The following is a 115,343-nucleotide window of genomic DNA, read 5'->3' as shown; positions in this document are numbered from 1 at the left end:
TTATTTTTTGCCCTAATTGACTACAGCGATCCACCAAAGCTTGTGATGTTGGTACTCTTGTGTCTAAGTCTAATTGAAGCATTGCATATGCATATAACTTCCTATACTTAGAGCCAAGCACCTCACTTAAAGTTAAATAATCGTAAAGTGACTGCGCATTATTGATGTTCCCATCAAATTGCTTTAATTTTTCTGTATCTTTCAGAACTGATTGAAAATCTTGCTCCCATTCCTCCATATTCGGGTAAATATGTTGGAGATCCCATGTTTCTTCAACCTTCACATCTGCTCTTGATTGATATTGTGTCATTTTCAGTCCCCCTATTTGAGTATTATCTCCATTATATATAAAACACACCAGATGGTATAACTTGAAGATTCTTTCATTTAATTCTTACTTATAATACCCAGCTAGTAAAATAAAAGACGAACAAAAAATGCTTCAGATGGTTATTTCTGAAACATTTTTCCGTAGTAATATACTTCTACGTTTATAGCCTTCAAGGTTGAAGAGGTAGATTTTATTATCATGACCCTTTAAATTGGGGTTCCCTTTTTTCAGCGAATGCCGTAACGCCTTCTTTAGCATCAGAACTTTCGAAAACTGCTTTGGCATAAGAGGCTTCTTTTTCGAATGCTTCTTCTATAGGTAAATTCAACAACTGAATTACTGCCTTTTTTGTGTTTTGAATTGCTAGAGGGCCGTTCTGACATATAATATCAGCATATCTTTCCACTTCATTCATTAATTCTTCTTTTGGAACCACTTTATTTATAAGACCGATTTTTTCAGCTTTCTCCGCTGTTAGTTGTTCACCTGTTAATAAAATTTCCATAGCTTGGCAATAAGGGATTTGTCTAGCTAAGCGTACGAGTGAACCTGCAGCTGCCATAATCGACCATTTTGGTTCAGGTAAACCAAATATTGCATTGTCACTAGCAATACGAATATCTGTCGCCTGTAAAATTTCAGTACCACCAGCTAAACAATAACCGTTAACGGCAGCAATGATGGGCTTCCAGATTGGCACATTTTTTAAAACAGCTTCGTTTAATAGCTGGAAATCGAGTTTCCCTTCAGATACAAGAGGAATAGTCTTTTTTAAGTCTGCACCAGAGCAAAAAGCTTTATCACCCGCGCCTGTTAAAATTATGACTCGAATATCTTCGTCTGCCTGAGCCTCTTTAAAGTATTCTGCAAGTAATTGAAATCCCTCTGGTGTCATTGAATTCATCGCTTCAGGTCTGTTAAACGTAATATATGCTTTAGCACCTTTTTTCTCAAATAAGACAGGTTCCACTCTAATTATTCCTCCGCTTCATTCAGTGATTTTATTTCGTCGATCCCATGTATTTAAACGGAAATCATTATTTTCATTTTTCAACAATGACTTCTGAATTTTTTGAGTTGCTGTTTTAGGTAGGCTTTCTCGAAATTCAATGTAACGTGGGATTTTATATTTTGCCATAATAGATTCACACCACTCGATTATTTTTTCTGGTTGTAAATGTAATCCAGGTTTTGTGACAATAAAAACTTTAATTTCTTCACCACAATGGTCATCAAGAATTGGGATAGCAGCTACTTCCATTACATCAGGATGTGTTAATAAGACTTGTTCTATTTCAGCCGAAGATATATTTTCACCATTGCGTCGGATAATATCTTTTTTTCTGTCTAGAAAAAACAAATACCCATCCGCATCCATATATCCTATATCACCTGAATACATCCATCCATTACGATAGGCCTTTTTGGTTTCCTCTGTATTATTCCAGTACCCAAGTGTCAGTGATGGACCAGTAAAAATGATTTCCCCTGACTCGAGCGGCAATTGAGGGCTCCCTGAATCATCCACAATCATGATTTCATGGTTTTCGAATGTTTTTCCACATGAACCAATTTTACGATTACCGACACGGTTAATTGTTCCGGCACCTTCTGTCATGCCGAACAACTCAATCATTTCCAAACCCCATCTGTTTTCATATTCTTCTATCTTTTTGGGGTCTGCCTGTGCACCCACAGCTAATCGAAGCGTATTATGCTTTTCCTCTCTAGACACGGGCAATTTTAATAGTGATGGTAAAATTGAACCTAAATAATAAAAAACGGTTGCTTTAAACTTGTCTACCTCTTGCCAAAACAAGTTTGGTTGAAATCTATCTAAAAGAACTATACTCGAACCTGAAATGAGGGATGCTGTTACTGTTAGTATTTGAGCGTTCATATGAAAGAGCGGTAAGTAGGTTAACAGCAGATCTGTTTCCGTAAACTTCACTGCCTCAACTGTGGACTTTGCCAAATAAAAGTAATATCTATGTGGGCACATGACTCCCTTTGGATTACCTGTAGTTCCTGACGTATACAGAATAGCAGCCAAGTCGTTTTCGTCAGGTATTTCATATACCACACGACCTGTTTTGAACAATAGACTGTCCATAGAAATCCAACCATTTCTAGATACACCCGTAGTAATCGTAAATCGTATGGACTGACATTCTGATACAGCTGGATCTAAGACATCCTTAATAACATCCTCTTCTCCAACTAATCCAACCACTTCACTATCGTTTAATATAAAAGAAACCTCTTTTTTTAATAAAGAAGTGTTGATGGGTACCATAATTGCACCTATTCGATTTAGAGCTAGCCAAGTATATAGAAATTCCGGCTTATTTCGAAGATACAATGCAACTCTGTCACCTTTAGTAACACCAAGTAAGTTAAATGAGAAAGCTAAAGCGTTTACGCGCTCATATAGATTTTGATAGGTTAGAGCCTTGCTGCTCGTATATAAATACTCTTTATTTGGTGTATGATTAGCATGGTAATCTAATAATTGATTTATATGATACACAACTTTTCATCCCCTTTCCCTGTTACCTAAACAAAAAGAATGGAGGATTTCTATTAATACAAATTCCAGAAAAAACAATCCTCCATTACTCTTAAGCTAAACCTTTATATACATCTGGCTAGATTCCATTGAAATTAGCATTAAATAAATTGAAATGAATTTCAGCATACCCATCTGACTTTCAAGTAAATTGTTCTCTCAATTTAAACTTTTGAATTTTTCCAGAAGGTGTTCTCGGAAGCTCATCTACAATTAAAATTTGTTTTGGTTTTTTATAACGAGCAATTTTATCATCTATAAATGCTAGAATTTCTTTTTCGCTTACTACCTCGTCTTGATGTAATACGATGATCGCGCATACTGCCTCAATGTATTTTGGATCAGGAATACCAATTACAGCTACATCACGTATAGCAGTATGCCGAATTAGTACATCCTCAACCTCTACTGCATATACGTTTTCGCCACCGCTACGAATCATATCTTTTTTACGACCAGATATCGTTAAATAGCCATCTTCGTCCAAATATCCTAAATCTCCGGTATGACACCATCCGTTTATAAACGTGCTAGCTGTCTCTTCCGGCTTTCCCCAATATCCCATTGACACTGCTGGACTCTTAATACAAACTTCTCCTACTGTTCCATGACTCAAAACATTTCCTTGATCATTTACAATTTTAATTTCAGTGAACGGCATTGGCTTCCCTACTGAATATCCTTTTAATTTCGCATCTTTTGGATCTAATGACGCAGCAACAGGTGTCCCTTCTGTAAGCCCATAAACTTGAACAAAATCGATATCTGGAAATAGGCTATGTAATTGTTCGATAGCCCATGGTACAACAGGGTCTCCCCCAGAGAAAATCCGCTTCAAGTTTGTAAAATCATAAGTAGATAAATGTTGTACATTCAGCATGTCATATACCATAAAGGGGAAAAGTAAAATATCGGTTACTTTTTCTCCTTCAATAGTAGACAATACTCTTTCAATATCAAATCCCCCACTATTTGTTAATATGACAGTGCCACCCATCAATAAAACGGATAACGAAATATCTTCCATCGCTCCAACATGATAGAGTGGGCCGGTAGACATTGCGACTGATTGTTCGTTAAGTCCCCATTTGAGTATTTGCATGTTGGCAAACCATAGCGTATTTTCATGTGACCATAGAGCACCTTTAGGTCGACCAGTAGTGCCTGAAGTGTACATCAACATGACTGGATCAGATTTATCAATATCTATATCTACTATTTCTGAAGGACTACCATTCTCTAATACTGTCCAACTACTTGCCCACTTTGCAGTTGAAATATTATCGTTTTCAAGGCAAACAAATTCTTTTACTTTTACTGATTTTTTGATAGGTTCAATTTTGTCTGTAAGACTTGAATGAAAACAAAGGATTTTAGTTCCTGAATCATTCAAAATATATTCAAACTCTTCACTTGATAATCTAAAGTTTATTCGAACTGCTATTGCACCTAACTTTGCTACTGCAAAGTACAGAGCAAAATATTCAAGGCAGTTATATAAAAGAATGCCCACCCTGTCCCCTTTTACAATACCCATTTGTCGTAGTGCATGTGCATATTGATTCGAAATCCGATTCAGCTCATCATATGTCCATGTTGCATTGGACTCTAATTTTAATGCTACTTTTTCAGGAGCTATTGTTTGAATTCTATTTTCAACTCTGCTTACTAAATAGCCAACATTCATCTACTAAATCCCCTCCTAATCAATCAGCCTTCCATAGCATCGAGTAATTCTTTATCTAATTTCACATTGGACTTTTGAGTTATTAGCGAAACGATGATAAATACAATAATTGAAACAGAAAATGCCACGGCACCAACGATTACCCCTGGAGGGAGTATGACAATCCCATATTTCGCACAGAGTTCTAATGCGAAATTTAATACCAATCCAACAATTATGCTAGATATCGCACCATATTTAGTCGCCTTTTTCCAAATCAGCCCCAATACTACAGTTGGAAAAATTGCAGACGCGAAAGTTCCCCAGCCAAACACACCTAATAATGCTACCAATGTATCCATATAGAAAGAGAATAGAGTAGAAATAACAAGTAACCCAACAACCGCGATTCTATTCCATAGCAACTCATTTTTTACTTTTATATTAAATGCCTTCGGTATATCTCTTGTTAGGCCTGAAGCTCCTAGAGTAACAAAGCTAGAGCCAGTGGACATTATTGCTGCAAGTAATCCTGCAATTACTAAGCCACCCACCACCGGGCTTGTAAAGTGCGTAATAAATACTGTCAACGCATCGTCCGGCGAGGATAGCTCAGGAAATTTCCCTTTAATATAGAGAGAGCGAGCAGATAAACCAATACCAATAACTAATAAAGTACTAAGTGTATAGGCGAATCCTGCAGTGAATGCTCCCCATTTCAATTGTTTTTGATCCTTTATCATTAAGAACTTTGTAATAAAATGAGGTTGGCCAGCTGCACCTAAACTAAATAAGAAGATCCAGCATGCTATGGAAACCATTGAAAAGGTTCCAAATGGAGAAGCCAACAATGGATCAGAGCTTTGTAAATTCTCAGTAATACTCTGAACACCTCCACCTACATTAAGTGCCATGAAGAAGACAAGAACGGAAACAACAACCATAATGATGCCTTGAAATAGATCTGTGTATACTCCAGCAAGAATTCCTCCACCTACACAGTAGAATCCTAGAATGGCCAGTCCTATCAAGGCACCAACCATTGGAGATACTCCAAATATTGTATGCATAATAATACCCATCGCTTGAACTTGTGTTCCAAGATACCCAATAACTCCGAGGGTAACTGCTAGCCCTATCCATCCCCTTACAGCTTTACTATTAAATCTTCTCTCTACTACATCACCAAGAGTGTATATTTCTCCTAGTTCTCCAATCTTCCACATTCTTTTACCAACCAAAAACCAAGTTAATGCAAAGCCTAAAGGTGCAGCAATTCCAACCCCAGCTAGGAATCCCATTCCACCTGAGAATGTTAACCCTGTCCCTCCTAACATCCCAAAACCACTTTGTATAGAAGAAAATGCAGCAATTGCCATAACGAACATACCTAGGTTTTTACCTGCTATTAAAAAGTCACTAGTCGTTTTGGTCTTTCCAGTAGCCCAGACCCCAATCAAAATACAAATTATTAGATATATAACTGCTATTACAATAATTGTGCTGTCCACTAATCCCACCCCTTATTATTAGTTTAGTTAGTTAGCTCACTAATAAATTTAATTACTTAACTTTTCTACATTGGTAAAAGTCCATGCATAAAGTAAACATATAATATTAGCTAATGGCCAAATCGCAAGGATATACAAAGCCATACTTGGAGTCAGTCCTAATAGATAGGAGCTCCCCCCCGTAGGTGTATTAATCGTCATAATATCTAGCGAAACATATAAAATGATATATAAGACTGAAACGGATACTGGAATCCATATTTTACGTGGATTTTGTTTTATACTTTTCAACAAACCAAATAAAATAGCAATGCCAATTACGATTAAATATGGATATAGAATGAATCGCCACGAACCTGTAATTGCCCCAATAAATGTTATGCTGACAAGAACTAGTAACGTGTATATGAGCTTATCGGAAAAAGACATATTCCAACCCCTCCTCGTACTTTTATAAGAAAACAATTAATTATAAGTGCTTTTCAACAAAATTTATCGTCGTATCACCATTCAAAAACGCTTCATGTTTTATCACATTTTTTAGCATAGGAATATTTGTTTTTATTCCTTCTACAATATATTCATCAAGTGCCTTTTTCATTTCATCAATAGCCTTTTCTCTTGTACTGCCTTTTACAATTAGCTTAGCAATCATAGGATCATAAAAAGGAGTGACTGTTGATAGATTATTTACAGCAAGTTCATGACGGATATTTTCTCCTTCAGGCAGCTCCAAATTAGTAATCTTACCAGGAGACGGGAAAAAAGTTTTAGGATCTTCTGCATAAATCCTCACTTCTATTGCATGACCTACCCTAGTAATATCAGATTGTGTAAATGAAAGTTCTTTACCAAATGCAATATTTAGTTGTTCTTTCACAAGATCTAACCCCGTTATCTCCTCTGTGACGGGATGCTCCACTTGCAATCTTGTGTTCATCTCAAGAAAATAGTAATTCTTTTCTTCATCCACCAAAAATTCAATTGTTCCTGCATTGCTGTATCCGATTGACTTCGCAGCTCTTACAGCCGCTTCTCCCATTTTCGCTCTTGTTTCTTCATCTAAAAATGAAGATGGTGCTTCTTCAAGAACTTTTTGATGACGACGTTGAATCGAACATTCCCTTTCCCACAGATAAACTGTATTTTGCTTATTGTCAGCAAGTACCTGAATTTCAATATGTCTTGGATTTGCTACATACTTTTCAATAAACATTGCTCCGTCTCCAAAGTAGTTTGTTGCCCTCTTTTGGTTACCTTCAAATGCTTTCTCCAATTCCTTTGGCTCTTTTACGATTTGCATACCGATACCTCCGCCACCAGCTGAAGCTTTTAGCATGATCGGATAACCAATTTCCTCAGCTACGGTAATGGCTTCCTCAATGTTTTTCAAAGGATAGTCAATGCCAGGAACAATTGGAATCCCTACTCGATTCATCATTTTTCTTGACTCGATTTTACTACCCATTTTTGCAATTACATCTGATTCTGGTCCGATAAATACTAGTCCAGCTTCTTCACATCGTTTTACAAAACTTGCATTTTCGGAAAGTAGTCCATAACCTGGATGAACCGCTTCGGCTCCTGAAGCTTGAGCAATATCTATGATTCTATCGATATTTAAATAACTTTCATTTACACGCGGAGGACCAATTAAATAAGATTCATCAGCAGCTTTAACATGAAGAGAATCCTCATCTGCTTCTGAATATACTGCTACTGTTTCAATTCCCATTTCCTTACATGTCCGTATGACCCGTGCCGCAATCTCACCACGATTTGCAATCAATACTTTTTTAAACACGAATGACATAACCCCTTTCTAGTTACTTCATATAGTTTTATTTTATGCAAAATACTCAACAAAAATGATAGTTTGTTATTAACCCGGACTTCAATGCGATCGTAAATATGCTTCTCTTAGTTTTGATTTTTGAATTTTCCCAGCTGGTGTCATCGGTACTTCATTTACAAATACTAGTTGCTTCGGCACTTTGTAATCTGCGAGGTGTTCATGGCAATACGCCAACACTTCTGACTCCTTCAATTGTTTCCCCGTTGCTGGAACTATATAAAACCTCCCAACCTCACCATAAAACGGATCAGGGACCCCAATGCCAGCTGCAATAGAAATATCTGGATGAGTCGTTAAAACATTTTCAATTTCAGCTGGAAGCACATTAAATCCACCTTGAATATAAAGTTCTTTTTTTCTTCCTTTAAAGCTGATATAGCCTTCCTTATCAGCAGTTACAAGATCCCCTGTGAATAGCCAACCATCTTCTGAAAAAGTTTCTTTGGTATTTTCTTCATCCCGATAATATCCTTTTGCGACACACTCTCCTTTCACTAACAACTCTCCCATTTCGCCAATCCCTACTTCTTGTCTTTTACCATCCACAACTTTTGATATGAAGTCTCCAATTAAGACACCAAGTGTATTTTGAACTTTTTCAATAGAATCGCTTGCTCTAGATAATATACAAGCCCCTGAACTCTCACTTAATCCGTATAGACTCACCAATTTTGCATTTGGCATAGACGTCGTTATTTTTTGACATAGCGCGGGTTCAACATTCGAACCGCCTATAAAACAAATCTTCAATGAATTCAAATCATACTTTGAAAAACCATGTAGGGAAAATAACATTAGATACATTGTTGGAACCCCACCAAATAAAGTGGCTTTATGCTGCTGTATTGCTGTTAACACATTTTCCGGTCGAAATTCTGGGATTAACACTGCCATTCCCATACTTATCAATGTAACGGTAACTTGACATGTAATGCCCCCAACATGATTAAGTGGCAGACTTTGAATGGTTACATCTTCTTCCGTTATTTGAAAATGATTAACTTGAGCACGAGCTGAAGCTAAAATACTGCGATGAGTAATCATAGCTCCTTTTGGCTTGCCTGTTGTTCCAGAAGTATAAATCATGACTGCAAGATCTTCCGGGCTAACTGCCTTTATATGAGCACTCAATTTATCGTTGACTACTTTTCTTGTTATTAATTCTGAAAAGGATAAACTACCTTCAAACCCCTCACCGATAAAGATATACTTTTCGACAGTTGGGACCTTCGTTTGAAATTCGAAGAAAAATTCAGCAAAATTAAAACCTGGAATTTTATCAATAGATACGATTGCTTTTACTTCAGAATGATTCAACATATATTCCAATTCGGTGTCCCGATAGCGAACACTTAACGCGACTACACCGACACCTATCTTAGCTGCTGCAAAATACGAAATGAGCCATTCCATTTGATTTAAAGCAAGGACCCCCAATATGATCCCCCCTTTCTAATCCCTCCTCTAAAAAAGCCGAGGCCAAACGATCCGTCACTTCATTCAATTGCTTATAGGTTAGACTTTTCGATCCTTCATATAAAAATATGTTATCAGGATATATATTTACTACTTTTTGCAATGCATCATTTATCGTTCCCATCATAAACCTCCCCAATTAGTTATTAGGTCTTTTTATTCGAAAAAACGTATAATATCTACTCATGAAGTCAATAAAAAATAAGGGCTCTTTTAACAATCTTTTAGCCCTTATATTACAAACCCCATCACTTTCATTGACAGCCACAATAGACGATTTTCATATGAGGCTATCTTTTATATTCATTTTTCGCTTTATTCTTCTTAAACTTACACATTATTTTTGTTTGCCATAACTCGCTTCCAGCCCACTACGAGCATCCATTTGAATTCCGTATTGTGGAACGGGGTATCGTAAACCATTTTTACTTAACCTTTCTAATCCTTCTAAAGCTTTTACTAAATCTTTAGGTGCTAGCGCTATTAATAATTCATCGTCTAGTACACCACCATAACGACGTTCTGCAAAACATGGAATTGACAAGCTTGGTTCGCCTGTAGCAAGCGCTCTTCCCCATGAGTCAGCGCAGGAAGATTCCCCAACAACTCCCCACTCCAGCTTTTTATAATTCTTCCATTGTAATCCGTTGATAAAGAGAATCATCTGCCCAGGTGTTGCATAGATCAGACAAATATCCGGAGGGCTCAATCTGTTCGAGACAAGAGGTGATACCGCCATCGCTTCATATTTGCCATATGGATTGAGGGTCATTGCATCTTGATGAGCAGCGGAGTCTTTCTGATTTTCAAACCAAACTCCAGCCATCTCTTTCCCGGCTAACCATTGCTCATCACGGGGATGTAAACCAAGGACAGCACTGCATTGTGGCATAACTAAATCCTTTGCTGTTATTCCTACAGTCCAACCTAATCTTGCTGCTTGTGCTACAACTTGATCTGCAGTGTATACAGCATTCGGTCTTCTAATTTTTGGTATTGCTTCCATTTCCTCTTTTTTCTCAAACATTTTCATGCCAATTGGTACTGTTTTCAATTTCAAATAATTATTGAGTTTGTCAACAATTGAAATCCAATCGTATGTTTCTGTGTCAATTGCCATTTGACCACATCCTTTTTCTCTTTTTCATTCCCCTTTATTGACAAGTACTTTTAACACTCCGGTCGTCACAGGCTCTCCTGTTTGTTTAACAATTTGTTGATTAAATGTAACTACACCCGTACCATTTCCTTTGTCTAGTAAATCCGTTACTTCAAGTTCTACATGAATCGTGTCATTTATAAATGTTGGATGAATAAAACGAAGATTTTCGATTCCGTAAAAAGCAACTATAACGTCTGGATCCATTACCTGAAGTCCAGTTGCGACTGATAAAACAAGCATTCCATGTGCAATCCTTTGTTTAAATGGAGTATTCTTTTCCGCATACTCCTTATCTGTATGAAGTGGGTACCAATCTCCACTAAATGCAGAAAACATTACGATATCCGACTCCGTAATCGTACGACCTCTGGACCTCCATGTTTCATTAACTTCAAAGTGTTCAAATTTTTTATTAAACATTGTTACCAACTCCTTAAATTACAGAATTTTCAGATTTGTTAATGCGTAAAGATGTTTTCAATACCTTTCCTGTTGCATTTCTAGGCAGTTCATCAACAAATTCCATTTGCTTTGGAATTTTAAATTGGGCTAGCTTTCCTTCGCAAAAACCTCGAACATCTAGAAGGCTCATATGTTCATCCTTGTTCTTCAATGCAATAACCGCTTTTACGGACTCTCCCCATTTTTCATCTGGATAACCTACAATAGCTACCTCTTTTATATTTGGATGGCGGAATAATACTTGCTCAACCTCAATAGGATAGACGTTTTCTCCTCCAGTAATTATCATATCTTTCATACGATCTACGATATAAAGAAATCCTTCTTCATCCTGTTTTGCAAGGTCTCCAGTGTAAAACCATCCGTTTCGAATTGCTTCTCTAGTTGCCCTCGGTTTATTCCAATATTCGATAAAGTTATTGGGCCCTTTTACAACTAACTCCCCTACTTGCCCAACCGATACCTCTTTATCATTTATATCTACAATTTTTATTTCAGTATGAATTGGAGGCTTTCCTACAGAACCATTTTTCCTCAGACTATTACGACTATCAAGTACGGCGACTACAGGAGCTGTTTCTGTCAAACCGAAACCTTCGAAGAATGGAATGCCTCTTCTCTGGAAAAATTCAATGATTGTGAGTGGACAAGGGGCCCCACCTGATAAATTAAATTTCAATGAACTTAAATCATATTGATCGAACGTTGGAAATTGGGTAATTGCAAGCCACATTGCTGGCACAAGAAACAATGATGTTATTTTTTCTTGTTCAACGATTTCTAACGTGGATTGCGGATCAAATTTATCCTGCAATACTACCGTACCACCTCTGTACAAAGTGGGTGTTGTAAAGATATTCATCCCACCGATATGAAACAATGGTGCCACTCCTAACGTGATCATATCTTCATCAATCGGTAAGCTGTTGATACAATTAATAGCATTCCATTGTGTATTACCATGTGTTAAGACTGCACCTTTTGGCCTTCCAGTCGTTCCAGATGTATACATCATCATGTGAGCATCTTCAAGACCTACTTCATATTCTGTCTCCTCGTTCTTTGCTTGAATAAGAAGTTGTTCATAATCTAAATCATTTTCAGTATGATCATCTCCAACGCGAATAAAAGAATGTATTTGCGTTGTCCTTGATTTCAGCCCATTCACAATTGCTTCAAGCCGCTCATCATAAATGAAAATAATACCACCTGAATCATGAACTACATATTCCACTTCATCGACACTTAAACGGAAATTAATCGGCACAAAGATTGCCCCTATTTTTGCACAAGCAAACATGGCTTCCATTAATTCATTTCTGTTAAACAACAATGCATTAACTCGATCACCTTTTCTTACGCCAAGATTCACAAGGGAATTTGCCAATCGATTTACTCTGTCATTCAATTTCTTATAAGTAAATCGTTTGTCTTTGTAGATGATTGCAGTCTTATCCGCTCTACAATTACTATGCTTAACAAGCCAAGAACCGATGCCATTTATCATAAATCGTATACCGCTCCTTTCTATTATTACTGCATCAGATTTACATCTATAAATAACCCTTCATACTGTTTACGTAGTTTCTGCTTTTGAATTTTCCCTGTAGTTGTCATCGGGAAATCTTTTACAAACACAACTTTTTTCGGAACTTGAAAACCACCAAGATGCTGTTTACAATAAACAATTATTTCTTCTTCAGTCACATCACTTCCGTCTTTAGGACAAACAAAGGCAGTTACAGCTTCAATCCATCTTTCATGAGGAAGTCCGACGACAACTACATTCTCAATTTTTTCATAGTTTAATAGTGTTTGTTCGATTTTAATTGAAGCTACATTTTCTCCGCCTGTTTTAATCATGTCTTTTTTACGATCAACGAACACCATTTGTCCATCGTCATCCCAATATCCCAAATCACCAGTATGATGCCAACCGAACAAACGCGTTTCTTTTGTTGCCTCATTGTTATCTAAATAACCGTTCATAACATTGGGACCGCGATGTACAATTTCTCCTAATTGTCCCTTTGTTAATATATTGCCATCGTCATCCATCACTGCTGTATCATTTAGAATTGCCGTCGTTCCCCAATAGGAACCGAATCTTTTTAGCTGCTGTTCCGGTTTAAACAACATTGTTGCTGGATACATCTCCGTTTGACCTGTACCAAGCAAAAAATCAGCTTCAAGTTCATTAATACCTTTTTTCAGTGTATTTTGGTCCATTGGTGCCATTGCATAGAGACAGGTCTTTAATGATTTCAAATTATACTTATTGCGATTAGGATGATGGATAATCGCCCTGTACATCATTGGTAGTGCAAATAAAAACGTACCTTTCTCTTTCGTAATCAACTGCATAAAATTCTCTGGTTCAAACTTCTTAACAATTACGACTTTGGCTCCAATTGTTAAGAATGACGTTAAAAAAGTATGCTGAGCACAATGAAACATTGGCATGACTGCTAATAACACTTCGTTTCTCTCTATTCCTATATCTATAATGTTACTTAGACTTGCAAAATACACGCTTAAATGGCTGATGCAAACACCTTTTGGATTGCCTGTTGTACCGCTTGTAAACATAATTTGCGCTACATCACGGTCTTGAATATCGACATTCGGTTCTTGGTGAGATTGTCCAATTAGCGTTTCCGCAAAAGACTTTTCACTTCCTTGACCTTGATTATTGGCAACAAGGAAGTTCTTTATATCCAAATGAGAATGATCGGCTTGCAAAAAATCATAATCAATAATCGTCAGCTTTGCGTCAACTTTATTTAAAATATACTTTTTTTCTGAAATAGAAAGACCCGGATTAACTGGTACCCAAATAAGACCTGCCTTTTGAATACCAAACATGGCTATTGTATGTTCAATGGAATTACCACAAATAGTTGCAATCGCATCCCCTTTTACGTAACCGCTTTCAATTAAATAATTTGCGAAGTAATTGCTAGCATAATCAAACTCTTGATAAGTAAGTTTTTTATCACCTTCCACAAGCGCTGTATCATCTTGATAACGACTTGCTGCTCTACGAATGATATCTCCGATTGCCACACGGTTAACTACTGAAACTTCTTCCAACATCTTCATTTCCTCCACTCTATTAATTCATAGTGATTTGAAGTTTTTTCGTTAATATTTCATTCATGATTTGCGTTGTTCCCCCACCGATAGATTGGATACGTGCATCACGCCAATAACGTTGAACAGGATACTCCATCATATAACCGTTTCCACCGTGAATTTGAAGAGCTTGGTCACATACTCTACTTACCATTTCCGCCGAATATGCTTTTGCCATAGTTGCTTCTGTTGTTACATCGTTGCCTCTTTCATATTGATATATCGCCCGATACGTAATATGTCTTGCTTTTTCAATTTCAACAGCCATATCTACCATCTTATGTCGAAGGACTTGAAATTGGCTTAGTGGTCCACCAAATTGTATTCGTTCTTTACTGTATTGAATAGTTTCTTCTAGTGCCTTTTCGGCTAGTGCGATACTAGTGAGAGCCAACGTTAATCTTTCCCACTGGAAATTGATCATTACATATTTAAATCCTTCATTCACTGTACCAACCACATTCTCCTTAGGTACTTTTACATTTTCGAAATACAATTCGCCCGTATCAGATCCGTGCCAGCCCAATTTATCAAGTTTCTTTCCAACAGAAAAACCAGCCCAATCAGTTTCTACAATTAATAAACTCATATTGCGGTGCCCTGGACCATCAGCAGTTTTTGCAGCAACGATTACATAGTCAGCGTTAACTCCATTTGTGATAAAAGTTTTTGTGCCATTTAAGAGGTAATGATCGCCTTTATCTACTGCTCTCGTGGTAATTGAAGATACATCACTTCCAGCATTCGGTTCGGTAATACCCAATGCGGCAATTTTTTTCCCTTCAATTCCAGGTTTTAAGTATTTTATCTTTTGGTCATGATTACCAAAGCGCCAAATAGGAGTTAAAGCAATACCGATATGTGCAACAATCGAAGCGCCAATTCCACCCGATCCGCACTTTGTTAGTTCTTCATTAAAAATAGCATCCATAATAAGATCGGATCCTGCTCCTCCGTACTCTACTGGAAACTTAGTCCCCAAGTACCCTAATTGCCCAAGTCTTTTAAACATGCTTCTGGGAACTTCTCCAGCTACTTCCCATTCATCAACAAATGGAACAACTTCTTTTTCTACAAATTTTCTTATTGTATTACGAAACATATTATGCTCTTCGTTAAACATCCAGTGGGTCATTTTCTCACTCCCTTTTCTCTGGTTTACAGTCCAATTTGTTTTGAAATGATTTCTTTCATGATTTCATCTGCTCCTGCCCCAATACGATGAAGCCTTGTATCGCGCCAAATGCGTTGAATAGGGTATTCTGACATATAACCATTTCCACCGAATATTTGTAGTGCTCTATCGGCTACCCAATGTGCCATTTGTGCCGCAGCAAGTTTTGACATTGATATTTCTTTACTAGGTACTTCACCCTTTGCAAAACGATATGCAGTTGCATATGTCAATTCCCTACACACTTCAATTTCCGTTTTCATTTCTGCGAGCAGATGGGCAATCACTTGGAAATTAGCGATTGGTTGCTTAAACTGGCTTCTCGATTTTGCATATTGATAAGCTAAATCATAAGCATATTCAGCCATCCCAATTGATCCTGCAGCAGAAATCATGCGTTCTCCTTGTAGTTCCCACATAATATAGGAAAAGCCCTTTCCTTCTTCTCCAAGTAAGTTCGCTTCAGGTACTCTAACATTGTCAAATATCAGTTCTGCAGTATCTGATGAACGCATACCAACCTTTTCTAGTTTCCTGCTAACAGATACACCAGGACTGTCAAGATCCACTAGAAACAAACTGATTCCTTTATAGCCCGGTTCATCTGAAGTTCTTGTGACGAGCGTAACAAAATCGGCACGTGTACCATTCGTAATAAACATTTTAGAACCATTTATTATCCACTCGTTGCCTTCCTTTCTGGCCCTTGTCTCGATAGATGCAACATCTGAACCATGATTTGGCTCCGTTATACCTATCGCAGCAAGCTTGTCTCCTTTTATCGCAGGTTTTAAAAATCGTTCTTTCTGATCTGCATTTCCAAATTGGTCAATTGGAGGTGTCGCCATGTCTGTTTGAACGGAGATAGCCATTGGGAATCCTCCACAGCCGCATTTAGCAAGTTCCTCTGCAAATACGATACCAGTAAAATAATCTCCACCTTGTCCACCAACCTCTTCCGAATAGCGCAGTCCAAGGAAACCAAGATCACCCATTCTTTTTAATATTTCTATTGGAAATTCTCCCGCTGCTTCCCATTCTTCAACAAATGGTTTAACCTCTTTGTCTACGAATTTACGGATAGTTTTTCGGAGCTGTTCGTGCTCTTCTGTAAAATAAGGTTCATATGCCATATTCAAACCTCCACTTTTTAAGTACTAGAATGATCCACACTAGTATCTCTTTTCGAAATTCAATAACTGACTTGGTACTAAGAATATTCCATGATTATTACCGTTGATAGATGTAAGCTCAACAACGGAGAAAACAAACGGCTACTTTGCAAGATGTCTTTTTTTGCCTTCTCCCTGACTTTCATCTGTCGTCAAGTAAAACTAATGAGGTACACTATGTGCAAAGCAATATTGATTGCGAAAGTGTTCCACTAAAAACGGAAATATTCCAAGTAAGTAATTATCGACATTAACTAATCCCCAATTAGAATAACTACTGCTTCTTCTTGAACGAAATCACCTTCTGCCACCTTAATTTCTTTTACGATACCTGCCTCTGTTGCTTCGATTGGAATTTCCATTTTCATTGATTCTAAAATTACAACGACATCCCCCACAGCTACTGTATCTCCTTCACTAACTTCTATTTTCCATACGCTTCCACCCATTGGTGATAGTATTTCCATTAAAATCTCCTCCTTATTTTCCTACCCATTCAGGTTTTCTTTTTTCTAAGAAGGCTGATGCACCTTCTTTTAAATCCTCACTTTGAAAGGACACGATTCTCAAAGTCGATAAATAATCAAACGACTTCATGAAATCCATTTGTTCAGTATTATAATAGGCTTCCAAACCTAAACCGACAGCTAAAGGACTATGTGAGGCAACAGTTTTAGCTAATGCCCATGTTTCCTCTTCCAATTGTTCATGTGGGACTACTTTATGCACGAGTTCATATTCTTTTGCCTTTTTGGCGTCAATAATTTCAGCTGTTAACATCAACTCCATAACGCGTCGATTTCCAACTGCGCGCCTTACCCAAGGCAAAATCACATATGGAATAATTCCTAGTCTTAATTCAGTTAATCCTAATTTCGCTTGATCTGATGCAATCGCAATATGTGCCATAGCGACCAGACCGGTTCCTCCACCGAGAGCAGAACCGTTAACAGAGGCAATGACAGGCGTTTTAACTTTTGCACCGAGTTTAAAAAGTTCTGTACTGTCTAGACCTTCCTTGTGAAGCTGCGGAACTGTTTTTTCGAAATTCTCTTTAAACTCATTTAAATTACCACCTGCTGAAAATGCTTTTCCAGCCCCAGTTAATATTATTGCGTACACTTCTTTGTCTTCATCAGCCATACGAATGGCTTGTATTAATTCTTTCGTTAATTGGTTACATAAAGGATTCCTTATTTCCGGTAGATTCATAGTGATTTTCGCTATATTTTCATTCACTTCATATAAAATAGTTTCATAACTCATTTCTCCACCTCTTTTTAGTAGATAGTTAAACTGGAGCTATAGCATTTCGTTTATCGTACTTTTTCACATCTTTTGTTCTATATTGGTTAAAACGACGAATCAGATTATTTCTCAGATCATCAAATCCAACCAAATCATCAATTACTAGTTCTGATGCGAGTCTATAAATATCAATATCTGCAATATATTCTTCCTTCTTTTCATTGATATAAGCTTGGCGCTCTTCTTCAGGTTTTTCTTGAATTTTATTGTAATAAACCGCATTAATCGCAGCTTCAGGACCCATAACTGCAATTTGAGCACTTGGTAAGGCAAGTACTGCATCAGAGCCGAACGCTGGACCTGCCATTGCATATAGCCCTGCACCATAACATTTGCGAACAACTACCGAAATAATCGGAACAGTTGCTTGCGACAATGCTGAGATCATTTTCGCACCATGACGAATGATTCCACTCCGCTCAACTTTTGAACCAATCATATATCCCGGCACATCGGACAAATATAGTAAGGGAATGTTATATGCATTACAAATCATCGTAAATCTAGCTGCTTTATCGGGAGAATCTACAAATAATGTTCCTCCCTTAACCTTTGATTGGTTTGCTATAATCCCTTTAATCTCTCCATTTAGCCGAGCAAATCCTGTTATTAATTCTGGTGCAAATAGTTTCTTGTATTCGAACCAACTACCTTCGTCAATAATTTGCTCAATTAACTCGTACATATCAAATGGAGTGTTTTGGTTTAATGGGATAATATCTTCAATCGCCCTCCCTTTAACTGGTTCTTTTACAGCTTGAAGAGGCGCGCTTTCTTGCCAATTTTGAGGCATATATTCTAAATAACGTTTACAAACATCAATAGCCTCTTCCTCGCTTTCAACAAGGACATCACCTAATCCGCTTACTGCACAATGCATTCTTGCTCCACCCATGTTGTCCATCGTTGTTTTTTCTCCAATTGCCATTTCAACCATTCTGGGAGATCCTAAATAGGCACTAGAATTCCCTTCAACCATAATGACCAAATCTGAAAATGCTGGAACATACGCTGCACCTGCTGGAGAAGGTCCAAAAAGAATGGCAACTTGCGGAACTACGCCTGATAATTGAATTTGATTGTAGAATATCTTCCCACCATGTCTTCTACCTGGAAACACGTCAATTTGTTCAGTAATCCTTGCTCCCGCCGAGTCAATAAGGTATAGAATAGGGATTTTTAAAACTGCAGCTTTTTCTTGAATGCGAATATTCTTTTCCACTGACTTTGGCCCCCACGAACCAGCTTTCACTGTAGAATCTGCTGCTAAAAAACAAACCATTCTTCCGTTAATTTCACCAATACCAGTTACGCAGCCATCTGCAGGTAATGACGGATCATCATTATTTGCAAATACACCATCTTCAATAATTGAGTTTGGGTCAAATAGTCTTTGCAAACGATCTCGAACAAACATTTTCCCGCTTTTTTCATTACGTTCATGGTATATCTCTTTTCCACCTTTTAAGATACGTTCTTTTTCTGTATAATACTTTTGATTGTCACTGCGCATTTTCAACACTCCCAATTAATAATATTGTTAAATCTTTCATCTATTAAAAAGATCATATTCCTTGGCGTGCTTCACCAATAATTGTTAGTACCTCATCTTCTACCTCAATTTCCATCCGAAGTAGATTAGATCCAAAACATTTCCCTAAATTATCTAATCTTAAAGATGAAGGTGCTCCCCCTCCTAATGCCTCTTTACATAAAAACTTCAACGCGAATACATTAGGAACTTCATATCGATACACTTCACCTTTTACTAAGCCAGTAAAATGTTTCTTAACTTTTTCAGCTGTAACTTGTTGTTTAAGAATTTCATACACTTCTTCATTTGGAGCAAATAAACTAAGGTCTGATGCATTACCTTTATCACCTGAACGGCACTGTGCAATATCTCTTAATTTCACTTTAGACATATTCGTTCACCTCATTTATTTCTACTTTTATGTTTTCTTCGATTAACTCGCGGGGTATGAACGTGGGCCACAGTGCTAATAGTTCCCGTGTTGGAGATAAACCCGTAACCGTGCCAACAAATGGAGGCCCACTCAATGCTAATGGCGGGAACAATCTTGCCAATTTTGAAGCCTCTTTTTTTGTTTCAGTTTTAATAATCATTCGTAAAAATACTTCATTAATCAGATCTTCATCCACTTCATGAGCTAAAGGCCCGTGTAAAGAATTGTAACCAAGATATTCTGCGTGAATGTCCTCTGTTTTAATTCCTAACTTTTTAATTTGCAATCTAATTATTTCTTCAGCCTTCCTTGCTTTCGACAGTGCTTGTGGCCACGAGTAACCAATCATCCCCTGTCCTAAAAACCCATTTGGGTATCCCATTAAAGCTTTAAGTGTTTCTGGTGCTGGTTTGCCTGTAACTCCCGTTATTAATACTCTGTCATTTTCTATTTCTTCAAATTCTGCTGTTGTAAAATCTGCAATAACATCCGGTGTAATGTAAGCAGATGGATCGTGAATTTCATATAAAAATTGTTCCTTAATCGTATCGATACTTATTCTCCCACCAGAACCTTTCGTTTTTGTAACGACAAAAGATCCATCTTCATTTACTTCAGCAATTGGGTATCCGATGTTCTCAAATCCTTCAATGTTGTGCCAATCTCCACTAAAGTTGCCGCCTGACACTTGTCCAGAACATTCCAAGAGATGACCAACTAATATTCCTGAGGCCAACTTATTCCATTCTTCTTTTCCCCATCCAAATTCATAAATAAGTGGTCCTAAAAACTGAGCGGTATCTGATGTTCTTCCTGTTAAAACGATATCTGCTCCTTGTCTTAGGGCTTCAGCAATCCCTTGTGCTCCCAAATAAACATTTGCAAATAGCAGCTTATCCTTCACCGCTTCAATCTGTTCCCCGGTATCGCCATTACTCAGTAAAATTCCTTTGCTTTGTAATTCATCTATCCTGTCATGGATATCGTCCCCGGTAACTGTAGCAATTTTCAGACCTGTAATATTTAACTCTTTCGCAACTCTAATAATTTCATCTTTGGCTCCCTTTGGATTAATTCCTCCAGCATTTGTAATCAATTTAATCCCTTTCTTTTTTATATAGGGAATTAAATTTTTCATAGTTTTCGTTATATCACGGGTATAACCTTTAGTCGGATCTTTTTGCCGATCTTTTTGTAATATAGCCAATGTCAATTCAGCTAATGTATCAAAACAAATATATTGGACATCACTGTGCTCAGCAATGTAAACAGCAGGCTCTAAAGCATCACCATAAAAACCTTGTCCTGCCCCAATTTTAACGACCTTACCCATTCGATTACCCCATTTCTTATTTCATCTTTTATTGCTTACATATGGTTACCACAAACAACTATAATTCTCTATTTCTTCGTACTATACTTACTTTTGATAAACTATTATTTCTTTACAGTGATATACGTAATCTATGTCAATGCTATTAACTTAATGACTTTCTCTTTTACGGTATGTAAAAATATTTTCGTTATTTTGTCATTAAGAGATTAAATATTAGCTAAAGGTTTATATAAAAAAGCCAATCGAGTTTGTGTAAAACTTTTATGATACAGTTTAATTTCCTTTCTTATTCGGATATATTTTTAACAACAAAAAAAACTGTAAACGTTAGTCCCAAACGCTTACAGCCCTTTTTTTACATAGAATAAAAAACAAATCATGATTATCTAAATTCAGAACAAAAAAAGTCCAACCAGTAAACACTGGCTGGACTTTTAATACGTTCGAACTTGCCATTAAAGCGGTTGCAAATTTGCAAACGTATTTATCAAAACTAATTACATAAATATACCAACTAATGTAGCTGATAAGATAGATGCAAGCGTTGATCCGAAGAGTAATTTCAGACCAAATGATGCAACTTCTGATCCTCGTTTATCATTTAGCGCTTTAACGGCACCTGTAATAATCCCGATTGAACTAAAGTTTGCAAAACTTATTAAGAATACAGATACAATAGCTTCTGTTTTAGCCGATAAGTTTGCAGCAATATCTTGGAAACTTAGAATCGCTACGAATTCGTTCGTTACAAGTTTAGTCGCCATAATACCACCTGCTGCAACAGCTTCAGACCAAGGAATACCCATGATGAAAGCAATTGGAGCAAACACATAACCAAGGATTTCTTGGAACGAAATATGGAATATAAGGTCAAATAGATTGTTAATCATTGCCATTAAAGCAATAAATCCAATCAACATTGCACCAACAATAACCGCTACTTTAAAACCATCCATAATGGCTTCACTAATCATTTGGAAGAAAGATTCTTTTTCTTTATGCTCAGCTTCATCGTTGATTACTGTATAATCTTCTTCTGGTTTTAACTCATATGGATTCAATAAATTCGCAACAATCAATGCTGAGAAAATATTGACGATTATCCCTACTACTACGTATTTAGGTTCTAACATTGTCATGTATGCGCCGATTACGGAAACGCTTACAGCACTCATCGCAGAAGTACACAACGTATATAAACGTCGTTTAGAAATCTTATTTAGTTGCTCTTTTGTAGTTAAAAATACCTCTGATTGTCCAAACAAAGCAGATGATACAGCTACATAGTTTTCTAACTTACCCATACCATTTAGTTTACTCATACCCATACCTACATATTTGATAAAGAACGGGAGAACCTTAATGAAATTCAATATTCCAATAAGGACAGAGATGAAAACAATTGGTAGCAGTACGTTTAAGAAAAATACAGCTCCTGGCTCATTTTCCATTCCACCAAATACAAAGTTTACACCTTCAACACCATAGCCCATTAATGTATCAAATAGTTTTGATATAGCACTAATAATACTCAAACCAATAGTTGTGTTAAGAATAAAGAAACTTAGCACTAATTGCGCTATTAACATCATAGCAATTGGACGTATCCGTATATTTTTACGGTTATAACTGAATATATAACCCAATACAAATACGAACAGTAAACCTGTAACTAAAAAAACAAAGTTCATATTTATCCTCCTACATATTTGAAATTTTTTTAGTTAAAATAAGAACTAAATATAAATGAAATAAATCAATTTAAGTCATTCTTTTCAAATTTTCCACTACGAATACTATCAAAATAAATCTGATATGTAAAGTATCTCCCTCAGCATTATAACATTATACTTAGAAAATAAATATTCACCAAATATAATTTTTTTTTTGGAATATTTGTTTTATATATACCTAATATTGTAATATTCCATTGATTTTATGTTAATTATTAACCTTTAAAGTGAAGTTTATATTATTTTAATATAATGATTAAACTTATTATTATTCTTTTTCTTACTAGAAATTGGTTGTAAAATATACGAGGTAAATAATACCAGGTTTCTATATCTCCATAATTCTCTTAAAACAAAAAGAGAATATTTATATCCTTAAAATCTTTTTATTAACTCTTTAAAAAATCAAATGTAGGTATTGAATATTTTTCAACAATAAAAATAGCAATTTCCAAAAATATCTTATTGATTTTAGCGGTTTTTATATATTAAAATATACGCCTGGAGATTCACCAGCGCATCCCATATGTATAGTTATATTACATCTGATCTTGCCGAATCGTTTAGGAACGAATACCAACATAGAAAACGGCTTATCATAATTGATAAGCTGTTCGTGTTGTAAAGAAAAAGGTTTCGGCATGTCATCATGCCGAAACCCTTTTCTATTTGTTGTAGTTTTTATGACTTTTACCGAATCCAATTGGCCCTTTACTTCAAATTAATGAATTCAAATGGAAGTTTCTATTTTTGTAAACTTAGCTTAACGATATTATATCAATGTGTTACATGTTGAGTTTTATCTTTGATTACATTAACAGTAACACAAGCTAATAGGAGGAATTATGGAACATAAAGCTCTACGTAATGTCGAGAAATTGGCACTCAAAAAACAAAAAGTATTTGATCAAAGCATTATAAAATATCTATTACGGGCGATGCTTGCAAGTGCATTTATCGGATTCGGTGTAATCGTCGCATTTAAAACAGGGAACTTATTCTATGCTGAACATTCTCCAGTAGCTTATCCAATTGCTGCTTTAACATTTGGTATAGCCATCGTTCTAATTGCTTATGCTGGTGGTGACTTATTTACGGGAAATACATTTTATTTTACCTTCACTGCTCTTCGTGGCAATATGCCATGGAAAAAAGTCATTCAAATGTGGATTTCTTCATATAGTGGTAATATTATTGGCGCGCTTTTTTTCGCTGGATTAATCTCCTTAACAGGTTTATTTGCTTCACATGAAGTAAATGGCTTCTTAATGAGTGTAGTTGAAGGAAAAATGAATACTCCAACTTCAGAACTTTTCTTCCGTGCGGTTCTTTGTAACTGGCTAGTTTGTTTAGCTTTCTACGTACCGATGGCATTAAAAGGCGACGGTCCTAAGCTATTTACAATGATCTTTTTGGTATTTGGCTTCTTCATTTCGGGATATGAACATTCTATCGCGAATATGAGTACATTCTCGATAGCTCTAGTATTAGATCATCCTGATGCAATTTCAATTGGCAAGGCTCTCCATAACCTCATTCCTGTAACACTAGGGAATATGGTAGGCGGAATAGTCTTCATGGCTCTATTGTACTATTTCTTGGGCGGCCCTAATTCGGACGATGAAGATGAATTCCAAGAAGATGCTGAAGATTAATCTTAAATAAAAAATAAATGAAAGAAATTCAATAGTAACTTTTTATAACGAGATAATCGAAAACAACTATCTCTATGTGAATACACCTACTTCTATATCGTTGTCGTTGAAGGGGATATCAATCGGAGTATCTAAATTACAATTTTATAAACTTCACACACAAAAAGAGGTATCCTAATGAAAGGATACCTCTTTTTTAGTTACATCATTAAAATTAAAGTTTTACGATGTTTGTAGCTTGTGGTCCACGTTGGCCATCTTCTACTGAAAATTCAACTTTTTGACCTTCGTCAAGTGATTTGAAACCTTCACCTTGGATAGCTGAGAAGTGAGCGAATACGTCGTTTCCGCCTTCTACTTCGATGAAACCGAAACCTTTTTCTGCGTTAAACCATTTTACTGTACCTTGTTGTGTCATTTAAATGACCTCCATTAATTGTATTAAATAATATCATATTTCTTCAAAAAAGAAAAAATTCACATATTACAAAAAGTATCAAACAAAACACGATTACTCTTTGTAATATGTGAATTAGTTGTATTCTTGCAATCGATCTTATTACATTTATTATATAATATAAAATCACATTTGTCTAGTGCAAAAGCAAACTTATTATTTATCAACAGTATATTCTTAATTAATAAGTTGAATTCCAAATATAAACTTGCAACAAGTCTCTCCTTGATAACAGTATGTTTTAACTCTCTTTCACTGTCATAAACTACTAAATTTTTTAACAATCAAGAATAACAGCTTTTATATAAAAACACGTAAATTACGAGAGTTTATGGAGATATGTACTAAAGTTAACTGGCAGTTAGTTTGACGATAAACTTTAAAGTTGATTCATTTTGTTCCTAAAAACACAATAACCATCTATCAGTTAATCTGATAGATGGTTATTAAATTTCTCAAGTATAAAGTTGGTTCATATCGAAAGACACATCGTCAATAACCTTCACTACAACTTTTTATTCCTCATTAAACCACAGCTGATCTTTGTCATCAACGTCGCCATTATAATTAATAAGAATTTCATCTCCCGCTTTTATATCTGTATAAGCAAAGAAATCAAATGTGTGATTTTTAAAGTTAATCTCATACATTGCATTAGGTTCATAAGAATGATTAAACAACATTCCATATCCAAGAAGGATAGCAGATTGTCCTATTCCATACTCAAAAGCGTAATCAGCGAGTATAGTTTGCTCAATGTATTGATGCTGTTCGTTTGGATAAGAAATTACAGGTGCCTCATGTAATAGCTCTCCTTTTTGGATATCGCATGTAGCAAATACCCCTCTATTGAATTCTCCATCACTTAATGGAGATGTTTTTACTTCTATCATTTTTTCGCCTACTCACTTTTAAATTAGTCTTTCTAACTTTAACATTAATTTGAATTTTGAGCTCTTTTTTTTACTTTTAAACAACTTTATTATAAATTCAAACATCTTTTTCGTCACAGAACGATTGAAAATATGTAAACAAAACCGTTTTAAGTAAATTTTCACAACTTGTGAATCGCATCTTTGTGTTCTACTGAGATTGGCGCATAGCTTAATGTTGTTACTTGTTTTTCATATCCAAGCAGTTTTCAAAAATACTGGTGCTGAACAATGAAAAAGGGAGACCTTGGAGATCTCCCTTTTTTGTATAAGTTGGATTTTACTAAATTCTACACGTTTGATAATTATTCGCGTATCAGTAAAGGACATATAAGTATATTTTACTTTTTATTTCCTCACCATAACTTTTTTCATTATTTCTTAATAATACCAAATTGATCAATAATATAAGGTTTAGCTTTATTCTTATTTTGATCGATTTCATAACTTACGGCAGTCAGCTTATTTTTATCAATAGTGATGCCGACGAAGTTTTGAATTTGACTGCGGGCTGGACGGTCATTGTTGTCTGGATCTGGGCCATAGATTGCTGCATGATTTTCATCTGCTACTTCAAACAGTTTATAAAATGCATTTCCAAGCACAGGATCTTGATTTTTGTAATATACTTTTGGTCCAGCAGTTGCAGGAATTAAATAAATTGAACCATCTGGATTTACAGTATACTCAATTTTTTGTCCCTTTTTAGTTTCACTAATTTTTTGGATTTTTGAAACTGTCCCTTTACTATTGATCGGTTTTGTTCGTGCATAAATATGGTCATGGCCTTGAAGAACAAAGTCGATATCAAGTTTCGCCATAAGTGGTGCAATCTGATTTCTCACACCATTTGGACCCATAATATCATCATCAGTTGCATGGTTAGATGTTGTGTACGGCCCTTTGTGAATATTAACAATAATCCATTTAGCACCATTTGCTTTTGCTACTTTTACATCTTTTTTCAACCATTCCACTTGTTTTTCTGAAAAGTTAGCGTATTTTTCAGAGTCTTCATTACTATTAAGTACAACAAAGTGAGCGTTACTATAATCATATGAATAATAAGCACCTGTTTTAGTTGCTGATTTTTTAGGTGTATCAAGATTAAAGTGGTCAATAAAAGCATAATTTTCATCTTCATGATTTCCGGCTGATGGAACCAATGTCGTATTTAACAGGCTTTTCCGTGAGTGTCCTAATAGCCAATCCCACTGTTCCTCTTTAACGCCGTCATCCAGCAAGTCTCCATTGTGAACAATGAACTCGGCATTTGGAACCTTATCCATGGCTTTTGAAATTGTTTCAGCAGATAGAATGGCTTCCTCTTCTGTTTTGGCTTGCGTATCAGCTAAGTCAATAAACGTAAATGCACCTTTACTTGGCGCTGTTTCAAATGTACCCACTTCGCTCCAACTACTCTTAGAAGCATCTCCGACACGGAAATAGTATTCGGTATCAGCCTTAAGACCAGTCGCTTTTGCTTTATGTACATATTCTTTCTTAGAATTTGAAGAGATAGTCTTCGTTCCTTTAAATGTCAGAGCTTTTTTAAAGTTTGGCTTCTTCCCTGTTTTTTTAACTACTTGTAAATCAGTGTTTTTTGAAGTTAGGGATGTATACCAAGTAAACCCTTTCGAACTTTTAGCATTCCCATTAAATGAGATAGTTACCTTACTGACAGTAGTTGAAATTGGTTTTTCTGCAGCAGAATACAGATTACCGCCCACTCCACCCACAATAGAAAATGCTAGGGCAGTTGATATTACTTGCTTTGTGATTTTATGCAAAGAATTTCATCCTCCAATATAATAAACTATTACCACCCTTTCAGATAGCTATTTGAGTATAGCATCGTAATTTATTGATATTATTAACGAAATATTATTATATTGTAAATATTCATATTTTTAAAATAATTATTCAATTTCATAAAATATCCTTTTCTAAAAAGTAAAACTCATACGAAGTAATATCTTCGTATGAGTTTTACTCTTATTTTTATTTTTGTTTTTGCATACGGTCGTATGCTCCTTGAGCAGTCTCAAGATACGATTGTAATCCCATCTTTTCAAGCGTTTTCTTATAGTCTTCCCACTTGCCAAAGTCTTGTTTCCCTGTAATGAAAGCAGCAGTCATTTCATCAACATATGTTTGAACATCTGTCATAATTGCACTAACCTTGTCGTTTTCGTCCAGTGTATAGTTGAGCCCTGGAATAATGTCTTCATCTTTCATAAAGTAAGGTTTTGCTTTCGCAGAATTTTCAAATGTACTTTCTATTACCGGGAAGTATTTTTCTTTAACAATCCCCGGATAATAGCCACCAGGCCAAGTTAGGTATTGACTAATAGCTTGATCTTGATTTAAGCCTTTCTGATTATTAATGATTTCTGGTAAATACTTTAAGTTTCCTTCCGCATCTTCTTCATATGTGACTCCCTCGAAGCCCATGAAGAACATTTTACTACCTTCATCCCCATAGAAATGATCCATCCAGCGGACCATTGCTTCAGGATTCTTTGCTTTATCCGTCAAGACGAACATCCCAAGATTACCGAGTCCATTGGACATATCGTTAATAACACGTTCCCCCGTAGGACCTTCAAGAACCGGTACACCAATATACCCTTTAAGTTTTTGTGTTTCTAGCGGGTTAACAGCACTCAGCATACCAAAATTCCCTTTCGATTCTTCGGCAGCAAATACATGTGGTTCGGTTGAGAACACATCTTTATTAATTAGCTCTTCCTTATATAGCTTGTGCAAGAATGTTATTAATTCCTTATACTCATCAGTAGTTGGAATAAAACGAAACTCTTCAGTACCTTCTTTAAAGTCTAAGTTAATATTCATATTTCCTTGTTTGTTCAAGCCATATGTTCCACGCAAATAGCCTATCATTGTGTTAATACCCCAGCCGGTTCCCCATCCAAGCTCATCTGCTTTGCCATTACCATTCGGATCTTGTTCTTTAAACGCTTTCAACACTTTGTATAATTCATCTGGCGTTTCTGGCTCCTTTAGATTTAATTTATCGAGCCAATCCTTCCTGATCCACGGTGTGTCGGCACGTAAAACATCGTACTCTGGATCATAAATTGCAGGGAAACCATAGATATGACCATCCGCCATCGTAACACCTTGTTTCACTGAAGGATACTCTTCAAGTATTTTTTTGAAATTCGGTGCGTATTTATCGATATAGTCATTTAATGGCAAGAATACACCCTGTTCTCCGTATTTGATCAAATCTGTTTTCGGTACAGCTGAAGCAAAGAAAAACTCAGGATAATCGCCCGATGCAAGCATCAAGTTGCGTTTCTCTACCAATCCTTCTGTTTGTACAGTGTTCCAATTTACTTCAATGTTCGATATTTTCTCATATTCTTCCCAAAGCATAAGTTTGTTCCAGTCTTGTGAAGCAAAGAACTTTGCCGCAAATCCATCTACTTGAATCTTTTCGTCCACAATTGGCATCCCTGTTGCATTTACCTTATCGGCATTAGCACTTTTTTCAGTAGTCCCTTCCTCACTCGAACAAGCCCCCAAAATACCCGCTGTTAACAATAATGTAGCTGCTACACTTGAAAAATATCTTCTCTTCAAATCATTCTCCCCCGTTTAGTCTTTTAGTTTTTTAGTTTTTTAGTCTTTTAGTCTTTTAGTTTTTTAGTCTGCCTATCATAACGCCTTTAACGAAGTACCTTTGTAAAGTTGGCAAACATGCCTATTTGCATAAAACAACAAATAGGCTGACGCTACCTCAATCAGAATAATTATTTTTTTCGAATAATAAATCGAATATAGAGACTGAAAAATGTGTTAAAAATCACGTAATACTAGTGATGTGTCTCATATCAATGTATCAGTCTACTTACTCTATTTTTTATGACGTTTTCTTTAATATTGCCCATCGGCATTTTTGAGAATGAAAGCGATGTATTATAATTTTCTTCAAACTCATTATTTACTATTTTGACATTTTGACAGCCAATCAATTCGAATGTTTTTACATGTTTCTCTTCTTTTATTTCCTCACCAACAATTGTTTCGGGTAGTAATGGATTTACTTCAGGTCGATAGGAATAAATATTGTTATTTGTAAAAGATAGCCCATCAACACTTTTTGCTACAAGAACTGATTCCTCTTCAATATAAAAATCATTGTCTTTAATCTTAATATTTTTGTGTATAGCATTTGTATATGGGGGGATATTATTTCCCATTGTAATTGGGTCTATTCGTATCGCGGCATTTCTCCACTGTGCATTCCCAACTTTAGCAACATAAAATGTATTCGATTGTATTGTAATATCGGTAATCGGACCTGACTCATACCAAAATTCCGAATCGTTCGATAAATATATTGAGTCCATTGCCATATGCTTAAATGTATTATGTTCAATAACAACCTTTTTTCTTGTTGTACATAGAATTCCTCTAGTTGAAATTGTTTCAAAGTGATTATTTTTAATGTGTACCGATGGTGTGAAGGTAATATTTTCAGCAACAAACAACGGTTCATTATTACTTTTCTCTAATAATTCATCGGGAATTGGTTTATCAAACGTAACAGTCATTGAACGCAAGTCATTTCCATGTTGTCCTGGATGTGTAACGGCAACAACTTCATATTTTTCTCCCTCATCAGATCCAGTTGTCAATGTGTCTCTACGATAAAATACAACATGATTTCCAACATAATACTGAGGGAATCCCCCCTGCTGACTTTGTATATAAGCTAACCGCAGTGTATAATCATCAATTTTCTCCTCAACTCGAGTAAAGGTTCCGTGAACATTGATTGGGTCATCGTGTGCATGATTAAACGTACAACCTTCGATATGAATATGCCCGCTAGCCCCAGATACATGGATTAAATCAGCATAACTTGATGTAAAACGTTCACTCTCTTTCCTTGTTTTAAATGTACAATCTATATAAGTAACATTATGTGACATTTGAGTTAACCAACCAAATGCGTGCATATAGTGTACATTTACTTTAGAAATAGATGTGTCTTTGCTTTCCCAGATAAATGCTCCTGCTGTCTCCCTTCTTGGAGTTGAGCAAAACTCGAAAACAAGACCTTGTTTATGTAAGAATGGTCTTCTATCGCCATAAAAAATACGAATTATCGTATCACTCTGCTTAATAACCTTTTTTCGTTCTTCTGAAAATGGACCTAAATTCAGTGAATAACGTCTTGTTAAGTTTCTATCAGGATGATACGCGACAAGTGTCCATGCATCTTTGTGATTCTTATCGGTCCAATAGTACTCCCCATTGCTAGGATTAATCGCACTATACCATGTTACATCTTTCTCATTTTTATCTACTGAAAATGTAAAACAAGCAGGAACATAAAAATCAGTGTATTGCTCACCATTAATTTCTCCAATATCATTAACAGTCATTTCAATAGTTGTAGGATCAGCAAAATCCCATGAGAAATTATGCAGATATATATTTTTAGAGCGTACAACCGCAATTGCCATACAGTCTCCATGAATCATGAAAAGAGACTTGTTTCCATTGATGATAACCTGATTTTGCTCCTCCAATAATAGCGCTATATACTTTAATGGGTATTGGATACTATTTGTGTTCGATGTATGGAATTCTCTTCTTTGTGCAGTTGCTTTTTGAAGTTGATAGGTTCCATATGGGAAATTGATCACAACTTGACCTGTCATATTTTTCGCTGATTCAAATGCATGCCAAATGGCCTCTGTGCTATCTAGTACACCTGTGGGGTCAGCCCCAAAATCTGTTACATCAATTACTTGCTCACATGTCCTTATAACTTCTTCAAAGTCATTTTCCACCATATTATCAATCCTCTCTATCTTATTGAAGGCTTATGGATACGGCTGAAAAATGACGTTGTTAATAACGTCATTTTTCTAAGTATTCAAAAAATAATCACGATGCTCAAACTACCATTCTGCTATAGTTCCATCTTGATGCCTCCAAACCGGATTTCTCCAGTTATGACCAACTTCAGCTTTTTGACGGACATAATCCTCATCTATTTCGATACCAAGCCCCGGGCCAGTTAGATTATCTACATAACCATCCTTATACTCAAAAACTGAAGAATCGCGAAGATAATCCATTAAATCACTACCCTGATTATAGTGAATACCCAGACTTTGTTCTTGAATAACAACATTATGAGCCGTTGCATCAACTTGTAGGCATGCTGAAAGTGCTATTGGACCAAGTGGACAATGTGGTGCAACAGCAACATCATATGCTTCAGCCATTGCAAAAATCTTTTTGCACTCTGTTATACCGCCTGCATGAGAGAGGTCGGGCTGAATAATATCAACATATCCATCAGATAATATCTTCTTAAAATCCCAACGCGAATACATACGCTCACCTGTAGCAATTGGTATTGTTGTAGCATGCGCAATTTCACGTAATGCTTCGTTATTCTCCGCAAGTACAGGTTCCTCAATAAACATTGGCCGAAATACTTCTAGTTCCTTAATGATAGACTTAGCTAATGGTTTATGAATGCGACCATGAAAATCAATTGCAATCCCAAAATCATTTCCAACTGCTTCACGCACAGATGAAACTCTCTCGATAAGGTCATCAATTTTTTTATGAGAATCTAGATACTGCAGTTCTTCTGTCCCATTCATTTTAATCGCAGTAAACCCAGCATCCTTCTTTTCCTTAGCTTGTATCCCTACATCAGCCGGTCTATCTCCACCTATCCAGGAGTATACACGGACAGACTCTCTACAAGCACCGCCTAACAATTGATGAATTGGCGCATTGAAATATTTCCCTTTAATATCCCATAATGCTTGATCGATCCCTGCAATCGCACTCATTAAAATAGGTCCACCACGATAAAAACCAGATCGATACAACATTTGCCAATGATCTTCTATTCTCATTGGGTCTTTTCCTATAAGATATTCACTTAACTCTTCTACGGCAGCTTTCACTGTCCTAGCTCTTCCTTCAACCACTGGTTCACCCCAACCAACTATACCTGAGTCAGTTTCAATTTTTAGGAATAACCAACGAGGAGGAACTACAAAGCATTCCATTTTGGTGATTTTCAATTTTCGTACTCCCTTCTTTTATAAAGCTTTATTTACCCCTTATTTGCCTCAATGAGCAATCGTTTTGCTTTTTTAGTTAGTTGCGTTAAATATTCTTCATTAATTTTTTCATCAGCATTAACAAGGGATGATCCGATTCCACAACCAATCGCGCCAGCTTTAATAAATTGATTAATATTAGTTTCATCTATACCACCGGTCGGTAATAATGGTATTTGCGGAAGAGGTGCAAGAATATTTTTAATATAACTAGTGCCTAAAGATGCCGGGAAAACTTTAATTATATCGCCTCCCGCTTCATAAGCCTTTAGGATTTCTGTTGGTGTGAATGCCCCAGGGATACTGATTGCACCATATCTTTTGGTCATTTTAATTGTCTCTTCATCTACAGTTGGGGACACAATAAACTTTGCACCTGCTAGAATTGCAGCACGAGCAGACTCCGAATCAAGTACTGTACCTGCACCAACTATAACTTTGTCCCCGAATTGGGCCGTTACTTCACTAATCATTGATAGTGCATTTGGTGAGTTTAATGTTATTTCTATTACACTTATTCCACCTTCACTCAATGCACTTACAACTTTTAATATGTCTCTAGGGGGAACATTTCGAATAATAGTTACGATCTTTTGTTCTTGAATTGATGATAAAATATTCATAATGTATTCTCCTTAATTTTTTCCTCGTTTGCTAATCAACGTAAAACATCATCTGAACTAAAAGATTGAGTAAATTTTGCTAAACCCTCTCGATCTAGTAAACCTTCAATATCACCACTTACAGTGGTTACAACCGCTCCAATTATACAAGCCCTAGCAACTGCCTCACTTATTGGCAACTCGTCAAGAAGCCCTGAAATAAACCCTGCCGCAAATCCATCCCCTGCACCAACGGGATCCACTACTTTTTTAATATGGAATGCGGGTACATATTCACTTTCGCTACCAGTAGAATAATAAGCACCTTTTTCTCCAAGCTTAATAACAACCTTCTCTGCACCAAGATTATGAAAGGACTGGGCAATTTTTTGAGGGCTACTTTCATTAAATAAGAATTTACCCTCTTGTAGGCCTGGTAAAATGATATTAGATTTCTCTGCAATTGCTAACAGTGTTTTTTTTGCAATAACCTCATCCCATAGCTTTGTACGCAAGTTTGGATCAAATACGACAGGCACATTATGTTGTTTTGCGATATTAATCGAATAAAAAATGGTCTCTTTGCATGACTCACTCAGGGCTGGTGTAATACCAGTAATATAAAGATATTTTGATTTAGCAATATATTCTTCGCTTACATCATTTGGAGTTAATTTACTTGCTGCTGAATAATTTCGGTAATAATGAACTTGTATATGCTCTTCATTTAAATATTCTTTAAAGAGCAAACCTGTTGGTGAATTAAGGGATATATTAACTTGGGAAGTATCTACCCCCTCTCCACGAATAGACGAAAGAATAGCTAATCCAAATTCATCATTTCCAACGTTACTTATCCAACCTGTCTGATGTCCTAACTTTGCTAAACCAATCAGTGTGTTAGTCTCCGCACCTGCAACTCTTTTTGAAAATTGTTTAGCATATCTCATTTGTCCATTTGTATTCGGCGTAAACGATACCATCGTTTCTCCTATACTAACAACATCCATTTTTTCACCTCATCTAGGTTTACTGACTACCATAATGATTTGCTGGCAACCCTTTTACACTAGTCTTCACTTTAAATAGCCCTCCTGATTGAGGATAGGCAGCAAGATCATCCTCATTAAGACCATCCCTTGCAGTCGTTATAAATAATTCATCCAAATTTTCACCACCAAACGTACAGGACGTTACATTCTTAGCGGCTATTTGTATCGTATCTAAAAGCTTACTACTATAGGGATCCCAGCGAGAAACCATCGCCCCTCCCCAATGTGCTACCCAAATCATTCCCTCCGCATCTATCGTCATTCCATCAGGACTTCCCATTTCCACAGGAATTTCCGCACCAGTTCCATGATATGAAATATTCCCCGTAGTTTCTTCATAATTATAGGTAGATACTTTATTAGTAGGAGTATCAATAAAGTACATAAATTTTTTATCTGGGCTCCATGCGATACCGTTAGAAATACTAACTGGTGATAAAACCTTTGTGATCCTCCCGTCTGTATCAAATCGATATAATGAACCACAATCCTTTTTACCATCCAAATCCATTGTCCCAGCCCAAAAGCGTCCCTTTGAATCACATTTCCCGTCATTAAAGCGATTACTTACTTTATCTTCTTCGGGATTACATATTTTAGTTAGCCGATTCAAAGCAATGTTATACCTATATAGCCCATGTTGCATGGCCAATATTAATTGCCCCGGTTGCTCCGGGACTACCGCGCTAATAAATTGATCAAATTGAATTGTATGATTATCATTTTTTTCCGGGTCATGGATATGTAATTTCGCCCCTATAATATCTACCCAATATAATATATTTTTTTTGTGATCCCAATGAGGTCCTTCCCCAAGTGCCGATTGAGAATCTAAAACCAACATCGCCTTATTTTCCATTCACTTGCCTCCTCACATTTAAAATGAACATGATTTATTTATTTAAGAATTATACAATCTCGAGGTGACTCCCCCATCTATTACAAGATCAGAACCTGTTACCATTTCAGCTTCATCCGAAGCAAGATAAACAGCCAATCTACCAATATCATAGGGAGTAGAGATTCTTGGTGTTGCATGAAGCGAAAGTACGTACTCATTAACCTCTATTGGGTCCTCATGGTTACTTAGCCACTTTTGATGATGTGGTGTATCAGTAAAACCAGGACATATCGTATTTACTCGAATTCCGTATTTCCCTAAACTTAAAGACATACTCCTACTCATTCCGTTTACCCCTGCTTTAGCCGCAGCATAAACTTCAGTATCAGGTAAAGTTGAAATTGAATGGTTAGAGGAAATATTTATTATTGATCCTCTATTTTTTTGCATCATGTATTTTGAAACATATTTACAACAAAGAAAAGTTCCTTTTAAATCAATATTTATTACAGTATCCCAATCTTCTGTAGTGATATCTTGCAATGGTTTAAATAACGTAACCCCGGCATTATTTACTAATGTGTCTATCTTTCCGTAGCGACCAATTACTTCATTTACCATATTTTCAATATTTCCTTCATCAGCTACATCTGTTTTAATGAAATGCGCCTTCCCACCTGCATTATTAATTGCGGCTTCAACTGCCTTACCATTTGCAACATTTAGTTCAGCAATCACAACAGTTGCTCCTTCTTTTGCAAACTCTTGTGCAATTCCTTGGCCCATACCTTGACCAGCCCCCGTTACAATCACTACGTAATCTTCTAATTTCATAGTTTCTCCTACTTTCAAATAAGTATTATTTCACTGAACCTTTAGCTACTCTCTCTACAAAAACATTGTAAAAGTATTAAAATTGCATCCATTGACAATGTGATAATTACTGACTCAACCACTGTATACGCCTATGAATATCCAAATAAACTCATATAAAGAAGTGAGTAATCACTGGGAAGAGCGCTCATGTCTTAGCTACTTGTAAGACACAATGCAAAAGAAATTTATTCCTTGATTTCAAAAAAGAATAGTCTACAACAGCAACAAACCACGAAAATCAAATTACGGAAAAATCAGACTATTCAGTAATTAATATATACTTTACTAAGTTCACTTTATAAAGTCAATAATAATTGCATTTATCCAATTGTATTTATTTGTAGTATTATAGAGTTACTATTACTGTATTTACTGATTTCGCTATGCGAAAATTGAATTATAAAATATAAATAAGGAAAGTGTGATTCTATTGTCAAATAATCAAAAGTTTGATAGAGATATGATGCGTCAAACGAACTCTTCATTGGTCCTTAGGATGCTAAAAGAAAAAGAGGTATTATCTAAAACAGAGTTATCCAAAATCACGAAGCTAACAGTTCCATCAATTACAAGTATCCTTTCAGAACTTGAAAGTTATGACCTAATAAATACACTTGGCCAAACACCGATAAAACGTGGTCGCTTTCCCGTTATGTACCAACTAAACTTTAATGCTTTCTACATAATTGGTATTACGATTCATTCTGAATCCATTAAAATAGTTATTATAAACTTGAATGGACAAGTAAAAAATAGTCTCACAAAACCATTCGGTAATAATATCGATTCCGACCATGTACTTGAAGAAGTAAGACTTTTAGTTGAAGACATCATAAAAAAGTCAAAAATCAAAAAAAATAAAATAATTGGGGTCGGGGTTGGAATGCACGGGATTGTCGACCCATTTAACGGGATTGCTATCTATCCGCCTCACCTCGGTTGGCGTGACGTACCTATTTCCGAAATCCTAGAAAAAAAATTAAACTTACCTGTTCTTGTAGATAGTGACTGTAATGTTCTCGCTCTTGCTGAACGTTGGTTTGGTAAAGGGGTCGATCAAAATTCCTTTATTGTTATGAATGTAGATTATGGGATTGGAACTGGGATTATGATCTCCGGTAATCTCTTTCACGGAGCAGACTATGGAGGTGGACAAATTGGTCATATAACTGTAATTGGAGACGGACTTAAATGTTCTTGTGGAAACTACGGCTGTCTCGAAACCGTAGCAAGCGAGTCAGCAATATTAAATGGGGTACGAAAAAAGATTAACCAGGGATTTGATAGCATATTATTAGAATTAACAAATAATCACCCTGATTCAATAACCTTAGAACATATTTTTAGAGCAGCAACTATTGGCGATGATTTGTCTAAACAGGCACTGAAAGAAGCAGGACACTATCTAGGGATTGGAATTTCTACATTAGTAAATCTTTTTAATCCTCAGCAAATTATCTTGACAGGCGAAGTCTCTATTGGGAACGAATTTATTATTCAACCTTTAGAAGATGCCGTTAACCAAAAATCACTATATACAAATACCCGGAATCTTGAAATTACTACTTCAAACCTCGGAAGTTTTTCGGGTGCAATTGGTGCCTCAACTTTGTGGATAGATGCGTTATTTAATGGGAAGTTAAAAATGGACGAACTTCTTCAAAAGAGGGACATGAAGAATTAAGTATAGATATCCAACAAGAATTGAAAAAAGAAAGAAATAGCTACCTTTCTGAACATATTACATATATCTTTTAGCCATCTCAAAAAGGTACACCTTTTTGGGTGAAGCGAAAGAAGATAGAAAAAGAGGAGAAGAATTACTTATAATACAGTAATCCTTCTCCTCTTTCTTATTCATTTTTAGTCGATATTATTTAATCAATCATTTTTCACTATTAACTATATTAAGGCACCAAGAGAAATTGTCCCAAGCAGAATACCAGCCGTTGAAAAGTTCTGAGGAATCATCCCAACGAACATCGAATTTCTTTTGTCCATCTATATCTACTAAATACAAAGAGAGAGTCTCATCAACCTTAGAAACAGCTAGCTTCATACCGTTTTGAAGTTCTTCTTCACTAAATTGAACGTCTGAAACCGGACGTAGCTGTGCCTGTTCAAATACTTGTTTGTTACTGATTATGTAATTCATAATAAACCTCCAATAAAACTTTCAATTAATTTTAAGTTCCTACTTTATCTGCAAATTATAGGACTATAAAAGTATACCCTATATTCATTCAGCAATGAAAATAATAAAAAATGAGCTTGGCTCTTTTCAATTGAATCTAACCTTAAGACGTGTCTAGCGACTTTATATAAACTTCTAACCTATTCAAATAAATCGGAAGATAATCTAGTTCATATACATAAAATATTGTGGGAACAAAAAAGGGATTCAGATTCAATGACCGAAGCCCTGACCTGATCCCTAATGTTTATATACACTGTTATACCAACGTACATAGTGTATATTATTACGTCCCAGGAGGGATTCGAACCCCCGACCGACGCCTTAGAAGGGCGCTGCTCTATCCAGCTGAGCTACTGAGACAAATGTGCAATCCCGCGTTCCAACGGGAAAGACAATACTTAGTATATATCAGATATTTGAAAGTGTCAACATTATTTTTTTAGTATAGAAAAATTCTTTTGTGTAATGGTTTCATTTGTTTCTGTTTTGAATGTAACTTGCCACTGTGTACCGTCAAAATCGATGATTGCATAGCTCTTTTCTATACGACCTCTAGGCATGCGAAGGCTTCCTGGGTTAACAAACAACGTATCATCTATTAACTCCGCTCCTAGCACGTGTGAGTGGCCAAATAACACGAGGTTAGCACCTACTTCTGCCGCACGATATGAAAGTGGTAATAGAGTCAGTTTGACGTTGTATAAATGGCCGTGTGTCATATAGATTTTTTGTCCATCTATTTCTTCAATGACGTCTTCTGGAAATTGCTTATCGTAATCGCAATTCCCTCTTACTTTGTACATATTACGTAATTCATCAGCATTAAAAGATAGTTCACTATCGCCGCAATGGAACACAGCATCGATATCCTGAACATTTGAAACGACTTGTTCTATAACGGCAGCGTCACTGTGGGTGTCACTCATTACTAGAATTCTCATCATTTATCACTCCACTTCTGATACCCAAGTTGGCAATTGATCCGCTAATAAACGAATGGCATTACCTCGATGGGAAATGGCTCCTTTTTCAGCAGGTGTTAACTCTGCCATAGCTTTGTTAAGTTGTGGTACAAAGAAGATTGGGTCATAACCGAAACCATTTGTACCGCGTTTTTCTGTTAAAATCAAACCTTCGCAAGTACCAAAAACAGTTGTTGTTTCTTGATTTGGTCCAGCAATAGCTAGTGCACAACAAAAACGTGCAGTACGATCTTCTTCTTTTACACCTTCAAGGTTTTTCAATGCTTTTTGCATATTTGCCTCATCATCATGATCACCTGCATAACGCGCTGAGTACACACCTGGTTCACCGTTTAATGCATCAATTTGTAGGCCACTATCATCAGCAATGACGATTTTACCAAGTAAGTTAGCTACTGTTTCAGCTTTTAAAATGGCGTTCTCTTCGAAAGTTGTCCCTGTTTCTTCGATTTCTAAATCAGGTGCTACATCAAATAATGTTACGACTTCAAAGCCTAAAGGACCGAAAATTGCTTCAAAATCCTTCGCTTTCCCTTTATTTTTTGTTGCGATTACGACTTGTTTCATTTTACTGCCTCCATATTACGTTCAATGCGTAGTGCTACTTCACCTAACACTTCTTTTTGAGAACTGATTAATTGTTGAACGCCTAATTCACCTAATGCTAAAAGCTCATTTAATTGTTCACGAGTAAATGTAGATTCTTCACCAGTACCTTGTAGCTCTACAAATTGTCCTTTACCTGTTTGAACAATATTCATATCCACTTCTGCTGCCGAGTCTTCAAGATAATTTAAATCTAAAATAGCGCCCTCTTCAGCTGCGATACCTACACTTGTTGCTGCTAAGAAATCTTTTAATGGGTAGTGCGTAATTTTACCTGCGTCTTGTAGTTTCGCTACTGCATCTGCCATTGCCACAAAGGCACCTGTTATAGAAGCCGTACGAGTGCCTCCATCTGCTTGAATAACATCACAGTCGACCCAAATTGTTCTTTCCCCAAGTTTTTCCAAATCCACAACCGCACGTAAAGCTCGTCCAATTAAACGTTGGATTTCCATTGTACGACCGCCGATTTTACCAGCTGATGCTTCTCGACGAGTTCGTGATTCAGTTGCTCTTGGTAACATTGAATACTCTGCTGTTACCCAACCTTTTCCTTCACCTCGCATAAATGGTGGTACTTTTTCTTCAATCGTTGCATTACAAATAACTTTCGTATTCCCTACTGTTATTAAAACAGAGCCTTCTGGGTGCATTAAATAGTCCTTGTCCATTTGAATCGGTCTTAGCTCGTCTTTTTTACGTCCATCATTTCTTGTCATGATGTACCTCCAATTATGTTGTTTTTATTCATAGTAAAACCCCGAAATGTCCATCATTTCGGGCTTTTACTATATTATTTACGCTATTACTTTTTTAAAGTAATTCTTTTCACTTGTATCTTCTGAAGTGGTAGCCATTTGTTCGCAATTAATTGGAACATCGGCACAGAGCCCGTCGTAAAGAAACGGTGCTCTGGTGCTAATTGTTCCATTCTTGCGATATGATGATAACTCAGTAGATCTTGGACGTCCTTAGCTGTTTCTTCTGCTGAAGAGACAACATGAACATGTTCACCTACTGTCTGTTCAATATTCCGCTGAATAAGTGGATAATGTGTACAGCCTAAAATAACCGTATCAAAACTTGTTTGATGTAATGGTTGTAAACTTTCTTTTACTAACTGGTCAGCAAATTCCCCTTCGTACTCGCCACTTTCCACTAAAGGAACAAATGACGGGCAGGCTAGTGATGTTACTCTACTAGATGAAGAAAGTGAATAGAGCGCCTCATCATATGCACCACTCTTCACTGTGCCCTCTGTACCAAGGACTACAATGTCATGGCTTTTCGTCGCTTTAATCGCCGCTCTAGCACCTGCATTAATAACACCGATAACTGGGAACGGACATTTCTTTTGCAAGCTTTCTAAAGCAACTGCAGTTGCGGTATTGCAAGCAATGACAAGCATTTTAATATTCATTTTTGACAATGCGTCCGCCATTTGCCATGTAAAGGTTCTCACTTGTTCTTGTGAACGTGGTCCATACGGGCATCTTGCAGTATCACCAATATAATATATGGATTCGTTCGGTAGTAATCGTAGCATTTCTTTTACAACGGTTAGTCCACCAACACCTGAATCAATCACTCCGATGGGAGCATTCACGTTAACCGCCTCAATCCTGGTTCATTTCGTTATATAGTTTGTGTAGTAATCTTGATAATTCTAGTACTTCTGTTTCACTAAAATCTGTTACGATGTCGTTTAAGTATTTTTGACGTTTTACAATCACTTCTTCAATTATACGTTCGCCTTCTTCTAATAGATGGATTCGAACAACTCGACGATCCTCATTGTCACGTATACGTTTAACAAGCGCATTTTTTTCCATGCGATCGACTAAATCAGTTGTCGTGCTAAACGCTAAATACATTTTATTTGATAAATCTCCAATTGTCATGTCACCAATCTCATGCAGCCATTGTAACGCAATGAATTGCGGAGGTGTAATTGTATAGTTACTTAATATTTCTCGACCTTTCTGCTTAATTAATGCCGAAATATGTCGAAGCTCTTTTTCCAAAAATGCTACTTGTTCAGCATCATGTGTGGACTTTGGATCTTGATTTGTCATGTGAACCTTCACTCCTCAAAAGGATTACTTATCCCTTTATTGTGAAGTGTTTTGACGAAAATGGCAAGAGCACAATCATCCTAAAGACAATTCTCCTAGTCGAAGAAGCTCAATCATCGCTTGTGCACGGCCTGACACACCGAGTTTCTGGATAGTATTGGAAATATGATTGCGCACAGTTTTTTCACTTATGTGAAGTTGTGTGGCTATTTCCTTTGTCGAAAAGTCTTTTACTAGTAATTGAAAAATTTCCCGTTCACGCTTTGTTAGCAATGAACGATGATGTGAATGACTCATCACACGCGGCCCTCCAATCCCCTCTTCCATGTAGCGTATGTCGGAAGTAGCAAAGCGGTGACGGCTATTCAAATTTTATGCTTGAACACTTTGTAATTGCGTTTCATTCCACTGTATAGACTTTCCAGTTTGGCGGCTCATTTGCACAATTGTTCCACGTCCTGTAAAGCATATCTCTTCCATATTATTGATTGCTAAATAATGTAGATCTAATGATGAGTTGCCGATATTCTCTATTTTTACAAAAATACTCAATTGCTCTTCAAAGTACACTTGCTTCACATAATCGCATTGAATATCTGCCACAACAGGAATAGCTCCTTCATCTCCTTGCGTCCATTTTCCCATTAAACCAAGATGCTTTAGAAATTCAATTCGAGCATATTCAAAATATGTGATTGGTACTGTATTATTCATATGTCCAAACATATCAGTCTCTGAAAACCTTACTTGCACAGGTACTGAAAATGAAAACCCCTTTTTCCATTCTTCCATATTATTAATGTATGATGATTGCATGATATTTCCCCCTTTGAAAAATGAACAGTTATTCATTTAATTATAACAGAAAATTCCAACGACAAACACGGATAAATATTTTATTGATAACACAAAAACAGCTTCACACAAAAGTGTGAAGCTGTTTTAAAAGTTTCTAATCTGTTACTTTTCAATAATAGATTAGTCCACCATATGGTCAGAACCAAAGAAGTTTTTGAACATTTGTACTGTAGTAGCACGGTTCAAAGATGCGATAGAAGTAGTCAAAGGAATACCTTTTGGACATGCAACTACACAGTTTTGAGAGTTACCACAGTTAGCAAGACCGCCTTCGCCCATGATAGCTGCTAGACGTTCGTCTTTGTTCATTGCACCTGTTGGGTGAGCATTAAATAAACGCACTTGTGAAAGTGGAGCTGGTCCCATGAAATCAGAATGAGTATTCACGTTAGGACATGCTTCAAGACAAACACCACAAGTCATACATTTAGATAATTCATAAGCCCATTCACGTTTGCGTTCTGGCATACGTGGACCTTCACCAAGATCATAAGAACCATCGATTGGAACCCATGCTTTAACTTTTTTAAGTGAATCAAACATGCGGCTACGGTCGATTTGTAGGTCACGAACGACAGGGAAAGTGCTCATTGGTTGTAATTTAATAGGTTGTTCTAGTTGGTCAACTAACGCTGAACATGATTGACGAGGACGACCGTTAATAACCATTGAACATGCACCACAAACTTCTTCAAGGCAGTTCATGTCCCATGAAACTGGAGATGTATTTTTACCATCAGCAGTTACTGGATTACGTTGAATTTCCATTAATATAGAAATTACGTTCATACCATGACGGTAAGGTACGTTGAATTTTTCCCAATATGGTTGTGAATCCGTTGTATCTTGACGTTCAATTTCTACACTAATATATTTCGTTTCAACTGCTTGTCCCATGATTATTTATCCCCTTTCTTTGCAGAATAGTCACGTTTACGTGGTGGAATTAACGAAACATCAACTTCTTCGTAGCTTAATTTAGGCTCAGTAGAAGGAGTGAATTCCGCTATAGTAGTTTTCAAGAAGTTTTCATCATCACGTTCTGGGAAGTCTGGTTTATAGTGTGCTCCACGACTTTCATCACGATTTAGCGCACCTAAAGTAATAACACGAGCAAGAGCCATCATGTTTTTCAACTGACGAGTGAATTGTACACCTTGGTTACTCCATTTAGCAGTATCGTTAATGTTGATGTTGTTATAGCGTTCTTGTAATTCCATGATTTTATTATCTGTTGCTCTTAATTTATCGTTGAAACGTACAACAGTAGCGTTAGCTGTCATCCATTCACCAAGTTCTTTGTGAAGTAGGTATGCATTTTCGTTACCGTCTAATTTCAATGTATCATCCCATTTTTGCTGTTCTTCAGCAACTGCGGAATCGTAAATTGAAGAAGGAAGATCATCTACATGTTTTTCAAGACCTTTGATGTAGTTAACAGCGTTTGGTCCTGCAATACTACCACCGTAGATAGCTGATAGTAATGAGTTAGCTCCTAGACGGTTACCACCGTGTTGAGAGTAATCACATTCACCTGCAGCAAATAGACCTGGAATAGTTGTATGTTGATCGTAATCTACCCATAGACCACCCATTGAATAGTGAACTGCTGGGAAGATTTTCATTGGTACTTTATGTGGATCATCACCTACGAATTTTTGGTAGATTTCAATGATACCACCAAGTTTAATGTCAAGTTCATGTGGATCTTTGTGAGAAAGATCAAGATAAACAACGTTTTCACCGTTGACACCAAGTTTTTGGTTAATACAAACGTCAAAAATTTCACGTGTTGCAATATCACGCGGTACTAAGTTACCGTATGCAGGATATTTTTCTTCTAAGAAGTACCAAGGTTTACCGTCTTTGTAAGTCCAAATACGGCCACCTTCACCACGTGCAGATTCTGACATTAGACGAAGTTTATCGTCGCCAGGAATTGCTGTAGGGTGAATTTGGATGAACTCACCGTTCGCGTATTTAGCACCTTGTTGGTAAACGATAGATGCTGCAGAACCAGTGTTAATCATTGAGTTTGTTGATTTACCGAAGATAATACCAGGACCACCACTTGCCATGATCACTGCGTCAGAACGGAATGCTTTGATTTCGTGAGTTGTAAGGTTTTGTGCTTTAATCCCTTTACATACTCCTTCGTCATCAAGAACTAGTCCTAAGAATTCCCAACCTTCGTATTTCGTTACTAAGCCTTCTACTTCCCATTTACGAACTTGTTCGTCTAGAGCGTATAGAAGTTGTTGTCCAGTTGTCGCACCAGCAAATGCTGTACGGTGCATTAATGTACCACCGAAACGACGGAAATCTAATAAACCTTCTGGTGTACGGTTAAACATAACACCCATACGGTCAAATAAATGGATGATTCCTGGTGCCGCATCAGCCATTGCTTTTACTGGTGGTTGGTTCGCTAAGAAGTCCCCACCGTAAACTGTATCATCAAAGTGGACCCATGGAGAATCCCCTTCACCTTTTGTATTAACAGCACCGTTGATTCCGCCCTGTGCACAAACAGAGTGTGAGCGTTTTACTGGTACTAATGAGAATAATTCAACTTCTGTGCCCATTTCGGCTGCTTTCATAGTAGCCATTAAACCAGCAAGACCGCCGCCAACGACTATCAATTTGCTTTTAGCCATGATATTTCTCACTCCTCTTTCAATTAGTAATCAAGCGCTTACATGATTTTAAGTGCACTGCCTTATACGAATGCAAGTAAAGCCGATACGCCGACTACAGATAACACTAAGAAAATTAAAATAGTAACATATGTTGCGATTTTTTGAGATTTTGGAGATTGAGTAATTCCCCAACTTACTAAGAATGCCCAAATACCGTTAGCTAAGTGGAAAGTTGCTGAAATAATACCAGCGATATAGAATGCTACCATCCAAGGATTAGATAGAACATCTGCCATCATGTTGTAATCAACTTCAGTTCCAAGTGCTTTTTGGATACGAGTTTGGAAAATATGCCAAGCGATAAATACAACTAGGAATACTCCTGTGAAACGTTGTAATACGAACATCCAGTTACGGAAAGTGCCAAAACGTTTAGTGTTTGGTTGTGCAGTGAAGGCTATGTACACACCATAAAAAGCATGGAACATTAATGGAATGTAAATTACAATCCATTCTAGAGCCCATAAGAATGGGAGACTCCCCATAAATTCACTTGCTGCGTTAAATGATTCTGCACCGTTTGTTGCTGTAAAGTTAATAAACAAGTGTTGCGTCAAGAACAGTCCAACTGGAATAATTCCAAGAAGTGAATGCAGTCGACGCCAATAAAACTCTCGATCTTTCGACAAAACTGTTACCCCCCTTAATACTGAAAATAGACAGACAAACAACTACCAACGCTTTCCAACGCGGTATCCATTGACTGCATATTTCATCATGGTACAATATTATGACAAGTTCATTGTACTCTCATCATGGCAGAGCGTCAAGGTAACTAGCACTATTTCTAGGTACCTTTAAATCACTCTTTTTTCTCGTAAACACATAAATATTCTACCAGAAAACGCTATTCTCTAACTCTGACAAAAATTAGACAAAATTAATTGAAAGAAGGCCAATCATGTCATCTACTAACACTCAACACTTCCCATTATTTGGTTACGAACTAATCAGAGATCACGTTCTCTCGTCTGTTCTTGGAAAAAACGAGGAAGATATCCTATATTGGTGCGGCAAAGAGTTAGCCCGCAAGTTTCCTTTATACAGCATGGAAGAAGCTGTTTCATTTTTCCAAGAAGCAGGATGGGGAGAGCTTTCTATAGAAAAACAATCGAAAGATGAAACGTTTTACACTCTCACTGGAGATCCTGAGGCTATGCAATTTGATAAACGTTGCTTCCGTCTTGAAAGTGGTTTCCTAGCAGCTCAACAAGAGAAAATCAGTGGTTTCTTAACAGAATGCTACGACGAAAAGAAAGCAAAACGTGGGCTTGTACGATTCCATGTTAAATGGGATCTAAAAGACAAACTATAGAAAGAAGCTGACTAAATATCTATTCAAGATGGCTAGTCAGCTTCTTATTATTTTATATAATTAAACTTGGATCGCTAGACTAGCTGCCAATTCAAATTCATCGTGTAATGCGTTTGCAGTCAATAACATCGATTCTTGTGGGATGACAACAGAAATTTTAATTTCAGAAGTACTTACCATTTTTAATGTAATGTTTTCTTTATGTAATCGATCGAACATTTTTGCGGCTACGCCAGGATTAGATACCATACCAGAACCTACAATCGATACTTTAGCAACATCCTCTTCGTAATTTACGTGACAATAACCAATTTTAGATTTATTTGCTTCTAATACTCTAGCGGTATCTGCTAAATTCTCTTTTGTAATAGTAAATGATACCGAAGGCTCTACCCCTTCTAGTATAGTTTGGACGATAATATCAACGTTAATATGATTATCAGCTAAAACTGTGAAAATATTGACTAAAGAACCTTTATAATTCCCCTCGTAACCTACCGTTACACGAACAATATCTGACATAAACGCTACTCCACGTACAACTAAATCTTTTTCCACTTCAACTTCCTCCTTCATAATTGTCCCTTCATCTTCTACATAACTAGAGCGAACTTCTAATGGGATATTGTAGTTTTTTGCAAACTCTACGGCACGTGGATGTAAGACACCTGCTCCTAAATTTGCTAATTCTAACATTTCATCATATGACAGTTCTTGTAGTTTGCGAGCTTTTGGAACATAACGTGGATCTGAAGTGTAAACACCATCAACATCTGTATAAATATCACAGCGCTCGGCACCTAATGCTGCAGCTAAAGCAACTGCTGTCGTATCTGATCCTCCGCGACCTAAAGTTGTAATATTGTTATTACTATCAACCCCTTGGAAACCTGCAACTACCGCAACCTGGCCTTTATCCAATGCTTTTCGCACATTTTCAGATTGGATTTCAACAATGCGAGAATCACTTGGAATTCCTTCAGTTAAGATTCCAGCTTGCCAACCTGTGAAGGACTGTGCTGATAGCCCTAAATTTTGCAATGCCATCGATAATAATGAGATAGTCACCTGCTCACCTGTTGTTAAGAGCGTATCCATTTCTCGTTTCGATGGATTTGGCATAATTTCATGTGCCATCTCTACTAGCTTATCCGTCGTTTTGCCCATTGCTGAAACAACTACGACAATGTCATAGCCCTTTTCTTTCTCTTTCTGAATGCGCTTTGCCACATGCAATACGCGTTCAATCGTTGCAACTGATGTACCACCAAATTTGAAAACTAAACAACTCACCCATAACCTCTCCCTTATTTGTTATGACGACCGTATTCACAATTACATCTTATGAAAAAAGCAGCCTTTCACACGTTTCCGTGTGAAAAGCCGCCTCATAGCATGCACGTTCAAAAGAACATTCATGTGAGATAGCCCTCCAGAACCGAAACGGATCTGACAATTCTACACTTGTTAAATGTAGAACCAGTAATAAATTGGAAATAGTCAATTTACCACTTCGGCGGCCTCCCCTTTCATCAGCAGTCATAGGATCTACTCATCCTCTTGCTAATTACTCTTGAAATCCGCGCCTCTATCATCACTAAATAGTGATTATTTATAATAGTAATGTTACCTTAACATAATTTTCAGATTACTACAATTTATTTTTCAGAAAAATGAGTAAATATGGTTTGAGCTAGTTTTTTTGGTACATTCGCAGCAATTAATTCTTCATATGTTGCCTCACGAATTTTTTTCACGGATCCAAATTGTTTGAGAAGCTGTTGCTTTCGTTTTGGACCAATCCCTTCAATTTCATCAAGAACAGATGTAATGGCATTCTTCTCATGTAATTGGCGATGAAAGGTAATAGCAAAACGGTGAACTTCATCTTGAATTCTTTGTAAAAGATAAAATGCTTCACTCGTTCTCTTCAATGGAATAATTTCTGGCGGCGAGCCGTACAGCAATTGAGAAGTTTGGTGTTTATCATCTTTTGCTAAACCTGCAATAGGAATATCTAAACCAAGCTCATCTTCTAAGATTTCTCTTGCCACTTCCATTTGTCCTTTCCCACCATCAATAACGATTAAATCGGGTAAAGGCAAGCCATCTCTTAATACTCGAGTATATCTTCGGCGAATAACTTCTCGCATTGCACCGTAATCGTCATGCTTTGCAGCAACCTGAATTTTATATTTTCGATAATCCTTTTTGCTCGCCTTACCGTCAATAAAAACTACCATTGCTGAAACGGCATCCGCACCGAAAATATGAGAGTTATCAAATGATTCTATGCGAAGCGGTATCGCAATATTCATCGCATTTCCCAATTCTTCGCAGGCACCTATTGTCCTTTTTTCTTGACGCTCAAGTAACTGGAACTTCTCAGAGATAGCAATTTGAGCATTTTTACTCGCTAAATCAACAAGTTCTTTTTTCTTTCCCCTTTGAGGAATTGTCACTTTTACATCAAGGACTGTAGCTAGAAGGTCTCCTTCAATATTCGTAGGTATAAAGATTTCCTTCGGCTTGATATGTTCTGCCTGTTCATAAAAGCGTCCCACAAATGTTAAGAATTCTTCCTCAGGGTCTCTATAAATCGGGAATAACGAAACATCTCTTTCAATCAACTTTCCTTGTCGTACAAAGAATACTTGGATACACATCCAACCTTTATCAACTGCATAACCAAAAACATCACGATTAGTTAAATCAGTAAGCGTAATCTTCTGGCGTTCCATGACAGTTTCAATATGGGTAATTTGATCTCGATATTCTTTTGCTCGTTCGAACTCTAATTTTTCAGCTGCATCGAGCATTTTTGTATTTAATTCTTCTTTAACTTCCCCGTAGCCGCCATTGAGAAAACTCGTAATATCTTGAATTATCTCTTGATATTGGTCTTTCTCAACTTCTTTTACACAAGGAGCTAGACATTGTCCTAAATGATAATATAAGCAAACTCGATTCGGTAAATTTGTACATTTCCTTAGCGGATATAGACGATCAAGTAATTTTTTCGTTTCATTTGCAGCAAAGCTATTTGGATAAGGTCCAAAGTATTTACCATTATCTTTTTTTACTTTGCGGACTATAAGAAGTCGAGGATGCTTCTCGTTCGTTATTTTAATATATGGGTACGTCTTGTCATCCTTCAGCATAATGTTGTATTTCGGATCATGTGTTTTAATGAGGTTTAATTCTAAGATAAACGCCTCTAAATCCGAAGATGTCACGATGTATTCGAAGTCTTCTATTTCACTAACAAGACGTTGCGTTTTACCATCGTGGCTGCCTGTGAAATAAGAACGTACGCGATTTTTTAATACTTTAGCTTTGCCGACATAAATAATTGTACCTTGACGATCCTTCATCAAATAACAACCAGGTTGGTCAGGTAAAATGGCTAACTTTTGCTTTAGTAATTCGTTCATCTTATCACCTTCTTAGAAAAGTGCGGGCACCTTAGCCAGTTCCGATAATCATAGACGAATTGACATATAGGTTGCTCTTTAACCTCCATATCAAATGAGTTTTTGAGCTCGAGGGCTAGGCACTGCATCTAAATTCTATACAAAATAGTTTTAATCTCTATATAATTGTAAAAAAAACCGGGAACCATTGTAGGAACCCGGTTTGATATTCATTTTTTCAAAGATTAAGCGTGTTTTTGAATGAATTCAGCTAATGCTTCTTTCGGTTGGAAACCAACAGTTTTATCAACTGGCTCTCCGTCTTTGAATAATAAAAGAGTTGGAATTGACATAATGCCGAACTTGCTTGCTGTTTCTTGGTTTTGGTCTACATCAACTTTAACAATTTTAGCTGCACCATTTAATTCAGAATCTAGTTCTTCTAAAACAGGAGCGATCATTTTACAAGGTCCGCACCAAGTTGCCCAAAAGTCAACTAGTACTAAACCTTCTGCGATATCATGTGAAAAGCTTTCATCTGTTGCGTGTACGATTGCCATATTAAATATCCTCCTTCAACTTACGTATAACGGTAGTATAGCATGGATGAAAAACACTAGCGACTGTTATGCTTATAACAGCATTATTTTGCAATAACGATAGTAAAATACGTCTATCACACGTTAGTATGGATGCTTGGATAAAGAAAACCCTGTAAATAGTATGACCGTTTACAGGGTTTAGAAGCAATTATTTATGCGTTTACTAATAATTTTTTGAACTCTTCTGTAAGCATCGGGATAACTTCAAAAAGATCTCCAACGATACCGTAGTCAGCTACTTTAAAGATATTCGCTTCTGGATCTTTGTTGATCGCAACGATTACTTTTGAGTTAGACATACCAGCTAAATGTTGAATTGCTCCTGAAATACCAGCAGCGATATAAAGATCCGGTGTAACAACTTTACCAGTTTGACCAATTTGCAATGAATAATCGCAGTAATCAGCATCACACGCTCCACGTGAAGCACCGACAGCGCCACCTAGTACATTAGCAAGCTCTTTTAATGGCGCAAAACCGTCTTCGCTTTTCACACCACGACCACCAGCTACTACTACTTTCGCTTCTGATAAATCAACGCCCTCTGTTGATTTGCGAACAACTTCTTTAATAATAGTACGTAGATTCGTAATATCTACAGTAATTGAAGACACATCACCTGAACGAGATTCATCTTTTGCTAGAGGAGCAATGTTATTTGGACGGATTGTCGCAAACACAAGTCCTTCTTTCACTTGCACTTTTTCAAATGCTTTACCAGAATAGATTGGACGGATGAAAACTACTGCATCATCTTCCCCTTCAATATCTGTAACATCTGATACTAAACCACTTTGTAATTTACTAGCTAGTTTTGGAGAAAGATCTTTACCTAGAGCAGTATGACCGAAAACGATTGCTTCTGGTTGCTCTTGCTCAGTAACTGCCATAAATGCTTGGCTAAAGCCGTCAGAAGTATACTGTTTTAAATGTGGGTGTTCAACAGTCACTACACGGTCTGCACCGTTTTGAATAAGTTCCTGGGCAAGATTCGCTACAGCGTCTCCGATTAGAACGCCAACAACTTCTCCGCTACCAGACACTTTTTTTGCAGCTGCAATAGCTTCGAATGATACATTTCTTAAGCTTCCTTCGCGTACTTCACCTAATACTAATACTTTTTTAGACATGTTATGTCCCTCCCATACAATTTAAAATCAGCTTAAACGACTTTCGCTTCTGAATGTAATAGACTAACAAGCTCTTTCACTTGATCAGATAAATCGCCTTCTAATACACGTCCAGCTACTTTTTGAGCTGGTAAGTAAATTTCAACTGTTGTAGTTTTTGCTTGAACATCATCTTCGTCAATATCTAAATCATCTAATTCTAGCTCTTCAAGAGGCTTTTTCTTCGCTTTCATAATACCAGGTAAAGATGGGTAACGAGGTTCGTTTAAACCTTGTTGTGCTGTCACTAGAAGTGGTAATTCTGCTTCAAGAACTTCTGAATCCCCTTCTACGTCACGAACGATTTTCGCTGTTTTGCCATCGATTTCAAGTTTAGTAATTGTTGTTACATAGTTAATACCTAGTAATTCTGCAACACGTGGACCTACTTGACCTGAGCCACCATCAATAGCAACGTTACCACCTAAAATAAGGTCTGCATCTTTATCTTTTAAGTATTCAGCTAAAATATATGCTGCTGAGAATTGATCAAGCTCATCTAAATCATCTTCAGTGTTGATTAAGACTGCTTTATCAGCTCCCATTGCTAAAGCTGTACGGAGTTGTTTTTCTGCATCTTCTCCGCCGAGAGTAACAACTGTTACTTCGCCGCCTTGTGCATCACGAACTTGAATAGCTTCTTCGATTGCGTATTCATCGTATGGGTTGATGATGAATTCAGCTCCATCTTCTTGGATTGCCCCACCAGTTACAACAATCTTTTCTTCTGTGTCAAAAGTACGTTTTACTAATACAAAAATGTTCATTCAACTAACCTCCTAATACTATTTTTATTTTCCTGTGAAAGTTGGTTCACGTTTTTCGATGAATGCTTGGATACCTTCTTTGGCATCCCCAGACATGAAAACGGTTCCAAAAGCTTTTGCCTCAGCTTCAATGCCTTCATAGAATGAAGTATGTTTAGCATATTGCATCATATCAATCGCAGCTTTTAGAGCAACTGAGCTTTTCTTCGCAATACGTTTCGCTGTCGCAATCGTTTGAGGTAGTAACTCCTCATCAGAGAAGGCAGCATTTGCTAAGCCCCACTTGACAGCCTCAGTTCCTGATATTGGATCACTAGTGAACATCATTTCTGCTGCTTTTGCTACCCCAACATATCGAGGTAAACGCTGTGTACCACCAAAACCAGGAATTAACCCTAATTGTAATTCAGGTAATCCTAATTTCGCGTTTTCAGTCACATAGCGGAAATGACAGCTCATCGCTAGCTCAAGTCCCCCACCTAAAGCAGCGCCATGAATTCCAGCAATAACTGGCTTAGAGAATTTCTCTAAACGTTCAAAAACATCTTGTCCATTAGCAGATAATTTTACAAATTCAGCACCTGATGTAACATCTGTAAATTCTTTAATATCTGCACCTGCTGAGAAGAATCTTCCCTCTCCATGCAATACAATGACTCGGACTGAATCATCGTGCTCTACAGCAGTTAAAAGTTCATTTACTTCTAAAATTAGACCCCGCGATAAAGCATTAGCAGGTGGGCGCTGAATCGTTGCAATTGCAACCCCATCTTCAACTGTCCAACGTAAAAATTCCATACTCCCATTTCCCCCTTTGCATTTGGCTATGTAAGTAGTTTCCTAGTTGAATCGAAGCAATGGATTGGCTACTACCAATTCAACCAATTGATTTTTACAATTGCCTATGCTTTTATTCCATTGAGTATTAAATGTTGTACTTTTGGTGCTAGCGCAGTTAAATCATATTTATGATCATTCATGACCCACGATGTTGTTACTTCATCAATCGTTCCAAAAATGAGCTGACGAGCAAGTCGTAGATCCATCTCTGGATTGAATTCTTTCGTCTCCATACCTTCTACTAATATTTCATCAAGTAATATTAAATACTCTCTTAATATCGTATTAATTTTGAGACGAACATCTTTATTAGACTGACGAAGCTCTAATTGAGTAACTGTAGCCAAATGATGATCTCCTGCTAGTACCCGGAAATGATTCTCAATCATCGCATTTAACTTTTCAGACGATGACTTTCCATCTCTAATTATACACTGTAAATTTTCTACAAACACAGACATTTTTTCCTTAAATACTGAAATTAATATGTCTTCTTTGTTTTTAAAGTATAAATAGATTGTTCCATCAGCGACGCCTGCCTGTTTAGCAATCTTGGAAACTTGTGCATGGTGATAACCATTTTCCGCAATTACAATAACGGCCGCATCGATAATTTGTCTATACTTCGGTTTATCTTTCTTCAATACGATCACCACCATATAAAAAATGAAAATATGAATGACTATTCATTCATATTTTCATCTTATAATTTCATTTTACACTTGTCAAGCCGACTTGTCATTATTTTCACATAATTTTCTGTATTCTTTCTTTATCTTCATCTTGTAAAGTACGGCGAAGTATTTTTCCAACAGCTGTTTTTGGTAATTCATCGCGGAATTCATAAATACGCGGCACTTTAAATGCTGCCAAGTTTTCTCTGCAATACTTATTGAATTCTTCTTCCGTCACTTTCATGCCTTCTTTTAATACGATGAAGGCTTTAACTGTTTCACCGCGATATGGATCAGGTACACCGAGTGCTACACATTCCTGTACGGCTTCATGCTCATATAATACTTCCTCTATTTCTCTAGGATAAATATTGAATCCACCCGCAATGATAATATCCTTTTTCCGATCAACAACATAAAAGTAGCCTTTGTCATCCATATAGCCTAAATCTCCAGTTAAAAACCAGCCATCGCGCATCGCCATTTCTGTGTCTTCCGGACGGTTCCAGTATCCTTTCATCACTTGAGGTCCTTTCACAGCAATTTCACCAATCTCGCCAATCGGTAGTGGCTCTGTTGAATCTACTTGGAGAATAGCTGCGTCTGTGTTCGGCCAAGGAACGCCGACAGAACCTTTTACACGTTCATTATGCCAAATAAAGTTACAGTGTGTTACAGGTGATGTTTCTGTTAAACCGTATCCTTCTACAAGCTTGCCGCCGGTAATCTTTTCGAATTTCTCTTGTACTTCAATTGGCAATGGTGCCGAACCACTCATGCACGCCTTGATAGAAGATAAGTTATATTTCGCTATATCTGGATGATTTAATAAACCAATATAGAGGGTAGGCGCACCTGGGAAAAGCGTTGTTTTTTGTTTTTGTATCGTTTTTAACGTTGTTTCAACATCAAATTTCGGTAATAGTACCATTTTGTCTCCGCGCATAACCGACAATAATAATACCGTAGTCATTCCGTATACATGGAAAAATGGCAGTACACCCATAATTACTTCTTCACCTGGTATACACTCAGACATCCATACACTACACATTTGTACGTTCGCAATTAAGTTTTTATGCGTTAACATAACTCCTTTAGGATAACCGGTTGTACCGCCTGTATATTGCAATAATGCAATGTCCTCTTCAATGTTAAAATCTAAAGCGATTGGTTCAGTCGTGCTTACTCTCATAATTTCTGTAAATAAATGATTGCTACCACTATGCTCAACTGTAACCTTAAAGCCATATTGCTTCTTTTGAATAAATGGATACACTAAATTTTTCGGGAAAGGTAAGTAATCCTTAATCGCTGTAATAATGACATGTTCTAAATGTGTGTCCTTCATAACCTTTGCGATACGCGGATATAAAATATCTAAAGATAAAATTACTTTTGCGCCAGAATCTTTCATCTGGTATTCAATTTCTCTTTCTGTATAAAGCGGGTTTGTTTGAACGACAATTCCTCCGGCATATAGCACCCCAAAATAACCTATAACGCCTTGAGGACAGTTTGGTAGCATAATGGCTACGCGATCACCTTTCTCAATACCAATGGATACTAAATAATTGGCGAACTTTAATGAGCTCTCATACAACTCTTTGTACGTAACGTCCTTCCCCATAAAATGAATCGCAACTTTGGAAGGTGTCTTGCTGCTCGCTCTTGTCAAATACTCTTGCAAAGGAATTGCTTCATATTCCAAAGTTGTTGGAATATTATTCGGATAATTTGACAGCCAAATCTGTTCAGTCATGCTCCATTCCCCCTTTGTTATAAAATTATAAGAATACTCCTATAATTCAGTATAAAATAAAAGTGGTAACGCTTTCAAATTTAATATCAATTTATTGGAAATAACCTTATCCCTTCTATTGGGAGCAATAAAAATCTTACCGATTATCATTCACTTAAATAAGCTAATCATACAAAAACAATAAAGTTCACCATTACCAGATAAAAAAATGACTTCAATTTTTTATCGAAGTCAAATTTTTATATTTTAAAATATATACTTATTTATTTAATTCTCGAACTAAATAGGTACCGGATGCATAGCCTTGTTTTCCATTTGGTAATTTTACTTTATACCAAGTACCACTCATAATTGGCTTATTATCTTCATCTATTTCCAGTTCAACAAATTGATAATTTGCTAATTCAGCAACTTTAGAACTGGATGCATTTGCTTCTGAGCGTACATTTAATGCTATTCCATTAGCTGAAGAAGTATTAACACGCGCTAAGTTCTTCGCAGTAAAATGTTTATTGTAAGCACTGAAACTAACAACATTTGTATAATACTTTTTCCCTTTATAGGATACTGTTAGCCAATAATCATTATGCTTTTCTAGCAAATTGAAAGACTCACCCTTTGGAATAGTTGCTGCAACACTATTTGTATTTCCTTTTTCACTGTATACATTCAAATTACTATTCGCAATTGCTAACGTTCCAGTTGGGAACACATCTTTAAGCTCCGGATACTTAGGAGCAGAAGGAACAACTGTATTAGGTACTTTTGAAATTGCTCCTTCTTTAGCATATGCCAAGATTCCGTTCATATGATTGGCAATTGCATTTCCCCAATTAGTATCACTTGCATAATAAAAATTCATCCCCTTACTTAAGGAATCAATGCGAGCTCCATTAACGTTTTTAACGGAGTATCCTAAATAGGCCCCACTATTGTATTTCCAATTGGCAGGATTTAAATAAGTAGCCTTCATTGATTGCGCAATAAATTCCAAATTGTTGTCGATGGAATCAAATTTTACAGCACCTATGAACGGGGTGATATCATATGCTCCAAAGCCGAATAAGTTATTTCTTCCAAGTGAAATGTCAGAAACTCCAAATCCACTCTCATGAATTGCATGTGCTGCAAAATATAGAGCGTTTACGCCATACTTATTGGCAGCATCAATAATCGCTTGTCCTTTTCCAGTTAACACACTTGTTTTCCCAATCGTTTTACCAGCAATATACGTATTGATTTGATCTGCTTTCACAGACGACTTAGTACGAAGATCCATAAACAGATAGCTATTTGGATTGGATTCTAGACTAGCAATTCTGGCCTTCGTTGTTTCATCTATTAAAGAAGCGCCAGATACAAAACCTGTAAAACCTTCATAACTCACTTGATACCATCCATTACTTGCTTTAAAAGTTGTCGTCAGCTTTGTATTTGCAGGAATCACTTTTAACAAATCTGATGATGCAGAATTTGTTTTGAGTAATTTTAAATCTTCAATATTATAAATAGTCATCTGACTAATTGATGAACCGTCTGGTAATGTAGGAGTATCGTCTTCTGTATCATCCGGTGCCGTATCTACAATTGGTTTATCGACACTAAATTTAGTACTGTCTATATACCCTGTCTCACCTTCGTAAGTTACTTTATACCAATTGCCAACTCGATCCGTCGAAGTCACTTTTGCACCTTTTGGAATGCTAGTTAGTATAGTATGCGAAACTCCCGCTTCTGCAAATAAAGACGTGGTTGAATTAGCTTTATAATCCGTACTTGTCATTTGCGTTGGTGTTACTTTACTAACTACAGTAGATTGCACAAAATAATTCTTGCCTTTGTACGATATACGATACCAAGTTTCACCCTTACTATTCACTACTGATTGCGTAGATTTGAAGATATTATTTGTTGGAATTGAGTATACTTGTGCTTTTTTGGTGCTGGGCGTTATACGAAGTGAAGCCGTTTTCTTTACTAGGAAATAAGTAGTTGTAGTCTCTTTATAAGCATCATACTCTTTCACATACGAACTACTTACCCAACCAGTTTTGCCTCCGTACATTACTTTATACCATGCTCCAGATTTCGCGGTAGCTTTCACTGTCTTTCCTTTAGGAATCGATAATAGAACTTTCCCTTTTGTAGAGTTACTAGACCGTAAATTCACCTTTTCTTTTGTTTGATAATTTGTTGCAGCGAAAGTGGAGATTGCAGTCGTTTTAGTTGTTACTTTAATATAGCTTGTATTAATATAGCCAATTTCTTTACCGAATTTCACTTTATACCAACTGCCGGTTTTAGAAATGTATGAAACAGATTTTCCTTTTGGTATTGTTAATAGAATTTTCCCTTTTGTCGAGGCTTTAGATCGTAAATTCACATTCGCAGTTACTGTATATGATTTTACGGTAGCTGCCTCAACCTTTTTTGGTGATATTGGTGTTTCGAATGAACTGATACTTGAAGTTAACAGAATCCCTATAGATATGAATGTAAATTTCGTTAGACTTATAGATGTTTTTTTATTATACAAATTCATTTTGCCCCCTCATATGTTTGAGAAATTACTTCTAAAAAACAAATACTCCCATACATTTTTTTCTAAACTATTAATATTATATCTCTATCACCATAAAAGTAGTATCAATTATATACACTATTTAACATTTTTTTATATCTTTATACTTTATAAGTTTGTTTTTATCGAAAAAATTGTTTGCTAGTCCTCCAGTATCAATTGATCAAATAAAAAAAGAAGCCCTATAAAGGACTTCAAAATTAATTCATTACTAAATAGACAATTCCTACTAAAACAAACGCAATACATACGCCAATTAGTACTTTCGATAAAGTTTCCATATACTCTCTCCTAAGAAATACTTGCACCAATAACAAATGACAGACCTACTGAAATTGTAAACGAAATAAAACCAACTGATCGATTATCCTTTTCAATTTCTTCATCTACCTTAAATGTCGGTGTCATGAATTCAAATAATACGTATGCAAAAATTAGTAAAATAAAACCAAACAATCCCCATCCCATCATTTCTGCGAGTGAGTTATGCTTCTCAATGGAATAACGGAAAATATTACACACCCCTAATATCTTCCCGCCTGTTGCAAGTGCAACGGCTACATTACCTCTTTTTATTTCTACCCAATTTTTGTATTTTGTTACGATTTCAAATATCACCATTGATAGGATTAAGCAAAGGACAACAACACTGAAATTACCAGCAGCCTCGACAACAGGATATTGCCAAAATCCATTTAATAACATAAATATCCCCTTTTCAATGTCAAATTTTTTCTCTATCTTTGATTACTTTAAAAGGTTTATTTTAGCTCGGCTACTGTCACACCATAGCCGCCTTCTCCTGCTTCGCCAAAACGATAGGATTTTACTCGTGGATGTCTCTTTAATAAAGCTTGAATTCCTTGGCGCAAAGCTCCAGTTCCTTTACCGTGAATAATTGAGACGCGTTGATAATTTGACAGTAATGCATCATCAATATATTTTTCCGTACGAACAATCGCATCTTCATAACGTTCTCCGCGTAGATCTAATTCCAACTTAACATTAGAGTCTCGATTTCGAACGCTTGAAACATTTACAGTTTGCTTGTCTTTTTCAGGTTTCACGTACTCTAAATCTGATTCATCAAGCTTCATCTTCAATATTCCAATTTGCACAACCCATTCAGAATTTGATACTTTTTCAAGTAACACACCTTTTTGACCGTAACTCAGTACTTTTACTTCGTCACCCTTAGATAATTCTTGAGCGCGCGCTTTCAATTGCTGTTGTTTTTTCAGTACTTTATTTTCCGGTGCGGCTTTTTCTAAACGTTTACGTGCATCTATGATTTCATGCTCTTTAACAATCTTGTTTGCATTTAAGCGCATTTTATGAAGTTCTGAAATAACCTCTTCTGCTTCTTTTTTAGCTTCATCCACAATTTTACGTGCTTTGTCTTTTGCTTTTTGTTCTAATACTTCTTTTTTAGCTTCATAGGCTTTTAATTTTTCATCTAACTCTGCTTGAAGTGCTTCTGCTTGCTTGCGTAATTCAAGCGTTCTTTCTGCATCTTCTTCTGATTGACGTCGACTTTCTTCTAAAGACGCAATCATTGATTCAACTTCATGACGATCAGTACCAGTGAATGTTTTAGCACGATCAATAATAGAATCTGGTAAACCAAGACGAGTCGAAATTTCAAAGGCATTACTACGACCTGGAACTCCTATAAGTAGACGATAAGTCGGGCTAAGCGTCTCCACATCAAATTCCACACTTGCATTGACAACACCTGGACGATTATAGCCATATGCTTTTAACTCAGGATAGTGAGTTGTTGCCATTACTCGTGCTCCGCGACCATGTACTTCATCTAAAATTGAAATGGCAAGTGCTGCACCTTCTTGTGGGTCAGTCCCTGCACCTAGCTCATCAAAAAGAATGAGTGAACGATCGTCGAATTGATTTAAAATATCAACAATATTCACCATATGTGATGAAAATGTACTCAAGCTTTGCTCAATAGATTGTTCATCACCAATATCAGCAAATAACTGATCAAATACCGCAAGATGAGAACCATCAAGGGCTGGTACTGGAATACCAGACTGCGCCATTAATGTACATAGCCCCACTGTTTTTAACGTAACCGTTTTACCACCTGTGTTAGGTCCAGTAATTACGATTGAAGTGAAGTCTTTACCAAATTCAATATCATTTGCTACTGCTTCTTCAATTGGTAGTAAAGGATGACGCGCTTTACCTAATTTTATATATCCATCGCTATTCATAATCGGCTTCGAACATTTATTGGCTTGTCCGTATTTTGCTTTTGCCAAAATGACGTCTATTTCACCAAGTAGTTGCACAGTGATAAAGATGTCATGTGCTACCTCTTGTACTTTTAAAGATAACATTAATAAAATGCGTGCGATTTCAACTTGTTCTTTTGATTTTAATTGATGGATTTCGTTATTCGCTTGTACGACAGCATCCGGTTCAATATATAGTGTTTGACCAGATGAAGATTGATCGTGCACAACACCACCGTAATGACTACGATATTCTGATTTTACTGGAATAACAAAACGATCATTACGAATTGTTACAATCGCATCAGATAGCATTTTTGTTGCATTAGTACCACGTGTTAAACTCGCTAATTTTTCACGCACACGACCTTCTTGTGCTCGCAATTGCTGACGAATTGAACGAAGCTCAGAGCTAGCAGAGTCTAGAATAGCACCGTTCTCATCGATACAAGCATTAATCTCATGCTGTAAGCCTGTCAATGTTGGCATGCTTTCTTTTTTCTGAATGAAGTATGGGATTTGTATATCCTCTTCTATTTCAATTCCTTCAATAAACTGACGTAGTATACGACTTGCACGAATTGTGCTCGAAATCTCCATCAATTCAACTGGACTAAGGACACCACCAATTTGCGCACGTCTAGCATGCGGACGGACGTCGAAAATACCGCCCATCGGTACATTACCTTTAACGCGTAGAATTGATAAACCTTCATCCATTTCATCTAATAGTTGTAATACTTTTTCAAGATCAGTTTCAGGGACAAGCTCATCGATCACAGTTTTCCCTAAAGAGCATGTACAATATGAAGCTACTTGAGCACGTACTTTATCAAATTCTAGTGTTTTCAATGCGCGTTCTGCTATCATTCAAAACACCTCCCCTTCATTTCTTCTGTATAAAGTGGACAAAATCTTCTAATGACCACGTATTCACGATATTATTTTTCTTTAACCACGCTTTTTGAGCGTATTTCGTTCCAACTTCCATAAAACGAAGTTGATCAATGGCATGTGCATCCGTGTTTATTGCAATTGGCACCCCAGCAGCTGCCGCCATTTCTAAATGTTCTTCACATAAATCAAGGCGATATGGGTTTGCATTTAACTCTAAAATTTTACCATATTCTTTAGCCCATTCAATCAATTGTGGGATATCTGGATTATAGCCTTCGCGGTCACCAATAATACGGCCAGTGGGATGGGCAATCATATGAACATATGGGTTTTTTAGCGCATTATGTAGCCTATCCATAATTTTCTCTTGAGGCTGTGAAAAGCTAGAGTGAATAGACGCAATGACAAAGTCTAATTCCTTTAACACATCATCTTCAAAATCAAGAGAGCCATCAGGTAAAATATCCATCTCAGTTCCTGCTAGCAAACGGAAATCTGGATGCTTTTCATTGAATGCCCAAATCTCTTTACGCTGTTCGATTAAACGTTCAGGTGTTAAACCATTTGCGACTTTTAAATATTGTGAGTGGTCCGTAATAACCCCATATTCATAACCTCTAGCTATGAGAGCTTCACCCATTTCATGTACTGCATAAGCACCATCAGACCATGTTGTATGCATATGCAAATCAGAGCGAATATCTTCTAATTGAACAAGTTCCTTAATCTCATCTAAACGGTCAAATTCTTTGTTACCTACTCGTATACTAGGTGGGATAAACGGTAAATCGAAATGAGCAAAAAATTCAGTCTCAGAAGTAAATGTTGTTATAGATCCATCCGCCTGCTCTACACCGTATTCACTTATTTTCTTACCAAGATCTTTTGCCAATTGACGCATTCTTACATTATGTTCTTTTGACCCAGTAAAATGATGAAGTGCTGTTGCGTATTCATCTTGTGTCACTAGACGGAAGTCAACGCTAACGGGCTCTTCTGCGTCCAAAGTTACTGAGATTTTAGTATCCCCCGCTGCAATGGTCTCTGAAATAACAAGTGATCCTAAAAGTTGTTCTTTGACAGCTTCTCGGTTTGCTGTTGCTATGATGAAATCGACGTCCTTGCTCGACTCCTTTACTCTTCTAAAGCTACCTGCAACCGAAAACTGTTGCACTTCAGCAATTCCACTTAAAATAACTTCAATTTCCTGTACAACTTTATCTAGTTGCCAAATAGGTAGTCGCTCAGATCGTGTGCCAAATGCCTCTAGTTCTTTTAATATCTTTTCTTCAGTTTTCTTGCCAAACCCAGCAAGAGCAGACACTTTACCTTCTTCACAAGCTGCTTTTAGTGCCTCTGCTGAATCTACACCTAACTCTTGATATAACTTAGCAATTTTCTTTCCACCAAGACCCGGTAATTTTAATAATGGTGGTAATCCTTTAGGTACTTCCTCTTCAAGTTCTTTTAATACAGAAGATTCGCCCGTTGCCAGTAGATCTTCTATAACTGCAGCTGTTCCCTTACCGATACCTTTTATCGCAGTAATATCTTCAATTTCACTTAGGCTTCTTGTGTCTGCTTCTAGTGCTGCTGCAGCTTTTCTAAATGCTGAAATTTTAAATGGATTAACACCTTGTAATTCTAAATACAAGGCTATTTTTTCAAATGTACGAATGATAGTTTTTTTATTCAAAAAATGACCTCCTTATTCGTGAAAAAACTGCTCTCAGTTGAGAGCAGTTATTTCATGTAGACAAACCACATATTTTTGAACATGTTCGAAATAATCGGTGTATATTCGAGCATTAATTTTGTTAGGACTGAACTATCCACATACTTTTGGATATTATCTAATGGTAACAATGCTAAAATATAAAGTAAAATAAATACTAATATATAAGCTTCTATAAATCCTAGTATTCCGCCAAAAAAGCGATTGAACGGACCTATAATAGGCACATATTTTAAGAAATCAAAAATAGATGCTACAATTTGCATTGCAAATTTGACGACAAAGAAAATAAGTGCAAAAGCCAGTAGCTGATAAAATGTTTGACTAAGATCTAATTGTTCCATCGCATAAGTTAACTTCGTATTCCCGTCAACTGCTGGATACGGAATCCACAGCACAAATTTCTCAGCTAAAGGTTTATAATAAACGTAAGCGACAATCATCGCGATTAAAAATCCAATGATATGTATCAACTGGACTACTAAACCTCTTCTTCCGCCAGTGATAATGCCGGCAATTAATAAAATAATTATAAGTATATCGATCATTTACTTCAATCCTTTAGTTTTTTCAGTTCTTCTTCTAATAATACAAGTTGCTCTTTTAATTTCAAACTATCATTTACTGAATTTACAGCTGTAAGGACGGCCAGTTTTGTACTGTCAAGGCTCGGGTTTGCCGATTTAATCTCTCTCATAGTATTGTCAACTGTGGACGCGACTAAACGCATATGTGTTGTTGACTCTGTACCAAGCATAGTATATGTTTGACCATATATATCAACTGAAATTCGATTTTTTTGTTGCTCTGACACAGCTGCCCCTCCTTAAAATCCTATTTCTAATCATACCATGAAATTGTTTATCATGTGAATAACGAGAGTAGAAAGGACTATAAAATGTCTAATATTGTAATTGTTTTAACAACCGAAAAGCAAGGAGAACTTGCTTCTTATTATGCCTCATCTAGAGTAGAACGCAATGCGCCAGGAGTCATATTTGCTGCGAAGTTAGGAGATACTTCTATCACTTCATATAAATCTGGCAAGGTGATGTTTCAAGGTAACGGAGCCGAACGGGAGTCTAGTAGATGGGGGAAACCTAATGATCCTACGACTAAAAAGACGTCATCAAAGGGTGATAAGTTGCCTTCCAATTTTGAACAACTCTCTGTAATGGGTTCTGATGAAACAGGAACAGGCGATTACTTCGGCCCAGTAACGGTAGCAGCCGTATATGTATCTGCTGATAAAATAGCACTCGTTCGTGAGCTCGGTGTTAAAGACTCTAAAATGCTAACGGATGATTTTATGAGACAAATCGCGCCTGACTTAATGCGAGCACTACCTCATAGCATTCTAACTGTACGAAACGACAAATATAACACAATTCAAGCTAGAGGCTGGTCTCAAGGGAAAATCAAAGCAATGATGCACAACCAGGCACTTCATAACGTGCTCGGCAAAATTGCACCAGAAAAACCAGCACATATTTTGATTGACCAATTTGCGGAACGTGGCATTTACTACAACCACCTAAAAAATGAAAAAATCATCGTCAAAGAGAATGTACTATTTGCTACTAAAGCAGAACAATTACATGTTTCAGTAGCTGCTGCCTCTATTCTAGCACGATATGCCTTCTTAAAAGAAATGGACCGCCTCGGCGATTTAGTTGGCTTTGATCTTCAAAAGGGAGCTAGTAATAAGGTAGATGAAATGGCCGCACGTATTTTATTATCAAAAGGCGAAGCGACATTAAAATCTATGACGAAATGGCATTTTGCAAATACTCAAAAAGCGCATGCCATTGCCGCTAAAAAACGCTCCAAATAAAACAAGCTATTCCTCTCTTTCATCAAGAGAAGGAATAGCTTGTTTTTTTATATTTTTATATTTTCCATATTCTTTCTTGCTCCAAATACTCCAACAAACATTAACACTATTATGGCAACAACCGTCACGACGACTGATAACCAAAAATCACTACTATCTGGTTTTGACCCAAGCCACGTTACTGCGTATGTGCCCAATTTCCAAGGAGACACTGTCCAGAACTGTCCGATAATGCTATCGATTAACTGTAGAAAATACGTCAGAAGAATTGCTAGAGTACCCGCAACACCCGTAGAGAATAATGCACTCGCTGTGACTGTTACCGTCACGACGAACAATATCCATAGACTATACGTGCCAATGAGGGCTGCTATCCGCCAAGCGTCTACTTCATTATAGAAAATCACTGTATAATAGTAACTCGCTAATAAGCCTATTATTGTACTAACGAGTGCAACAATTGTTGCTCCAGACCACTTACTGAAGTAATACGAAGAAAAAGATATTGGTCGTACATATAGTAGTGCAGCTGTACGATTTTTTCTTTCTTTACTAATAATCCCCATAAAGCTTAAAACAAAAATAAGTGCAACAATAAGATGGAATTGTCCGACTGTAGAAGCTATTACTTCAACTGATGTCACATCTGCTATACCCATATCAAATCCCTCAGGCATATTGCCAACAGCCTTCATAATATCTTCCATATAATATAGTGTTACCGGCTGCATAACACCATATAATACAAATACAAGAGGAATCCATAATATCTTCAAGCTACGTACATGATCACGCCATTCTTTTTGTAAAAGTACACGCCATTGCATCATAGTTTTGCCACCTTCATGAAGATTTCCTCCAAGCTAGCAGATTGCTGCTCAACTTTCCGGATTGCAAAGGTCTCCTTCGCTAACTCCTGAATAACTTGTTGCATATCATCTGTCTGTAAAATTACATTGTTACCTTGTTGATCTGCACTGAATGCGCTATTTCGAACAAATTGAGCAGCCTCTTCTACTACTTTAAACTCCACTACAATTTGACGATGTTCATATTTTGCTTTGACATCTTGTAATGAACCTTGCTCAACTAATTTACCAGCTTTCAAGAATAATAGCTGATCCGTCATTTGCTCAGCATCATTCAAAATATGTGTTGAATACAAAATTGTCATTTCTTGTTGTAACGACTTCATCAAATTCATCATATCTAAGCGACCTGCTGGATCAAGAGCTGATACTGGCTCATCCAATAAGAGGAGTTTGGGTTTATGTATAATGGCTTGTGCTAGACCCAATCTTTGTTTCATACCACCAGAGAACGTACCAATCTTCTTATTTGCTGCATCTTTTAATCCAACGAATTGAAGCATTTTCTCTGACTCTTCCTTCGCAGTTTGAGCAGTCAATCCACTTAATCTGGCTGCCATTATTAAAAATTCACTCGCAGTTAGCCAAGAATTGAACTGTGGATATTGTGGTAAAAACCCAATCGCAGCTCTCGGGTCCCCTACTATTCCGTCGAATTGAATTTGCCCATTTGTTGGTTTTAATAGCCCAGCAAGCATTGATAATATAGTTGTTTTACCTGCTCCATTTGGTCCAATTAAAGCCGTTGCTGTTCCTTGTGTTAACTCAAAAGATATATTTTTAATCACTTCTTGCTGTCCATAATTCTTTTGCAACGCTGAAACTTGTAATAACTGACTCATACTTGTTTTCTCCCGAAGATAAAGTAAATAATCGGTCCTATTATGCTTACACAAACTATAGCTATAGCCCACAGCCATTTTGGACCATTTGTTTGCGGGATTTTCACTAAGTCTATTAAAGCAACGATCAATAAAATAAACTGAATGATTATAATCGGTAAAAGCATCATTAATAATGAACTCATCTTGTTCACCTCTTCTTTGTTATACAATAAGTATAACAGATAACTTCTTCCATGAAAAGGATAATAAAAAAATACCTAACCAAGACATAACGTCTGGTCAGGTATTAGTATGAAAATCAATTTATTAACGAATTTGCGCATTTGCTTCTGCTAATGCTTTTAACACTTCGTCATGTGCTGCTACTACTTCTTCATCTGTTAAAGTACGCTCAGGTTCGAAGTACTGTAGTGAGAATGCAACTGATTTTTTACCTTCTTCCATTTTGTCTCCTTCATATAAATCGAAGACACGAACATCTTTCAATAATGTGCCACCTGCTTGACGGATAATTGTTTCAAGATCCGCTGCCGCTACGCTTCTATCAACAACTAAAGCGATATCACGAGACATCGAAGGGAAACGTGGAACCGGAACGTAAACTAGTGCTTCAGTAGACGCTTCTAAAATAGCTGCTAAGTTCATTTCCATTACGTATGTTTCTTTTAATCCATTTGCTTTTTGTTCAGTTGGGTGCAATTGCGCGATTAAACCAATACGGTTGCCCTTTAATAATACGTTAGCCGTACGTCCTGGGTGTAAACCATCTACAGTAGCGCGTTCAAATGTTACTGCTTCTGTTAAACCTAGGCGATCAAATAGACCCTCAACGATTCCTTTTAATACGAAGAAATCCACTTGTTTATGTTCACCTTGCCAAGCATGATCTAACCATTTACCTGTGATAACTGCAGCTACATGTTCTTCTTCATGTGGAAGATTTTCTTCAGTTAAACCTAAGAATACAGAATCTACTTCATAAAGTGCTACTAAGTCTGCTGAACGTGCGACATTATAAGACGCTGCTTCCACTAAATGTGGGATTAAGCTTTGACGTAATGTGCTGCGTTCTTCACTCATTGGCATTAACAGTTTTGTAACAGGCGCTGTTTCTAATGCAAATTTTTGTGAAAGTACATCAGATGTTAATGAGTAAGTAATCGCTTGGTGAAGACCTGCACCTTCTAAATAAGCACGTACAATACGACGTTTTGCTTGATAAGGTGTTAAACCACCAGGTGTTGTTTCACTTACAGGAAGTGTTGTTGGAATTTCATCGTAACCATAAATTCGTGCAATTTCTTCGACGATATCTTCCTCAATTTTAATATCTTGACGGCGAGTTGGTGCATCAACATAGAGCATGCCATTCGCAGTTTCAACATCAAATTTTAATCTTTTTAAAATTGACTCCATATCATCTAAAGAAATCTTCATACCAAGACGAGCATTGATAAAGTCAGGAGAAACGATTACTTTTGAAGGTGTTTTATCTAATTCATCAAACATGACTGAGCCAGCTAATACTTCCCCACCAGCTAGTTCTGCTAATAATTTCGCTGCACGTTCCGCTGCAGGAATAACACGGTTCGGATCAAGACCTTTTTCAAAACGGGCACTTGCATCACTACGTAAACCTAAATCTTTTGATGTGTAGCGTACTGATAAACCTTCAAAGTATGCTGATTCAATAACAACAGTCGTTGTCCCATCATGCACTTCTGAGTTTAATCCGCCCATAACTCCAGCTACAGCTACTGGCTCTTTACCATTAGTAATAACAAGATTATTTGCATTTAATGTACGTTCTTTATCATCAAGAGTCGTTATTTTTTCGCCTTCATTAGCTAAACGAACTACGATTTCCCCTGTTCCTAAACGGTCATAGTCAAATGCGTGAAGCGGTTGACCATATTCCATTAAGATGTAGTTAGTGACATCGACAACATTGTTATGCGGACGTACGCCAGCCGCCATTAAACGCTGTTGTAACCATAATGGAGACTCAGCGACTTTAACGTTTTTCACGACTTTTGCTACGTACATAGGGTTTTCTACCGGTGCATCTACTCGAAGTTTTAAATAATCAGAAGCTTTTTCAGCTGATTCTGTATAATCTATTTCTGGTAATTTGACATCCTCAGAAAGGATTGCTCCTACTTCATAAGCTACACCTAACATACTCATAGCATCTGAACGATTTGGTGTTAAACCAAGTTCAAGCACTGTGTCATATCGGCCAAGCACTTCAAGTGGATCTGCCCCTACTGGTGTTTCTGCAGGTAATACGAAAATACCATCACTATAAGCTTTTGGTACTAATTTACCTTCGATACCAAGCTCTTGTAATGAACAAATCATACCGTTTGATACTTCACCACGAAGTTTGGCTTTTTTGATTTTTCCACCCGGTAAATGTGCACCTGGTCGAGCAACGATCACTTTTTGACCAACTGCTACGTTTGGAGCACCACATACGATTTGTGATAATTCTTCTTCACCAAAGTCTACTTGGCAAATATTTAATTTATCCGCTTCTGGGTGTTTTACTTTTTCTTTCACTTCGCCAACCATTAGCTTTTTCATACCTTCAGCTAGGTTTGCAACGCCGTCCACTTCAATCCCAGAACGTGTAATTTTTTCTGCTAAAACTGCTGGCTCTAGGCCTTGTAAATCAACATATTGTTCTAACCATTTTAACGATACTAGCATGTTTACCCCTCCTTACTCTTCTGTGCGGTGGAATTGTGATAAGAATCGGATGTCATTTGTATAGAAATGACGGATATCGTCCACCCCATATTTCAACATTGCAATACGTTCTTGCCCCATACCAAATGCGAAGCCTGAAACTTTTTTAGGATCGTATCCAGCCATCTCAAGAACGTTTGGATGCACCATACCGGCACCTAAAATTTCAATCCAACCTGTTTGTTTACATAAACTACAGCCAGATCCACCACATTTGAAACAAGAGATATCCATTTCTACTGAAGGCTCAGTGAATGGGAAGAAACTTGGGCGTAAACGAATTTCACGTTCTTGGCCAAACATTTTTTTCGCAAAAAGATCCAAAGTACCTTTTAAATCGCTCATTGTAATGTTCTCGCTTATTACAAGTCCTTCGATTTGATTGAACTGATGCGAATGTGTAGCATCATCATTGTCACGACGGAATACTTTACCCGGACAGATAATTTTCACAGAAGCACCTTGTTTTTCTTCCATAGTACGAGCTTGTACTGGAGAAGTCTGTGTACGAAGTAAAATCTCTTCAGAAATATAGAATGTATCTTGCATATCACGAGCAGGGTGACCTTTTGGTAGGTTTAATGCTTCGAAGTTATAATAGTCTTTTTCAACTTCTGGTCCTTCCGCAATTTCATATCCCATGCTGATGAATAAGTCTTCAATTTCTTCAACAACCTTTGTTAGCGGATGTTTACTACCAACTTTTATTGGACGTCCTGGTAAAGTCACGTCAATTGACTCTTTTTCTAGTTGTTCCTGAACCGCTTTTTCTTCCAGTAATTGAGCACGTGCTTCAAGCACCTCAGTCACTTCTTGACGTACAACGTTTACTAGAGCACCCATTTTAGGACGTTCCTCTGCAGGAAGTTTACCCATCCCTTTTAATAAATCCGTGATCGGACCTTTTTTACCTAAATAAGCAACACGCACATCATTCAACTCTTTAGAGTTCGATACCGCTGCAATTTTCGCTAAAGCTTCTTCCTTTAGCTGATTTAATTGTTCTTCCATTGCCATTTAAATTCCTCCTTCCAATATCGAATAGTAAAAACAGATTGATTGTTTTTACTAAACACGCAAACCGTCTTTTCATGTAGACTGTAAAAAAATCTGCACAAAAAAACTCGCCCCCTAAAAAGGGACGAGGACATAGTTCGCGGTACCACCCTAGTTATTGTACTTAAGTACAATCACTTCATTGACATAACGGCTCTAAACCGGCCTACCTTTACAGCAATTGCTGGTCCCGGTGGCTGCTAACGGAGTGAACTTCCATGTAACACAACTTTATGCACGCTTGCAGTCTTTGGCGAGCACTCCCTAAAAAGTGTAGAAACATATACTTTTTCCGATCGAAGCATTTAAATTATTTTTAATTATTGTATGCAATAATATTCATTATACGCAACTAAATTGTTTTCTTCAAGGTTACTTTGCCGAAACTGCGAAGTTATATAACAAAATACCAGAAGCTACTGCTACATTTAAAGATTCAGCTTGCCCTAAAATCGGAATGATAACATTGGCATCTGTTTTTGCAAGTAAGTCTGGGTGAATACCATTGCCTTCATTGCCCATAATAAGTGCAAATTTATCGCCTTTTTTCACTTCCGAATAGACTACTGCATTATCAAGAGCTGTCCCGATAACTGGGATTAATCTGTCTTGTAAATTATCAATCCAGTCTCCAAGATCCCCTTTTACAACAGGAATATGGAAATGCGAGCCTTGAGCAGAGCGTACTGTTTTTGGATTGAAAGCATCAGCTGAGCCTTTACCAAGAATAACTGCATCAATACCAGCTGCATCTGCCGTACGAATCATTGTACCCACATTGCCCGGATCTTGAACTGCATCAATTAATAATAATTTTGTCCAGCCAGCTTGTTCTTCCTCTGTTACCTCACGTTGTTTACATTGTGCGAAGATCCCTTGAGGGTGCTCTGTTTCAGACAATTCTTTTGCAATTGCTTGTGTTACTTCTACAACAAAAATGTCATCCATATTCCATGTATGTGGAATGTCCACACCTTCACGGACGATAATTGTTAGTACCTCACCATTGTTTTTAATTGCTTCTTCAACTAAATGGAAACCTTCAACGATAAATTCGCCAGAGCGTTCACGTTCTTTTCTAGTTGTCACTAGCTTTTTCCAATACTTCACTAGTGAATTTTGTGGTGATTCTATTCTTTTCATAAAATGTATACCGCCTTTAGTTTTTAAATCGTTATTGTTATTTTGCCAAACTGATGATTTTCTTTTAAATATTCAAGCGCTTGTTCCGCTTCATCTAATGAGAAAGTTCGGTCCATCACTGGATGCGTGTTAAATTCCGCCAAATGCTCAAGGCATGCACGGAATTCCTCGCGACTTCCCATTGTAGTCCCATACAATGTATATTGTCCATAGAAAAATTTTCGTAAGTCAAAATCGACAACGTCTTCTGTTGTTGCACCGAACAATACTATTTTACCACCCTTTTTTAAAACATCCAAAGAGCGATTAAAAGTAGCGCGTCCAACACTTTCAATAACAACATCGATTTGTTCCTCTTTTAATAATTCTACCCAGTCAGCATGCGTATCAATCGCAATATCAGCACCGAGTTCAAGCGCTGCATTTCGTTTTTCTTCACTACGAGATGAGACTATGACTCTAGCTCCAACATTTTTAGCCATTTGGATTAAAAATGTTGCAACACCGCTACCTGCTCCTGGAATAAATATTGTTTGGCCTGCTTCTATTTGCCCTTTTGTAAATAAGGCACGATAACCTGTTAATGGCGAAATACCAATTACAGAAGCCTCTTCAAATGAAAGATGTGCTGGCTTCCGCTCAAGTTGTTCGACTGAAATTGCAATTTTCTCCGCGAATGTTCCGTTGTCAGGGAAGCTTAAAATATCAAAATCAGCAGGAGGGACATCAGAATTTTCATACCAACGCAATGAAGGATTAATAATGACTTCATCTCCTACTTGCCAATCTGTCACACCCTCACCTATTGCCTCTATAACACCGGCTGCATCAGAACCTAATATAAGCGCCTCACTATCATTTCCTAGACGTCCAGGTGTATACAAATCTCGACGATTTAAGCCTGCAGCTTTAATCGCAACGACTGCTTCTAAAGCTCCAGCTTGTGGTTTAGGTAATTCAGTTACTTTTAAAGATCCTTTTTCAAAAACAAATGCTCTCATGATAAAACAACCCCTTAGTATGTAATATTTATTCAAAATTCCCAATAGTAAATAATATCAACCATTCTAATTTTAACAAATGAATGTATAACTATCGAGCCTAACGGCAAAAATGAAAATAGGAGGGATGAAGTATGAATTTTCAAATACGACAAGCCGTTAAAGCTAATGTTCAAGGTCAAAGCGCCGACGAACTGGAGAATGTTGTTGAAGATGCAATTAAACGCGGTGAGGAGCATTTACTCCCTGGACTTGGCGTCTTTCTAGAGGCATGGTGGAACCATGCAGATCAACAAAAACGACAAAACTTTATGCAAGATTTATCCAAAGCAATGGCCTAATAAAAAAACTGTCCAAACGATTTTAACTTCGCTTGGGCAGTTTTTCATTTTAGAGACAATGCTATTCCCATTTAGTTAATAATCATTTTGATCCTTATCTTTTTCCTAGCAAATGAAATCCTAACTATCTATATATAAAAAAGCTGAACTAATAAAATTACTTAGTTCAGCTTTTTACACATTATTGAAAATAGAATGATTATCTATTTCATTTTTAATTATCTTACGCGTGCTGCACTCGAAAAACTAGATGGATTGTATGATGCGATTTTCACTACATCACCAGTTTGTGGCGCATGTAACCATTGGCCATTCCCGATATACATACCAACGTGGTATGCAGGGCTACCAAAGAACACTAAGTCACCAGGTTGGACATCATTTGGTGAAATACGAGTACCTGCATTTTGTTGTTGACTAGACGTTCTTGGAAGACTAATGCCTTCAGAACGGTAAACATATTGCATTAAACCTGAACAATCAAAGCCTGATGGTGAAGTACCACCCCATACATACGGTACACCAAGGAAATTCTTCGCATAACCAATTAGGCCCGATGCATCTCCGCCTGAAGGTTTTTGATTTGTTAAATTTAGAACATCATTTTTGTTTGATGTTTTTGTGATATTCACTACTGGTGATAAACTCACTGATTTTTCATCGTCATTTGATGCTGTTTTTACTGCTTCTCTTACTGCTTTCTCTGCACGTTTTTGAGCAGCCTTTGCAGCTTTTTTAGCCGCTTTTTCTTCTTTAATTGTTTTTTTCGTTGCTTTTAATTTAGATACAATTTTCTTTTTATCTTTTTTGATTTGTTTCATTTCTTTAGCTAAATCTTTTTTATCTTCTTTCAATTCTTTATTAATTTTATCAAGAGCTGTTTTTGAAGTGATTAGCTTATCTTCTTTTTCATTTAGCTCTGTCATTAATGATTGATCACTATTTAAAATTTGAGTTACGGCTGTTGTACGGTCGATAAAATCAGACATACCATCAGATGATAGTAAGACATCTGCATATAACATAAATGCACTCTTGCTTTCACCTTGGATATCTCTTAATCGTTCTTCATATAATGTTTTACGGAATTCATATTCTGTTTGCGTTTGTTTAATGTCTTTTTTTGTTTGAGTAATTTTCTCGTTTGAGTTATTAATTTTCTTGTTTAGTCGATCAACCTTGTCCATTGCCTCAATAATACTGTTATCAATCTTTTGGATTTTTTGTTCAAGTTTCAAGGCTTTTTGTTCAGCTTTTGTTGGAGCTGAGTCATTTGAAGGACTAGCGTAAGAAGGGGATACTTGTAATAGAGCAGCCGCTAAAACGGTTATTGCTAAAACATTTTTGAATATCTTCTTCATTAATTATCATCTACTTTTCTATGTAATATTATGGTTTTTTTGCTATGTTTTTTAACTTGACTATTCTCCAGTCTATACTTCTGTAATATAAAAAACAATATTTCGACATATACTGTAACATAATTGTAATCTTCAGTTTATGAAATTCAGCTATTTCAAACTAACAATTAAATAGAATAGCTCTATCCATTTTTTGTCTTGCGTAATATCGTGACCATATTATAATAAATTCTATTACATTATTAATTATCCGAAAATAAGAACATTTCGGATTGTTCAAAATTATAAAGTGAGGCGAATTGAAATGACAGTAGTAGTTGATAGCATTGTAGAAGCTTTAAAGCAATTCCTAGATGGAGATCAAGTTTCCGTTAACGAGACAGTGAGAGAGCTACACGGTCAAGACGAATCATATCATGTGGCTTCCCTTCCAGACATTGTTGTTTTCCCTAAAACGAAAGAGCAAGTAAGTGAAATTATGAAACTGGCAAACGAGCTAGTAGTTCCTATAGTACCTTTTGGAAGAGGTTCTAGCTTAGAAGGCCACGTTATTCCTTACGAAAACGGTATTACAATTGACTTTTCTTTAATGGATAAAATTTTAGAAATTCGACAAGACGATTTACTCGTAAAAGTACAACCTGGTGTGACAAGAATGCAGTTAAATAAAGAACTAAAAAAACACGGCCTCTTTTTCTCTGTTGACCCTGGTGCCGACGCTACTTTAGGTGGTATGGCTGCTACAAATGCGAGTGGTACAACTGCTGTACGATATGGCGTAATGCGCGACCAAGTACGTGACTTAGAAGTTGTTTTAGCAGATGGTAGAATTATTCACACTGGTAATTTAGCTGCAAAATCATCATCTGGTTATCATTTAAATGGTTTATTTGTCGGATCTGAGGGCACTCTTGGCTGCTTCACGGAACTTACATTAAAGGTTTATGGTATTCCTGAATTTGAAACGGCTGCTCGCGCTGTCTTCCCTACGGTTGAAGATGCCATTGCTGCTGTTACTTCTGTATTACAAGTCGGTATTCCGATTGCTCGAGTTGAATTAGTCGACGAGGAATCTATCCGCCAAGTAAATCATTACAGCGACACTGATTATCCTGAAAAGCCAACTCTATTTATCGAATTCCACGGTAATGAAGCCGGTTTAGCTCAAGATGTGATATTTACACGTGAAATTATGGAGGATCACGGTTGTGTAGAAGTACAGTTCGAAACGGATAATACTGCTCGTACAAAACTGTGGGATGCTCGTCATAACTTAGCTTATGCTTATACACATGGTTACCCAGGAAAAAAACAGATGGTAACAGATGTTTGTGTTGCCATTTCAGACTTAGCAGATGCTGTTCATTTTGCACGTGAGCAACTAAATGCAGCTAACCTTCCAGGTGGGGTATTAGGTCATGTCGGCGATGGTAATTTCCACGCTATAGTTATGATTGATATGAAAGATGCGGAGGAAGTTAAGAGAGCTGATGCTTTTAATGAAGCTATTGTACAATTTGCATTAGATCGCAACGGTACTTGTACTGGAGAACACGGGGTTGGAATCGGGAAACAAAAATACCAAGCTAAAGAACATGGCGAATCATATAATATTATGAAAGCTATTAAAATCTCACTTGATCCAAAGAACATTTTGAATCCAGGTAAGATTATTCGAATAGAAGAATAAGTATTAAAATACGATACCCCGCTCCTATTAATAGTAGAAGCGGGGTTTTTACTAGTTTTTTTAAAATTCTCTTGTAATATACTTAATCACCTTTATAATAAAAATATTATTATAAATTTTCAGAATAATATTTATATTTAAATTATTGTATTGCAATGCTTACTTTTAATAATTATATTAATCCTATTTTGGAAATTTATCATCGAGATAAGGAAAGGGATGTTGTACAAATGAAAGCTCTTGAAACATTTAGCGCATTTATCGGAAAATATTTTGCTGTCTGGGTAATGCTTATTGCTGTAATAGCTTATGTAGCACCTACACCTTTTTTAGGATTAGGTCAATATATTACGATATTACTTGGAGTGGTTATGTTTGGGATGGGACTTACACTGAAGGCTAGTGATTTTAAATTAGTTCTTACAAAGCCATTGCCTGTATTGATCGGAATAATCGCTCAGTTTACGATTATGCCTTTAACAGCACTTGCAATCGCTTATATTTTGCAATTACCTTCAGAATTAGCTGCGGGTCTTGTATTACTAGGTTCTGTTCCCGGTGGTACTGCTTCTAACGTTATGGTGTATTTAGCAAAAGGAAACGTGCCCCTATCTATTACAATGACTTCTGTATCTACATTACTCGCACCTATTTTAACACCATTATTATTATTGTTATTAGCTGGTCAATGGATGCCTGTAGATGCGAAATCTATGTTTATGTCTATTATCCAAGTTATTATCGTTCCAATCGCCCTTGGTATACTTGTTCGTAAATTCTTGCCAACCGTCGTTGATAAAAGTATATCAATTGTGCCTTTAATTTCCGTTTTCGCTATCATTATCATAGTGTCGGCTGTAGTTTCAGGAAACCAAGATAAAATTGCTTCTGCTGGTTTGTTAGTATTCTTTGCTGTATTTTTACACAATGGAGCAGGCTTATTATTAGGTTACTATGCAGGGAAATTATGTGGCCTTTCTTTACAAGATCAACGAGCTATTTCTATTGAAGTAGGTATGCAAAACTCTGGATTAGGTGTAGCACTTGCCGCAGCACACTTTGGTCCCCTTGCTGCTTTACCAAGTACATTCGGAGCTGTATGGCATAATATCTCCGGACCAATCCTTGCAACGTATTGGTCAAAACGTCCTGTAGATAATGTTGAGGTTGAGAAGGCTACTTCCACTGTTACACAAAAAGCATAAAATGAGATAAGTCTTCTTGTCTGAAATCAAAATAATCCCCACCTGTTTATTTTTCAGGTGGGGATTAACTATTTTTTAGCAAGAATAGTCTTTATCTTAAAACGATTAGTTACAGTAGATCTATTTTACGATTACTTCTTTGGTGTATAAATGGTTTTACTATTCCCATCAACGATTAACACTGATTTCGCAGGTACTTTCTCGCCTTGAACAGTAAATTCATCTTCAGAGAAATTTGCCACTACACTTAAATCTTTACCATATTCAGTCATTTGAACTAATCTGTCATCTGAAAGAATTTTATAATCTGTCATTTCTTCCTTTATTGCTTTTTTGCTGAAATTTGACCACACTTTTGAGTGGTTTATTATTGTTGTTTTGTACTTTTCCCACTCGTATTTATCAATGTGATAAAGAGGAGGGACATTGTAAAGTATTTCATACAGCATTCTATTTTCAATTTCATCTGCTATTTTTAGAGTACCCCATCCCCACCAATAAGTCGTGATTACAGAATCATTGTAAACTAACTTATATAACGGGATAGTGTAGTTTGAATCCAAAAATAATTTCTTGTACTTATCCTTTACTGGTATTTGCTTAGAAAATAGCTCCGGAACTCCACCAGTACTTGAATAGTATCTTCCTACATAATAATTACTCTCTTTATTTTTACTCATATCTTCATCCATCCAAGAAAATGAAGGGGTTTCTATTCCATGCGCAAAAGCAATGGTTTTGTTAGCAAAATCATTGCCTCCCTCAGTTCCAACTACCATTCCCCATTCTTTTTGTAGATATTCCATTCTCTTAATTCGAGCTTGAACATCTTCTGCTTCAGTAGTAGTATGTTCTGGTGAGTAGTCATCAAAGATTTCTCCTGTACCGTCTGTATCTAAAAACCATGAGTTAAATGGTAAACCAGTATTTATAATTGATGTTACTCTTTCTTTCACACTCGGCATTGCTAATGTCGGATTCAACTTTCTACCTACACCTTGGAATCCTTCAATTTTACTTCCATCTTTTTTAGTGACGGTTGCATTATCAAAAAGTGAAGTATCATTATACTTAGCCGTTTCCCACTGTTCTTTACCCGGTTCATGGATTGAATGATACGAATCGTAAGTACCGATTAAATACCCCTGTTTTTCTGCTTCTTTTACTAACTCTGGTTTAATAAAACCTTCTTGCCAGTCGTCTAAACCTATCCACAAATTTGCTAACCCTGAATGCTTCATATCCTTTATGACATCTACAGTATTTGCATCTGCCCACTTTTCTATTGGGTCCACTACGTTTCCAAGCTCACTTTTTAACAATCTTTTATTAAGTTCAATCAATTCTACTGGATTTAACTTATCTATTTTCTTATTTATTAGCTTTTGAATTTCTTTATCCTCTTTAGTAAATACTTCCGGATTATAAAATTCTTTAAGTTGCATGACAGCACTTAAGCTTTTTACTATTCTATTTTTAGTATATTTGTCTACGTAATCGTAAGCATTTAAATCATCAAACGCAGCTGCAAGCTCTGTTCCATCTTCAACTTTAGTAGTTAATAATTCCTGAATCCATAATTTCAACTTTTCAGGGAAACTACTTCTCAATCCTGGCCATTGTATATTTTCTTCTGAAATTACAGTTCTGTCCCAATAATAAACATGAGGAGCACCATATAGTTTTTCAATATTCTTATTTTCTTCAGCCTTTTCCTTTAAAGATTTAAAGTCGCCTTGCTCAATCAAATAATTTTTATAAGTTTTGGCAACATGTACTGGATCTTTTTTTGTTAAATATATTCTAAAACCATATTCCTTCTTTTTATTGATAGATGGAAACTCATGATTAAAAGTAAACTCTATATTTTTCTTTGTATTAAAAGCAATTTCATTATTGTAGGGATTTTTAATAATATATACTAACGAATATTCATCTTTATCAACCGCAAAAAATTGCATGGAGAAAGACTCAATCAATTTCATTTTTTCTTCATTTAGATAGTCTTTCCAAACTGAATCATCACTTGGAATGTACTTCCCTTGATTTAATGGGAGTAGGTATCCATTACCTTTCACTTTCGGCCAAGAAAACGAATTTTCTTCATCTTTACTAGACTTGATGGTTACATCTACATACTTATCTTTCTTTTCGATATCAATATCAAGACCCTGTTCTGCATAGGTCCAGCTAATGTTATCTTTATCATCTATTAAATTTGAAACTTTCATCTTCTCCAATGGTTCTGATGCCTTTTCCTTAGTTCCATTGGATTCCACCTCAAGCTTAAAGGTTTCCGGATCTACATTAAAGTTAAAATCTAAATTATCCATTTGCGTATTGATCTCTTTGTTAGGCTTTTTTTCTTTGCCAACACATCCCGTAAGAACACTAGTAGCAAAGACTACAATTAACATGATAGATAATATTTTTTTCATGTCTCGCACCTCCTAGTCTTAGACTATCTTGGGCTTGTTACACGAATGTGACAAAAAACTCTAACTTATTATTTTTTAATTCAAATCCATAATCCACATTGTGATTATCCAAAATGGTCTTGATAATAGGTAAACCCAATCCTGTTCCAGAAAGCTCCTTACTTCTTGATTTTTCTAGTACATAGAAGGGTCTCCAAATATTTTCTAAGTCATTTTCATTCATATCACCTATACCGTTAACAATCGTAATTTTCACGGCATCATTGTCTTTCTTTAAAGTAATTTCAATATTCTTGTCATAAGAATATTTAATAGCATTCGTAATTAAATTATCGAGTACAATATCCATATCTTCTTTTTCAGCTTGAATTAAATATTCTTTGCTCACATCTATATTTAAAGATAAGTTAATATCGTATTCTTGTAGGATCAGCTTGTACTTATTTGTCATCTCAATAATTCTTTTACCTATATCAAAAGTAGATTTGTTTAATGTGCTATTCTCTAGTGCTGTCCAGAACAATAGCTTCTCTATTAGAACATTCATTTTTTCAATCTGTTCTTCAATGGTATCCCTGTAAGTGCCGTCATCCAGACCATCCGATATTCCTTGTTCGTATACTTTCACTAATGATAGTGGTGTTTTCAACTCATGCGATATATCTGCCATTAGTTCTTTCAAACGCTTATTTTGACCATTAATTTCTTCGTGCGCTTTTTCTAATTTCCCACTCATTATGTTTATACTTTTTGCTAGTTCTCCTACTTCATCATTTGTCATTATCTCTTCTTTCCTAAAATTTAAATTGGCTATATCTTGAGATAAATTTTTCAAAGATTCTAATGGTCTTGTGATTTTGTTTGATATCATCACTACTAGAAAGACAATTAAAATGACGGAAATGGACATCAAAACAATATTAAATCTATTTACTATGGAAATTGTATCTTCCATATGCGGCAAAGGTAATCCAATAGCGATTATATAATTATCTATTTTCATAAATTTAGTCAAAACTTTATATTTACTTACTCCTTGGTCGTATATCTTATTTACGCTTTTTTCCTGCAACTTATCCAACGTCTGTTCAGTAAGCCAAAATTTGTTTAGCTTTATCTTTTTCTTTTCAAACTCAAAAATTATTCTTTCATTAATTTGATCCAAACTTCCACTTGCTTCTGAATAGACAATAGTAATAGCGTATTTCTCTTCTAACTTTCCCAAATCATTTAAAAGGTTTTTCTTAGGCTCCTTGAGTATATCGCTAGCAGCTTTATCCAAAACCTTTCTTTGCTCATGAATGTAATATCTGTCTACCAAAAATATATTTGCTAGTATCGAGAATATATAGATGCAAATTACTACTGATGATATACCAATGGAAAATTTATTTTTAATTTTAATCTTCTTGCACCTCCAGGCAGTATCCAATGCCTCTATAGGTTTTAATTAGGTCATCTCCAATTTTAGTTCTTAATCTTCTGATATGAGTATCTACAGTTCTATGATCTCCCTCATAATCCAAGCCCCAAACTAAATCAATCAACTTATCCCTTGATAAAATCATGCCTTTATTTTTTATGAAGAAAAGCAATAAATCATATTCTATCTTTGTTAGTTGGATAGGTTCATTATGTTTATATGCTTTCTTTTCACTCTCTTTGATCAGAATATCTTTCACTTTTATTTCTTCACTCATATTCAATAGCTTTTTTACTCTTAATATTAATATTCTTGGATCAAATGGTTTCTTTATGTATTCATCTGCTCCACCATGTAAAGCGTGTAATTCGTCTTCATTTTGACTTTTTGCTGTTAGTATTAGAACTTTTGTTTGACTGTTTTCTTTAATATATTTGCATGCCTCTATTCCATCAATTTTAGGCATCATCCAATCTAAAATTGCTAATTCAACCTTAGTAGTTTCAAAAATCTCCAATGCTTCCTGGCCATCTCTTGCCTCTAGAATATTGAAGCCTTCATCTTTTAAATAAGCTGAAAGTATTTTAACCATATGCTGTTCATCGTCAGCAATTAGAATATTCATTTTCTGCTCTCCTTTCCGATTTTGGATATAAAGGGAAGCGCCAAATAATTCCTAATCCAGAGAATAGGAATATTATTTGACGCTTTTTCTTTTAAAATCACTTCATATAGTTATATTAAACACCGATATTTCTGCAGGGTTCCAAAATCGAACTGGAATCCTCGTAGTTCCAATCCCACTATTGACATATAGGTACTTATTATTTTCTAGCTGATATAATCCTTTAGTGTATTTCTCTGCAAGCGGGGGCGTATATATGGGGCCAATCAATGGCACATCAACTTGTCCACCATGACTATGCCCAGCAAGTGCTATATCAATATTGTCATACCCCACATCTTCTATAAGATCAGGTTGGTGTAGTATAAGGAGATTCGTACCCTGACTATTAATACCTGAATAAGCTTTTTGAATATCAGGATTTCCAAGCATTGCTTCATCCAACCCTATAATATTTATTACTTGTCCATTTTCAAGCTCTATTGTACTACTTTCATTTGTTAGTAACTTAAATCCAGATGCATTCATTATATCTTCATAAAACCTAACTCCACCACCTCCACGGTCATGGTTTCCCCATACTGCATAGTTTCCATATTTACTACGTAGTTTACCCAATATTGCACTTATTTTTGACCTATCTTCAAATTGAGAAGGTACATCCATTAAATCTCCTGTAAAAGCTATTACATCAGGTTGAAGTCCGTTAATTTTTTCTACAAGCTTCTCAAGTTGCTCTAGTGAATAATTAGGTCCTAAATGCACATCTGAAAATTGTACTACCTTTAGCGCACTCTCTCCTCCTGACGTAAGTTCGAGTTCATATTCCTTTGTAACAAGACGTTTTGGTTCTATTTCAAATGAATATGTAACGATTCCCGCTACAACTATACTTAATATTATTACGCATTTTATTATGATAAAAATTAACCTTTTCATTTTTACACTACCATTCTACCTTAGATTAAACAGCTTCTAATCAAGGTCCATGCAGAGTTAATAGTATTTAAATGCTTTCCACACTTGAAATTTTTTCCATCCCTGCAAAGCTATTTTGAATTAGACTAAGCCAAGTCTGTTACGCGAATGTTACAAAATACTATATTTTTTGATGTACTCTCTTAACTCATCAAAAAACAAAAAAAGATAGGTAAGGCAAATACTCTTTTGCCTTACCTATCCTTAATTTTGATAACAAAATTGCGTTCTTTAACTATTATATATTTCGAATTGAATAATTATCCTAAAACCGAAGCCAATACAGCCTTTTGAGCATGAAGACGATTTTCTGCTTGTTCAAAGATAAATGAATTTGGTCCATCTATAACAGATGTCGCTACTTCCTCTTCACGGTGTGCTGGCAAGCAGTGTAAGAACATATAATCCGATTTCGCATTCGCTACTAATGCATCGTTAATTTGGTAGTCTTTAAAGTCTGCTAAACGTTTTGCAGTTTCCTCTTCTTGCCCCATTGAAGTCCACACATCTGTATAAATGACATCAGCATCCTTCGCTGCTTCAGCTGGATCATAAGTGAATGAAACCGTACTACCATTTGAAGCAGCAATTTCAGTTGCTTTTTTCATGACCGCTTCACTTGGTTCATATTCTTTAGGTGTTGCTACAACAACATCCATTCCTACATGTGCAGCCGCTACTACTAATGAATGCGCTACGTTGTTTCCATCACCAATATACGCAAGCTTTAAACCCTTCACATAACCTTTTTCTTCTGCAATTGTTTCAAGGTCTGCAAGTGCTTGGCATGGATGAGCAAGGTCTGTTAAACCGTTAATAACAGGAATAGATGCGTGTTCAGCCAGTTCTTTTACCATCTCATGTGAGTTTGCGCGAATCATAATACCATCTAAATAACCGGATAATACATGCCCTGTATCATAAATAGACTCACCACGTCCGATTTGTAAATCGCGAGCATGCATGAACATACCTTTACCACCCAGTTGATTCATACCTACTTCAAATGAAATACGCGTACGAGTAGAATGCTTTTCGAAAATCATTCCTAGCGTTTTCCCCTCTAATAATGGTGGACATTTGCCCTCTTTAGTTATTGTTTTCAATTGAATGGATAAGTCCAGTAAGCCTTGTACTTCCTCACTTGTATAATCTACAAGCGAAATTAAATCTTTGCCTTTTAAGCTTTCTACTAATTTTAACTGCACTAATTCTAAAAGTTTCATATATGATCCGCTCCCTTTTGTTTTTATTGTTAATGACCATTATACATATGCATAAATATTAAATCAAATGTATTTTTATGTTTTTTCAAAAAAATTAAACTCCTTTACTCATGTGAGCAAAGGAGTTTAATTTACATCTTATTCAAAGATAATTTTATTCACTGTATCACGGTCTAGTTTCTTAATTACTTCAATGATTAATTTAACTGTGTTTTCAAAGTCATCACGATGTAAAATACCTGCATGTGAATGAATATAGCGCGTTGCAATACCGATTGATAAAGATGGTACACCATTAGCAGTTATGTGAATTGCACCTGCGTCTGTACCGCCTCCTGGAATGGCTTCATATTGGAACGGGATACCATTTTCATTTGCAGTATCCACCACAAGATCACGTATACCTTTATGTGCAATCATCGATGCATCATAAATAATAATTTGTGGACCGGCACCAATCTTACTTGTTGATTCTTTTGATGTAATTCCTGGTGTGTCACCAGCAATACCTACATCAACTGCAAAACCGATATCAGGTTGAATTTTATGCGTCGCTACTTTAGCTCCACGTAAACCAACCTCTTCTTGGACAACACCACATCCGTAAACGATGTTTGGATGTTTTTCATCTTTTAGCCCTTTTAATACTTCAATTGCTATCGCACAGCCGATACGGTTATCCCATGCTTTAGCAAGTAAATGTTTTTCGTTTTTCATTACTGTAAACTCAAAATAAGGTACGACCATATCACCAGGTAAGATACCCCATCCTTCTGCCTCATCTTTAGAAGTAGCGCCGACATCGATGAACATATCTGTAATTTGGAAAGGTTTGTTGCGTACCTCTGCCGGTAAAATATGCGGTGGTTTAGAACCAATTACCCCAATAATCGTTTCACCTTTTCGTGTAATGACTTGCACTCGTTGTGCTAGCATTACTTGTGACCACCAGCCACCTATTGTTTGGAATTTTAAGAAGCCTTTATCGTCAATTTGAGTGACCATGAAGCCAACCTCATCTAAATGGCCAGCTATCATAACTTTAGGTCCGTTTGCATCGCCCACTTTTTCAGCGATTACTCCACCTAAATTATCACTATCCATTCTGTCTGCGAAAGGAGCAATGTACTTTTTCATTACCTCGCGCGCTTCACGCTCGTTACCTGAAGCTGCACGTGCGTCAGTTAGTTCTTTCAACATTGTTAAAGTCTCATCCAATTGTTGCATTATTTCGACCTCCTAAATATTCGAATCTTTAACTATTATAATGTAACAATAGACAATTTTCAAAAAATATTTTAGTATCCGTTACGTTGACGCTCATAATTTTTTTCGTTTTTCGATATATACGCTCGAACGATATCTTCGGCTGTAAAATCTAGTGCATTTGCCAGTGCACCGTATAATACCCACGCTTCTTTATATTGAGCTCTCTCCGGCTTAAGGATGAAGTTTAAAACCGCCCCTTCTGTCTGGATGAAGAGATCCGTCAAGTCTCCTTCGCGGTTAGCTATTGGCCACTCTTCTAAATCATCGAAACCTTTCATAATACCTAATGACAATAAAAAATGAATAGAATCCACGAACTCCTCTAAAATTACCAAACTCTCTGATGGTCCCTTTGTGCTCCAAAATTTAAAGCATCGTGTTTCATTTGCAAGTTCACCCAACTCAACAAGTAATGCTAACCCTTTTTCACGGAATACATCTTTTGTAATTTGTTGTGTTTCTTCAATAAATGTATCCAGTTGTTGCTGCATCGCAAAAAGTTTTTGTAAATTCATTATAATTCTCCTAACATTTTTGAAACTTTTCAATCTCCTTCATCGTATAGGAAAGGATAATGTTTGTACAAGGGGGAACTGTAGATGTTTGTTCTCATTCGTGTTTTATTAGTCGTGCTCATTTTATATGTCATGTATAAAGTTATTCGCTACTTTTTTAATCCAAAGCGAAAATTTGATGATGCGGTGCAACGTAGAGGTTATTACTTCTATGACGATTCCAAAAATGCACGAAAGAACTTTTTTATATCTTATAAAGGCGCTATGTTTGAAGGGGAAAAATATCTAGGAACAGCTAACGACACATTGGAAGTGGTATCCATTTTCATTGATACGAAAAATGAAATGGAACTTCGAGGATTAAAGAAAGATGATATTCTATTTTTAGAAAGTGAAATCCTTCTCCACTACCCAAACGCAACAATTAGCTGGAAAAATCCAATTGAACAATTGATGAAGTAAAAAAGTACCGTCTTTTTTAGACGGTACTCCAGACTGTAAACAAACTCGAAGAAATTTCGAGTTTGCCTACAGTCTTTTTTCTTTTACAATAAATATAGATGAATACTACCTTTGATTTCCGCTGCGTGCGGACGCTTTCCGCGGGCGGGGCCGAGCCGCTTCCTTAGCTGCCCTCAGTCCAGGGTCTCGACTATCCCGCTTTTCCCGCTGGAGTCGCCGCACTCCGCTCCAATCAACTGAAAATGTAAATACTACAGTCTACTATAATTTTTTGAGGTGATGGACAACCTTACGAGGTCTAAAAAAATTGCCCATGCAAGCGACGATTACTTTTGCTGCCATGAATCTATAAAAGCTCGCCACTTGGACATGGCAAGCAGCTTAATATTGTGAAATTACTTGAAGAGTATGGTTAATTGAAGTGAATAATTTTATTGTTTAAACCAAAAAAAGAACGAAAAAATGACAAAAAGCATCGAGAATAGTCTTCTCGATGCCTTTTGTTTTTTATATATTTTGGTTATTGTAGATCCTCTTTTATACCATTTTAGGAAATCGCCACCTCCGCTCCAATCAACTAAACATGTAATATAAACAAATCTTTTGAAGTTAGGAAAATGATAATTAGACAAAAAAACTATAGATAAACTCGAATTTCTTCGAGTTTATCTACATTCGGAAAGGCATCTTCTTTTTATGATGGTACTTTTTCATTGATAAATAGCTAATGAAATAACTGCATATACAACCGCGATTGCCGGTAAACCAAAGACAAAGGAAGTATGTTGCGTTTTATGACGGAAAATGCGCATCCCTATATACGAACCTATTCCTCCTCCAAAAAGCGCAACAAGCCATAACGTCCTTTCTCTAATACGCCATTCATGGTTAATAGCCTTCCTCTTATCATACCCCATTAAAATAAAGCCAATTGAAGACATTAATAGTATCCAATAAAGTATAATTGCACTCATCTTATTCTCCTTCCAGAGAGATATTTTATTATAAAAAACACACAGTCTAATTGCTGTGTGTTTTTACTGATTATTACAATTATATATACTTATACGAATACTATACTAATTATTTTGCTTTTACATAAGTTTTCTTCGCTGTAATATAATAACCATTCGATAATTTTAATCGTGGTGTTCCATTTTCCCCATATGCAATACTACTTACTTTAACAGTAGATCCTACTGCAATTGCTTTCCCTCTATTAGCTGCAGTAAAAGAAGTACCTTTATATTGGTAGACTTTCTTGGCAATTTTAACTTGGCCAGGATTACTTGTCCAGTATTCATAGTAGTTAGTTGGTAATTTTAATACATAATCTTTATTCGCAGTGATATACGAGCCTGATGTCGTTTTTAATCTCGGTGTGCCATTCTTCGTATATTCGATATCTTTAATGGTTAAGATAGTATTTTTTTTGACACCTGAAATTTTATTACTAGTTGTAAGATTTACACTCTTATATGCATTTAACCCTTTTTTCACAACAATATTTTTCGGTACCGTTGTATAGTATTGATCAATTTTACTTGTTACTTTTAATACAAATTTTTTATTCGCCGAGATATATTGACCGTTTGTTAATTTTAATCGTGGTGTTCCATTTGCAGAATTCACGATTCCTGAAACTGACACTATTGAATTCTTTTTTAATGCCGCTCCTTTACTCCCAGTAGAAAAACTTGGCGAACTGTATTGGTAAACTGTTTTCTTAATAACTACTTTTTTAGGGTTAGTAGTATAATACTCATCTTCACCCGCTGTTTCAGCATCAGCTTCTTCAGTAAAGAAATGTAGTGGTGTGTTTGGGTTTAAACGATTTAAATCTACATAAGTTGAAATACCAGGTACGATTCCCTTATCTGTATATTGCCATAAGTTATAATTATAAGCTGGGGGAGTATTCGTATTGTTGTAACGGGGTATCCATACAAAATCAAATTTCGATGTATCAATATTTAAATCTTCATATAAATGGTGCGCAATGTATACACCTATCTTTTTATCTGTTTTAGTTCGTAGTTGTTTCACGTATGCATTGATAATTGTTCGCATACTTTCGCCAGATGTACTTGTATTTTCTTCAACATCTAATACATAGAAATTCGCATCTTTACTTGCGCGGTTGTAAAAAGAATTTGCCTCTGCTTTCGCATCTGCAGAAGATTCTGCTAGGCTATATGAGTATACGCCAAAAGGTACACCGTATTTGAGAGCACCAGCTTCATATTCCTTATGCTTAATATCTTCTAAGATTGAACCGTACTGTGTGCGAATAATAACAAGATCTAAATTCTTACTTGCCGTTGCCCAATCAATAGTCCCTTGCCATTTAGAAATGTCTGCAATAACCGGCTCTGCAGAACGTAATCTCATATTGGAATTAACCTTCACTTCAGTTTCGGTTTCCCATTTTGTTTTGCTATCTGGATTAGCAGGTCCTAGTTCATCTGCCGAAGTAATTTGCACGGCAAAAAAACTCACAGCAACTAAACATAATAGCGCTGTCATATAACGTAGTTTTTTCATATTCATATAGCTCCCTATGTATTTTTTGCTATTTTAATAGTTGAAACAATCTAGTAATAGCCTACTTAAGCATAACAAAGTCTATATAACAAATTGAACACAACTTCAAATCATTTCCTTTACAAACTTTAAGTTCCTCTTACAGTTATATATCATAACAGTTTGCAACTGTTATATTTCACAAACAAAAAACAATGAAAGAAAATAGAATTCTCCTCCTTTGTTCTGTTTTCTCCTACCTACTGTTACTGCACATAACTTTTATTTGCAGTTATATAATAGCCATTTGATAATTTTAATCTTGGCGTACCACCTTTTGTATAGACAATAGCGGATACATTTAATGTTTTCCCTTTTGCTATTGCTATATCTCTATTTGCAGAAGTTAAAGAAGTACTTTTATATTGATAAATTTTCTTTACTGTTTTTACTTTACTAGGTTTAACAGTAATATAGTTCGAAATGTTCGCTGTCGTTTTTAATACATAATTTTTATTTGCAGTTATATATGTTCCCGACGTAGTCTTCAAACGTGGTGTACCACCCGTTGTATAATCAATATCCGCAATACTAACAATCTTATCTTTATTTAACGTAGAAACTTGTTTAGAAGAGGTAAAGCTTGTACTACTATAACTCCTCACTGCTTTCTTTATAACGACATTCTTTGGTACAGCTGTATAATAATCGTCAATATTCGAAATCAATTTTGCGACATAACTTTTACTAGCTGTAATATACATTCCATTAGCTAACACCAATCTTGGTATTCCATTACTCGAGTAATCCATGCCTTTTACTTCAACAATTGTGTTTTTGCTTAGTGAACCGGTTTTTCGTGAAGAAGTGAAATTTTTATTGTTGTATTGGTTCACTTTTTTTCTTATCGCAACTTTTTTAGGGTTCTTAGTGTAGTAATTTGATAGATCAATAGGCTTATTATTATCACTACTATCTTTTGTAAAGAAATCTAATGACACATTTGGATTCAATCTATTTAAATCGACATTTGTATTAATTCCACGCACTTTTCCTTGGTCCGTATATTGCCATAAGTGATACTCATAATCCGGTGGTGTATTAGTAGTGTTGTATCTAGGAATCCACACAAAATCAAATTTTGATGTATCGATATTTAATTGATCGTATAAGTGATGAGCAATGTAAACGCCAATTTTCTTATTTGTTTTTTTACGTAATTCTGCTACATAAGCATTGATAATATCACGTACACTTTCTCCATCCGTTGTTGTTTCTTCAATATCAATTACATAAAACTTAGCGTTTTTATTGGCACGGTCATAAAAAGTATTTGCTTCAACTCTCGCTGCAGCAGTAGATTTTGCTAAACTATATGAATATACACCGAATGGCACACCGTATTGCAATGCCCCTGCTTCATATATTTTATGATATGTATCTTCCAAACCACTACCATATTGAGTACGAATAATCGCTAAATCTAGTACTTTACTAGCTGTTGCCCAATCAATTGAATTTTGCCATTTCGAAATATCCGCAATGACTGGCTCATTAGATTGCACTCTAGCATTCATCTTATAAGGCGCTTTTTCTTCTTTGTCCCATTCAGTAGTACTATCTGGATTAGCTGGCGCTAAATTGTCCTCTGCAAATGTTGTTATACTAAAAGAACAAATTACTGTCATGCAAACAAGTACAAGTAAAAACTTTTTCATTTTCAATGTTTAAATCCCCTTACCCTTTCTTCTAAAGTCATTCTACTATGTTTCTTGACTTTGAACTCTATGAGTTTAACAAATTCAAACGTTTTCTAACATCCACTATTAAGACGAATTTTATTTCTTTTACTAGTTCAATACAATCGGAATTATTATTCTAAAAAAACTTTAGACCTATAAATCACAATTATTTTTTCATTAAAGTTTAATTCATATGACTTTTTTAATATTTTTTTGTTTTTTCACAATAAAACGCCACTAGAAGTTTTTACACTACTAATGGCGTTTGACGTTCTATGCTTTTAATTCTAATTGCATTGCTGGTCCGAAAAATTCAAAATGTACTTGTGATTCTGTGAAGCCTAATGCATATAAATCATTGATGACTGCTTCCATAAAGTTAACTGGACCACATACATAAACGTTACTACCTTCAGCTACATGTTGTTGTATAAATTCACGATTTATAATACCATTTGGTTCATCAGAATTCAATTTGAAATATTTAGCATTTGGCATTTTTGCTAATACAGCATCAATTTCTTGTCCAAATGCATGGTAATTTTCTGAGCGCGCACAATGGATAAATGCCGTCTTACGAATAGCATCTGTAGTTGCAAGCGTTTCAAACATACTCATTAATGGTGTAATACCAACACCACCACTAATGAATGCAACAGGTGCCTTTGAAGTCATATCTAATTGGAAATCACCAGCTGGAGCACTTACTTGTAATGTATCTCCCTCTTTAAGCTGTTCATGTAAATAAACTGATACGACTCCATTTGGATGTCCTTCATCTTCACGTTTAACTGAAATTCGGTATGCATCTTCACCAGGTGCTTGTGATAAGCTATATTGACGGTTATGCAAGTATCGTTCTCCTGGGATTTCAATTTGCACAGTAATATATTGACCTGGTTTGTATTCAGGTAACTTTTTACCATCAGCTGGTTTTAAGTAAAATGAAACGATTTTTTCGTTTTCCAGTACTTTTTTCGCTACCACGAATTCTTTAAAGTAGCGCCAGCCGCCTTCTTGAGCTTCTACTTCTTTATACATTGCTTCTTCTGTTTGGATAAATGCATCAGCAATTACGCCGTATGCTTCGCCCCATGCTTGGATAATTTCATCTGTTGCTGCATCACCAAGAACTTCTTTAATAGCTTTTAATAAAAACTCTCCGACAATTGGATAATGCTCTGCTTTTATGCCTAAACTACGATGTTTATGAGCAATTTGTTTTACAACGGGTAAAATGGCTTCTAAGTTTTCAATATGCACTGCTGCTGCATAAACAGTATTTGCTAAAGCAGTTTGTTGACGCCCTTTAGCTTGATTTGCATGATTAAATATATTCAATAGTTCAGGATGTGCTTCAAATAAATTACGGTAAAACACCGTTGTAATGGCCTTACCATGAACTTCCAATACTGGTGCTGTTGATTTTACAATTTCCATAGTTGATTTAGATAACATATAAAACACTCCTTTTCTTAACTGTCTATAATTTACGCCTATTTTCATTTTAAAGCAATATCTAAAATACATCTTTAACACAAAAGACACATTTAAAATACATCTTTTAAATTTTTAGACACAATTCAATGCCATGTTATAATGTAAAAAGAAATGGTGGTGAATCAAATGCGTTTGACTTTGTATACGGATTATTCTCTACGCGTCTTATTGTATCTTGGCGCGAGAAATATTGAGGATCTCTCTACAATTAAAGAAATTTCAGATGCTTATGGTATTTCTAAAAACCATTTGATGAAGGTTACGCACGAACTCGGAAAATTAGGTTACATTGAAACTGTTCGAGGTAGAGGTGGCGGTATTAGGTTAGCTTTAAAACCAAAAGATATTGTCATAGGAAAATTAGTCCGACAAACCGAGGAGGACTTCTACCTTGTAGATTGCTTTAATCCAGAATCGGTGGGCTGTATTATTTCACCTGTCTGTAGTTTAAAGGGTGCCCTCAACAAAGCATTACATGCATATATAGCAGTTCTTGATGAATATACATTAGATGATTTTCTACATTCAAAAGATGAATTGGCTGCACTTTTATTTCCCGATAAAAGATAAAAAGAGATAATCTCTTAATCAAAAATGATTAAAGATTATCTCTTTTTTATTTGTAAAAAACACATATAATTGCACATGCTATACTTATATATAATTTCTCTAACAAAAAAACTCATGAATCATAGATTCATGAGTTTTAATAAACCATGCTAGAAAGCATGAATTATTTTGCGATTGCTTGTTTAGCAGCATCTGCTAATTGAGCGAATGCTTGTGCATCAGTTACTGCTAAATCAGCTAACATTTTACGGTTAACTTCGATTTCAGCAAGTTTTAAACCGTGCATTAAACGGCTGTATGAAAGACCGTTTACACGAGCTGCTGCATTGATACGTGTGATCCATAATTTACGGAAATCACGTTTCTTTTGACGACGGTCACGATATGCATATTGACCTGATTTCATTACTGCTTGGTTAGCTACTTTATAAAGAGTATGTTTAGAACCGTAGTACCCTTTAGCTAATTTTAAAACTTTTTTACGACGCTTGCGCGTTACTGTACCGCCTTTTACGCGTGGCATAGTGATTACCTCCTGCTATTCATATATTATGAATTTGTATGTTTTCGAATCGAATTATTTCATGTAAGCAAGTAGAGACTTGATACGTTTGTAGTCTCCTGAAGAAACTAATTGACCTTTACGTAGGTGACGTTTCGCTTTAGTTGATTTGTTCGCGAATAAGTGGCTACCAAATGCGCGGTCACGTTTTAATTTACCAGTACCCGTTCTTTTAAAACGTTTCGCAGCACCACGGTGAGTTTTCATTTTTGGCATGTCGAATTCCTCCTAAACTGTTCGTGTAACTATAAAATTACTCTTTTTCGTTCTTTGGTTGTAAAACTAAGAACATGCTACGGCCTTCCATCTTCGGTTTTGATTCAATCGTAGATACTTCAGCACAAGCCACAGCAAAGCGATCTAATACACGTTGGCCAATTTCTTTGTGCGTAATTGCACGACCTTTGAATCGAATAGATGCTTTAACTTTGTCTCCTTTTTCAAGGAACTTGATCGCGTTACGTAGTTTCGTTTGGAAATCGTGTTCATCAATAGTTGGGCTCAAACGAACCTCTTTCATCACGATAACTTTTTGATTCTTACGTACTTCACGATCTTTCTTTTGTTGCTCGAATTTAAATTTACCATGGTCCATAATACGAGCGACTGGCGGTTTGGCCTGAGGAGCCACAAGGACAAGATCCAGATTGGCGCGTTCGGCAATCTCCAAAGCTTCGTTACGTGTCTTAACTCCTAGCTGATCACCGTTATGATCGATAACACGAAGTTCACGTGCGCGAATACCTTCGTTTACATACATGTCTTTGCTAATAACAATCCACCTCCAAATAGTGTCGCGAATACATGGTTTGGGCTAGTTGCCCGATGACCGGTACGAATATTTCGATGTCCACAAAAAAACGAGCGGACATAGTCGAAATGTCCGCCCGCCGATATATGTACACGCCTAAATGCGTGATCCGTTCTATCATGTAACCTGTAAACATCATCTGATGAGTCAAACAGGTGAGAAGCGGGCAGCCTCTTCTTCAACCACAAACTTTGTATTCATTAACCTTTCTAAATTTATCATGTCTATTCGCTAATGTCAATGATTTTACTCGACGTTTTTCAAAAGAAAAAGTATTTACGCTTAAATTAGCGTAAATACTTTAAATTAACTCATATTAACTATTCACTAAAACCTGTTCTTTAACTGGGAATTTGCATGCATTACGAATAATTTCTTGGACTTGGTCTAATGTTGGTTTACGTGGATTCGATGCGGCGCAAACATCTAACATTGCATTTTTTGCTAATGTTTCGATGTCCTCATCCTTCGCACCAAGTTCCGCAAAACCAGCTGGAATACCTAAGTCTTTTGATAAACGCTCAATCGCAGCAATAGCAAGATCTGCTGCATCACGTTGGCTTAAGCCTTCTACGTTTTCTCCTAAGTGTTTAGCAATTTCCGCAAAACGGTCTACTTTTGCCACTAGGTTGAAACGACATACATGTGGCAGTAAAATCGCATTACAAACACCGTGCGGTAGATCATAGAAACCTCCGAATTGGTGTGCAATCGCGTGAACATAGCCAAGTAAGCCATTGTTAAATGCCATACCTGCTAAAAATTGTGCATAAACCATTTGTTCACGAGCTTCCATGTCTTCACCGTTTGCTACAGCACGTGGTAAATATTCTACTACTAACTGCATCGTCTTCACTGCACATGCATCTGTAATTGGTGTAGCTGAAGTTGATACAAAGGATTCAATCGCATGTGTTAGTGCATCAAGACCAGTAGCCGCAGTTAATTGTGGAGGCATACCAACCATTAACTCGGGATCATTAATCGATGCCAGTGCAGTAACATGCTTATCGACAATCGCCATTTTCACTTTTCTTGTAGTGTCAGTAATAATGGTGAACTTCGTCATTTCGCTTGCCGTTCCAGCAGTTGTATTAACAGCAATAAATGTTGGTAAAGGGTTACTTGATAAATTAACACCTTCATAATCCGAAATTTTACCACCATTAGTTGCTACAATACCAATGCCTTTAGCCGCATCATGTGCACTTCCGCCACCTAATGACACAATCGCATCACAGCGTTCGTTTTGGTATACTTCCAATCCTTCTGCTACATTAATATCCGTTGGGTTTGGTACGACTTTAGGGAAAATTGCTACATCCACACCAGCGTCACGAATAATTGTTGCTAATGTTTCGGATAAACCTAATTTGTGTAATCCTTCATCAGTTACAAGAAGTGCTTTTTTTACGTTGTAGCCCTTTAAACGACTACCTACTTCTTGAATTGTCCCAGCTCCAAATAAATTAATAGACGGCATATTAAATTCGCTTTGTACACCCATGGATAAATTCCTCCTCAGACTCAAATGGTTTGTAATTACTTGCAATAACTACTTTTCTAGTATCATCTATACATCAAGTATTCTCAACTTCTAATTTTGACATATTTTGTATTTAAAAGAGGAAATAACGTAACCCAAAGCAAAGGTTTTATCAGAAAATAGCAGATGATATTTCGTAGGATTAAGAGCATACAAAAAGGTGACTGGACATTAATGTCCAGTCACCTTTTTAGATATTACTTATTCAAAAGAAACGTCAGCTTTTAAATTCGCTAAGAAATCTTCAATCGCAATGCTTTCTGAATCTTGAGAGCCATAGCGACGTACGTTTACACTACCTGCTTCTAGTTCTTTATCACCTAATACAAGCATGTAAGGAATTTTCTTCATTTGTGCTTCACGGATTTTGTAGCCAAGTTTTTCTTCACGATCATCCATTTCAACACGGAAGCCTGCTGCTTGAAGTTTTTCTTCTACTTGTTTTGCATAGTCAAAGTGAACTTCGTTTGATACAGGGATGATTTCTACTTGTACTGGCGCTAACCAAGTTGGGAATGCACCTTTATATTCTTCAATTAAGAAAGCAACAAAACGTTCCATTGTTGATACAACACCACGGTGGATAACAACTGGACGATGTGGTTTACCATCTTCACCAACATAGCTTAGGTCGAAGCGTTCTGGTAATAAGAAGTCAAGTTGAACTGTTGATAAAGTCTCTTCTTTACCAATTGCAGTTTTTACTTGTACATCAAGTTTTGGACCATAAAATGCTGCTTCGCCTTCTGCTTCGAAGTAGTCTAGGCCTAGCTCATCCATTGCTTCTTTTAGCATGCCTTGTGCTTTTTCCCACATTGCATCATCATCGAAGTATTTTTCAGTATCAGCTGGGTCACGGTATGACAGACGGAATGAGTAATCATTTAAATCGAAGTCTTTATAAACACCAAGTACTAATTCTACTACGCGTTTAAATTCTTCTTTAATTTGATCTGGTCGAACGAAAATATGCGCATCATTTAGAGTCATACCACGGACACGTTGAAGTCCTGATACAGCACCAGACATTTCGTAACGGTGCATTGTACCAAGTTCAGCGATACGTAATGGTAGGTTACGGTAAGAGTGCATTGACGATTTGTAAACCATCATATGGTGTGGACAGTTCATTGGGCGTAAAACAAATGTTTCGTTATCCACTTCCATTGGTGGGAACATATCATCTTGATAGTGTGCCCAGTGACCTGAAGTTTCATAAAGTTCTTTAGAACCTAAAACCGGAGTGTATACATGTTTGTAACCAAGTGATATTTCTTTGTCTACGATATAACGTTCAATTGTGCGACGGATTGTTGCACCGTTTGGCAACCATAATGGTAAGCCTTGACCGACTTTTTGAGATGATGTGAATAATTCAAGTTCTTTACCAATTTTACGGTGATCACGCTCTTTTGCTTCTTCTAACATCTGAAGATGCGCTTTTAAATCATCTTTTGTAAAGAAGGCTGTTCCGTAAATACGTTGTAGCATTTTGTTATCTGAGTTACCTCTCCAGTATGCACCAGCGATTGATAACAATTTAAATTCTTTAATTTTACCTGTAGATGGTACGTGTACACCTCGGCAAAGGTCAAAGAAATCGCCTTGTTCATAGATTGACACTTGCTCATCTGCAGGAATAGCTTCGATAAGCTCTAATTTATATTCATCATCAATTGCAGTGAAGCGTTCGATTGCTTCAGCACGTGAAATGTCTTGGCGAGTGATGACGATGTTTTCAGAAACGATTTTCTTCATTTCTTTTTCTATTTTCGGAAGATCATCTGCAGTAATTGGTTCTGGTGAGTCGATATCGTAGTAGAAACCACCTTCAATTACTGGACCTACTCCAAGTTTTACACCTGGGAACAAACGCTTAACAGCTTGCGCTAAAAGGTGGGCTGTAGAGTGACGCATTACTTCTAATGCCTCAGCATCAGAAGGTGTTACGATTGCAATGTCACCGTCTTCTTCTAAAGGTGTTGTTAAATCTACTAAATGTCCGTTGAATTTACCAACGATTGCTTTTTTACGAAGTCCCGGGCTAATTGATTGTGCAATTTCTTCAGTTGTTGTACCTTTTGCAAATTCCTTTACTGCGCCATCTGGGAATTTTAAATTAATCATGTCTGCCATTTTGTAATCTCCTTTTAATTTTATTTATTTTAGCCTTACGAGAGGTATAGGTCCGCATGTTGCAGGATTCGTAGTCGTTGCCACAAGACGTGGCGTATTTAGACTGCTTTCCTTAAAACAGGCCACTTCAGCATTTAGATAAAAACGCAAAAAAGCCCCATCCCAAAAGGGACGAGGCTGTATTCTCGTGGTTCCACCCTTCTTCCTTCTACTGCCCGCACTTAAAAGAATGCAGGTATAGACGAAGCTCTCGATCGGCTAACGGGCCGTTACCGTCGACAATTACTAGTACATTCACTGTCGCTGCTCCAAGGGGGTAAATGATTTGCCGTACTAAGAAGCTTCCAGCCTAGGCTTCTCTCTCTAAAAGTCGTACAAAAAATTGTTGTCCTTTTCAAAGCATTTTTTTATATTATGACTGAAAGTATACGCTCGATTAAGTTTAAAATCAAGTAGGAAAAAAAGTCCTTCAAAAAGATGTAACTATTTCTGATCTCTTCGGTTTTGCCCACTCATTCGAATTGGCGTCGTCACTGCTTTAATACGCTCCATAATTCGTGAAGCTTTTAACATATCACGATCACCTTTTTGGTTATAAGCTAAATGGTCTTCTAATTCATCATAACCAAGATTCGATGTGATAAATGTCGGCAATTGCTCAGCCATTCGATAATGAAAGATCGTTCCTAAAATTTCGTCACGTGTCCAACTCGACAACGTTTCTGCTCCTAAATCATCTAGCATTAACACAGGTGCCTTTTTCACAAAATCGATTTTCTCTTGTAAAGATTGATCTTGGATTGAACCTTTCATTTCACGTAAAAATTCAGGAACAAATACTACAACCGATTTGATTTGTAAAGTCGCCAATTCATTGGCAATAGCCCCTAATACAAAAGATTTACCGACACCAAATTCACCGTATAAATAAAAACCTTTTTGAGGAAGTTCACCCGTTTCTTTAAATTCACGAACGAAATCTGCTGCTCTATTGGCGATATTTACACGTGAATGGTCATCAATCATTAAATCTTTGATTGTTGCTCTTAACACGTCTTTTGGCATATGCATACTCGAAATCATAGAGGCCGCTTTACGACGCTCATCATCCATGCGTTTTTGTTGGCACGGTGTATACTCAACTTCTATTGATTCGCGGATAATAGTCAACTTCGGGATAAATCCCTTTAATGCATTTTGACATTTCACAACGGATGGGCATGAATCACAATCATGTTGTTGACCTGTATATTCATATAGTTTAACGAGACCACGGTCTACCATATCTTTATTTACTTCTTGATCATTGTCAGCTAGAAATTGCTGGACACCTTTATTTTCAAGAATTTCTCGCTTCATTTGCTCGTATCGTTCTTGAAAAGTTTGTGAATCCATCACTTTTCTAAGTTGATTATTAATCGGTTCCATGTGAATCCACCTGCCCTTCTTCTATTCCTAGTTTTTCTAGAATTTTACGTCTTTCTTCTTCAAAATCAGTCTCATTCTTAACTACTTCTTTTGAAGTTTCTGTTACAGTATCTTCATTCTGAGGTTTCTTTTCTTTATTTTTCTTAAACCAGTCAGGTACTTTTTCTTCTCGCCCACCGCTGTAGCGTTTTTTCGTTGCAGGTTTTTGCTCAGCTGTTTTCCATTCCATATACTGCTTATGCTCTTTACGCGCTAAGTCCATTGCTTCTTTCGTCGTTTTCACACCTTTTCGAATCCAATGTGAGGCAATCTTTTCGACATAGTTTTTAGTTAGCTTCATGTCGGTACGTAAAAGAACATACTGAAGTAATGCATTTACAACACCAATTGGCATTTGATATTGCAGGACAAGATTTTGAGCAAGCTGAATGTCTGCAGGAATTGGTTCTTTCCCATCTGCGATATCACGCAAGACATCAATTGGAGCAGTTGTTTCTAGGTAATGAATCAATAACTCTTCCTTCGTCTGCAAAGCTTGTTCTTTTGTATTCTTTTTCTCTGCTTCATTAACTGCTGTTTGGAACGCTTGTTGCATAGCAGGTGGTTCTGTTGAAACAGTCAATTTGTAATAATCAGCTGCCGATTTCTTTAATCTTGACTCCGTTAAAGTCATATGATCATCTAGCGCAAGCATAACAACTTTTTGCATATCTAACGGTGTTAAATGATATAAAAAAGCTAACTTTGCAATTGTTGCATTCGCTTCAGCAGTAAGAGCTGAAGATGGTACAAGTTGTTCTGACAATCCAGCTCTAAGTAAAGAAAAGTCGAAATCCTCGTAGTTAAATGGTAGTTCTTTAGGTTTCTCTTTTTCCTTTACTGTCTGCTCATTCTCAAAGGATGGTAAATGATGCTGCACAGGACGATAAACATCTGTAAATGTTCTTGACACTTCCTGATAGCCATCATTTGATGGACCCTTCTGAACGAATCGTTGGCGCAATTGTCTATAGGCTTGTTCACCAATTTTGCTAAATAAAAACATGGATAATAAGGGATCATTAAAAAAAGCTGATGCTTCTAAAGGAGGCATCACGTCGTACATAAATGAGCGTACATCCTCGGAATCTTTACGCCAAGTACGCATTAAACCAATAGCTTCTAATGCGATGCGCGACTCGAAAATCTTTGCGATCGGCATATCAAGTGAGTTCATTAAATGGTAATGTGATAATTCAGCTTCAGTCGTACTTTCCCCTTCAGCCCAAAGCATAAAGTACAAGCTAATGGGTTCAGCACCTATTAACGGCTGGTATAGCAACGTAATAAGCTGGCGATCGTAACTAGATACGGGAAATGGCATTCGAATGGACAATCGATCAACGGGCTGTAGTTCTTTATATAAATGCACCACGATCACCGTCCTCCATATCGCATTTATTTGTCATCGGATTGTCTTTCTATTAATTCTTTTAATTCATCAATAAAGACATTGATATCTTTAAATTGACGATATACAGAAGCAAACCTTACATAAGATACTTCGTCAATTTTCGCAAGTCGATCCATAATCATTTCCCCGACATCTTCTGTTTTCACTTCTGAGTTACCGATTCTACGTAGATCTTGTTCTATAGCAAATACTAATTCCTCTAATTGATTAAGGGCTACTGGACGCTTTTCACACGCTCGGATAAGACCTCGCAAAACTTTTTCACGGCTAAATTCCTCACGTGAGCCGTCTTTTTTCACGACGATCAACGGCATTTCTTCTACTTTTTCAAACGTAGTAAAACGATATGCACACGATTCACATTCTCGGCGTCTACGGATTGCTTTATTGTCATCTACTGGTCTTGAATCAATTACCTTTGTTCCATTAAACTGACATGCTGGACATTTCATATTTTTTCTCTCCTGATTGCAAAACATTTTAGTTTATCTATTATATCAAATAATGCTTTAAAAAATCGAAAAAATGCAGTGGAAATTCTCAGATGTATGATAAAAATACTGTTTTCAGCCAATATAAGGTCGATACTAACAGAAAAAACAGACATATGTTCACAGTTACTTGATGTTTTTTTCTATTCTTAAACTAAAAAACCCTTTCTAGTACACTACTAGAAAGGGCCATATTATATTAAAATTAAGCGTTTACAGAAGCCATAAGAGCAGCTGCAACTTTTTTCGTTAAATCTACGACACGTGTTGAATAACCCCACTCGTTATCGTACCAAGCAAGCACCTTCACTTTACGACTACCGATTACCATTGTAGTTAGGCCATCGATTGTAGCTGATGCTGGGTTTGTATTAAAATCTACTGATACCAATGGTTCCATTGTGAAGTCTAAGATTCCTTTTAGTGAACCAACTGATGCAGCTTTGAACGCTTCATTCACTTCTTCAACCGTAACATCTTTGTTTAAATCTACCACTAAATCTACTAATGAAACATTTGGTGTTGGAACACGAAGTGCCATACCATGTAACTTGCCTTCTAGTTCTGGTAATACTAGGGTTAGAGCTTTGGCAGCTCCTGTAGAAGTAGGGATAATTGAAGCCGCACAAGCACGAGCACGACGTAAGTCTTTATGTGGGTTATCAATATTTTTTTGATCATTTGTATATGAATGCACAGTTGTCATTAAACCGTTGTCGATGCCAAAAGTATCATTTAATACTTTTGCAACTGGCGCAAGACAGTTTGTAGTACAACTTGCGTTTGATATTACATCATGTTTTGTAAGGTCTAATTTTTCGTCATTAACACCCATTACAATTGTTACATCTTCATTTTTCCCAGGTGCTGTTAAAATAACTTTTTTAGCTCCTGCTTCTAGATGCAATGCTGCTTTTTCACGAGCATTGAATTTACCTGTTGCTTCGATAACGATATCAACATTCATTTCTTTCCAAGGTAAGTTCAAAGGATCACGTTCACTAATAAGTTCGACACGTTTACCATTTATGATTAGGGCTTTTTCTTCAAATTGAACATCCCCATCAAATCTTCCGTGATTTGTGTCATACTTAATCAAATGTGCTAACGTTTCAGCCGGGTAACTAGCATTAATTGCAACAATATTTAAATCATCTTGAAGTATCGCTTGACGGAACACCATGCGGCCAATACGGCCAAATCCGTTAATAGCAATAGAAACTGTCATGAATAATATCCTCCTGTAATTGCGTTATACTTATTTTATTAATTCGAAAATTAGTATAACACATTTTAGAGAAAGTAAAACCTATTATGATGAACATTTAAAAGTTAGTGAATTCTGATTTTTCTAAAATGCATTATTTAAGTACATTCCACTTAATTAATATTTTATGCAATTGCTCTCTCGTTGATTCGAGCGATTTATTATTATATATTACTGCATCAGCACCTTTTTCCTTTTCTGATAACGGAAGTTGAGAACTAATTCTGGCCTTAGCATCTTTTTCAGATAAATTATTTCGTTCCATTAAACGCTTTAATTGTGTTTCTTCTGTGACAGATACAACTAAAATCTTCTCAACGAAATGTTGAAGGCGACTTTCAAATAATAATGGGATATCCATTACAATATCTTTTGCACCATTTTCTAGTAACTCATCACGTTGACGAAGCATTTCTTGGCGAATAGCCGGATGAATAATATCATTTAACGTTTTACGTGCTGCAGGTTCATGGAAGATAATATCCCCTAGTTTAGGACGATTAAGTGTACCATCATCCAGCAGCACTTCTTCGCCAAATGCTTCCACTATTTGTTTTAGCGTTTCTGTTCCAGGTTCAACTACAACACGCGCTACTAAATCAGCATCAATAATAGGCAAATTTAACTCTTTTAACATTTCTGCTACTGTACTTTTACCACTCGCAATACTTCCAGTTAATCCAATAATCATCTATATCACACCTTTAATGTTGGCAATTTGGGCAATAAACTGAGTTTCTGCCACCAATTATCTTTTGTTTAGTATCACCATTACAAGTCGGACAAGTCTTTTTCCCATACATTTTCAATCGATGTTGCATACTACCCGCTTCACCATTAATATTTCGGTAATCCGAAATGGTCGAACCACCAACATCAATACTTTCTTGCAAAATATGAACAATTGTCTTAAAAAGTTCAATTTTACGTTCCTTACTGATTCGTGACAATTTACGTGCAGGATGAATATTCATTTTAAACAGCGCTTCTGTTGCATATATATTCCCGCAACCTGCAATCACATGTCCATCCATAATGACTTCTTTAACCGCCTTATTTGCATACTTCGTTAGATTTACTTTCTCAAGAAAATGAGATAGCGCTTCATCTGAAAAAGGTTCAGGAGCCATTTCAAGAAGTGGTGGATGCTCTTCTAGCTCATGTAAAAAGCGCATTTCACCAAAACGGCGAATATCCGAATAGACAAGCCAGTTGTGATCATCAAATTGGATTAATATATGCGCATGCTTTAGAAATTTCTCTTCTGTAATATCACTAAGTTGCGATACATGGAACCATGCGCCCGTCATCCCTAAATGGTTGACGAGCAAATATGGGTTCCCTTCTTTCTCCAAGTGGAAAAATATATATTTAGAGCGACGTTCAATGCTTTTAATAGTCATTCCTTCAATCGCTTGTTTAATAACCTCTGAAATCGTCACATGATAAATCGTTTTACCTGTAACGACCGGTTGTAATGAACGCACCACACCTTCTACTTCTGGTAATTCCGGCATGCGATCACTCCTTTATTTTGTATCATACCAAGTTGGACCAAATGCAAAATCGGCTCTAAGTGGTACATTGAGTTCGAATGCTTTCCCCATTACTTCTGGAACTAATTTTTCAAGAATAGGAATTTCCTCTTTTGGTGCTTCGAAAATTAACTCATCGTGCACTTGGAGAAGCATTTTTGTTTGTAAATTTTGCTCTTTTAACGCCATTGCCATATCTATCATTGCTTTTTTTATAATATCGGCTGCACTACCTTGAATTGGCGTATTCATAGCAGTACGCTCAGCAAAACTACGTAAATTGAAGTTTGAACTTTTCAGGTCTGGCAAATAGCGACGACGATTTAAAATAGTTGTCACATATCCTTTTTCCTTCGCTTCTTCCACGATAGTTTTCATATAGTCTTGTACACCCGGGAAGCTAGCAAAATAACGTTCAATAAAATCTGCGGCTTCTTTACGTGTAATATCTAAGTTTTGAGATAGACCGTAATCACTAATTCCATAAACAATTCCAAAGTTAACTGCTTTTGCTGCTCGACGCATATCCGATGTTACTTCCTCTTCAGATACGTGGAATACATTCATCGCTGTATTTGTATGAATATCTGAACCATTTTGGAAAGCATTGATTAAGTTTTCATCACCACACATATGAGCCAATACACGTAACTCAATTTGTGAATAATCGGCTGCAAAAAGAAGCCATTCTGGATTTGAAGGAACAAATGCTTGGCGGATTTTACGACCCTCTTCAAGTCTTACAGGAATATTTTGCAAATTCGGATCTGTAGAACTTAAGCGCCCAGTTGATGTTAATGCTTGCTGGAATCTTGTATGAATTTTTTGATCTTCTTCGTGAATTTCTTTTAATAATCCTTCAATATAGGTTGATTGCAACTTTCCAAGCTGACGGTACTGTAAAATATGACGAATAATTTCATGTTCTGGCTCTAGTTTTTCTAATACATCCGCTGCTGTTGAATAACCTGTCTTTGTTTTCTTAATCACAGGTAATCCCAATTTTTCGAACAAAATAACCCCAAGTTGTTTCGGTGAATTTATGTTGAAGGCTTGACCAGCAATTGAATAAATATCTTCTTCAATTGTTTTTAGTTTCGTTGTTAAATCATGCCCCATTTCAACAAGTCGTTCACGATCTACTGTGATACCTTCGCTTTCCATTTCACTCAATATGGAAGCAAGTGGTAATTCTAATTGTTTATACAGCTCAAATTGTTCATTTTCTCGAAGAAGTTGTTCTAATTTCGGCTGCAAAATGAATACGGCATTAGCTTTACGACAAGCATGCTCCGCCACAGATTCTATTGCCGGAGTGGCTTTCTTTGCACCTTTACCATATACATTGTCATTGGATAATACATCAGTATAACCAAATTCTCTTGAAATCGTTGCAACATCATCAGAAGGTATAGCGGGATTCACAATATATGCCGCTAAGAGCATATCGAATTCTACTCCTGCTAATTTAATACCATCACGTAATAATGCGGCTTGTGCGGCTTTTGAATCGACCATATACTTCTTCTTTGAAGCATCTTCTAACCACTCTTTTAATAATACTGATGCCATTGCTTTGTCGTAAGGAATATAATATGCTTGCTTATCATCCACTAATGCAATACCAAATCTGTCGCAAGTATGATAGTGCTCATCAGCAAGTTCAATATGTACAGCCATTGCATCTTGTAACTGCTCTGCTGATACATCTTCTAATATAGAGAAAGTTAGTTCCTTTGTTGTTGTTGCTTCTGATTGAAATTCACTTTTTTCAATTAATGATTTAAATGATAAATCTTGCCATAAAGAAAACAACTCATCTACATTTGGACCATCGTACACTAAGTCATCAAGTGTAATAGTAATAGGTGATTGACAATCAATCGTCGCTAATTGTTTGCTCATTTTCGCTTGCTCTTCATTGGTCGTAAGTTTTTCTTTTAACTTTGCTCCACTTACTTGTTCTACATTTTCATATAGTTCTTCGATTGTTGGATATTGTTTTAATAATTTGATGGCTGTTTTTTCACCGACACCAGGTACACCAGGTATATTATCTGATGCATCACCCATTAGACCTTTCATATCGATAATTTGCTCTGGCGTTAAGCCATATTTTTCTTGAATATGATCCGGTGTATATTTTTCAATATCCGTCATACCTTTACGCGTAATATAGACAGTTGTATTATCAGATGCAAGCTGCGTTAAGTCTTTATCTCCACTAACAACGATTACTTGTAGCTTTTGTTCTTCAGCTTTTTTACTTAAAGTGCCGATAATATCATCTGCTTCGTACATTTCCAGTTCATATTGTTTAATACGATACGCATCTAATAATTTACGTAAATACGGGAATTGCTCTGATAATTCAGGTGGTGTTTTCTGACGCCCACCTTTATATTCTCCGTATGTAGAATGACGGAACGTCGTTTTACCAGCATCAAATGCAACAAGCATTTTTGTTGGTTTCTCCTCTTCTAATATTTTCTGTAACATCGTAGTAAAGCCATAAACGGCATTTGTGTGAATACCGCTATCATTTGTTAATAATGGTAATGCAAAAAATGCTCGATAAGCTAAGCTATTGCCATCTAAAAGTAGTAGCTTTTCCTTTGTCATATATACACTCTCCTCTTACATTTTCTCTATTTTGAGCTGTTTGCTTTATATGTTATTATGCACGGAATTTCTTTTTTCCTAAACGTCAAAAAGCCGTCTCCTCCTTCTATCTTACCACGCGTGTAAGTAGAAAGGAAAATGACGACTGATGAAAATACGAAAAAATGTTCGTATTATATATTTACTATATTCTGCTCTTTAAATTCTAAAAAAGAATCTAGGATAACCTAGATTCTCGCTTCCAAAAACACTGGTTGAAGGGGGCTTCGAATATTATATTAACAAAGGATTATGAAGAGTATATATATAAATTGTAAACGTTGTGTTAATTTGGTTGTTTTTCCGGCAAAATAACACGCATTGTCGTTCCTTTACCAACTTCACTCTCCACTTGAATTTTACCGTGGTGCGCCTCTATTAGATGCTTCACAATTGCAAGACCAAGACCTGTTCCACCAGAATTACGACTACGTGCTCGGTCGACACGGTAGAAACGTTCAAAAATTCTTGGGATTTCAGGTTTTTCAATTCCAATTCCCTCATCGATTATTTCAATGACACCACTTTTATTTTGTTCATATAATTTTACTTTAATTTTCGTATTCTCTGGTGAGTAAGTAGTTGCATTTGTCATTAAATTCATCACTACCTGAATTAATCGGTTTTCATCACCTTCAACTACAACATCCTGCTCAATTTCCGCTTCGAAAGATATGTTTTTTTCCTCAAGACGCGGCACTGTCATTTCAGTCGCCCTTACAATTATATCCTTTAGACTTGTACGCTCAATATTGACAGTAAAACCATGCTTTTCAATTTTCGATAACTCAAGCAAATCTAAAATAAGCATCTGCAGGCGATTACTCTCTTTATTAATAATTTCTAAGAAGGATAATAATGTACCTTGGTCTTTGTAAGCACCGTCTAATAATGTTTCTGAAAAACCTTTTATCGATGTGATAGGGGTACGTAATTCATGCGATACGTTTGCTACAAAATCCTTGCGTATTTGCTCAAGTTTTTTCAATTCCGAAATATCGTGCATGATAATTACAATTCCCAGCCAGTGACCGTGTTCTCCTATTACCGGCGCACCATATACTTCCATATGGTGGAATTCTTGTTGGATTTCTATTTGCATTTGTTTACGATATGTTATTTCTGTCATAAAGACGTGATCAACAAATTGCTCTAATTCATTCGGTAATCCTAATTCGCGGAAAACCTGTTTATAAACTGTATCATGAGGCACATCGAATAACTCCAAAAACACTTTATTAACAATAGATACATGCCCTTCCTTACCAATCATTATTAGTGCACTACCCATATTTTCTATCAGCGTTTTTAGACGTTCTTGCTCCATCTCGCGAATCATCATAATATCTTGCAAGTTACGAGCAAGTACATTAACCGCATTACTTAGTTGTATCGTTGGTGATTCTACATTTTCATATGCCCTTGCACGATAATTTCCTTTTGCCAACTCTAACGCTGTATTTGTTACATTATCTATAGGTTGAGCCAAATTCTTTATTAAGCGCGAAGTAATAACCATAAGTAGTATAAAGGTTATTATCAAAGTGACAATAAGCATAATCCATAGACGAATTCTTATATCCGATAATTCATTTCCGCCAAAATCAAGCGGCAGGGCATTTATTATAGCCTGTTCTTGATCTCCAGTTAAATCAATACTTTGCTTTTCTATTGCACGTAAAATATTTTCATGTGATCGAATGGAATTAGAGCGTATAGAATCCTCTACATATACAGGAAAAAGCTGGCCTAGTATAAAACCAAGACCAGCTAACGCTGTACCATACAGAAATCCAAAAGCAATGAGCAACCTAATTTTAAGAGTTTTCATCATAGCTTCGGCTCCTCAAATTTATAGCCTAAACCTCTTATTGTTTTAATGAATTTTGGTTTCCGACTATTTTCTTCAATTTGTTCACGTAAGTGACTAATGTGTACATCAACAATCCGCGTATCTCCTGCAAAATCATAATTCCATACAGCACTTAATAGCTGATCGCGAGTTAACACACGATTTTTATTTTCTAATAAATAGACAAGAAGTTCAAATTCTTTTGGAGTGAATTCTAACACTTCCTCTCCTAAGAAAGCTTCAAATCGATCAGGTAATACTTGCAGTTGTCCAAATGAATAGGTTTGTTCAACATGCTCTTCTTCTTCCTTCACTACTTCTGCCACTTTAGAACGGCGTAATACCGCTTTAACCCTAGCCATTACTTCACGCGGACTGAATGGCTTTGTCATATAATCATCTGCTCCAAGCTCAAGACCAAGTACTTTATCGAACTCATCGTCTTTTGCTGTTAACATAATAATTGGTGTATTGATTTTCTTAATGCGTAGTTCTTTACAAACTTCCATGCCGTCCATTTTAGGTAACATTAAGTCTAATAAAATTAAATCTGGCTTTTCCAAAATCGCTTTGTGTAAGCCATCTTTCCCATCGTTTGCAACTACTACTTCATATCCTGCCTGTTGGAGATTGTATTGTAATAATGTTGCAATTGAAATTTCATCTTCTACTACAAGTATTTTATATGTCATGTTTTTTCCCCCGCAATTGATTTGAAACCCCCATTTCAAACCTTTGCTACTAGATTTCTTCTTTCTTGTTTACAGAATCATCTTGTTCACGATTCGGCGGATTTACTGTCACTTTACCTTGCATAACTAGCAAGCCTTCATCATTACGTCCTTCAATATTCACAGTTACTTCATTAAGCTCTATATTCACTGCGGTTACTTCAAGTAAAATATGAATCGTATCATAATGATATACTGGTTGCGGATATTCAAATTGTTGCGAAGTAATATAAGAACCAGGACCCGGAATATATTTTGAAATAGCTGATGTTACTACACCATTCAACATGATTGTAGGTACTACAGGTTTTTGAAAACTAGTCTGTGAGGTAAAGTCATGTTGTATGTATAGAGGATTACTGTCATTGGTTAAGCCGAGATATAATAGTAAGTCTTTATCTTCGATTTTCTCTGTTAGCTGTAATGACTCGCCAACAGACAACTCTTGAATTTTTCTACCTAACTTTCTCTTCTTGCCAAGTAACACAATATTCCCCCTTAAATAATTTGGTATTTCAATAGTATCAATAATCAGTAAAAAAAGACAGTATGATTGCATACATATATTATATAATCTGAATTTTTTTATATCAAAAAAAAAAAACGAGTAGGTAACAACCTGCTCGTTAATAAAGTATATTAAGCAAGAACTTTCATAACGTTTTTAACTGCTTCTGCAGAGTTATCTAAAGCCTCTTTTTCTTCAGTTGTTAAATCTAATTCAATAATTCTTTCGATACCGTTAACACCAAGAATAGTTGGTACACCAAGGTAAATATCATTGTAACCATATTCGCCTTCTAAGTAAGCGATTGATGGTAATACACGACGTTGGTCTTTAATTATTGCTTCAGTCATTTCAACTAACGCTGCAGCTGGAGCATAGTAAGCAGAACCGTTACCAAGAAGGTTTACTATTTCAGCACCACCGTTACGTGTACGAGTAACGATTTCTTCTAAACGCTCAGGAGCGATTAGTTTTTCTAGTGGAATACCACCAGCGAATGAGTAGCGAGTAAGCGGGACCATAGTGTCACCATGACCACCAAGAACAACACCAGTAATATCTTTAACTGAGATGTTTAACTCTTCTGCGATGAATGCACGGAAACGAGCTGAATCAAGAACACCCGATTGACCGATAACGCGGTTTTTAGGGAAACCAGATTCTTTGTAAACTGTGTAAGTCATTGCATCAACTGGGTTTGTTAATACGATGATTGTTGCTTCTGGAGAGTATTTTACAATTTCTTTTGTTACTGCTTTCATAACGCTTTGATTGATCAGAACTAAATCATCGCGGCTCATTCCTGGTTTACGAGCAACTCCAGCAGTAATGATTACTACGTCAGAATCAGCAGTATCAGCATAATCAGAAGTACCCTTTACACGTGCGTCAAAACCTTGTACTGGAGAAGCTTCGAACATGTCAAGAGCTTTACCTTTTGTTGGATTTTCAGCTTGTGGAATATCTACTAATACAACGTCACCAAGTTCCTTTTGTGCAACTAAAAAAGCAGATGTAGCGCCAGTGAAGCCCCCACCAATTACAGAAATTTTACTACGTTTCAAAGTCATTCGAATACACTCCTTTGATAATAAATATAAAGAGGGAAAAGGGGAAAAAATCCCCAATCCCCTCATTCATCTAGTCTAATATTACAGGTTTTTAATTAATTCGTCAGCAAATGCAGAACATTTAACTTCTGTAGCGCCGTCCATTAGACGAGCAAAGTCATAAGTTACAACTTTAGAAGCAATTGTTTTTTCTACTGATGCAGTTACTAAATCTGCAGCTTCTTTCCAGCCTAGGTGTTCAAGCATAAGAACGCCAGAAAGTAATACTGAAGATGGGTTTACTTTATCTTGTCCAGCATATTTTGGTGCTGTACCGTGAGTAGCTTCGAAGATCGCATGTCCACTAACATAGTTGATGTTAGCTCCTGGAGCGATACCGATACCACCAACTTGAGCAGCTAATGCGTCAGAGATATAGTCACCGTTTAAGTTCATAGTAGCTACAACATCAAACTCTTTTGGACGAGTTAAGATTTGTTGTAAGAAGATATCAGCAATCGAATCTTTTACTAAGATTTTACCAGCAGCAAGTGCTTCTGCTTGTGCTTTATCAGCAGCTTCAGCGCCTTCAGCTTCTTTGATTGCATCATATTGGTTCCAAGTGAATGTTTGGTCAGCAAATTCAGTTTCAGCTAATTCGTAGCCCCAAGTTTTGAATCCACCTTCAGTGAACTTCATGATGTTACCTTTGTGAACTAAAGTTAAAGATTCGCGTTTTTCATTAATTGCATAGTTAATAGCAGCGCGAACTAAACGTTGAGTACCTTCTTTAGATACTGGTTTAATACCGATACCTGAAGTTTCTGGGAAACGGATTTTGTTAACGCCCATTTCAGTTTGAAGGAAGTTGATAAGTTTTTTAACTTCATCTGAACCTTCAGCATATTCAATACCAGCATAGATATCTTCTGTGTTTTCACGGAAAATAACCATATCAGTATCTTCAGGACGTTTAACTGGAGAAGGAACACCTTCGAAGTAACGTACAGGACGTAAACAAACATAAAGGTCAAGTTGTTGACGTAATGCTACGTTTAGAGAACGGATACCGCCACCGATTGGTGTAGTAAGAGGTCCTTTAATTGCGATTAAGTATTCATTGATAGCATCAAGAGTTGCTTGTGGTAACCATTCGCCAGTTTGGTCAAATGCTTTTTGTCCAGCAAGTACTTCTTTCCACTCGATAGATTTTTCGCCATTGTAAGCTTGTTTTACTGCTGCATCGATTACGCGTGATGCTGCTGCCCAAATATCTGGACCGATTCCGTCACCTTCGATGAATGGGATGATTGGATTGTTTGGTACTTTTAGTACGCCATTTTCAACTACGATTTTACCGTTAGACATGAACTTGTTGCCTCCTAATATTCATAATCAAAGGGCTGGTGCCAAAACCTAGCGCCGCCCTCGACTTTTTTATTATACCAATTATCTTTCGTTTACAGGTACATATTTTTGCATTCCTGGTCCAACATACTCTGCACGTGGACGAATTAAACGATTGTTAGCATATTGTTCGAAAATGTGAGCTACCCATCCAGATACGCGTGAAACTGCGAAGATTGGAGTGAATAAATCGTGATCGATACCTAAAGAGTGGTATACAGATGCTGAATAGAAATCTACGTTTGGTGGTAGATTTTTTTGTCCAGTCACCATTTCATGGATTTTCACTGACATTTCGTAATATTCAGGTTGACCAGTTAATTTAGTTAACTTTTCAGACATAACTTTTAAGTGTGGAGCACGTGGATCACCTTTGCGGTATACGCGGTGTCCGAAGCCCATGATTTTAACTTTATTAGCTAATTTATCGTTGATATAATCTTCAACTTTATCAACTGAACCAATTTCAGAAAGCATTTTCATTACTTGTTCGTTAGCGCCGCCATGTAAAGGTCCTTTAAGTGCGCCAATTGCAGCTGTAACACCTGAATATACATCAGATAATGTAGCTACACATACACGAGCAGTAAATGTAGATGCATTTAATTCGTGGTCAGCATGTAATACTAATGCTTTGTTGAATGCTTCAACAGCGATTGCTTCTGGTTCTTTACCAGATAACATATAAAGGAAGTTTGCAGCGTAGCTTAACTCTTTTTTAGGTGCTACTGGTTCTAAACCTGCGCGAATACGAGAGAACGCAGTTACAACAGTAGAAATTCTAGCTTGCAATTTGATTGCTTTACGATAGTTTGCTTCGTCAGACATATCCTCAGCATCTTCATCATATAAAGCTAGTAAAGAAACTGCTGTGCGTAATGCAGCCATTGGGTGAACAGATTTGATGTCATAAGTTTTAAAGTGATCTAATACCGCTTGTGGCACTTCCATATTGTCAGCTAATTGTTGTTTCAATTCAGCTAATTCGTCTGCTTTAGGAAGACGTGTGTGCCATAGTAAGTAAACTACCTCTTCAAAAGATGCATTGTCTGCTAAGTCATCAATATTGTAGCCAACATATGTAAGAGTATCATCAATTATAGAACTGATTTTAGTCTCTGCTGCTACGACACCTTCTAATCCGCGTGTTGCTGTCATAATATATCGCTCCTTCTCCAAATGTATTAGATAACATTCACAAAATTACATAAATGCAACCTATATTTTTTCGATATGAACCTATAAGTAAATCGCTTACATTGCTATTATAATAAATTTTGACGGCTTTGTGAATGAAAAGGCCATATTTCGTCCAAAAATCTAAATTTAGACAGAAACATTGTATTTTGTAGAAAAAAAATAACATTAACTAGGATGGAAAAATCATATTTTTTAAAGGATGATGTTTTGTTACAAGAAAAAATCAAAAAAACTACCGTGTATCGAATCCAATTATCCGTACTAATTGCTCTACTATTAGTGTTATCTTGGTTAGTTTTACCTTTAGCACTTGCTATTTTAACGGCTTATTTCGCATATCCATTACTAAAGTATTTAAACTCAACATTAAGACTACCTAGATGGCTAGCAGCATTAACTACTGAAGCTATTATTTTATCCATTTTCGTAGCAACTATACTATTTTTAACTTCTGTTTTAATCGAAACTTTACCAGAGATTAAACGTATAATTACGCAAGTTGAGTTCTTCTCTGATATGCAATCCATGCTACTCACTAATCTGCAAGAGAAATTTGTTTCCCTAGTAGATATGGCTATGGAATCGCTCGTAAATATTGTGCAATCCACCTTTCAGAATCTAATTAATTTTACTTTTTATCTAGTAGCCTTGTATTTTGCTTTATATGAAACAAGCAGGAATAGATTATGGTTTTTTATCTATTTACCTGCTCGCTTTAGAAAACCTATTCAACGTGTTTATGAAGAAGCTTCTCAACTATTCGGTTATTTTCTGTCAGTAGAATTACGTTTATTACTCCTGACATTCGCTCTTTTATCCGTAGGCTTAATGGTACTTGGTTTTTCATTTCCCGTTGGAAAAGCATTACTCATCTCTGTAGCAGATAGCCTTCCCTTTTTAGGAATTGGTATCTTCCTAATTCCAATGAGTATATATTTTTTTGTAACAGGTAATCAATTGCTTTGCATATATTTATTGATTCTCTATGCGGTAATTCAGCTCTCAAGACAATTCGCTGAATCGTATATGTGGGCGTCAACATTACATATCCGTTCCGTTCACGCGTTTATGATAAGTGCCATTAGTTTATTACTCTTTGGCATCGCAGGTATTTTAATTAGTCCATTCTTATTATTACTTGCTGTAAAATTAAGAAACCATCCTATTTTTGAATCAAAATAACTTGACCGTTTTTCATCTTTTTTCGTAACCAATAATAAAGAATTGGTTTAAAGAGATTTCTTGTAGGGCCAAAGACCAGAAGAAGACCAATAATATCAGATACAAAACCTGGCAAGACTAAAAACAATCCACCAATAAATATAAGTAAACCATTAATCATGGCATTACCTGGTGGTTGTCCATTTTGTATCGCTTGTTGAATATCCTTAAAAGCTTTAACTCCTTGCGTTTTAGCTAAATAGATTCCTAATATACCTGTGACAATAATTAAGACTAGCGTATACATGGCACCAATTAATTTTCCGGATACTAATACAACCGCAATTT

The 115,343-nt window shown here is 36.4% G+C and carries 104 protein-coding genes, 1 tRNA gene, 1 riboswitch and 2 other annotated features (2 of these 108 running past the window's edge); of the genes, 10 read left to right on the top strand and 95 right to left on the bottom strand.

The window, feature by feature from the left end:
* The 21 genes from pepF to MHH85_RS03195 all read right to left on the bottom strand — a co-directional run.
* Window positions 1-310, bottom strand: partial view of an oligoendopeptidase F gene (gene pepF, locus MHH85_RS03290; protein WP_427773500.1) — the start only. Its footprint begins 1,490 nt before the window's first position; 310 of the gene's 1,800 nt are visible here — the first part of the coding sequence; its start codon is at window positions 308-310; the stop codon falls past the left edge of the window.
* Between the two features lie 217 nt (window positions 311-527).
* A complete protein-coding gene (locus MHH85_RS03285; protein WP_340705931.1) occupies window positions 528-1,301 on the bottom strand; it encodes an enoyl-CoA hydratase/isomerase family protein in 774 nt (257 codons plus the stop codon).
* Between the two features lie 18 nt (window positions 1,302-1,319).
* Window positions 1,320-2,861 (bottom strand): AMP-binding protein, encoded by a 1,542-nt coding sequence (locus MHH85_RS03280; protein WP_340705930.1) that lies wholly within the window; start codon window positions 2,859-2,861, stop codon window positions 1,320-1,322.
* A gap of 181 nt (window positions 2,862-3,042) precedes the next feature.
* On the bottom strand, window positions 3,043-4,587 hold the full coding sequence (locus MHH85_RS03275; RefSeq protein WP_340705929.1) for a class I adenylate-forming enzyme family protein: 1,545 nt from the start codon (window positions 4,585-4,587) through the stop codon (window positions 3,043-3,045).
* A 23-nt stretch (window positions 4,588-4,610) separates the two neighbouring features.
* Window positions 4,611-6,077 carry a sodium:solute symporter family transporter gene (locus MHH85_RS03270; protein ID WP_340705928.1) on the bottom strand — a complete coding sequence of 489 codons (1,467 nt, stop codon included), beginning with the start codon at window positions 6,075-6,077 and terminating at the stop codon, window positions 4,611-4,613.
* A 48-nt stretch (window positions 6,078-6,125) separates the two neighbouring features.
* Window positions 6,126-6,506 carry a hypothetical protein gene (locus MHH85_RS03265; RefSeq protein WP_340705927.1) on the bottom strand — a complete coding sequence of 127 codons (381 nt, stop codon included), beginning with the start codon at window positions 6,504-6,506 and terminating at the stop codon, window positions 6,126-6,128.
* Window positions 6,507-6,546: 40 nt separating this feature from the next.
* Window positions 6,547-7,881, bottom strand: a complete 1,335-nt coding sequence (locus MHH85_RS03260) for an acetyl-CoA carboxylase biotin carboxylase subunit (protein WP_340705926.1) — start codon at window positions 7,879-7,881, stop codon at window positions 6,547-6,549.
* 90 nt (window positions 7,882-7,971) lie between these two features.
* Window positions 7,972-9,369 carry a class I adenylate-forming enzyme family protein gene (locus tag MHH85_RS03255; protein WP_340705925.1) on the bottom strand — a complete coding sequence of 466 codons (1,398 nt, stop codon included), beginning with the start codon at window positions 9,367-9,369 and terminating at the stop codon, window positions 7,972-7,974.
* Window positions 9,311-9,532, bottom strand: coding sequence for an AMP-binding protein (locus MHH85_RS22235; protein ID WP_445684101.1), 222 nt, complete (start codon window positions 9,530-9,532; stop codon window positions 9,311-9,313). Before MHH85_RS22235 ends, MHH85_RS03255 begins: the two co-directional genes overlap by 59 nt.
* 213 nt (window positions 9,533-9,745) lie before the next feature.
* Window positions 9,746-10,528: a DUF169 domain-containing protein gene (locus MHH85_RS03250; RefSeq protein WP_340705924.1), complete on the bottom strand. Its 783-nt coding sequence runs from the start codon at window positions 10,526-10,528 to the stop codon at window positions 9,746-9,748.
* A gap of 24 nt (window positions 10,529-10,552) precedes the next feature.
* Window positions 10,553-10,990, bottom strand: a complete 438-nt coding sequence (locus MHH85_RS03245; RefSeq protein ID WP_193740641.1) for a MaoC/PaaZ C-terminal domain-containing protein — start codon at window positions 10,988-10,990, stop codon at window positions 10,553-10,555.
* 13 nt (window positions 10,991-11,003) lie between these two features.
* Window positions 11,004-12,539, bottom strand: coding sequence for an acyl-CoA synthetase (locus MHH85_RS03240; protein ID WP_340705923.1), 1,536 nt, complete (start codon window positions 12,537-12,539; stop codon window positions 11,004-11,006).
* Window positions 12,540-12,565: 26 nt separating this feature from the next.
* On the bottom strand, window positions 12,566-14,128 hold the full coding sequence (locus MHH85_RS03235; RefSeq protein ID WP_340705922.1) for a class I adenylate-forming enzyme family protein: 1,563 nt from the start codon (window positions 14,126-14,128) through the stop codon (window positions 12,566-12,568).
* Window positions 14,129-14,147: 19 nt separating this feature from the next.
* Window positions 14,148-15,302, bottom strand: a complete 1,155-nt coding sequence (locus tag MHH85_RS03230; RefSeq protein ID WP_340705921.1) for an acyl-CoA dehydrogenase family protein — start codon at window positions 15,300-15,302, stop codon at window positions 14,148-14,150.
* 23 nt (window positions 15,303-15,325) lie between these two features.
* A complete protein-coding gene (locus MHH85_RS03225; protein ID WP_340705920.1) occupies window positions 15,326-16,474 on the bottom strand; it encodes an acyl-CoA dehydrogenase family protein in 1,149 nt (382 codons plus the stop codon).
* Window positions 16,475-16,767: 293 nt separating this feature from the next.
* Complete coding sequence (locus MHH85_RS03220) at window positions 16,768-16,980, bottom strand: acetyl-CoA carboxylase biotin carboxyl carrier protein subunit (RefSeq protein WP_340705919.1); 213 nt, start codon at window positions 16,978-16,980, stop codon at window positions 16,768-16,770.
* Between the two features lie 13 nt (window positions 16,981-16,993).
* Window positions 16,994-17,779 carry an enoyl-CoA hydratase/isomerase family protein gene (locus tag MHH85_RS03215; protein WP_340705918.1) on the bottom strand — a complete coding sequence of 262 codons (786 nt, stop codon included), beginning with the start codon at window positions 17,777-17,779 and terminating at the stop codon, window positions 16,994-16,996.
* A 25-nt stretch (window positions 17,780-17,804) separates the two neighbouring features.
* On the bottom strand, window positions 17,805-19,334 hold the full coding sequence (locus MHH85_RS03210) for an acyl-CoA carboxylase subunit beta (RefSeq protein ID WP_193740648.1): 1,530 nt from the start codon (window positions 19,332-19,334) through the stop codon (window positions 17,805-17,807).
* Between the two features lie 52 nt (window positions 19,335-19,386).
* Entirely contained in the window at window positions 19,387-19,746 is a 360-nt protein-coding gene (locus tag MHH85_RS03205; protein ID WP_340705917.1) for an AtuA-related protein, read from the bottom strand.
* Window positions 19,739-21,121 carry an acyclic terpene utilization AtuA family protein gene (locus MHH85_RS03200; RefSeq protein WP_193740650.1) on the bottom strand — a complete coding sequence of 461 codons (1,383 nt, stop codon included), beginning with the start codon at window positions 21,119-21,121 and terminating at the stop codon, window positions 19,739-19,741. The genes MHH85_RS03205 and MHH85_RS03200 overlap by 8 nt, the downstream gene beginning before the upstream one ends.
* Window positions 21,122-21,621: 500 nt before the next feature.
* On the bottom strand, window positions 21,622-22,815 hold the full coding sequence (locus MHH85_RS03195) for a NupC/NupG family nucleoside CNT transporter (protein ID WP_193740651.1): 1,194 nt from the start codon (window positions 22,813-22,815) through the stop codon (window positions 21,622-21,624).
* A gap of 887 nt (window positions 22,816-23,702) precedes the next feature.
* Here MHH85_RS03195 and MHH85_RS03190 point away from each other — a divergent pair.
* Window positions 23,703-24,512: a formate/nitrite transporter family protein gene (locus MHH85_RS03190; protein WP_193740652.1), complete on the top strand. Its 810-nt coding sequence runs from the start codon at window positions 23,703-23,705 to the stop codon at window positions 24,510-24,512.
* A gap of 214 nt (window positions 24,513-24,726) precedes the next feature.
* Here MHH85_RS03190 and MHH85_RS03185 read toward each other — a convergent pair whose 3' ends face one another.
* The 10 genes from MHH85_RS03185 to MHH85_RS03140 form a co-directional block, all read right to left on the bottom strand.
* On the bottom strand, window positions 24,727-24,930 hold the full coding sequence (locus MHH85_RS03185) for a cold-shock protein (RefSeq protein ID WP_038187584.1): 204 nt from the start codon (window positions 24,928-24,930) through the stop codon (window positions 24,727-24,729).
* Window positions 24,931-25,484: 554 nt separating this feature from the next.
* Complete coding sequence (locus MHH85_RS03180; RefSeq protein WP_038187588.1) at window positions 25,485-25,862, bottom strand: SET domain-containing protein; 378 nt, start codon at window positions 25,860-25,862, stop codon at window positions 25,485-25,487.
* A 413-nt stretch (window positions 25,863-26,275) separates the two neighbouring features.
* On the bottom strand, window positions 26,276-27,691 hold the full coding sequence (locus MHH85_RS03175; protein WP_340705916.1) for a metallophosphoesterase family protein: 1,416 nt from the start codon (window positions 27,689-27,691) through the stop codon (window positions 26,276-26,278).
* Between the two features lie 211 nt (window positions 27,692-27,902).
* The gene (locus MHH85_RS03170; RefSeq protein WP_340705915.1) at window positions 27,903-29,510 is read right to left on the bottom strand and encodes an extracellular solute-binding protein; all 1,608 of its coding nucleotides are present in this window, start codon (window positions 29,508-29,510) and stop codon (window positions 27,903-27,905) included.
* Between the two features lie 251 nt (window positions 29,511-29,761).
* Window positions 29,762-31,735 (bottom strand): glycosyl hydrolase family 28-related protein, encoded by a 1,974-nt coding sequence (locus MHH85_RS03165; protein WP_340705914.1) that lies wholly within the window; start codon window positions 31,733-31,735, stop codon window positions 29,762-29,764.
* Window positions 31,736-31,843: 108 nt separating this feature from the next.
* On the bottom strand, window positions 31,844-32,992 hold the full coding sequence (gene dgoD / locus MHH85_RS03160; protein WP_340705913.1) for a galactonate dehydratase: 1,149 nt from the start codon (window positions 32,990-32,992) through the stop codon (window positions 31,844-31,846).
* 32 nt (window positions 32,993-33,024) lie between these two features.
* On the bottom strand, window positions 33,025-33,654 hold the full coding sequence (locus MHH85_RS03155) for a bifunctional 4-hydroxy-2-oxoglutarate aldolase/2-dehydro-3-deoxy-phosphogluconate aldolase (protein ID WP_340705912.1): 630 nt from the start codon (window positions 33,652-33,654) through the stop codon (window positions 33,025-33,027).
* A gap of 35 nt (window positions 33,655-33,689) precedes the next feature.
* Window positions 33,690-34,643, bottom strand: coding sequence for a sugar kinase (locus MHH85_RS03150; RefSeq protein ID WP_340705911.1), 954 nt, complete (start codon window positions 34,641-34,643; stop codon window positions 33,690-33,692).
* A 19-nt stretch (window positions 34,644-34,662) separates the two neighbouring features.
* Entirely contained in the window at window positions 34,663-35,544 is an 882-nt protein-coding gene (locus MHH85_RS03145) for an SMP-30/gluconolactonase/LRE family protein (protein WP_340705910.1), read from the bottom strand.
* 42 nt (window positions 35,545-35,586) lie between these two features.
* Window positions 35,587-36,360 (bottom strand): SDR family NAD(P)-dependent oxidoreductase, encoded by a 774-nt coding sequence (locus MHH85_RS03140; protein ID WP_340705909.1) that lies wholly within the window; start codon window positions 36,358-36,360, stop codon window positions 35,587-35,589.
* Between the two features lie 472 nt (window positions 36,361-36,832).
* Between MHH85_RS03140 and MHH85_RS03135 the strand changes: the two genes are divergently transcribed.
* Window positions 36,833-38,086: an ROK family protein gene (locus tag MHH85_RS03135; protein ID WP_340705908.1), complete on the top strand. Its 1,254-nt coding sequence runs from the start codon at window positions 36,833-36,835 to the stop codon at window positions 38,084-38,086.
* Between the two features lie 201 nt (window positions 38,087-38,287).
* Here the strand turns inward: MHH85_RS03135 and MHH85_RS03130 are convergent, their stop codons facing one another.
* From MHH85_RS03130 to MHH85_RS03075, 12 genes are all read right to left on the bottom strand, one after another.
* Window positions 38,288-38,557 carry a hypothetical protein gene (locus tag MHH85_RS03130; protein WP_053416553.1) on the bottom strand — a complete coding sequence of 90 codons (270 nt, stop codon included), beginning with the start codon at window positions 38,555-38,557 and terminating at the stop codon, window positions 38,288-38,290.
* 328 nt (window positions 38,558-38,885) lie between these two features.
* Window positions 38,886-38,959, bottom strand: a tRNA-Arg gene (locus tag MHH85_RS03125).
* Between the two features lie 71 nt (window positions 38,960-39,030).
* Window positions 39,031-39,543 (bottom strand): metallophosphoesterase, encoded by a 513-nt coding sequence (locus tag MHH85_RS03120; RefSeq protein WP_340705907.1) that lies wholly within the window; start codon window positions 39,541-39,543, stop codon window positions 39,031-39,033.
* Window positions 39,544-39,546: 3 nt separating this feature from the next.
* Window positions 39,547-40,149: an XTP/dITP diphosphatase gene (locus MHH85_RS03115; RefSeq protein ID WP_193740660.1), complete on the bottom strand. Its 603-nt coding sequence runs from the start codon at window positions 40,147-40,149 to the stop codon at window positions 39,547-39,549.
* Window positions 40,146-40,907, bottom strand: coding sequence for a ribonuclease PH (rph, locus tag MHH85_RS03110; protein ID WP_340705906.1), 762 nt, complete (start codon window positions 40,905-40,907; stop codon window positions 40,146-40,148). Before rph ends, MHH85_RS03115 begins: the two co-directional genes overlap by 4 nt.
* A gap of 86 nt (window positions 40,908-40,993) precedes the next feature.
* Entirely contained in the window at window positions 40,994-41,794 is an 801-nt protein-coding gene (gene racE, locus MHH85_RS03105; protein WP_193740662.1) for a glutamate racemase, read from the bottom strand.
* Between the two features lie 10 nt (window positions 41,795-41,804).
* Entirely contained in the window at window positions 41,805-42,263 is a 459-nt protein-coding gene (locus MHH85_RS03100) for a MarR family winged helix-turn-helix transcriptional regulator (protein ID WP_038187608.1), read from the bottom strand.
* A gap of 75 nt (window positions 42,264-42,338) precedes the next feature.
* Window positions 42,339-42,560 carry a helix-turn-helix domain-containing protein gene (locus MHH85_RS03095; RefSeq protein WP_038187611.1) on the bottom strand — a complete coding sequence of 74 codons (222 nt, stop codon included), beginning with the start codon at window positions 42,558-42,560 and terminating at the stop codon, window positions 42,339-42,341.
* A gap of 75 nt (window positions 42,561-42,635) precedes the next feature.
* On the bottom strand, window positions 42,636-43,079 hold the full coding sequence (locus tag MHH85_RS03090) for an acyl-CoA thioesterase (RefSeq protein ID WP_340705904.1): 444 nt from the start codon (window positions 43,077-43,079) through the stop codon (window positions 42,636-42,638).
* A gap of 162 nt (window positions 43,080-43,241) precedes the next feature.
* Complete coding sequence (gene sdhB / locus MHH85_RS03085; protein ID WP_053416559.1) at window positions 43,242-44,018, bottom strand: succinate dehydrogenase iron-sulfur subunit; 777 nt, start codon at window positions 44,016-44,018, stop codon at window positions 43,242-43,244.
* 2 nt (window positions 44,019-44,020) lie between these two features.
* Complete coding sequence (gene sdhA, locus MHH85_RS03080) at window positions 44,021-45,778, bottom strand: succinate dehydrogenase flavoprotein subunit (RefSeq protein ID WP_053416560.1); 1,758 nt, start codon at window positions 45,776-45,778, stop codon at window positions 44,021-44,023.
* A 62-nt stretch (window positions 45,779-45,840) separates the two neighbouring features.
* Entirely contained in the window at window positions 45,841-46,449 is a 609-nt protein-coding gene (locus tag MHH85_RS03075; protein WP_193740664.1) for a succinate dehydrogenase cytochrome b558 subunit, read from the bottom strand.
* Between the two features lie 272 nt (window positions 46,450-46,721).
* Between MHH85_RS03075 and MHH85_RS03070 the strand changes: the two genes are divergently transcribed.
* The gene (locus MHH85_RS03070; RefSeq protein ID WP_193740665.1) at window positions 46,722-47,135 is read left to right on the top strand and encodes a YslB family protein; all 414 of its coding nucleotides are present in this window, start codon (window positions 46,722-46,724) and stop codon (window positions 47,133-47,135) included.
* Between the two features lie 60 nt (window positions 47,136-47,195).
* Here MHH85_RS03070 and MHH85_RS03065 read toward each other — a convergent pair whose 3' ends face one another.
* The 14 genes from MHH85_RS03065 to zapA all read right to left on the bottom strand — a co-directional run bounded on the left by MHH85_RS03065 (window position 47,196) and on the right by zapA (window position 64,644).
* The gene (locus tag MHH85_RS03065; protein WP_340705903.1) at window positions 47,196-48,428 is read right to left on the bottom strand and encodes an aspartate kinase; all 1,233 of its coding nucleotides are present in this window, start codon (window positions 48,426-48,428) and stop codon (window positions 47,196-47,198) included.
* A gap of 124 nt (window positions 48,429-48,552) precedes the next feature.
* Window positions 48,553-48,734, bottom strand: a riboswitch (Lysine riboswitch).
* 59 nt (window positions 48,735-48,793) lie between these two features.
* On the bottom strand, window positions 48,794-50,569 hold the full coding sequence (uvrC, locus tag MHH85_RS03060) for an excinuclease ABC subunit UvrC (RefSeq protein ID WP_340705902.1): 1,776 nt from the start codon (window positions 50,567-50,569) through the stop codon (window positions 48,794-48,796).
* A 224-nt stretch (window positions 50,570-50,793) separates the two neighbouring features.
* Window positions 50,794-51,108, bottom strand: coding sequence for a thioredoxin (gene trxA, locus MHH85_RS03055; RefSeq protein ID WP_193740668.1), 315 nt, complete (start codon window positions 51,106-51,108; stop codon window positions 50,794-50,796).
* Between the two features lie 194 nt (window positions 51,109-51,302).
* Window positions 51,303-52,280, bottom strand: coding sequence for an electron transfer flavoprotein subunit alpha/FixB family protein (locus tag MHH85_RS03050; protein WP_193740669.1), 978 nt, complete (start codon window positions 52,278-52,280; stop codon window positions 51,303-51,305).
* 32 nt (window positions 52,281-52,312) lie between these two features.
* A complete protein-coding gene (locus tag MHH85_RS03045) occupies window positions 52,313-53,086 on the bottom strand; it encodes an electron transfer flavoprotein subunit beta/FixA family protein (protein ID WP_340705901.1) in 774 nt (257 codons plus the stop codon).
* Between the two features lie 24 nt (window positions 53,087-53,110).
* The gene (locus MHH85_RS03040) at window positions 53,111-53,884 is read right to left on the bottom strand and encodes an enoyl-CoA hydratase (protein WP_340705900.1); all 774 of its coding nucleotides are present in this window, start codon (window positions 53,882-53,884) and stop codon (window positions 53,111-53,113) included.
* A gap of 104 nt (window positions 53,885-53,988) precedes the next feature.
* Window positions 53,989-54,570, bottom strand: a complete 582-nt coding sequence (locus MHH85_RS03035; RefSeq protein ID WP_193740672.1) for a TetR/AcrR family transcriptional regulator — start codon at window positions 54,568-54,570, stop codon at window positions 53,989-53,991.
* Between the two features lie 103 nt (window positions 54,571-54,673).
* Window positions 54,674-56,362 carry an AMP-binding protein gene (locus tag MHH85_RS03030; RefSeq protein WP_340705899.1) on the bottom strand — a complete coding sequence of 563 codons (1,689 nt, stop codon included), beginning with the start codon at window positions 56,360-56,362 and terminating at the stop codon, window positions 54,674-54,676.
* 259 nt (window positions 56,363-56,621) lie between these two features.
* Window positions 56,622-58,898 carry an SH3 domain-containing protein gene (locus tag MHH85_RS03025; RefSeq protein WP_340705898.1) on the bottom strand — a complete coding sequence of 759 codons (2,277 nt, stop codon included), beginning with the start codon at window positions 58,896-58,898 and terminating at the stop codon, window positions 56,622-56,624.
* A gap of 336 nt (window positions 58,899-59,234) precedes the next feature.
* Complete coding sequence (locus MHH85_RS03020) at window positions 59,235-59,648, bottom strand: DUF350 domain-containing protein (RefSeq protein WP_053416572.1); 414 nt, start codon at window positions 59,646-59,648, stop codon at window positions 59,235-59,237.
* A 56-nt stretch (window positions 59,649-59,704) separates the two neighbouring features.
* Complete coding sequence (locus MHH85_RS03015; RefSeq protein ID WP_340705897.1) at window positions 59,705-62,068, bottom strand: endonuclease MutS2; 2,364 nt, start codon at window positions 62,066-62,068, stop codon at window positions 59,705-59,707.
* A gap of 16 nt (window positions 62,069-62,084) precedes the next feature.
* Entirely contained in the window at window positions 62,085-63,791 is a 1,707-nt protein-coding gene (polX, locus tag MHH85_RS03010) for a DNA polymerase/3'-5' exonuclease PolX (protein ID WP_340705896.1), read from the bottom strand.
* Window positions 63,792-63,838: 47 nt separating this feature from the next.
* On the bottom strand, window positions 63,839-64,378 hold the full coding sequence (locus tag MHH85_RS03005) for a CvpA family protein (RefSeq protein WP_193740677.1): 540 nt from the start codon (window positions 64,376-64,378) through the stop codon (window positions 63,839-63,841).
* A gap of 5 nt (window positions 64,379-64,383) precedes the next feature.
* Complete coding sequence (gene zapA / locus MHH85_RS03000) at window positions 64,384-64,644, bottom strand: cell division protein ZapA (protein ID WP_193740678.1); 261 nt, start codon at window positions 64,642-64,644, stop codon at window positions 64,384-64,386.
* An 84-nt stretch (window positions 64,645-64,728) separates the two neighbouring features.
* Between zapA and rnhC the strand changes: the two genes are divergently transcribed.
* Entirely contained in the window at window positions 64,729-65,664 is a 936-nt protein-coding gene (gene rnhC / locus MHH85_RS02995) for a ribonuclease HIII (protein ID WP_193740679.1), read from the top strand.
* A 47-nt stretch (window positions 65,665-65,711) separates the two neighbouring features.
* On the opposite strand, the gene MHH85_RS02990 is transcribed toward rnhC, so the two are convergent.
* From MHH85_RS02990 to MHH85_RS02960, 7 genes are all read right to left on the bottom strand, one after another.
* Entirely contained in the window at window positions 65,712-66,494 is a 783-nt protein-coding gene (locus tag MHH85_RS02990; protein WP_340705895.1) for an ABC transporter permease, read from the bottom strand.
* Entirely contained in the window at window positions 66,491-67,375 is an 885-nt protein-coding gene (locus tag MHH85_RS02985) for an ABC transporter ATP-binding protein (protein WP_340705894.1), read from the bottom strand. Before MHH85_RS02985 ends, MHH85_RS02990 begins: the two co-directional genes overlap by 4 nt.
* Window positions 67,372-67,560, bottom strand: a complete 189-nt coding sequence (locus MHH85_RS02980; protein WP_193740682.1) for a PLD nuclease N-terminal domain-containing protein — start codon at window positions 67,558-67,560, stop codon at window positions 67,372-67,374. The genes MHH85_RS02985 and MHH85_RS02980 overlap by 4 nt, the downstream gene beginning before the upstream one ends.
* 124 nt (window positions 67,561-67,684) lie before the next feature.
* Window positions 67,685-70,090: a phenylalanine--tRNA ligase subunit beta gene (pheT, locus tag MHH85_RS02975; RefSeq protein ID WP_340705893.1), complete on the bottom strand. Its 2,406-nt coding sequence runs from the start codon at window positions 70,088-70,090 to the stop codon at window positions 67,685-67,687.
* A 12-nt stretch (window positions 70,091-70,102) separates the two neighbouring features.
* Window positions 70,103-71,140 carry a phenylalanine--tRNA ligase subunit alpha gene (gene pheS, locus MHH85_RS02970; protein ID WP_340708116.1) on the bottom strand — a complete coding sequence of 346 codons (1,038 nt, stop codon included), beginning with the start codon at window positions 71,138-71,140 and terminating at the stop codon, window positions 70,103-70,105.
* A 123-nt stretch (window positions 71,141-71,263) separates the two neighbouring features.
* Window positions 71,264-71,494 (bottom strand) — a binding site (T-box leader).
* Window positions 71,495-71,557: 63 nt separating this feature from the next.
* Window positions 71,558-72,328 (bottom strand): TrmH family RNA methyltransferase, encoded by a 771-nt coding sequence (locus MHH85_RS02965; protein ID WP_340705892.1) that lies wholly within the window; start codon window positions 72,326-72,328, stop codon window positions 71,558-71,560.
* Window positions 72,329-72,351: 23 nt separating this feature from the next.
* Window positions 72,352-73,329 (bottom strand): zinc-binding dehydrogenase, encoded by a 978-nt coding sequence (locus MHH85_RS02960; protein WP_340705891.1) that lies wholly within the window; start codon window positions 73,327-73,329, stop codon window positions 72,352-72,354.
* 134 nt (window positions 73,330-73,463) lie between these two features.
* Between MHH85_RS02960 and sspI the strand changes: the two genes are divergently transcribed.
* Window positions 73,464-73,670 carry a small acid-soluble spore protein SspI gene (gene sspI, locus MHH85_RS02955; protein ID WP_193740686.1) on the top strand — a complete coding sequence of 69 codons (207 nt, stop codon included), beginning with the start codon at window positions 73,464-73,466 and terminating at the stop codon, window positions 73,668-73,670.
* 218 nt (window positions 73,671-73,888) lie between these two features.
* Here sspI and MHH85_RS02950 read toward each other — a convergent pair whose 3' ends face one another.
* Entirely contained in the window at window positions 73,889-75,031 is a 1,143-nt protein-coding gene (locus MHH85_RS02950; RefSeq protein WP_340705890.1) for a C40 family peptidase, read from the bottom strand.
* 304 nt (window positions 75,032-75,335) lie between these two features.
* On the opposite strand from MHH85_RS02950, the gene MHH85_RS02945 reads away from it, so the two are divergent.
* Window positions 75,336-76,721, top strand: a complete 1,386-nt coding sequence (locus MHH85_RS02945; RefSeq protein ID WP_193740687.1) for an FAD-binding oxidoreductase — start codon at window positions 75,336-75,338, stop codon at window positions 76,719-76,721.
* Between the two features lie 230 nt (window positions 76,722-76,951).
* Window positions 76,952-77,926 carry a bile acid:sodium symporter family protein gene (locus MHH85_RS02940; RefSeq protein ID WP_193741050.1) on the top strand — a complete coding sequence of 325 codons (975 nt, stop codon included), beginning with the start codon at window positions 76,952-76,954 and terminating at the stop codon, window positions 77,924-77,926.
* Between the two features lie 131 nt (window positions 77,927-78,057).
* On the opposite strand, the gene MHH85_RS02935 is transcribed toward MHH85_RS02940, so the two are convergent.
* The 7 genes from MHH85_RS02935 to MHH85_RS02905 all read right to left on the bottom strand — a co-directional run bounded on the left by MHH85_RS02935 (window position 78,058) and on the right by MHH85_RS02905 (window position 86,400).
* A complete protein-coding gene (locus MHH85_RS02935; RefSeq protein ID WP_340705889.1) occupies window positions 78,058-80,364 on the bottom strand; it encodes a glycoside hydrolase in 2,307 nt (768 codons plus the stop codon).
* 37 nt (window positions 80,365-80,401) lie between these two features.
* Window positions 80,402-81,646 (bottom strand): sensor histidine kinase, encoded by a 1,245-nt coding sequence (locus tag MHH85_RS02930; RefSeq protein WP_340705888.1) that lies wholly within the window; start codon window positions 81,644-81,646, stop codon window positions 80,402-80,404.
* Between the two features lie 118 nt (window positions 81,647-81,764).
* Entirely contained in the window at window positions 81,765-82,412 is a 648-nt protein-coding gene (locus MHH85_RS02925) for a response regulator transcription factor (RefSeq protein ID WP_340705887.1), read from the bottom strand.
* Between the two features lie 102 nt (window positions 82,413-82,514).
* A complete protein-coding gene (locus tag MHH85_RS02920) occupies window positions 82,515-83,351 on the bottom strand; it encodes a metallophosphoesterase (protein WP_193740691.1) in 837 nt (278 codons plus the stop codon).
* 299 nt (window positions 83,352-83,650) lie between these two features.
* Window positions 83,651-84,616 (bottom strand): ornithine carbamoyltransferase, encoded by a 966-nt coding sequence (gene argF / locus MHH85_RS02915; RefSeq protein ID WP_193740692.1) that lies wholly within the window; start codon window positions 84,614-84,616, stop codon window positions 83,651-83,653.
* A gap of 138 nt (window positions 84,617-84,754) precedes the next feature.
* Window positions 84,755-85,843, bottom strand: coding sequence for a M42 family metallopeptidase (locus tag MHH85_RS02910; RefSeq protein ID WP_038187710.1), 1,089 nt, complete (start codon window positions 85,841-85,843; stop codon window positions 84,755-84,757).
* A gap of 71 nt (window positions 85,844-85,914) precedes the next feature.
* Window positions 85,915-86,400 carry a dUTP diphosphatase gene (locus MHH85_RS02905; RefSeq protein ID WP_340705886.1) on the bottom strand — a complete coding sequence of 162 codons (486 nt, stop codon included), beginning with the start codon at window positions 86,398-86,400 and terminating at the stop codon, window positions 85,915-85,917.
* Between the two features lie 84 nt (window positions 86,401-86,484).
* Here MHH85_RS02905 and MHH85_RS02900 point away from each other — a divergent pair, with 84 nt between their 5' ends.
* Window positions 86,485-86,862, top strand: a complete 378-nt coding sequence (locus MHH85_RS02900) for a sigma-w pathway protein ysdB (protein ID WP_193740694.1) — start codon at window positions 86,485-86,487, stop codon at window positions 86,860-86,862.
* Window positions 86,863-87,572: 710 nt separating this feature from the next.
* Here the strand turns inward: MHH85_RS02900 and MHH85_RS02895 are convergent.
* From MHH85_RS02895 to hmpA, 4 genes are all read right to left on the bottom strand, one after another.
* The gene (locus MHH85_RS02895) at window positions 87,573-87,836 is read right to left on the bottom strand and encodes a DUF1294 domain-containing protein (protein ID WP_227752126.1); all 264 of its coding nucleotides are present in this window, start codon (window positions 87,834-87,836) and stop codon (window positions 87,573-87,575) included.
* 109 nt (window positions 87,837-87,945) lie between these two features.
* The gene (locus MHH85_RS02890; RefSeq protein WP_340705885.1) at window positions 87,946-89,406 is read right to left on the bottom strand and encodes a DUF5776 domain-containing protein; all 1,461 of its coding nucleotides are present in this window, start codon (window positions 89,404-89,406) and stop codon (window positions 87,946-87,948) included.
* 245 nt (window positions 89,407-89,651) lie between these two features.
* Window positions 89,652-91,103, bottom strand: coding sequence for a DUF5776 domain-containing protein (locus MHH85_RS02885; protein WP_340708115.1), 1,452 nt, complete (start codon window positions 91,101-91,103; stop codon window positions 89,652-89,654).
* Between the two features lie 297 nt (window positions 91,104-91,400).
* Window positions 91,401-92,585 (bottom strand): NO-inducible flavohemoprotein, encoded by a 1,185-nt coding sequence (hmpA, locus tag MHH85_RS02880; protein ID WP_340705884.1) that lies wholly within the window; start codon window positions 92,583-92,585, stop codon window positions 91,401-91,403.
* A 168-nt stretch (window positions 92,586-92,753) separates the two neighbouring features.
* Between hmpA and MHH85_RS02875 the strand changes: the two genes are divergently transcribed.
* On the top strand, window positions 92,754-93,197 hold the full coding sequence (locus tag MHH85_RS02875) for an RrF2 family transcriptional regulator (protein WP_193740698.1): 444 nt from the start codon (window positions 92,754-92,756) through the stop codon (window positions 93,195-93,197).
* A 163-nt stretch (window positions 93,198-93,360) separates the two neighbouring features.
* Here MHH85_RS02875 and rplT read toward each other — a convergent pair whose 3' ends face one another.
* The 18 genes from rplT to citZ form a co-directional block, all read right to left on the bottom strand.
* On the bottom strand, window positions 93,361-93,720 hold the full coding sequence (gene rplT / locus MHH85_RS02870; protein ID WP_038187728.1) for a 50S ribosomal protein L20: 360 nt from the start codon (window positions 93,718-93,720) through the stop codon (window positions 93,361-93,363).
* 54 nt (window positions 93,721-93,774) lie between these two features.
* Entirely contained in the window at window positions 93,775-93,975 is a 201-nt protein-coding gene (gene rpmI, locus MHH85_RS02865; RefSeq protein ID WP_038187730.1) for a 50S ribosomal protein L35, read from the bottom strand.
* Window positions 93,976-94,012: 37 nt separating this feature from the next.
* Window positions 94,013-94,519, bottom strand: a complete 507-nt coding sequence (gene infC / locus MHH85_RS02860; RefSeq protein ID WP_053416598.1) for a translation initiation factor IF-3 — start codon at window positions 94,517-94,519, stop codon at window positions 94,013-94,015.
* Window positions 94,520-94,886: 367 nt separating this feature from the next.
* Window positions 94,887-96,077 carry an iron-containing alcohol dehydrogenase gene (locus MHH85_RS02855; protein ID WP_193740699.1) on the bottom strand — a complete coding sequence of 397 codons (1,191 nt, stop codon included), beginning with the start codon at window positions 96,075-96,077 and terminating at the stop codon, window positions 94,887-94,889.
* 240 nt (window positions 96,078-96,317) lie between these two features.
* A complete protein-coding gene (gene thrS / locus MHH85_RS02850) occupies window positions 96,318-98,252 on the bottom strand; it encodes a threonine--tRNA ligase (RefSeq protein WP_340705883.1) in 1,935 nt (644 codons plus the stop codon).
* Between the two features lie 164 nt (window positions 98,253-98,416).
* Window positions 98,417-98,659: a binding site (T-box leader), on the bottom strand.
* Window positions 98,660-98,735: 76 nt separating this feature from the next.
* Window positions 98,736-99,680, bottom strand: a complete 945-nt coding sequence (gene dnaI, locus MHH85_RS02845; protein WP_193740701.1) for a primosomal protein DnaI — start codon at window positions 99,678-99,680, stop codon at window positions 98,736-98,738.
* Window positions 99,667-101,094 (bottom strand): replication initiation and membrane attachment family protein, encoded by a 1,428-nt coding sequence (locus tag MHH85_RS02840; RefSeq protein WP_340705882.1) that lies wholly within the window; start codon window positions 101,092-101,094, stop codon window positions 99,667-99,669. The genes dnaI and MHH85_RS02840 overlap by 14 nt, the downstream gene beginning before the upstream one ends.
* 23 nt (window positions 101,095-101,117) lie before the next feature.
* Entirely contained in the window at window positions 101,118-101,585 is a 468-nt protein-coding gene (nrdR, locus tag MHH85_RS02835; RefSeq protein WP_053416602.1) for a transcriptional regulator NrdR, read from the bottom strand.
* Window positions 101,586-101,829: 244 nt separating this feature from the next.
* Window positions 101,830-102,852, bottom strand: a complete 1,023-nt coding sequence (locus tag MHH85_RS02830) for a glyceraldehyde-3-phosphate dehydrogenase (RefSeq protein WP_053416603.1) — start codon at window positions 102,850-102,852, stop codon at window positions 101,830-101,832.
* A gap of 133 nt (window positions 102,853-102,985) precedes the next feature.
* Window positions 102,986-103,582 carry a dephospho-CoA kinase gene (gene coaE / locus MHH85_RS02825; protein ID WP_193740704.1) on the bottom strand — a complete coding sequence of 199 codons (597 nt, stop codon included), beginning with the start codon at window positions 103,580-103,582 and terminating at the stop codon, window positions 102,986-102,988.
* Between the two features lie 13 nt (window positions 103,583-103,595).
* Window positions 103,596-104,408 (bottom strand): bifunctional DNA-formamidopyrimidine glycosylase/DNA-(apurinic or apyrimidinic site) lyase, encoded by an 813-nt coding sequence (mutM, locus tag MHH85_RS02820; protein WP_340705881.1) that lies wholly within the window; start codon window positions 104,406-104,408, stop codon window positions 103,596-103,598.
* Window positions 104,409-104,420: 12 nt separating this feature from the next.
* Window positions 104,421-107,048, bottom strand: coding sequence for a DNA polymerase I (polA, locus tag MHH85_RS02815; protein ID WP_340705880.1), 2,628 nt, complete (start codon window positions 107,046-107,048; stop codon window positions 104,421-104,423).
* A gap of 325 nt (window positions 107,049-107,373) precedes the next feature.
* Complete coding sequence (gene pnpS, locus MHH85_RS02810; protein ID WP_340708114.1) at window positions 107,374-108,918, bottom strand: two-component system histidine kinase PnpS; 1,545 nt, start codon at window positions 108,916-108,918, stop codon at window positions 107,374-107,376.
* Complete coding sequence (locus tag MHH85_RS02805; RefSeq protein WP_193740707.1) at window positions 108,918-109,631, bottom strand: response regulator transcription factor; 714 nt, start codon at window positions 109,629-109,631, stop codon at window positions 108,918-108,920. Before MHH85_RS02805 ends, pnpS begins: the two co-directional genes overlap by 1 nt.
* 49 nt (window positions 109,632-109,680) lie before the next feature.
* On the bottom strand, window positions 109,681-110,157 hold the full coding sequence (locus MHH85_RS02800) for a MaoC/PaaZ C-terminal domain-containing protein (RefSeq protein WP_193740708.1): 477 nt from the start codon (window positions 110,155-110,157) through the stop codon (window positions 109,681-109,683).
* 152 nt (window positions 110,158-110,309) lie between these two features.
* Window positions 110,310-111,248 carry a malate dehydrogenase gene (gene mdh, locus MHH85_RS02795; RefSeq protein WP_340705879.1) on the bottom strand — a complete coding sequence of 313 codons (939 nt, stop codon included), beginning with the start codon at window positions 111,246-111,248 and terminating at the stop codon, window positions 110,310-110,312.
* Between the two features lie 81 nt (window positions 111,249-111,329).
* Complete coding sequence (gene icd / locus MHH85_RS02790; protein ID WP_193740709.1) at window positions 111,330-112,595, bottom strand: NADP-dependent isocitrate dehydrogenase; 1,266 nt, start codon at window positions 112,593-112,595, stop codon at window positions 111,330-111,332.
* A gap of 81 nt (window positions 112,596-112,676) precedes the next feature.
* Window positions 112,677-113,792, bottom strand: a complete 1,116-nt coding sequence (gene citZ / locus MHH85_RS02785) for a citrate synthase (RefSeq protein ID WP_038187768.1) — start codon at window positions 113,790-113,792, stop codon at window positions 112,677-112,679.
* Window positions 113,793-114,041: 249 nt separating this feature from the next.
* Between citZ and MHH85_RS02780 the strand changes: the two genes are divergently transcribed.
* Complete coding sequence (locus tag MHH85_RS02780) at window positions 114,042-115,016, top strand: AI-2E family transporter (protein ID WP_340705878.1); 975 nt, start codon at window positions 114,042-114,044, stop codon at window positions 115,014-115,016.
* Here MHH85_RS02780 and MHH85_RS02775 read toward each other — a convergent pair.
* Window positions 114,997-115,343, bottom strand: the 3' portion of a protein-coding gene (locus MHH85_RS02775) for an FxsA family protein (RefSeq protein WP_193740711.1). 43 nt of this gene lie beyond the right edge of the window; the window shows 347 of its 390 coding nt (coding positions 44-390); its start codon lies off the right edge, out of view; it ends in the stop codon at window positions 114,997-114,999. The genes MHH85_RS02780 and MHH85_RS02775 overlap by 20 nt on opposite strands.

Origin of the sequence: Viridibacillus sp. FSL E2-0187, assembly GCF_038006425.1 — a bacterium.
GTDB classification, from domain to species: domain Bacteria; phylum Bacillota; class Bacilli; order Bacillales_A; family Planococcaceae; genus Viridibacillus; species Viridibacillus arvi.
This window is presented reverse-complemented; position numbering and strand designations above follow the sequence as displayed.

What these genes read in the sequence shown, in the direction of transcription:
- dnaI (WP_193740701.1), bottom strand. Translation starts at nt 99,680, where the DNA reads ATGGAACCGATTAATAATCAACTTAGAAAAGTGATGGATTCACAAACT.
- nrdR (WP_053416602.1), bottom strand. Translation starts at nt 101,585, where the DNA reads ATGAAATGTCCAGCATGTCAGTTTAATGGAACAAAGGTAATTGATTCA.
- MHH85_RS03240 (WP_340705923.1), bottom strand. Translation starts at nt 12,539, where the DNA reads ATGATAAATGGCATCGGTTCTTGGCTTGTTAAGCATAGTAATTGTAGA.
- MHH85_RS03050 (WP_193740669.1), bottom strand. Translation starts at nt 52,280, where the DNA reads ATGTCTAAAAAAGTATTAGTATTAGGTGAAGTACGCGAAGGAAGCTTA.
- pheS (WP_340708116.1), bottom strand. Translation starts at nt 71,140, where the DNA reads ATGGAAGAACAATTAAATCAGCTAAAGGAAGAAGCTTTAGCGAAAATT.
- MHH85_RS03150 (WP_340705911.1), bottom strand. Translation starts at nt 34,643, where the DNA reads ATGGATGTTGTTAGTATAGGAGAAACGATGGTATCGTTTACGCCGAAT.
- MHH85_RS03040 (WP_340705900.1), bottom strand. Translation starts at nt 53,884, where the DNA reads ATGGAATTTTTACGTTGGACAGTTGAAGATGGGGTTGCAATTGCAACG.
- MHH85_RS03145 (WP_340705910.1), bottom strand. Translation starts at nt 35,544, where the DNA reads ATGGAAAATAAGGCGATGTTGGTTTTAGATTCTCAATCGGCACTTGGG.
- MHH85_RS22235 (WP_445684101.1), bottom strand. Translation starts at nt 9,532, where the DNA reads ATGGGAACGATAAATGATGCATTGCAAAAAGTAGTAAATATATATCCT.
- MHH85_RS02990 (WP_340705895.1), bottom strand. Translation starts at nt 66,494, where the DNA reads ATGATGCAATGGCGTGTACTTTTACAAAAAGAATGGCGTGATCATGTA.
- infC (WP_053416598.1), bottom strand. Translation starts at nt 94,519, where the DNA reads ATGTATGTAAACGAAGGTATTCGCGCACGTGAACTTCGTGTTATCGAT.
- MHH85_RS03130 (WP_053416553.1), bottom strand. Translation starts at nt 38,557, where the DNA reads ATGAATTACATAATCAGTAACAAACAAGTATTTGAACAGGCACAGCTA.
- mdh (WP_340705879.1), bottom strand. Translation starts at nt 111,248, where the DNA reads ATGACTTTGAAACGTAGTAAAATTTCTGTAATTGGTGGGGGCTTCACT.
- MHH85_RS03070 (WP_193740665.1), top strand. Translation starts at nt 46,722, where the DNA reads ATGTCATCTACTAACACTCAACACTTCCCATTATTTGGTTACGAACTA.
- rph (WP_340705906.1), bottom strand. Translation starts at nt 40,907, where the DNA reads ATGACAAGAAATGATGGACGTAAAAAAGACGAGCTAAGACCGATTCAA.
- MHH85_RS03030 (WP_340705899.1), bottom strand. Translation starts at nt 56,362, where the DNA reads ATGACTGAACAGATTTGGCTGTCAAATTATCCGAATAATATTCCAACA.
- MHH85_RS03275 (WP_340705929.1), bottom strand. Translation starts at nt 4,587, where the DNA reads ATGAATGTTGGCTATTTAGTAAGCAGAGTTGAAAATAGAATTCAAACA.
- hmpA (WP_340705884.1), bottom strand. Translation starts at nt 92,585, where the DNA reads ATGTTATCTAAATCAACTATGGAAATTGTAAAATCAACAGCACCAGTA.
- argF (WP_193740692.1), bottom strand. Translation starts at nt 84,616, where the DNA reads ATGAAACTTTTAGAATTAGTGCAGTTAAAATTAGTAGAAAGCTTAAAA.
- MHH85_RS03120 (WP_340705907.1), bottom strand. Translation starts at nt 39,543, where the DNA reads ATGATGAGAATTCTAGTAATGAGTGACACCCACAGTGACGCTGCCGTT.
- MHH85_RS02910 (WP_038187710.1), bottom strand. Translation starts at nt 85,843, where the DNA reads ATGCAACAATTGGATGAGACTTTAACAATGTTGAAAGAACTAACTGAC.
- MHH85_RS02890 (WP_340705885.1), bottom strand. Translation starts at nt 89,406, where the DNA reads ATGAAAAAACTACGTTATATGACAGCGCTATTATGTTTAGTTGCTGTG.
- MHH85_RS02965 (WP_340705892.1), bottom strand. Translation starts at nt 72,328, where the DNA reads ATGAAAAGAATAGAATCACCACAAAATTCACTAGTGAAGTATTGGAAA.
- MHH85_RS03095 (WP_038187611.1), bottom strand. Translation starts at nt 42,560, where the DNA reads ATGAGTCATTCACATCATCGTTCATTGCTAACAAAGCGTGAACGGGAA.
- sdhA (WP_053416560.1), bottom strand. Translation starts at nt 45,778, where the DNA reads ATGGCTAAAAGCAAATTGATAGTCGTTGGCGGCGGTCTTGCTGGTTTA.
- pheT (WP_340705893.1), bottom strand. Translation starts at nt 70,090, where the DNA reads ATGCTAGTATCGTTAAAATGGTTAGAACAATATGTTGATTTACAAGGC.
- MHH85_RS02805 (WP_193740707.1), bottom strand. Translation starts at nt 109,631, where the DNA reads ATGACATATAAAATACTTGTAGTAGAAGATGAAATTTCAATTGCAACA.
- MHH85_RS03230 (WP_340705921.1), bottom strand. Translation starts at nt 15,302, where the DNA reads ATGACCCACTGGATGTTTAACGAAGAGCATAATATGTTTCGTAATACA.
- MHH85_RS03155 (WP_340705912.1), bottom strand. Translation starts at nt 33,654, where the DNA reads ATGAATATTTTATCATCAATTCAAGAACAAAAGATCGTAACTATTATT.
- MHH85_RS02980 (WP_193740682.1), bottom strand. Translation starts at nt 67,560, where the DNA reads ATGAGTTCATTATTAATGATGCTTTTACCGATTATAATCATTCAGTTT.
- MHH85_RS03250 (WP_340705924.1), bottom strand. Translation starts at nt 10,528, where the DNA reads ATGGCAATTGACACAGAAACATACGATTGGATTTCAATTGTTGACAAA.
- MHH85_RS02920 (WP_193740691.1), bottom strand. Translation starts at nt 83,351, where the DNA reads ATGAAAAGGTTAATTTTTATCATAATAAAATGCGTAATAATATTAAGT.
- MHH85_RS02855 (WP_193740699.1), bottom strand. Translation starts at nt 96,077, where the DNA reads ATGGGTGTACAAAGCGAATTTAATATGCCGTCTATTAATTTATTTGGA.
- MHH85_RS03200 (WP_193740650.1), bottom strand. Translation starts at nt 21,121, where the DNA reads ATGGGTAAGGTCGTTAAAATTGGGGCAGGACAAGGTTTTTATGGTGAT.
- MHH85_RS03180 (WP_038187588.1), bottom strand. Translation starts at nt 25,862, where the DNA reads ATGATAGAAGTAAAAACATCTCCATTAAGTGATGGAGAATTCAATAGA.
- MHH85_RS02885 (WP_340708115.1), bottom strand. Translation starts at nt 91,103, where the DNA reads ATGAAAAAGTTTTTACTTGTACTTGTTTGCATGACAGTAATTTGTTCT.
- MHH85_RS03100 (WP_038187608.1), bottom strand. Translation starts at nt 42,263, where the DNA reads ATGACAAATCAAGATCCAAAGTCCACACATGATGCTGAACAAGTAGCA.
- MHH85_RS03140 (WP_340705909.1), bottom strand. Translation starts at nt 36,360, where the DNA reads ATGAAATTAGAAGATTACGTAGTGATTGTAACGGGGGCTGGTCAAGGT.
- MHH85_RS03215 (WP_340705918.1), bottom strand. Translation starts at nt 17,779, where the DNA reads ATGAGTTATGAAACTATTTTATATGAAGTGAATGAAAATATAGCGAAA.
- MHH85_RS02895 (WP_227752126.1), bottom strand. Translation starts at nt 87,836, where the DNA reads ATGAGTGCAATTATACTTTATTGGATACTATTAATGTCTTCAATTGGC.
- MHH85_RS03165 (WP_340705914.1), bottom strand. Translation starts at nt 31,735, where the DNA reads ATGGTGGAAAATGACTTTGAAGAAGTTATAAGGACATGTGAGCAAGTA.
- trxA (WP_193740668.1), bottom strand. Translation starts at nt 51,108, where the DNA reads ATGGCAATCGTACACGCAACAGATGAAAGCTTTTCACATGATATCGCA.
- icd (WP_193740709.1), bottom strand. Translation starts at nt 112,595, where the DNA reads ATGTCTAACGGTAAAATCGTAGTTGAAAATGGCGTACTAAAAGTACCA.
- MHH85_RS03245 (WP_193740641.1), bottom strand. Translation starts at nt 10,990, where the DNA reads ATGTTTAATAAAAAATTTGAACACTTTGAAGTTAATGAAACATGGAGG.
- MHH85_RS02905 (WP_340705886.1), bottom strand. Translation starts at nt 86,400, where the DNA reads ATGAATTTACAAAAACTTTTTGCGATGCAGCAACAACTGGATACATTT.
- MHH85_RS03220 (WP_340705919.1), bottom strand. Translation starts at nt 16,980, where the DNA reads ATGGAAATACTATCACCAATGGGTGGAAGCGTATGGAAAATAGAAGTT.
- MHH85_RS03020 (WP_053416572.1), bottom strand. Translation starts at nt 59,648, where the DNA reads ATGTTATTAAATGGATTTTGGCAATATCCTGTTGTCGAGGCTGCTGGT.
- MHH85_RS03190 (WP_193740652.1), top strand. Translation starts at nt 23,703, where the DNA reads ATGGAACATAAAGCTCTACGTAATGTCGAGAAATTGGCACTCAAAAAA.
- MHH85_RS02900 (WP_193740694.1), top strand. Translation starts at nt 86,485, where the DNA reads ATGTTTGTTCTCATTCGTGTTTTATTAGTCGTGCTCATTTTATATGTC.
- MHH85_RS03210 (WP_193740648.1), bottom strand. Translation starts at nt 19,334, where the DNA reads ATGCGCAGTGACAATCAAAAGTATTATACAGAAAAAGAACGTATCTTA.
- MHH85_RS02985 (WP_340705894.1), bottom strand. Translation starts at nt 67,375, where the DNA reads ATGAGTCAGTTATTACAAGTTTCAGCGTTGCAAAAGAATTATGGACAG.
- MHH85_RS02945 (WP_193740687.1), top strand. Translation starts at nt 75,336, where the DNA reads ATGACAGTAGTAGTTGATAGCATTGTAGAAGCTTTAAAGCAATTCCTA.
- pnpS (WP_340708114.1), bottom strand. Translation starts at nt 108,918, where the DNA reads ATGAAAACTCTTAAAATTAGGTTGCTCATTGCTTTTGGATTTCTGTAT.
- MHH85_RS02875 (WP_193740698.1), top strand. Translation starts at nt 92,754, where the DNA reads ATGCGTTTGACTTTGTATACGGATTATTCTCTACGCGTCTTATTGTAT.
- citZ (WP_038187768.1), bottom strand. Translation starts at nt 113,792, where the DNA reads ATGACAGCAACACGCGGATTAGAAGGTGTCGTAGCAGCAGAGACTAAA.
- rnhC (WP_193740679.1), top strand. Translation starts at nt 64,729, where the DNA reads ATGTCTAATATTGTAATTGTTTTAACAACCGAAAAGCAAGGAGAACTT.
- MHH85_RS03005 (WP_193740677.1), bottom strand. Translation starts at nt 64,378, where the DNA reads ATGATCGATATACTTATAATTATTTTATTAATTGCCGGCATTATCACT.
- sdhB (WP_053416559.1), bottom strand. Translation starts at nt 44,018, where the DNA reads ATGGGACAAGCAGTTGAAACGAAATATATTAGTGTAGAAATTGAACGT.
- MHH85_RS03115 (WP_193740660.1), bottom strand. Translation starts at nt 40,149, where the DNA reads ATGAAACAAGTCGTAATCGCAACAAAAAATAAAGGGAAAGCGAAGGAT.
- MHH85_RS03045 (WP_340705901.1), bottom strand. Translation starts at nt 53,086, where the DNA reads ATGAACATTTTTGTATTAGTAAAACGTACTTTTGACACAGAAGAAAAG.
- MHH85_RS03185 (WP_038187584.1), bottom strand. Translation starts at nt 24,930, where the DNA reads ATGACACAACAAGGTACAGTAAAATGGTTTAACGCAGAAAAAGGTTTC.
- MHH85_RS03235 (WP_340705922.1), bottom strand. Translation starts at nt 14,128, where the DNA reads ATGTTGGAAGAAGTTTCAGTAGTTAACCGTGTGGCAATCGGAGATATC.
- MHH85_RS02925 (WP_340705887.1), bottom strand. Translation starts at nt 82,412, where the DNA reads ATGAATATTCTAATTGCTGACGATGAACAGCATATGGTTAAAATACTT.
- MHH85_RS03195 (WP_193740651.1), bottom strand. Translation starts at nt 22,815, where the DNA reads ATGAACTTTGTTTTTTTAGTTACAGGTTTACTGTTCGTATTTGTATTG.
- mutM (WP_340705881.1), bottom strand. Translation starts at nt 104,408, where the DNA reads ATGCCGGAATTACCAGAAGTAGAAGGTGTGGTGCGTTCATTACAACCG.
- sspI (WP_193740686.1), top strand. Translation starts at nt 73,464, where the DNA reads ATGAATTTTCAAATACGACAAGCCGTTAAAGCTAATGTTCAAGGTCAA.
- polA (WP_340705880.1), bottom strand. Translation starts at nt 107,048, where the DNA reads ATGACAAAGGAAAAGCTACTACTTTTAGATGGCAATAGCTTAGCTTAT.
- rplT (WP_038187728.1), bottom strand. Translation starts at nt 93,720, where the DNA reads ATGCCACGCGTAAAAGGCGGTACAGTAACGCGCAAGCGTCGTAAAAAA.
- thrS (WP_340705883.1), bottom strand. Translation starts at nt 98,252, where the DNA reads ATGGCAGACATGATTAATTTAAAATTCCCAGATGGCGCAGTAAAGGAA.
- MHH85_RS03015 (WP_340705897.1), bottom strand. Translation starts at nt 62,068, where the DNA reads ATGATAGCAGAACGCGCATTGAAAACACTAGAATTTGATAAAGTACGT.
- MHH85_RS02935 (WP_340705889.1), bottom strand. Translation starts at nt 80,364, where the DNA reads ATGAAAAAAATATTATCTATCATGTTAATTGTAGTCTTTGCTACTAGT.
- MHH85_RS02960 (WP_340705891.1), bottom strand. Translation starts at nt 73,329, where the DNA reads ATGAGAGCATTTGTTTTTGAAAAAGGATCTTTAAAAGTAACTGAATTA.
- MHH85_RS02940 (WP_193741050.1), top strand. Translation starts at nt 76,952, where the DNA reads ATGAAAGCTCTTGAAACATTTAGCGCATTTATCGGAAAATATTTTGCT.
- MHH85_RS02950 (WP_340705890.1), bottom strand. Translation starts at nt 75,031, where the DNA reads ATGAAGAAGATATTCAAAAATGTTTTAGCAATAACCGTTTTAGCGGCT.
- uvrC (WP_340705902.1), bottom strand. Translation starts at nt 50,569, where the DNA reads ATGAACGAATTACTAAAGCAAAAGTTAGCCATTTTACCTGACCAACCT.
- rpmI (WP_038187730.1), bottom strand. Translation starts at nt 93,975, where the DNA reads ATGCCAAAAATGAAAACTCACCGTGGTGCTGCGAAACGTTTTAAAAGA.
- MHH85_RS03265 (WP_340705927.1), bottom strand. Translation starts at nt 6,506, where the DNA reads ATGTCTTTTTCCGATAAGCTCATATACACGTTACTAGTTCTTGTCAGC.
- MHH85_RS03225 (WP_340705920.1), bottom strand. Translation starts at nt 16,474, where the DNA reads ATGGCATATGAACCTTATTTTACAGAAGAGCACGAACAGCTCCGAAAA.
- MHH85_RS03205 (WP_340705917.1), bottom strand. Translation starts at nt 19,746, where the DNA reads ATGTCTAAAGTGAAATTAAGAGATATTGCACAGTGCCGTTCAGGTGAT.
- coaE (WP_193740704.1), bottom strand. Translation starts at nt 103,582, where the DNA reads ATGATTATTGGATTAACTGGAAGTATTGCGAGTGGTAAAAGTACAGTA.
- MHH85_RS03090 (WP_340705904.1), bottom strand. Translation starts at nt 43,079, where the DNA reads ATGCAATCATCATACATTAATAATATGGAAGAATGGAAAAAGGGGTTT.
- MHH85_RS02830 (WP_053416603.1), bottom strand. Translation starts at nt 102,852, where the DNA reads ATGACAGTTTCTATTGCTATTAACGGATTTGGCCGTATTGGCCGCATG.